The organism is Rickettsia fournieri (assembly GCF_900243065.1).
GTDB classification, from domain to species: Bacteria; Pseudomonadota; Alphaproteobacteria; order Rickettsiales; family Rickettsiaceae; genus Rickettsia; species Rickettsia rickettsii.
The window spans coordinates 796,838-912,180 of sequence record NZ_LT978484.1 but is presented as its reverse complement, the minus strand read 5'-3'; the positions used below and the strand labels follow the sequence as shown (position 1 = coordinate 912,180).

Here is a 115,343-nt window from a genome sequence, read left to right as displayed (position 1 = left end):
AGCATTAAGTTAATAATATGGATAATTTTTTGCCTTTTTACCTGTTTTTATACTCTCAAATCTTTTGCCGCCGAAAATTCTAAATCATTCGTAACAAAACTATTATCTGCCGCTTGCTTACTTATTTTTGTATATAATATTATTACTCCTTCATTTAAGATACTAAAAAATTATTTTCCCATTCAGTATTTACATAATAGCTACCTTAATTTTGCCGGAAATTTCGGTGAAAAAAATTATGCATGTATAGATATTAGCAAACAATATAACTTTATAGATAAGTCAGATAAAGATATTATCGGTGTTTTAGTTATAGGAGAATCAGCAAGATTTGATCATTTCGGTATTAACGGTTATGAAAGAGATACGACTCCTTACTTAAAGACTACTCAAAACCTAATTTCTTTCAAAGCTAAATCTTCTTCTAACCTTACCTATCTTTCCGTACCGTCGTTACTTTCACGTTATCCTGCAAGTCAAATTGAAAATAGTAGACAAGAAAACAGCTTTTTATCAATTTTAACAAATCTTGGCTTTAATACTACCTGGATCGGTACTCAAACTTTAATGAGGAGTTTTGCAAATTTTGACCTCAGTAATATATATAATGACGTTAATTTTACTATAGTACCGGGCGGCTCTGCCCTATTTTCTTTAAATGATCATGATGAAAAAATATTGCCTTTTATAAAAGAAATAATAACAAACTCAGAGAAACAATTTTTAGTAGTTCACACTTCCGGCAGCCATTGGAACTATAATGCGAGATATCCAAAAGAGTTTGAGTATTTTACCCCTACCTGTCCTATTAAGGTTAAGGGCGATGCAAGTGATTGCGATAAGCTTGCTTTAGTTAACAGTTATGATAACTCTATTTTATATACCGATTTTTTTTTATCTAATTTAATAGATTTGCTTAAAGATAAAAATGCATTTTTATTATATGTATCTGATCACGGCGAATCCCTCGGAGAAAATGGTTATTACGGTCACGGCGGTCCACTACTTGCAGAACAAATAACCGTACCTCTTATAGTTTGGGTATCAGATGCTTTTCAAGCCAAATATCCTAAATCAGTATCTTCAATTAAAAATTATGCTAATACCGAAATTAGCCATGATTATGTATTTCATTCAATCCTTGACTGTTTAAATATAGATTCCGACATAATAGATAAAGACTTAAGTATATGTAAATCTAGTTAAAAATTATTGAATTATTAAAAAATTTATATATAAATTAAGAACTCAATAATTATATGATTTATTATTATGTCTGATATACATAAACTAGACGACTATTATTATAGATTTTTACAAAGTATTTTACTTAAAACACTAGAACAAAATAAAGCTGCTGAAACGTATTTATTGCAGAAAGATTTTAATAGCGCTTTAAATGAGATAAAAAATGTAAATGAACAACTTGAAGAATATTCAAGCATTCTTTCTTTACTCAAAGTAATTAAAACCCATTTTAGTGATAAAAAAATATATAATTAAGTACCGTTTAACTTAAATCCTTTTTTTATAATTAAAAATAATATAGAGTGAAAATAAAAAAGGTATTGAATTATGGAATATGCATTATTAATTTTCAGTATTATAGCGATTTTAGTTATAATACAAATGGTTAAAGTTGTACCGCAACAACAAGCATGGGTAGTAGAAAAACTTGGAAAATTCGATAAGGTACTGCAACCTGGCTTAAATTTACTCATCCCTGTTATTCAGAGAGTAGCATACAAACATACTTTAAAAGAAGAAGCAATAGACGTTACCGCTCAAACAGCTATTTCAAACGATAACGTAACATTATCTATAGACGGTGTTTTATATGTTAAGATCATTGATCCAATGGCAGCATCTTATGGTGTTAATAATCCTTACTATGCCATAACACAGCTTGCTCAAACTACTATGCGTTCGGAAATCGGTAAACTCCCTTTAGATAGAACTTTTGAAGAGCGCGAAACTTTAAACGTAGCAATTGTAGCAGCTATTAATCAGGCTGCTATAAATTGGGGCATACAATGTATGCGTTATGAAATTAAAGATATTCAACCTCCGCAAACTATACTCAAAGCTATGGAATTGCAGGTAGCGGCAGAGCGTCAAAAAAGAGCTCAAATTCTAGAGTCGGAAGGTAATAGACAAGCAAAAATTAACCATGCAGAAGGTGAAAAAGCACAAATCGTACTGAATTCAGAAGCTTCTTATACAGATCAAGTTAACAGGGCAAAAGGTGAAGCTGAAGCAATAGGCTTAGTCGCTACCGCTACGGCAAATAGTATTGAGATTGTCGCAACTGCCGTACAAAAAACGGGAGGAAGTGATGCAGTAGCTCTTAAAATAGCCGAGCAATATATTAGTGCGTTCGGTAATTTGGCTAAAGATACCAACACCGTAATTTTACCCGCAAATCTTTCAGAACCGAGTAGTTTTATAACCGGAGCATTAACTATATTTAACCAATTAAAAGCTTCTTCGGGAACGAAAATAGATAAGTAGCAATTTATAACGATTTATTATTGTAATAATAATTAGTTTTATATATCATATCAGATTATTAATTAATAAAAGGTTATGAATATGTCAGTATTTGTCGGCAAAACTGCTCCGGATTTTACAGCCCAAGCTATTATGCCTAATAATAATATAGACGATAAGTTTAAACTTAGCAATTATGCTGCAGGGGATAATATAGTGTTATTTTTTTATCCCCTAGATTTTACTTTTGTTTGTCCATCGGAAATTATAGCATTTCACAATAAGCTTGGTGAATTTACCGAAAGACGTACTAAAGTAGTAGCTGTTAGCGTTGATTCTCATTTTAGCCATTTAGCTTGGAAAAATACTCCGCATAATAAAGGCGGGCTTGGACAAGTACAATTCCCAATGGTTTCCGATATAAAAAAGGATATTTCTTCAAAATATAATGTACTTAATGAAGACGGTGTTGCTTTGCGTGGAACTTTTTTAATCGATAAGAATTTCATAGTACGTCACATGCTAGTTAACGACTTACCTATCGGTCGTGATATTAATTATACATTAAAAGTAATCGATGCTTTAACTCATCATCAAAAGCACGGCGAAGTTTGTCCTGCCGGCTGGCATAAAGGTGAGGAAGCAATTACCCCATCACATGAAGGTATAGCACATTATTTAAGCTCACATGCAGAGAAGCTGTAATATATTACTACTGTGTTATTAAAGTGAAAAACTGTCCTACCGTGACTTGTCTAGTGTTGTTGCATGGCTTCTATGTCATTCCCGCGAAAGCGGGAATCCAGCAAAAAATAACCTTAACATTGATAAACAATTACATATTTAACAAAATAAACATATAAAAACACAAATTTTTATATGCTTGACTGGATTCCCGACTAGGCAGGAATGACATACAGCACTAACGCAATATCAAATAACCCTAAATAATGTTGAAAGAATTATTTTCTGCTCCTAAAATATCTTATAATATTGAAACAATTAATATTTTACGTCTTATTAGGAGTGAAATATCGGTCCTAAAACTTTCTTTAGTTTAATTAAATTATTTGGTGATGTAGCAACTGCCATAGATAACGTTCCGGATTTTTCATTGCGAGGCGGAAAGTCAAAACCAATTAAAATTTTCAGTAAAAGCGATGCTGAAAAAGAGTTAGAGCTTCTCGAAAAAGACAATGCTAAGATCATCACATATAAATCTCCGGAATATCAAAATTATTACTTGAAATTTATGATCCACTGCCAATATTAAGCTATAAAGGTAATATAGAGTTATTAAATCATAATAAATGCGTTGCAATAGTAGGCACAAAAACGCTGCTGCAAACGGAAGAAGCTTTGCGCATAAAATTGCAAATGATTTAGTAAAAGAAGGTTATATAACCGTTTCAGGGTTAGCACGAGGAATAGATAGCAGCGTACATCAAGCTGCAATTTCTCAAACTATCGGAGTTATTGCAGGCGGTATTGATCATATATATCCACCGGAAAATAAAAAACTATTTGAAAATTTAGCAGAAGAAGGTTTAATATTAGCTGAGTTACCTATCGGCTTTACCCCGCTTGGAAAACATTTCCCACAGCGTAACAGGATAATATCGGGACTAGCCTTAGGAGTAGTGGTAGTAGAAGCAAGCTTAAAATCCGATTCATTAATAACTGCAAAATTTGCACTTGAACAAAATAGGGAAATATTTGCCGTTCCCGGCTTTCCTTTAGATCCAAGATGTTAAGGTACAAATAAATTGATTAGAGATGGAGCATATTTAGTGGAATCAGTAGACTATATTGTAGCTAATTTACCACAATATGAAGAATTTATGAAAAAAGATGATGGATTATTTAAGGATTTTGTTGAGCTAGGAACAGTAAGTAAATACGAGATATGTTAAAGAACCGTCACAAAAGGAGCGTACTGCTTGCTATATTGGAATTATTATCGGCAGTACCCATAGACTTGGAATATTTACCAAAAGAAATAGAATTGCCGCTTCCTATCATATATACGGTAATATTAGAATTAGAACTCGCCGGGACAGTAATGCGTCACGCCGGTAATAAAATATCATTAGTTTATAATAAGTAGATGAAATTAGTAATAGTAGAATCGCCGGCAAAGGCAAAAACGATAAATAAATATTTAGGTGATGAGTTTAAGGTCATTGCATCATTCGGTCATATTAGAGATTTACCTTCTAAAAAAGGCTCGGTGTTACCTGATGAAAATTTTGCAATGAAATATGATATTTCTGATAAAGCCGGTAAATATGTAGATGCTATAGTTAAAGATGCTAAAAAAGCTGATGCAGTATATCTTGCAACCGATCCTGATCGTGAGGGTGAATCTATCTCATGGCATGTTGCAGAGGTAATAAAAGAAAAGAATCAAGTTAAATCCGATGATTTTTTCAAAAGGATAGCATTTAACGAAATCACTAAAAAAGCAATTATTCATGCCGTTGAAAACCCTAGGAAACTTGACAATAACTTAGTAAATGCCCAACAAGCAAGAAGAGCTTTAGACTATTTAGTCGGCTTTACCCTTTCACCTCTTTTATGGCGTAAGTTACCGGGATGTAAATCGGCAGGACGTGTGCAGTCCGTGGCTCTGCGATTAATATGTGAGCGAGAAGATGAAATAGAGCGTTTTAAGTCAGAAGAATATTGGGATATTAGCCTTAAAATGCAAAATAGTAATAACGAACTATTTACTGCTAAATTGACTCACGTAAACGATCAGAAGTTAGAAAAATTCTCAATTATTAACGAAAAAAACGCCAAAGATTTAACCGAAAAATTAAAATCTCAAAAATTTCATGTTGATAAGATAGAAAAAAAACAACAAAAACGTCAACCACAACCTCCTTTTATTACTTCATCACTACAACAAGAAGCAGCAAGAAAATTAGGTTTTAGTGCTAAAAAGACTATGCAAATAGCACAAAAACTTTATGAGGGTGTTGATATAGGTAAGGACACTATAGGGCTTATTACTTATATGAGAACCGACGGCGTTACATTATCAAATGATGCAATAGCAGATATACGTAAGTTAATCGATAAAAGTTACGGCGATAAATATTTACCGACTAGCCCTAGAATTTATAAATCCAAAGTAAAAAATGCTCAAGAAGCTCATGAAGCAATAAGACCAACAAATATTACTTATACTCCTGATAGCTTAAAAGAAAAGCTAGAAAAGGATTATTATAAGCTTTATGAGTTGATTTGGAAAAGAACTATAGCCTGCCAAATGGAAAATGTTATAATGGATTTGGTAGTTGCAAATTTAGCTTCGGAAAATAAAGAATATTTGGCAAAAGCAAACGGATCGACTATAGCCTTTGACGGATTTTATAAGGTTTATCGTGAAAGTATGGACGATAAAGCTGAAGAAGAAAATAAAATGCTGCCGCCTTTAAAAGAACAAGAGCCGCTTAAAACTAAAAAAGTTATTCCAAATCAACATTTTACTGAACCGCCTCCAAGATATTCAGAAGCAAGTTTAGTGAAAAAACTTGAAGAGCTTGGGATCGGTCGTCCTTCGACCTATGCTAGTATTTTATCGGTTTTACAAGATCGAAAATATGTTGCTCTTGAGAAAAAACGATTTATACCTGAAGAACTTGGACGTTTGGTAACGGTATTTTTAGTCGGTTTCTTCAAAAAATATGTTGAATATGATTTTACTGCAGGACTTGAAAACGAATTAGACGCAATAGCAGCCGGCAAACTTGAATGGAAAGCTGCTTTAAATAATTTTTGGAGCGGTTTTAACCATAATATTGAATCAGTAAACGAGCAGAAAATAACCGAGATTATTAGCTATGTACAGAAAGCCCTTGATTATCACCTGTTCGGTGAGAATAAAGAATCTAAAGTTTGTCCTTCATGTAACACGGGCGAACTTAGCTTAAAGCTTGGTAAGTTCGGAGCGTTTTTAGCATGTAGTAATTACCCTGAATGTACTTTTAGAAAATCTATTGTTAGCGGTAACGATAACAACGAGAATGAAGGCGAGCCTGCCGCTATGCCTAATGAGAATAAAGTTTTAGGTACGGATAAAGACGGAGTAGAAATATATTTGAAAAAAGGACCTTACGGACCTTATATTCAACTTGGCGAACAAGAAGGCAAAGTAAAGCCAAAACGTAGCCCCGTGCCTGCTAGCTTGAACCAAAATGATATTACACTTGATATAGCATTAAAGCTTCTAAGCTTACCGCTAAAAATAGGTATTCATAAAGATAGCGACGAGGAAATTATGATAGGATACGGTAAATTCGGTCCTTACATAAAATATATGGGTAAATTTATTTCAGTGCAAAAAAAATATGATTTTCTAAATTTAAGCTTAGATGATGCGATGAAGCTAATTGAAGAGAATAAAGCGAAATTAGAGAAGAAACCGGCGTAAATGGTTTAGTGTCACCCCGTGACTTGATCACGGGGTCTCAGGACACAGGCTGTGATACAAGATCCCGTGGTCAAGCCACGGGATGACAATTAATAAAATTACTTATTTATGACAAAAGTTATAACACGATTTGCTCCGTCACCGACCGGTATGTTACATGTCGGTAATATCAGGGTAGCATTGCTTAACTGGCTATATGCAAAGAAGCATAACGGACAGTTTATTTTAAGATTTGACGATACGGATTTAGAGCGTAGTAAACAGGAATATAAAGACGCTATCGAGGAAGATCTAAAATTTTTAAATATTAATTGGGATCAGACATTTAATCAATTAAGTCGTTTAAGTAGATATGATGCAATCAAAAATCTATTACTAGACAAAAAAAGATTATATGCCTGCTATGAGACTCCTGAAGAGCTAGAATTAAAGCGTAAATTTCAATTATCTAAAGGTTTACCACCGATTTATGATCGAGCTAGCTTAAATCTAACTGAAGAGCAAGCAAAGAAATATATAGAACAAGGAAGAAAACCGCATTATAGATTTTTGGTAAATCATGAACCGATTAGCTGGCATGATATGATCAAAGGCGAAATTAAATATGACGGCAAGGCTTTAAGCGACCCAATAGTGATAAGAGCAGACGGTAGTATGACCTATATGTTATGCTCAGTTATTGACGATATTGATTATGATATTACTCATATTATTAGGGGTGAAGATCACGTTAGCAATACCGCCATTCAAATGCAAATGTTTGAGGCTTTAAATACTACTCCTCCGACTTTTGGGCATTTAAGTTTAATAATCAATAAAGATGAGAAAATTTCTAAAAGAGTTGGAGGGTTTGAGATCGCAACTCTTAGAAAAGAAGTCGGAATCGAAGCTATGGCAATCGCTAGCTTTTTTAGTTTACTTGGTTCATCAGCACAAATCTTGCCTTATAAATCAATGGAGAAGCTAGCAAATCAATTTGAGATAAGTAGTTTCTCTAAAAGTCCAACTATCTATCAGCCGGAAGATTTAGAAAGATTAAATCATAAATTACTTATAAGTTTAGATTTTGATACAGTAAAAGAACGCCTTAAAGAAATAGATGCCGAGTATATTGATGAAAATTTTTGGTTATCGGTAAGCCCTAACTTGCAAAAATTACGTGATGTAAAAGATTGGTGGAAAATTTGCCATCAAACTCCGAATGTAGAAAATCTAAATTTAGATAAGGAATATTTAAAGCAAGCAGCAGAATTATTACCGAAAGGTGAAATCACTAAAGATAGCTGGAGCATTTGGACTAAAGAAATAACAAATATAACAGGCAGGAAAGGTAAGGAGTTATTTTTACCTCTTCGCCTTGCTTTAACCGCCAGAGAATCAGGACCGGAAATCGCAGGCGTTTTACCTTTGATTGATAGAGAAGAGATAATAAAGCGTTTAACTAGTGCGTGACTCTCTATGTCATTCCCGCGAAAGCGGGGATCCAGTAAAAATAATCTTATCGGTACAAAAATTGTATATTTGGTAAAATAAACATATAAAAACAAGTTTTTATATGTTTTACTAGATTCCCGCTTTCGCGGGAATGACATAGAAGCCATGCAACTCCTCGCAATAACGATTGAGTATGACAATGTTTTAACTATAATACTCTATCATGTTAGTATTAATAGCACCGGCAAGCTCTGCGGTATCACCGTAAATATTATCGGCAATAAGAGAAACTATACCTGCTGTTCCTGCTACTAACACAGTTTCATAAGCTACATATCCTGCAGTTAGTCCTGCTTTTACTGTATTTTTTAATCGGACGGCGAAATTAAAATTGCTCCTAAGGTAAAAGCACCGATAAGAACCGGAGGATTGTAATAAGCCAAAGTTGCAAGGCTTGCTACGGTTGCTTAAGCAAATGTAGATACAACAGAATAATTAGAGTTGTTCACATCAGAAACAAAACCCTGAACGGAACATACAGTTTTTGCACCGTTTTCTATCACATTAATAGCATGTTCCGTTGCTAAGGTAGCACATACATTGTGAAATCTGTCGCAGCTTTGGTAGCATTTTGAAAATGAATTGTAGCACTGTCAAAGTAACTAGATGTTTTTTTTGAAGTTTGTGGCCCCGTATAGTTTTTTGTCATGATTTTTCCCCTTAAAATTAAATCGTGACGCAATTATAACTTAAATGTTGGGTTGTGTCAATGGATATTATTAATAAATAATTAAAAAATTGATAATACATTAAGATAAAAAGAAGGTTTAGCTGTTAAAAAACTTTTTGATTTTTAGCTTATCTTCTTTAGACAAAGTAGGCTTGAACCTTTATATATCTTTTTTATTAGTACTTTCAGGTCTAAATTGAAACTCGCCTTTAATTGTGTTGATTGTAACTATCTGATCAGAAGAACCCCATTTAGGAAAATCATATTTTATAACTATGTCCCTGTTTCTAAGTCCAGATTTATAAGCGTTACTATTTTCATCAATATCTTTTATTGTATAATTATTTATTAAAGCATCTCTATCAAAACCACGATCATATGCCCACATTGTTATTGTCTCGATCGGCAGCACTTTAGCAACATTAGCTAAATCTATAGTTTTACCTTGTTCTATATATTCGTTTATCTCTTTATCTATGCCCTTTGGAAGATAATTTTTAACTATTGTTTTAAAATAATCGCTTGAAAATTCTTGTTCTTTTGAGGTTTTAAATAAATCAAGCATAACATTATCCAGCGATTTACTCTTATTATTCTCTTTAATGAAATTGTCCAAATAAAGTGCCAAAACAAATCCATGATAATATGGCAATCTTTGTACTGCATAATCTCGCCAATAATCTGTTTCGATTAAATTATTAGGTTCATTTATAACAGGTGATAAATAATAATTCTCAAAGAATTTATTAAATTCTTCTACAAATTCCTCAAGCGTTATAACACTAGAACGTAAGGCTAAAACCCTGCTATAATAATCGGTAAATCCCTCACTCCACCAATAATTTAATCGTTCTAAGTTATTACGTATTTTCTTCCCTGTCCAATTATGTAGATGTTCATGAGCAAGTAACGTTATATAATCCTGTTTGTCCAAACCTTGAGGAATAAATGCAGTAAAACTATGAGTTAAGCCCGTTCTGCCCATATGTCTAGGTTGATTCCCCTCGATTAAGCTTATTAGATAATAAGGAAAATCATTATCATGGAAAAATGTTCTTTGTCCCTTGATAATTTTATTTATATAAGAAGCTATTTCTTCATCTTTAAGATCAAATTGACCATGTAACGCAAGATATACAGGATTTTTCTGATCGACAATTTTGTAAACACGTAAATCACCCACTGCATAAACTGCACTATATAATTCAATCGGCATAGCTTTAAATTTCACGCTTTTACCAAGACCATAATCTGATATTGTTTTCCAGCTATCAGGAATATTATTCCATTCAATGTTAAACGCTACTATATCATTTCCATTTAGATCACCGGGAGTAGCAAAAAGCCCATAACCCGGTGAATGAATTAAATTTTGTCTAATTATTGCTTCGTGGATATCACAAGGATTACCGGTTTTTTGATATATTTCGTAGCTTAAACGAATAATATTGATTTTTCCCGTATTTAAAATAGCTTTATTCGAGTCTTGATTTCTAAACTGTAATTTTCCAATAGGCTATTCTAGCTTAACATTTTTGATTTGCTTGTAATATGTAGGCATTTGCCCATGCATAGGGTAAATCTAAAACAACCTCACCACTCATATTGCCGATTATTTCTTTCTCAACTTTGATAGCTGAAACAGACGTATTAGACTACGAATATTATCAAAAAATTTTTTAGAAAGTACATTTTTAAAACTCATGGATTTTAGGGATTATTTAGAGTGTTGTGCGACTCTCGATACCATTCCTGCGTGGCATTGTTGCGTGGATACTGAGTCATCATTGCAAGGAAATTATAAAATAATTGACGAAGCAATCTAGTTAAAAATTCTGATTTACAGAATTTTTATTATTTTTTATGGATTGCCACACCGCCTATATGGCTGCTCGCAATGACGATATCTATGTAGGCATGTATTCTATTTAATTATTACTTCCTGACCATTAGCCCATAAGCTTCTATATCTTCAAGCCATTTAGCGTTTTCTATTAAATATGATTCTTAAAATTCGGCAAGTGTAGGATCAGGTTCGCCTGTTAAATTTTTAAGCCCGTCAAATAAAATGTCTAAAAAACCTATTTTATTCTTTTTACAATAATCTCCTACATCTTCAATATGCTTCGCACGATCATCAACAAATACAATAAAACTAGCATTTAGCTCTTCAGAAAATTTTGATAAAGTACCACTGTTTGAGTGATTACCAGTTATAAATATACCTTTATAAAAAATAGCATCATCCTTTTGTCCTGAATTATAAATTGCTAATTTTTCATTATCTGAAAATTCGAGACCCAGCTCTTTTAGTTCTTTATATCGCCAATCTTGCATAGAAGGAATATTGCCGAATGCTCCCGTATTCATTTGTGTAAGACCATAAACCGGAAACTTTTCCTTGAGCTTGTTTATAACTTCTACCCACTCTTCATCAATTAATATTACTTTTCGCTGCAAACGCCAATTACTGATAATTTCCTTATAATTGTCATAACTACTTTTATTTTCCTTAATTCTATCAATTATTTGATTATAAGGCGGCTGCTTAAAAGTTTTTGATTTAGGAGTTATAAGCGTATCGTCAACATCAATGAATATAGATGCACGAGTAGGAACATTTTTTATTATTAAATCATAAACTTTTTCGGCACTATCGGCAGTTTCAAAATCTTTCATATATACTCCGAAGTAAAATGAAGAGTAGTGATACGAAGTTTAACTTGGAAAAGAGTAATAGGTCTGTCAGCCGAGGAGCGGAGCGTATATTAAACGTTCAGAATCCGAGGTCTTACAAAGACATTGTGGCTAATTTTTCAAGTGGGGCAAGTATCAAATTTAATATTAAGTTCTTCAGTTAAAATAGCCATTAATTCAAGCCCTGCTCTATTTGTCCATGCGCCTTGTTCATAAAAAAAATGATAAGGACCGCTAACCGGCGACGACAACCAAATTTCTTTGGCGGCACTTTGTTTATTTATTACATATACCCCTTTATCAGTATCAAGGTTTAATATATCGCCTTGTAAATCTACATCTATACTTGCTTCTTTATCCTGCTCTTCTATCTTTTCTGCTATATATGCAATTGTTGTCTCGGCTATTTTACTAAATTCACTATTATTCATGATAACATCCCTTAAGTAGATAAAAATATACGCAAATCAACTTCAAAAAGAGCAAGGAGTCTATAAGACAAGGAGCGGAGCGTATACTTAATACAAGCACCACAGCTCTTATAAGACGACGTAGCCAATTTTTGAAGTTCATCGAGTAGATGGTTTTTCAGGATCAATTGCCGGCTCAGGTACTTTAATCAAACTTTTTCGATAAGTTTCAACAAATCTATTATGATCATTAAGATTGTTAGAAAAATTATGCCCGCCTTTACCATCAACTACAAAAAATAATGCATCCGTTTTAGCAGATTTTACCACTGCTTCTAAAGATTTTAACGACGGACAAGAAATCGGACCGGGTGGTAAACCTTTTATATAATAAGTATTATAGGGTAGTTCTTGCAATAAATCTTTTTTTGTTAAAGCTCTTGCTAATTTAAATTTTCCTTCAGTCAAAGCATATATAGTAGTCGAATCGGCTTGTAGCTTCATATTTTTCTTTAAACGATTAATGAATACTGCTGCTATAATAGGTTTTTCTGCATTTGAGCCGGCTTCTTTTTCAATTATTGAAGCTAGTGTTAATACCTCAAGTCTAGTTTTTAATGGAGAATCCGGTGCAAGATTTTGCATTACTTTATCTAAATTAGCAGACATTAAATTTCTCATGTGATCAATTATCTGCTCTTTTTGATCACCGTAAGAAAAAAAATACGTGGAAGGCATTAAAAAACCTTCAGGTATTATCCCTTTTATTTCTCCAAGCAATCGACTTTCTTCATTAATTTTCTTTATAACCTCACTAACTACCGTACCTTCCGGGACAATTATCTTGTGTATTATAGATTTACCGCTTGCTAATATTCTTAAAGTTTGCAGAGGTGATATATTACGAGTAAACACATATTCACCACTTTTAAGAGGTCTTTTTATAGAATAAATTTTAGCAATTACCTTAAAAATTCTTGGATATTTGATTACTTCATTAGAATAAAGTTTTGTAACTATTTGATTTACGGATAATTTAGGTTCAATAATTATCGTTTTATTTTGAGTAAGATCACCCGGCACAAAAATATAAAATATACTAAAATTTAGCAAAGTAATAAATATAGTTAGAGATACTATAACTAAAAAAAGTTTAGTTTTTAATAGGTTGTTTAACATAATAACTATTATTTTTATAAGGCTTAGAAATATTGATAAAAAAAATACCACGAAATATGGTTTTTTCTTGACATTTGAAATAACATATAGTAAAACTAACTTTTTGCTAAATTTAAATTATATAGTTTGTGCTAAATCAATCAATAGTTTTAATATTTGGTAATTAAAATTAGATGACTAATGAGCAACAAATTAATAACGCAAACCAATTTACTATAACAATAGTATACTCCTGTAAAATGAAAAAGTTAGAATTTTTGTTACAAACAAGAAATATAAATCTTTATTCATAGTGCATATTACTATACCGGCGTTAATACTGATCTTATAATGGGCATTATATATTATGATACAAGATCACAATACCGATCTAAAACACGAAGAACATACTGAAAGGTTAAAAGCTTTACAAAATAAGTTAGGAAACTTATCCGGTTTCTTGACAACAATGCGTTCTGATAACAATGAGGAATACAAAAAAATTTCCAATGATTTAAAAATTTTAATGAAACAAATTAATACTATAAGAAAAAACATGGAAATATATTTTGTTATTATATTAATATTAATGTTTATTATAATTCAGAAAATGTTGTGGACCACCGGTTTCAAGTACTAATCTTTCTCTTTTAACAACTTTATTTTAGGTTCTAAGAACTCCTGTTTAATAATTTCTGCAGCTATATAAGAAGGTACAGCGTCATCTCGATCACTTGATACAAGCGAATTTTCCAAGCTAAGCCTGTGTTCACGTACTTTTGTACACCTAGCTAGCTTACCTTTAAATTCATCGTGTCTAAAACTTTCTGAATTTAGCTGTAATCGGTTTGATTTAAATCCTAATTGCTGCAAAATTTTTTGGCTTTCTATTACCTGCTCATAAGCTTTCTTAGAATTAAATAATAACTCTTGAAGCTTATTACTAATAAGATTAGCTCGGCAATTAAATTGGATAAATTCCGGAATTATTTCTTTATCGGCTATAATATTTATCAACGTAACATATTTTATTTTTATCAATAGCCTGATAATAAAAAAGCTTATAAGATTAACTTTATAAGCCACAATCATAGGAGTACCGGAAGCTGCTATCTCTAAAGTATTAGTACCGGATTTTGCTAAAGCTACATCCGCAACAGCATAAGTTTTAAGTCTCTCACTTGAAAATAAATAATTAAACTTAACATCTTCTAGAAACGGTTTTATTATTGCCTCATGAGCAGGATTTGCAAGAGTAAATATAACTTTAAGATTATTACAACTCTTGAATATTTCTTCAATAGAAGAAACAAAAACCGATAAATGCCTTAGAATCTCATCCTTTCTACTACCAAGAGTAACACACAAAACTCTCTCATTCTCATCTATTTTAAACTCTTCACGTAAAGCTATTTTATCACTATAAAACTCTTGCTCCATAATCGGATGACCTATATATCTACAATCAAGACCGACTTTAGTAAAATATGGAGGTTCAAACGGTAGTAAAGCAAATAAACAATCATAAATTTTAGCGTATTTTACTGCCCTACCCTCTTTATATGCCCAAACTGACGGTGCAACGATATGAATCATTTTCAGCTTTGGTAAAAGTTTCCTTACTCGCTTTGCCACACGATAAGTAAACCCTGGTGAATCTATGGTAATTAATAAATCAGCTTTACTATTTATTATATCCTCCACAGTTTTATCAATTAATTTTTTAAGCTTAAAAATATGAGGCAAAATTTCTACAAAACCCATTAAATTTATGGAAGTAATAGGAAATAAGCTTTTAAAGCTACCGGCTTCCTCCATATATTTGCCGCCAACACCAACAAACTGTACAGCGTCATTCACAAAGCTTGATACAGGTGAATTGAGTTGTACTCCTGTATTGTTTTTTAAATGCTGCATTATACGACCACCTACAAAGTCTCCTGACACCTCACCAGCTATAAAGTAAATTTTTGTCATTAAAGATAGTTATTTTTTAAGGTTCTCAATTTCTGTTTGTAATCGCTCTATTTCTTTTATAGATACTTCAGTAATCTCATGTATTTTTTCTATCGAGTTTTTTTGCATTAACATCTTTTTTGCTATTTTTATACTTTTTGTCACTTCGCCTTCTTGTATACCTTCTTGTTTACCTTTTTTCCTCCCCTACTCTATTCCTTTTGCCATACCTTGTTCTCTAACTTTTTCTTCAGCAGAAACTATATAATCACACTCTTTATAGCTTTTATTCATATAGGCACGATAAATTATTTGCTCTTTAGGAGTCATCTTAAGTATATCAAGACGTTTTGCTACTTTCTTCATATATGGTGATTTAAAATCTTTCTTAACTTCAGAATGTTTTACTACATATAGCCATTCATCCAATTCATCTCTTATAACATCATTAAATAATGGTACTGATATTACAATATATTCTGGAAATACATTATATAAATCAAATATTTTACCTCTCATATCTCCCAAAGAAAATTTCATAGGGTGTTTTTTATCAACTTCTCTAAAAATAGTCTTACCGTGATATAAAGGTGCTTTCATATTATCAAAAGGAAAATACAATAAATTAATATGAAATATTTTTTTATAGTAGAATAATCCTCGCTCTTAGAAATACTATCAACTATTAATCTACTAGAATTAAAACAAGCTTTATGCATTAAAAAGATTTGTATAGGATTTATCTATTTCTACTATATATTTATGCCCTTCTTCATCTTCCACAATGACATCTGCTACACTAGATTTTAAGCTATCATTTTCTTTATTACTGCCACTTTCTAGTAGGGCTTTTATTTTAACAGAACTATAACCAGCATCTTTAAGAATAGCCGAAATAAATCCCTCGACTATTTCATAATCCTCTTTATCTTTTAATAAATATTTTATAGCGTAATCAAAACTTATTATAGTACTCATATCTTTTATCCTTAAATCATCTTAAATATATTGCAAAAAATGAAGACAGTATACGAAGATCAACTTCAAAAAGAGCAAGGAGTCCACAAGGCGAGGAACGCAGCGTATACTTAATACGTGAGTACCGAAGCTCTTGTAGGACGACGTAGCATTTTTGAAGTTGATCTTCGTATACATATTATTAAATTCCATTTTAGGGTAACTCAAAGCTTCCGCAATATGCACTTTCAAGACCTTATCAACATTCTCAAGATCAGCAATCGTGCGTGCTACTCTAAGTATTCGGTTATAAACACGCATTGATAAACAAAATTTATTTGCCGCTTCATTCAGTAAATCTTTACCTTCATCTGCAGGCATAGCATAATCTATTAACAACTGCCCATCTAATCTGTTATTTGTTTTAATATTATAGCCCTCTCATATCTCTTTTCTTGAATTAAACGTACTTTCTCGACTCTTGCAGCTATATATTCAGATCAAGTCATAATTATAAACATTAATACTAAATACTTCTATATGCAAATCAAATCTATCCATAATAGGTCCCGATACTTTCATTTGATAGTCGCTAGCACATTTTGGAGCTTTCATACATTCTTTATAAGAATCGCCTCAATAACCGCATTTACAAGGATTCATAGCTGCTATTAACTGGAAATTTGCCGGATATTTTATATGAGCATTTGATCGTGAGATTAGTATTTCACCGTTTTCAATAGGCTGTCTTCATGCATCAATAACATGCTGTGGAAATTCAGGTAGTTCATCTAAAAATAATACTCCGTTATGAGCTAGCGTAATTTCCCCAGGCTTTACTTTTTTTCCGACACCGCCACCGACCATAGCGGCCAGTGAGCATGAATAATGTGGAGTTCTGCACGGCCTTGCTTTGGTAAGTTTACCGTCTAAAAATTTTCCTGCAATACTTGTAATCGTACTACATTCTAAAATTTCTTTTGTAGACATTTTAGGTAGTATACTGGGAAGACAGGCAGCAAGTCTTGATTTACCGGTTCCGGGAGAAGCGAACATTAAAAGGTTATGCCACCTGATGCTGCAATTTCTAAAGCTTGTTTAGCAATTGTTTGACCTTTTATATCTTTAAAATCGGGATAATTTATCGGCTCATCTTGTAGCTTAGCTTCCGGAGGAGTTAAAACTTGTGAACCTTTAAAATGATTTACTAGTTCAATTAAATTACCTGCAACAAGTATATTATCATTACCCGACCAAGCAACTTCTGAGCTGTTTTTACTTGAACAAATAAGACCTTTACCTCTAACAGAAGCCCCAATCGCTGCAGGTAAAGCTCCACTTACCGGTAAGCTTGAACCGTCTAATGATAGCTCTCCTATTATCAAATATTCCGCAATTTCAAGTTCAGATAAAATATTCATTGCGGTAAGTATCGCACAAGCAATCGCAAGATCGAAGTGGCTTCCTTCTTTTACTAAATCTGCCAGAGCTAAATTTATTAAAATCTTTTTAGTAGGTAGTGCAAGCCCTATAGAAGATAACACTGCTTTAACACGTTAGACTTGCTATATGCCTTATCATGAAATTTTTCTTAAAATGCTATTTTGCTAGGTTGTAGATGTTATTGCATGGATACTACTAAATCGTCATTGCGAGCAGACATAGGCTGCGTGACAATCTCATGAAATAATAACAAACTCCTGAGATTGCTTCGTCAATTACTGACGTAATTTCCTCGTAATGATGAAAAATAACAATCTTACCTTAACCATTAATTGGAAAAACATACTATAGAACAAACTTAGCTAAGTCAAGATTAGTTATTATTTTTGATAATTGATTTTCTACGAATTTATCATCGATAGTTATTTTTTTGCCTTTCATTTCGCTAGCTTCAAAGCTTATATCCTCAAGCAAATTCTCAAGTATAGTATGCAGCCTTCTAGCCCCTATATCTTCGACTTCTAAATTAACGGTGATCGCATAATCCGCTATCTTCTCAATAGCAGAAGCAGCAAATTCAAGACGTACGTCTTCAGTACCTATTAACGCCGAATATTGTTTTATTAAACTAGTTTCAGGCTCAAGCAATATTTTAATCATATCATCTTTGGTAAGCAAATTTAATTCTACTCTAATCGGTAACCTTCCTTGTAACTCCGGTAATAAATCAGAAGGTTTAGCAATATGGAAAGCACCGGAAGCAATAAATAATATATGATCGGTTTTAACCGGTCCATATTTAGTATTAACCGTCGTGCCCTCTATCAAAGGTAGCAAATCTCTTTGCACTCCCTCTCTACTTATTTCGGCATTTTTTGCTCCAGAACTACCAGTTGAAGCTATTTTATCAATTTCGTCAATAAAAACTATACCGTCATTTTCAGCTAAATTTATAGCTTGCTGAATAATTTTTTCTTGGTCTATTAATTTTTCTGATTCTTCAGGTATAAGAATAGCCATAGCATCTTTAACTAGCATTTTTTTTGTTTTAGTCTTACTGCTGCCAAGGGCTCGTCCAATCATATCGCCAAGATTAAGAACGCCCATAGATGCTCCCGGCATACCCGGTATTTCAAAACTTCCACCGCCGACAGGTGTAGTATCAGCTACGCTAATTTCAATTTCCGTATCATCAAGTTCGCCGTTTAAAATTTTTTCTTTGAACTTTTCTCTAGTCTCACTACTAGAAGTTTTACCTACTAAACTATCTAATATTCTCTCGATCGCTTTTTCACGGGCATGAATATCTACTTTCGTTTTTGCTAAAGTTTTTTCAGTATTAACGGCTATTTCGACTAAATCACGAATTATTGATTCTACATCACGCCCTACATATCCGACTTCGGTAAATTTAGTTGCTTCAATTTTATAGAAAGGAGAATTAGTCAGCTTTGCAAGGCGTCTTGCTATTTCCGTTTTCCCGACACCGGTTGAACCAATCATTAAAATATTTTTCGGTACTATTTCATTACGTAAATTACCTTCTACTCTTTTACGACGACAACGATTTCTAAGTGCAATAGCAACGGCTTTTTTGGCCTTTTCTTGACCTACGATAAATCTATTAAGTTCATTCACTATTTGAGAAGGGGTAAGCCCCATAGGGTCTTTTTTATAAGTAGTTTTAGTAGCTTTCATACAACTTTTTCCATTATAATATTATGATTAGAAAATACACACAAATCTGCAGCTATATTCATAGATTTTAAAGCAATTTCTTCAGCAGTTAAATTATTCTCATAAGACATTAGAGCGCGAGCAGCAGATAGCGCAAATAAACCGCCTGAACCTATTGCTGCCACATTATTTTCAGGCTCTACGACATCACCGTTACCGGTTAAAATTAATATATGACTACGATCAGCAACAATCATCATTGCTTCCAAACGTCTCAAATATTTATCGCTACGCCAATCTTTTGCAAGCTCAACTGCACTTCTAAGTAAATTATACTTATGTTGCTCTATCTTTACTGCAAGTTTTTCAAATAACGCAAGACCGTCAGCCGTAGAACCCGCAAAACCGGCAATAATTTTATTATTTGCTATAGTCCGAAGTTTTCGTGCTGTAGATTTTAGTACGGTATTACCATGCGAGACTTGTCCATCTGCTGCTATAATTATTTCTTCGTTCTTTTTTAAACAAAGTATTGTTGTACCGTGTAAGGCTAAATTATCTGACATAATATAAAATTTATTGATATTAAGTTGTTAATTAAGTACTATTAGAATTACTGTTAAGTAGACGAATAGACGAAGTTTAATTTGGAAAAGAGCAAGGAGTCTGTAAGCCGAGGAGCGGAGCGTATATTAATACGTGAGCATCCGAGGACTTACCAAAACGACGTAGCCAATTTTCCAAATTAAACGAGTATACTTGACTAATCCAATTTAATTAATTATTGTCCCTTGAATTTTCAAGGCTTAAACTTAAATAATGAATATATACGCAATATACATTAACTCCACACAAAAAAATAATAATTTTATTGTTATTGCAGAAGGCTTTTCATGGATAGCGGCTCTTTTAAGTATATTTTGGGCATTATACCATAAAATGTGGTTAATTGTTGCTATTGCCGTAATAGCGAATATAATCGTTACAGCGATTAATATCGAAGAGTTAAAGTTTATATTTAAGATAGTCTTAATATTAGGCTTCGGCTTTTTTGCTTCAGATATTAGAGAAAATTATTTAAAAAGAAATAATTACCGACTAGAAGATATAATAATTGCCAACTCTCGAATTGAAGCTGAATTAAAATTTCTAAAACGTAGTATGCTTGTTTAACAGAAACGTGGTTTCATAAATATTAAATCGTCATTGCGAGCAGTCGTAGACTGCACGGCAATCCAGAAAAAAATTAAAGAAATGCTAAAATTAGCATTTCTTACTGGATTGCTTCGTCAAAACTTACATTTTTTACTCGCAATGACGGAAAATCAAGCCATACAATAAAGCTTTTAACAGGAATAAAATGATGTATAACAAAGAAAATGTTTTTGCAAAAATCATAGGTAAAAATCTTTCGGCAGAAATAATTTATGAAGACGAACAAATTTTAGCATTCAAAGATATAGCACCCGTAGCACCTGTACATATTATCGTTATACCTAAAAACGAATATATAGATTATGCCGATTTCATCTCTAAAGCTTCTATAGACGAAATAAAACATTTTTTTGCTAAACTTTCTGATATAGCAAATGAAGCGGGTTTAGATAAAGACGGTTATCGTTTAATAACTAATAAAGGCGAGAAATCGGGACAAACTATTTTTCATTTCCATTTCCATATTATCGGAGGTGAAAAACTCATCGGATTAATAAATAATGACTAAAAAATACAATATTGCAGTAATCGGAGCTACAGGAAATGTAGGGCGTGAAACTCTCAATATTCTAGCTGAGCGTAATTTCCCTATTAATAAAGTTTATGCTATAGCTTCAGATAGCTCTCTAGGGCGGGAAGTAAGCTTTGGAGAAAAAATACTACAAATTAATAGTTTAAAAAGTTTACATTTTGACGATATCGATATTGCTTTTTTTTGTGCAAGTTCAGAAGTTTCAAAAGAATTTATACCAAAAGCTACTGCTAGTAATTGTGTAGTTATCGACAAATCCTCACTTTTTAGAGTTGATAATCAAGTGCCGTTAATTGTACCTGAGGTTAATTTATCAACACTTAAAAAGTTTAATACTAAAAATATCATAGCTAACCCTAACTGTATCGTCATTCCGCTTGCAGTAGCATTAAAACCGCTAGATAATGAAATAAAGATTAAAAGAGTAGTGATATCTACTTATCAATCAGTATCAGGAGCAGGTAAAGCAGGAATGGACGAACTCTACGACCAAACAAAATCTAAATATGTTTTTGGAGAGAATGATCCTAAGAAATTTCCAAAACAGATTGCATTTAATCTTTTTCCTCATATAGGTGATTTAAATAAAGATGGCTATACAAGTGAAGAAGCAAAAATTGCTTCTGAACTAAACAAAATTATAGGTAATCACTTTAAAGCTAGCGTTACTTCTGTTAGAGTACCAGTATTTATCGGTCATTCTATATCGGTTAACATAGAATTTAACGACAAAATTGATGCCAAAGAAGTCGAAGAAATATTACAAGATGCCGATGGAATTGTTACAATTTCTAATAATAATTACCTTGCGTATATCTCACCCGTTGAAGTGGTAGGCGAAGATGCCGTATATGTCTCCCGAATTAGAAATGACGTAAGTAGAGATAATACGATAAATCTATGGATCACATGTGATAACTTACGTAAAGGAGCAGCTTTAAACAGTGTTCAAATTGCTGAAGAATTAATTAATAATTATTTATAATATAACTAATATGGATAATAAAAATAATAATCTAAATAACAAAAACCCGCTAGTAATAGCATTAGGCGAATGTAGAACAACTTTTTGGATAGTCTTTTGGTTTGCTTTTGTAATCAACTTACTAATGTTAATTACTCCTCTTTACTCACTACAAGTTCTTGATAGAGTCCTTGGAAGCGGTAATCTACAAACATTATTATTTTTATCAATAATAATCGCATATATTTATTTTGTTTACGGATTATTACAAATTGCTCGTTCTTTTACACTTATAAAGGTAGGAGAATGGCTTGATAGAACAGTAGCTCCCGTAATTTTTGCTTCTTCAATTTCTGCAGCTGCAACACGAGCAAATATGGGTTCTAGCCAATTATTACGTGATTTTCAAGCCGTCAAAACATTCCTAACAAGTACCGGAATTAATACTTTATTCGATGCCCCTTGGAGCCTTATCTATATTGCGGTTATTTTTTCAATTCATCCATATATCGGTCTTATTACCGTTTTTGGTGCAATTATAATAGTTTCAACCGCTTTCTTTAACGCTGCAGCTACTAATAAAACACTCGGTGAAGCTACCGAATTTTCGATAAAAGGTATGACACAAGCCGATATTGCAAACAGAAATGCAGAAGCAATTGAAGCAATGGGAATGATGAAGAATGTTACAAAAAATTGGCATAAATTTAACATATTAGCACTTAATAAGCAATCGGTTGCTAGCTATCGTAACGGCGTTATTTCTAACTTTTCAAGGTTTATCCGTAATATAATGCAAATGGCTGTTACCGGAGTCGGTGCTTACATTGTTGTCAAATCTCACAGTGCAGATATGACTCCCGGTAATATGATTATGAGTTCTATCATAGTCGGTAGAGCTCTTGCTCCTTTCGATAATGCTATTGATTTATGGAAAAGTATGAGCGGTGCTATTAAATCATACAAAAACATTAATAATTTATTTAACACTTATTCTTCTAGAGACGAAACGATGCCAATTCCGAACGTTGATGGTCATCTTACTGTTGAAAATATTTATTATGTTCACCCTATACCGAAATATTTACCGCAACCTCCCGTACCGAAATATATCTTAAAAGGAGTTAGTTTTGCAGTACAACCGGGCGAAGTTTTAGCAATTATCGGTCCTTCGGCTACAGGAAAATCAACTTTAGCTAAAATCATAGTTGGGGTATGGAAAGAATCATCAGGTTCCGTACGTTTAGATAGTGCTGAAATTTATCGTTGGAATAGAGAAGATTTCGGTAGACATGTCGGCTATCTTCCTCAAGGAATAGAACTTTTTAGCGGTAGTATTAAACAAAATATAGCTAGAATGGAAGAAGATGCCGATCCGCAAAAAGTTATTGAAGCAGCTAAAATAGCCGGAGCTCATGAAATGATATTAAGATTCCCTGACGGTTATGATTCTGATATCGGTCCTGCAGGCTCTAATCTATCAGGTGGTCAAAGACAGCGTATCGGGCTTGCTAGAGCTTTTTACGGTAATCCAAAACTCATCATTTTAGATGAGCCTAATGCTAATTTAGATGAGGCAGGTGAAGTTGCCCTTGCAAGTGCCTTAAAACAAGCAAAACTTAAAGGAATAGCAGTTCTTGTAATTTCACATAGACCATCCGTATTATCCGTTGTTGATAAAATTCTAATATTACAGGATGGAGCCGTTGCAGTTTACGGAACGGAAGAAGAAATTCAAAAACACTTTAAAACTTTAAAAAGCGGTACAATTCATATTAAATCGTGACTTGATTGGCATTGTTGCATGGCTTCCAAATCATCATTGTGAGCGAACGTTAGTGAGCGTGGCAATCTCATGAATTCTATCGAGATTGCTTCGTCAATTACTACGTCATATCCTCGCAATGACGCAAAATACAAACAATGCTGACTAAATATAATAATGATTAAATATTATGCAGGACTTAAAACACAATAAACCTCAAATTACTCCGAAACAATTAAAACAATTATTGTCCTTAAGAGAAGATGCGTTAAACCTTAAAGGTCAAAGTTCTAAACGTAAAGCTTTAATAAATACTGCATTAAAGAAAACCTCTCATACTATAGAATTCTTATTAGTAAAACTTGATAGGTTTGTTAATTTTATTACCAAGAAAACCGATAAAGATCGTAATAACGTAGCCCAAGCTGCAAGGTCACCTATACTTTTCGGTATTTATGTTATTATCTTTTTAGTATTAATGGGCGGATTATGGTCGGCTCTTGCTCCGCTTGATAGTGGTGCTGTAGCTGTCGGTATCGTAATGCCAAGCACAAATAAAAAAACGATTCAACATCATGAAGGCGGAATAATCAATGCTATTTATGTGAAGCAAGGTGATAAAGTCAAAGAAGGCGATAAATTAATAGAGCTTGAAGAAACTAGAATAAAAAGCGAACATGAAAATATTCTTGGTCAGTACCGTAATTTTTTAGCAACTGAAAATCGTTTAATTGCCGAACGTGATCATTTAGAACAAATCGCATTCTCTGATTTTCTAATGCAGGATATCAATTTACCAGAAGTAGCTAAAATAATTCATACGCAGGAAAATTTATTTAGATCTAGAAAAGAAGTATATAACTCAGAGAAAGATGCATTACATCAAAATATTGCTCAACTTGAGAAAAAAATTGAAGGTTTAGAAGCAAAAAAAGTTGCCGCCTCCAAAACTGCTGAAGTTTATCAAGACCGTTTAAAAGCTTTAAGAACGTTAAAAGAAAAAGGCTTTGTACAAAAAGCAGCCTTATTAGACCAAGAGGCAAAAGTCGCCGCTTCAAAAAGCGATGTTGCAACAACTGAAGCCGAAATAGCAGGAATACGCCATGCTATTACCGAAACTCAAATTAAAATTATAAATCAACAAAATAAATACACTGAACGGACTTTAACAGAGCTTCGTGAAGCTCAAGTACAAACCGCATCTCTTAAAGAAAAATATAATGCCCTGACGGATTCGCTTAATCGTGTGATAATCAGATCACCTGTTGACGGTATAGTTAATAATTTAAAATATCATACAATAGGCGGTGTTATAAGTCACGGACAACCTATTATGGAAATTTCGCCAACTAATGACCCATTAATAATAGAAGCAAAGGTATCTCAAAAAAACATTGACTCAGTACATGAGGGATTAGTTGCAAAAATACGTTTCAGTGCATTTAAATCAAGAACAACTCCAACATTTACCGGTAAAGTAGTAAGCATATCTCCCGATATCGTACAAGATGAAAGACAGCATCCAGGACAACAGCAAGATAATTATTATGTTGCAAGAGTTGAAATCGATATGGATGAATTTAACAAAGTTGCTAAAATTAAAAATCTTGAATTACACCCCGGTATGCAAGCTGAGGTACAAATCGTAACAGGTACTAGAACACTACTTAGATATTTACTTGATCCCGTTACTGATACTGCATTTAAAGCTTTCAGAGAAAAATAGATAATTTGAAAATTTTAAGTTAGATAACTTTACGAAACCTAAATATTTACAATATTTATTAAAAATTCTTAATCCTTTATTGACTTTGAATCAAAAGCAGTATAGCTTATTTTGTAATCTAATTAATATATAAAGGTTATGTTAGGCTACGAAAAAGAACAAAGAAGTTTAAATACAGAACAAAAACAAGCAGTCGGATTACTTTCTATAGGTACATTTCTAGAGTATTTTGACCTTATGCTTTATGTGCATATGGCGGTGCTTTTAAATAATTTATTTTTTCCGGAATATGATCCTTTCACTTTTTCGTTGCTTACTGCCTTTTCTTTCTGTTCTACCTATTTGCTAAGACCTATAGGAGCATTAATATTTGGGTATATAGGCGATCATTTTGGACGTAAGATTGTAGTTGTTTTAACTACCCTATTAATGGCTATTACTTGTGTGATTATAGGCAGCATGCCAACATATGCACAGATAGGTATAACAGCCTCTTGGGTTCTTACTATATGTCGTATAATTCAAGGTATGTCAGCAACTGCAGAAGCACGAGGTGCAGAGCTGTACTTAACCGAAAATTCATCTCCTCCTATACAATATCCATTAGTAACAATTATAACCGTATTTTCTGCCGTAGGCACTACGGTAGCACTAGGTATTGCATCAATTTTTACTAATCAAAATATTTATCACCATGAGTCAAGTTGGCGTATAGCCTTTTTCGTTGGTGCAACTATCGCTTTTGTAGGTACTATTGCAAGGACTAGTTTAAAAGAAGCAGATGCATTTTCAAATAAAAGAAACAAATTAAAACTAAGACTTCAAGAAAATAATATTATGCTTGAAGAAATTGACAAAGATATTCTAGATCAAAAAGTTCCAAACACCACCTCTATTTGGTATTTCTTTATCCAGTGTGCTAGACCACCGTGTTTTTATTTCGTATATATATATTGCGGTGATATATTAAAAAGAGAATGCGGATTTACTCCAAATCAAATTATAAATCAAAATTTTTGGGTATCTATAATAGATTTACTCGGTATTATCGGTCTTGCATTTATTAGCTATAAAATCCATCCTTTAAAAATCCTAAAGGTAAAATTATATCTATTTTTTACCTCTCTCATTTTTTTTCCTATAATGTTAAATTATAACCCTACTCCTTTATATATTTTTATTTTTCAATGTTTAGCTGCATTATTCGTATTTGATCACGTACCAGCAGCTCCTATATTTTATAAATATTTTCCGGTTTTTAAGAGATTTACATATACTAGTATGCTAAGTGCAATAGCAAAATTATTTACTTATATTATAACGTCATTTGGTTTAGTTTATATTACCAATTATCTAGGATATTGGGGATTATTTTTAATTTTCATTCCTGTAGGTATAACTTTTTTTATGGGAGTAACTTATTTTGAGAAAATGGAAACGAATCGAAATTTATAATTTTATTAAAAGTAGAATTTATATTAAATTTTAAATTATTTTTATAACATTCAGCATATATAAGCTCTGAAACTGAAGGTATTTCAAGTATTTCACTTAACACTAAAAAGCTTTTTAATGTCTCTTTAATTATTTTATTAGCTTTTTCAGGCGATTTTGCTTCCAAAGTTTGTAAATTATGTATTCTATCAAAAAGTTTTATAAGAGCAGTATCGTATCTTTTTTGTTTAATTAATAAAATAAGACTTTTCTCGCTACTTATTTTGCCCCAAGGTTTAATTCTAGTTAGACCTGCTACATGCTTTGCTACTTCTTCATCAAAAAGATTGCTAATCATTTCTTCAGTAAGTTCAGTATCTTCAATAGTATCATGAAGTAATGCAGCTTGTAGCATTCTAAAAGTAAAGAGTTTAGGCACTTCTTTTGCTACAAATTCCGCTACCATAATTGTTACTGCGATTGGATGAGAATAATAAGGGTCACCTGAGTAACGCATTTGCTCACCATGATATTTACGAGCATAATAAATACCTTTTTGAACTTCTCTAATATCGATAGGTTGTTTTACTTGGGTATTTAAAAATAAAAGCCTTTCGATTAATTGATCTGAATATTTACAGCTTTCAAAATTTTTTTCCCAATATTCTATATCTTTCATAAAATCGTTCCATTATATATATATATATATAATATTTTATTGTTTTTTTTTATGATTATCTTTTATATTTTCTTTTTAAAATCCAATTATTATTTATTAAAAATCTCTATATTTAATAAATTTTCCATTTTTAATGCTAAAAAATAACTATATACTAAAAAATAGTTTTTTACAAAGGTTTATATGTCATCCTTAACTATCACCTACATTTTTCTCATTACAACAATATTTCTTTTTCGTCTGTATGGCTGAGGAAGTATTCTTTTGAGGGTTTTTACAAAGAACATTACAAAATCTTTTACCAAAACAGCAGATTTTAGCTGTTATTATAGCATCTTTAATATTTAGGATCACATATTTTCAAGGCAGACTAATATATATATATATATAGCTTTAAGCACTATATGCGGTTTTTTCTATGGTTATGCATATTATAAAACAGACAAAATATTATGCTCTGTGATAGTTCATTTTGGTCTAAATTTATGCCATGTATTATTATTTACTTATCCTGCTCTTAAAACTTTGTGAAATAAATGTAATTTTAATAGACAAAGTTATAGAGTTTTTTTATTTACAAATAGTAAACATAATAACTAAGTTTTATGAACAAAGACATCCCTACGGATTTATTACCTTCAGAATATGAGTTAGCAAGCTCTAGTAATGCTGCTTTGACCCTATTTTTAATGGAAGCAACCTTATTATTCTTGTTTGGTTATTGCTGCTACTGTTGTTTCAATAATGAGCAAAAAGATATGAGGTTTGAATTAATCGGTGATCACCACGAACATGATGAATAATATTTTTTAATTATTGCATGGTTCTTAATGTCATTCCTGCGAAAGGCTTGCCTACGTGGCTCGAAAATAGTTATTGCGAGGAAATTATGTAATAATTGACGAAGCAATCTAAGAAGTTTGTTATTATTTCATGAGATTGCCATGCAGTCTACGACTGCTCGTAATGACAGGATGGTATCCACGCAGGCAATGCTCAACCTACAATTTACTTGGATCAAAGCTAAAATTAATCTCTTTCCAATGGTTAAAGCGTGCAGAGTCAAGGTTTTCGATAGGGCTTGCTTGCCATACCGCTCTAATTGCATTATCTGCCAAAGCTTCACAAACACTAGCCGGAATATTAGGACAGATTTTTTTGTTAACCTTTGCCTGCTCAACATTACCTGCTTTATCTAGCGTAATACTAATAATGACTTTTACCTTATTATTACCTCTAACTCCTGCCGGTACATTACTCCAATGTCTTTCAATCTGTCTTTTTATCAAAGATGTTTCACTATCGGAAAGAGGCAGCCCATCCGTATAAACCCCTTTAGCTTCTTTTGCATTATCAGCTTTTTTTGACCTTTGATGCTTATTGGATTTTACATTATCCCCTTCCGAAGATTGCTCTAAATGCTTCAGCAAAGAATCAAGCTCATCAGTTTTAGGCTCTTTTTTCTTCACCTCTTTAGATTTCTCAGCCGGTTTCGTTTCCTCTTTCTTTTCTTCGGGCTTCTTCTTTTCTTCTGCTTGTTTTTTTTCTTCTTCTTTAGGTTTTGCTTCCTTTACTTCTTCTTTCTTCGCAGGTAACGCTTCTTTTGCTTCTTCAGACTTTGGTTCTTCTATAGGTTTTTTCTCTTCTATTTTAGGCTTTTCTTCCATTGTTTTAGCCTCAGGCTCTTTTGATTTTTCTTCTTTAGGCAAATCTTGCGGTTCTTCTTCTTTTGGCTTACTCTGCTCAGATTTTTTAGCGTCTTCGTTTTCTATAGGGGCTTCTTTTTGCTTTGTCTGAGTGATAATATTTGATTTATCGCTAACAGGTAACATTTCAAAAGTTATGGTTTGCTCTTCCGGTAATTTTTCAAAAAGTGACGGCATACCGAATAGAAAAAAATATAAAAGAAGTAAGTGCAGAACAACAGAGAAGCTAAGGAAAACCGTAAAATTATCCTTATTTTGATTACTTTTCATTATTTTTAATATTTGAAATAAGAGCTACACGAGAAAAGCCGGCAGCATGAATTTCGGCAACTATCTCTACTACCTGCCCATAAGAAACATTTCTATCGCCTCTTACAAAAATTCTAGCATCCTTTTTTTCTTTAGTGATATTTGCAAGCTTGTCGGTTAAATGCACTCTTTCTATTGGAATTTCAAGTAAGAAAATTTTGCCTTTATTATTGATAGTAACAACCAAAGGCTCATCCTGATCTGAAATCGGGCTTGAATTTGTCTCAGGCAAATCCACGTTTACTCCTGACACAAGCATTGGAGAAGTAATCATGAAAATAATTAATAGCACAAGCATCACGTCAACAAGCGGCGTAACGTTAATTTCGCTCACTACCGCTCTTTTACTTTTTCTATTACTTCCGGCAAGCTTTATAGCCATTACATTTTCTCCTGATCAATTGCCTTAGAAAGTATAGAGTTTAACTCAATAATAAAATCTTCAATCTTATTATTGATAAGAGTAATACGGGAAATCAGATAATTATAAAAAATTACTGCCGGAATAGCGGCAAATAAGCCTATCGCAGTTGCAAGTAACGCCTCAGCAATTCCGGGAGCTACTACGGCAAGAGAAGTATTTTTTGAAGTAGCAATCGATTGGAAGCTATGCATAATCCCCCAAACGGTACCGAATAAACCTACGAAAGGAGCACTTGATCCAACAGTTGCCAAGAAGCTTAAATTTTTCTCGAGCTTTTCGACTTCCCTATTTTGAGCTAAGTACATTGCACCCGTTATACGCTCTTTATGGTTGTTTTTTAAGCCTTCAGAAAGCCCTTTAGTGCTTAAGCTTTTACACTCATCCATAGCTGAGACAAAAATTAAAGCTAGCGGATTATTAACCGACCTCTTTATGCTTTCATATAATTGCTCTAATACTCCACCGGACCAAAACACATTTTCAAATGCCCGCATGCTTTTCTGCACTTGCACTAGCTTAAATATTTTATCCAAAATAATAGCCCATGACCAAATAGAGGCAATAAGCAACATCAGCATAACTGACTTACCGATAATGTCGGAGGAGCTTATTAAAGAAAAAATCGATAAATGATCTTGCGTCATGACTTCTAAACCGTCGCTAATATTAGTATCTGCACTCATTGAATATATATTATTTAAATTATTCTAAAATTAAATAATATATTCATATTTTATTTTTGTCATTAGGTTATGTGAAAAATTTTAGTAATCAATTTAGTATGGCTTTTGAAAAACACTTCAGTGTCATACCGTGGCTTGACCACAGTATCCAGAAAACAACTAAAAATACTAATAATATTAGTATTTTTAACTGGATTCTGTGAACAAATCACGAGGTGATACATATTTTTTAAACCATTAATTTAATATCTCTTGACTTATGTCAATTCTTCATATAAAATACCGCTCTTAAATTTAACCTAAAGTTGTACATAAAATTAATTCAATATTTAAAAAAACTTGAATCTATAGCTTTTGGTCCACGGCTTAATAAATACAAACAATTATTTACCTCAGACGAATTAGAAACTGAGCTGTTTGACATAATCATTCAAACTCAAGAAAATAAAAAACATTTTAATAAAGAGTTATTTATATTATCTAATAACGTTATTGAAAAAGAAAAGAGATAAAGCAATCAGAAGTTGCTGTTATTTTTTCTTCGGACTATAGAGCAAATTTATATTCTGGGACTGTTGCGAGATGAGAGGATAGCAGGTATAATTAAAAAAAACAAAAAATATGTTCATATGTCTGAGTATCAAATGATAATGGTAAGTTTAGATGAGTTAATAAGTGTGGATCATCAATATCGTAAATTCAAAAGTTTATTCAATTTTAAAGCAGTTGAAGCTGAGTTATTAGCAGTAGAATGCGAAGCTAACTATAAAGGCTATGGTATAGTGAGGCTGTTTAAATGTTTGCTGCTGCAATTTATGGAAGACTTATCGGATCGGGAATTGGAACGTTATTTAGCTGATAGCACAGCGGCAAAATGGTTTTGTGATTTTGCTCTTACAGAGAAGACGCCTGATTATAGTGTATTTAGTAAAATACGTAAAAAAATAGGCACTAATTTACTATCAAAAATATTTGTAAAATTCCGAGATCAACTACGAGCACAAGGCTATATGGGTGAAGTATTTACCTTTGTAGATGCTTCTCATTTAATCTCAAAAGCTAATCTTTGGGAGGAACGTGATAAACTAAGAACACAAAAATATGATAAATTGAATAATGAGACTCTGCCTAAGGTTGTAAAGGATAAACAAGCTAAAATTGGCTGTAAGGGAGCAAATAAATTTTGGTATGGTTATAAAAAACATGTGAGTGTCGATATTCAATCAGGAATGATCAATAAGGTTGCAGTTACCCCTGCAAATGTTACTGATAGCAAAGGTTTTAAGCATGTTATGCCAAGCTCCGGTGCTACATATGTTGATAAAGGTTATTGTACAATCTCTGCCAAGAATGCAGCAGCTAAAAAGGGGTTCCATCTTTGCTCAATAAAGAAAAATAATATGAAAGATAAGAATTTTGACCTTGATAAATATTATACGAAAATCAGAGCACCTTTTGAGAGGGTATTTTCAAAAGATAATAAACGGGTTAGATATATAGGAATTGCCAAAAATCAATTCTCTGAATTTATGAATGCCATATGTTTTAATTTAAAACGATTAGTGGTTTTAACAACTTTAATAGCTTAGAGAAATTTGTTAATAAAAATCCTAACTCTGTAAACAAATCTCTATTAAATTACTATACTATTGAATAAATTTTATCTCAATATTAAACAGAATTTCTTTTTAAAAATATTTGGACAGAGCTAAATATTTATTTATCTGTTTTCCTCTCATTTTACTATTAAAAATTATCTCGCAACAGTCCCGTAACGTATAATTGGGTCCACGTAACTCCGAAGTTTTATAATAGCCTTTTCATACAAATTTATTTGATGCTCAGGTATCTTATTTAAAAGATCAGAAGCCGTTTTAAATTGCTTACTACATAGGGCAAGTGAGAATGCGAGAAGTATGTTGTTTGGGGTATCACTAATTGCTTTTAGTTTTGCGGTTAATATTGATTGCTGGTTTTTGTTAATTTTTTTATTGGAAATTCTGTTATAAAAAGCCATGTATTCACAGCCATCATATATTGATGAATAGAAAGGAACTAAGGGATTTTTTTATTACATCTAACGTCTTATAAGAAATTTCATATGGATTAGTTAACATTTCTAGAATGTATTTTATATATTCTACCGGCACATATTGTATTAAGTCATTAGCTTTATCACATTTGCCTTGTATTCTATAATTAGACCATAAATGATAGGCTGCTGTTGGATGTGTAGGTAGAAGCACAAAAGCATGTTCATAACATTTAGTGGACATATCATAGCTCCCGGTTTCTTCATAAACACGCCCTGTTCTATAATACCACTGGGCTAAAACCTGATTTTCAGTATTAGTATTTAACGAAAAAATAGATTCTTCAAGTAAAGCTTTTACCCCTTCAAAATTTTTATTTTCCATTAATAAATCAGAGAATTGACCTGACAAATCTAAACTGGATTTTATATACGGTACTAGTGCTTGGGTAATTTTAAGCTTAGATTCCGGTTCAATAAGCTTTAGTACTGGGAGTAGATATTCTGCACATTTGCTATATTGTTCAACTTCTTTTGCAAAGTAATTAAAATATAGATTTATTGCTGCAATTATACATTTAAATATCTCTTTAGCAGCTTCATTGTGTCTATTTAATATACTACATTGAAAGGCAAGACTCATTATTTGAATTTTGGTTAGCGTATCAGGTGGTATAGAAATGATTTTATCCGGCATCCATTTTATGAGTTCACCATCTAATTGATATTCAAAAAAGCCTGGTCTCTGTATTATTTCATAATTTTTCAATAATTCATGATTTGTGTAACTTTCATATGGATAATTAGGCATTAATTTATGTATTAGTGAATGCTTAATTTCTGTAGCTTTCTTTCTACTTACTGTAGATTTTGCACTATTTAAATGTCCAAATATATAATGCATTACTTCTATAGCGACACCAACAGTTGGTATAGATGAAAAGTTTTTATCCATTTCTACTAAATCAAGACCGGAAAAGTTTTTTCTAAAATTTCTTATGTTACTTTCTGATAATATATTGAGGGTGTTATAAACCGTGATAATATCAAGCTTAAAAGTAATTGAAGGCGCTGCATTGTTCATGAATATAATTTAGTATTAGTTGGGCTTAAGAACTGCTACAATGTGATAGGAAAGGTTTAAAATTTTACATAGAATTATTATTAAAAACTTATAGTGTATGAACTTTTTATTACTGGATTTCTGCTTCTAGCTAGGAATGACATCGAGAGGCTCAATTAACTCACAAAGCAATTCTTTCTAAGTAATGTCTATTCAAACCCAAATCCAGTAAAATATTTATGAAACTATCCGGTATCATGACCTATCATTTTAACTTTATCATAATGATGAGGTGATTCAGATTCACGATATATAGTTGTGTCGTCATCCATATAGTAAATAGAATAAGATGGAAGGCCATAAGGTCTAAAAAACGTGTCTTTACTTATAACTTTAGGAGTTTTATCGGATTTTTGTATATTTTCTGATTTCAGCATATTAATTTTCTTAATAAATGATTGTTTTATTAATATATAATTTTTATATATTATCACAAGAATAATTAATAGCTATCTACAGAACCTAGAAATTCAGATTTATCAATTGCAGTATTATATTCATAAAGATATTCTAAATATTTTTGCAATTTTAAAGTATTTTTTTGAAACAATGGGTAATTATTTGATTGTTCGTGCTTTGATAAATTGAAATATTTTCTCGCCAAGAATTTCTTATCTTGAACATTATTAAAAGCTTTGATTTTTGAATATCTGTCTTGTTGTTTTTCTTGTAAAAAATAATCTTCATAGTCCTTATAATTCTTTGGAAGATTTAATATAAATCTAGCATATTGTTCTAACTGAAAGTTAGTTAACCAAGTAAATATAGAATGGGACTGTTGCGAGATAATTTTTAATAGTAAAATGAGAGGAAAACAGATAAATAAATATTTAGCTCTGTCCAAATATTTTTAAAAAGAAATTCTGTTTAATATTGAGATAAAATTTATTCAATAGTATAGTAATTTAATAGAGATTTGTTTACAGAGTTAGGATTTTTATTAACAAATTTCTCTAAGCTATTAAAGTTGTTAAAACCACTAATCGTTTTAAATTAAAACATATGGCATTCATAAATTCAGAGAATTGATTTTTGGCAATTCCTATATATCTAACCCGTTTATTATCTTTTGAAAATACCCTCTCAAAAGGTGCTCTGATTTTCGTATAATATTTATCAAGGTCAAAATTCTTATCTTTCATATTATTTTTCTTTATTGAGCAAAGATGGAACCCCTTTTTAGCTGCTGCATTCTTGGCAGAGATTGTACAATAACCTTTATCAACATATGTAGCACCGGAGCTTGGCATAACATGCTTAAAACCTTTGCTATCAGTAACATTTGCAGGGGTAACTGCAACCTTATTGATCATTCCTGATTGAATATCGACACTCACATGTTTTTTATAACCATACCAAAATTTATTTGCTCCCTTACAGCCAATTTTAGCTTGTTTATCCTTTACAACCTTAGGCAGAGTCTCATTATTCAATTTATCATATTTTTGTGTTCTTAGTTTATCACGTTCCTCCCAAAGATTAGCTTTTGAGATTAAATGAGAAGCATCTACAAAGGTAAATACTTCACCCATATAGCCTTGTGCTCGTAGTTGATCTCGGAATTTTACAAATATTTTTGATAGTAAATTAGTGCCTATTTTTTTACGTATTTTACTAAATACACTATAATCAGGCGTCTTCTCTGTAAGAGCAAAATCACAAAACCATTTTGCCGCTGTGCTATCAGCTAAATAACGTTCCAATTCCCGATCCGATAAGTCTTCCATAAATTGCAGCAGCAAACATTTAAACAGCCTCACTATACCATAGCCTTTATAGTTAGCTTCGCATTCTACTGCTAATAACTCAGCTTCAACTGCTTTAAAATTGAATAAACTTTTGAATTTACGATATTGATGATCCACACTTATTAACTCATCTAAACTTACCATTATCATTTGATACTCAGACATATGAACATATTTTTTGTTTTTTTTAATTATACCTGCTATCCTCTCATCTCGCAACAGTCCCTTTGTTTAAACTTAGATCTTAGTTTTTCTAAATCTTTATTTTTCTTAGAGAACGGTAATATTTTAGATAATAATTTATTATTTTTGTTGAACATGTAGTTGCTCCCGTGATTACACTTAAATTGCTCAAGTTTTAACCACCGCAGATTTTAACTTCGGGTGGTTGGGACGTTCAAAGAACCGTCACAGAACAGTTATAATAGCTTTTAGGTTTAAAGCTTACACTTTAAACCTTGTACATAGCTACTATCCCCCAACCAGGAAGTCGAGGATTATACCATTTATACGGCTGATAATAACGCTTGGGATAGAGGCTTTGAAACCCCGGCATAACGTCACCGCTATTCTTGCAAGAGATTTTAGCCAATTTTTTGAAATATCAATTAGCTATCCATGTCATTCCTGCGTGGATCAGTTTTTTCGTCATTGCGAGGAAAATTACATAGTAATTTGACGCAGCAATCTTGAGAAGAATTCCTGAGATTGCCACGCTCACTAACGTTCGCTTGCAATGACGACTTGATATCCACGCAACAAAACCTCCACGGGAATGACATCGAGCTGGTTTTACCAAACCACTTAACAAAGCTTATAGTTGATATAATGATAAATTTTAAGAATGTTCCTCTTCTTGCTGTTTATACCAAAGTTCGGCATAATAGCCTTTGTGCTGTAGCAAGGTTTTATGGTTACCCCGCTCAACTATATAACCGTTATCTAAAACGATAATCTCATCTGCATCGATAATAGTTGAGAGTCTATGGGCAATGATAAGGGTAGTATGGTGAGCCGAGATCTCTTTAAGGCTTGCTTGAATTAGCTTTTCGGTTTTAGTATCAAGCGAACTTGTTGCCTCATCAAAAACATATATTGCTGGATTTTTTAAGATGGTTCTTGCAATTGCAATACGCTGTTTCTCACCGCCCGAAAGCTTTAAGCCTCTCTCGCCTACCTGCGTCTCATACCCTTCGGGTAACGTGCTAATAAACTCATGAATATGAGCATTTTTTGAGGCTGCTATAACTTCATCGTAGCTTGCTGCATTATTACCGTATGCGATGTTGTAATATATCGTATCGTTAAACAGTACCGTATCTTGCGGAACAATTCCAATAGATTTACGCAGCGATTGTTGCGTGACTTCTCTTATATCCTGACCATCAATAGTAATATTGCCGCTATTAATATTGTAAAACCTAAAAAGCAAGCGTGATATCGTCGATTTCCCTGCCCCACTACTACCGACTACTGCTAAAGTTTTACCACTCTTTATCGTAAAACTTATATTATGTAAAATCGGACGTTCCTGATTATAAGCAAAGCTAACATTATCGAAACTAACCTCACCTTTTAAGATAATTAGCTCCTTAGCGTTCAAAGCATCCTCTACTTCTGCCGGTATATCAAGCAGCTTAAACATATCTTCCATACTAACTAGAGCATTTTTAATTTCTCTATAAGCAAAGCCAAGTATTGAAAGCGGAATTGATAGCTGAAATAGATAAGTATTAACCATTATTAAATCGCCGACGGTCATTTTATTTTGGTTAATAGCATTTGCTGAAAGTATCATAAGGCTAACAAGCCCTAAGGATATTATAACATCCTGCCCGATATTTAAAATCGATAGGCTGTTAGTAGTTTTAGTAGCTGATTTTTCATAAGTTTGTAAAGCCTCATTAAACTTTATCGCCTCATATTCTTCATTACCGAAATATTTAACGGTCTCAAAATTCAGTAAACTATCGATTGCTCTATTATTGGCGGTGTTATCGCTTTGGTTCATTTCCCTTGCAAAAGAAATACGCCAAGTACTGATTAGGCAAGTATAACCAACATAAACTATCATTGTTATTAAAATAGTTACGGCAAACCAAATACCGTAAACATACCATAACATCCCGCTTACTAATATAATTTCTACGCTTGTCGGAAAAATATTAAATAACGAATACCGCAGTACCGCTTCAATACCTTTAGTACCACGCTCTATTGACCTACTTAAGCCCCCTGTTTTTCTGGTAATGTGAAAACGCATACTTAAATTATGCATGTACTTAAAGACATTTAGAGCAACTAAGCAAGTTGCTTGATGTCCTACTTTTGAAAAAATGATATTTCGTAATTCACTGAAAATTTGAACAAGTATTTTTGTTCCGCCATATGCAACAATAATCCCGATAATAACCGAAAGAGCAAAGTTTTTATTTAGCCCATCTATTATATATTTATAAACAATAGGAACGAAAATATTTATTACTTTAGCTATGACTAGACAAATAAGAGAGGTAACAATACGCAGGCGTATATCAAAATCCTTCGACCATAAATACGGCAGAAGTAGATGGAATGAATTTTTGCGAGTTTTGTTTTTGGACATTTTGAAGTTTTTGTAGTTTTCAGCATCATTGCGAGCGGGCATTGCTCGCGTGGATACTAAATCGTCATTGCGAGCGACCGTAGGGAGCGTAGCAATCTCATGAAATAATAACAAACTCCTTAGATTGCTTCGTCAATTACTTCGTAATTTCCTTGCAATGACGTTTTTATTAATTACGCTCCGGCAGCAGGTGAAGTCGTCTTTGGCTGATTTTCTAACAGCTTATCTAGCCTTCCCTCTTTTTCAAGATCAAACAGAGCATCACAACCGCCAACATGCATATTATCTATAAATATCTGCGGGACGGTCTTTTTTCCACCGGATTTCTTAATAAATTTTTCTTTCTCTTCCTGAGTAAAATTACTTACTTCAATTTCCTCATAAGCAACATTTTTCTCATCAAGCAATGCTTTAGCTTTTATACAATAAGGACAACTAGCGAGAGTATAAACAATAATTGTGTGTAATATAGCTTTATTCATAATGTTATATTTTTTTGTTAGATTTTAATATATTATCTTAAACTATAGTTTTTAAAGCAAGTAAAAATGCATGAATAATTTTTCTATTATCTCAGAATATAAACCGGCAGGCGATCAACCAAAAGCAATAGATGAAATTATAGCAGGGTTAAGTAGCAAAAAACGCTCACAAATGTTGCTTGGTATTACGGGATCAGGCAAAACCTTTACTATGGCAAATATTATAGAGAGAACTAATCGTCCTACTCTTATTATGGCTCATAATAAAACTTTAGCTGCCCAAATCTATTCAGAGATGAAATCGCTTTTTCCAAAGAATGCCGTTGAATACTTTGTCTCATATTATGATTATTACCAGCCCGAAGCTTATATAGCACGCACCGATACTTTTATAGAAAAAGACTCATCAATTAACGAACAAATTGATTTAATGCGTCATGCCGCTACAAGATCGCTATTAGAGCGTCGTGACGTTATAGTAGTTTCTTCCGTTTCCTGTATTTACGGGCTTGGCTCTCCCGATTTATATTACCAAATGACGGTTAATCTAGAGCCTGGTCAAAGCTACCCTCGTGATAAGCTACTAAACGATTTGATAAATCTACAATATGAGCGTAACGATATCGGATTTGAGCGTGGCTGTTTTAGAGTTAAAGGCGACAACATAGATATTTTCCCCTCACATTACAGCGATAAAGCTTGGCGTTTATCGTTTTTCGGTAATGAACTCGAATATATCCATGAATTTGATCCCCTAACAGGTGAAAAACTTGCTAAGCTCGATAAAGCTATGGTTTTTGGTAATTCACATTTTGTGATGCCTCAAGAAACGGTCAATAATGCCATATCAGGTATTGAAGAAGAATTACAAAAACGCTTAGAGTTTTTAAAGTCACAAGACAAACCACTTGAAACTCAAAGGCTAAATCAACGTACTCAATATGATCTTGAAATGTTAACGGAAACCGGCAGCTGTAAAGGCGTTGAAAACTACTCTCGCTTTTTCACAGGACATAATGCCGGTGAGCCGCCTCCTACATTATTCGAATACCTACCAGAAGATGCATTATTATTTGTTGATGAAAGCCATGTATCCGTACCGCAAATTAGAGCAATGTATAACGGCGATCGAGCAAGGAAAGAAATTTTGGTAGAGCATGGGTTTCGTCTACCCTCTGCACTTGATAACAGACCTTTAAAATTTGAAGAATGGGAAAAATTTAGACCACAAACTGTGTTTGTATCTGCAACTCCAGGACCGTTCGAGTTAGAAGAAACCGGCGGCACGGTTGTAGAATTGATTATCAGACCTACGGGGCTGCTTGATCCTGAATGTATTATCAAACCCGCTACTAACCAAGTTGAGGATTTAATTAGCGAAATTCAAACCACTATCGCTCAAGGTTTTCGTGTTCTAGTCACCACCTTAACTAAAAAAATGGCAGAAGATTTAACCGCCTATTTGCAGGAGCTAAAATATAAAACTTCTTATTTACATTCTAACGTTCATACTCTAGAGCGTATAGAGATTTTACGAGACTTAAGACAAGGTACTATTGATGTTTTAGTCGGTATTAATCTATTAAGGGAGGGGCTTGACATCCCTGAATGCGGCTTAGTTGCTATACTTGATGCAGACAAAGAGGGGTTTTTGCGGTCGGAAGTATCGTTAATACAAACAATAGGAAGAGCTGCAAGAAATAGCGCGGGTAGAGTTATACTTTATGCCGATAAAATGACTAAATCTATCGATAAAGCCGTTAGTGAAACGTTGCGTAGAAGGCAAATTCAGCAGGAATATAATGAAAAACACGGCATAATTCCAAAAACCATCAACCGTGCTATTCACGCTTTAGCAGAATTTGAGAAAATCGATAGTAAGCTTGATAAAAAACAAGCTCATACTTTATTTGATAATCCTGCCAAGCTAAAAATCCATATTGATAAATTAAAGAAAGAAATGCTTAAAGCCGCAAGTAATCTTGAATTTGAACAAGCCATAAAACTTCGTGATCAGCTAAAAACTCTAGAAGAGGCGGCACTCGAGTTGAGTTAATAGTGTGCGTTGTGGATACCAAAATCGTCATAGTCATTGCGAGGCAAAACTGTAAGTTTTGATGCAGCAATCTCAGGAGTTTGTTATTATTTCATGAGATTGCTACGCAGCCTATGGCTACTCGCAATGACGATTCAGTGTCCACACAGGCAACACCATTAACAACACCTAAAACTCCTACGATGATACGGTGATAAGCCGTGTATATTAATAGCTTCGATATGTTCTTTGGTACCGTAGCCGGAATTTTTGTGCCATAAATATTGGGGAAATTCAGCACTTAAGTCTAGCATCAAACGATCCCTAGTAACTTTTGCAACAATAGAAGCCGCAGCAATCGATAATGATAAATTATCACCGTTAATTATACTGACAAATCTTTCATCCTTAAACTGCATATTACCGTCAACTAACACTATTTCTGGCTCAAGGCTAAGATTTGCTACAGCAATAGAACAAGCTTTTTTAGTTGCCTCTAATATATTAATATCATCAATTTCGGTATGAGAAATAATAGCAGTTGCCCAAACATAATTACTAGTGATTTGTTCATATAGTAATTCTCTTTTCTTTTTGGAAAGCTTTTTAGAATCTTTAATGCCCGTTATAATATTGGCGTTATCTACTATAACGGCACTTGCTACTACCGGACCTGCAAGTGGTCCTCTACCTGCTTCATCTATACCTGCTACAATACAGTTATGATATTTTTTTTCAAAATGTAATAGATCTACTTCCATAATTGTATTTTTTTAATTTTTGATATATGATAGAGCAGTTTAGAATTACAAAAAAGGAAAAGTGCAAAATTATTTTCAATTATTAGGACTTCCGCAAGAGTATAATATTAATTTAAAGATATTAGAAAAGCAATATTTTGCTATGCAGGTAAAATATCATCCCGATAAAACAAAAACTTTGCAGGAAAAGGAACAAAATCTAATTACTGCGGCTGAATTAAATAACGCTTACTCTACTCTTAAAGATGCCTTAAAGCGTGCTGAATATATGCTGCTTTTGCAAAATATAAATTTAGATGACGAAAAAACACGTAGTTTACTTTCGCCTCTAGAATTAAGCATATTCTGGGATGAAATGGAAATAATCGAAAATACTATCTTATTTAGTGATTTAGAAAAAATAAAAGACAAATATGAATTAATGAAAAAGCTTGAAATTGATTCTTTAAAACAAGCTTTTGAAGAACACAATCTATCAGACGCAACTATAAAAACTAGCAAGCTTAAATATATTGGGACATTGCTGCATAAACTGCAAGAAAAAATAAAATCATGCAAATAATAGAAATTAGGGAACCGGAGCAAGCTGATTTTAAGCAAGAACGGCAAATAGCAGTCGGTATCGATTTTGGCACTACTAACTCATTAATAGCTATTGCAGCTAATAGAAAAGTTAAAGTTATTAAATCTATAGATGATAAAGAATTAATCCCAACTACTATAGATTTTACAAGTAACAATTTTACTATAGGTAATAATAAAGGACTGCGTTCTATTAAAAGACTATTCGGTAAAACATTAAAAGAAATTCTAAATACTCCGGCACTTTTTTCGTTAGTTAAAGATTATCTAGATGTAAATAGTAGTGAGCTTAAGCTAAATTTTGCAAATAAACAACTGAGAGTCTCTGAAATTGCAGCAGAAATTTTTATTTACCTAAAAAATCAAGCAGAAGAACAATTAAAGACTAATCTAACTAAAGCAGTAATAACAGTACCTGCACATTTTAACAATGCAGCAAGAGGCGAAGTAATGCTTGCGGCTAAAATAGCAGGTTTTGAAGTATTAAGGCTAATTGCCGAACCTACTGCAGCTGCCTATGCTTACGGCTTAAACAAAAATCAAAAAGGCTGTTATTTAGTATATGACCTAGGCGGCGGCACTTTTGACGTATCTATTCTTAATATACAAGAAGGTATTTTTCAAGTTATAGCAACAAACGGCGATAATATGCTTGGTGGCAACGATATAGATATAGTAATTACACAATATCTTTGCAATAAATTTGATTTACCTAATTCTATAGATACTTTACAACTTGCAAAAAAAGCAAAGGAAACTTTAACATATAAAGATAGTTTTAATAATGATAATATATCAATTAATAAGCAAACATTAGAGCAATTAATTTTACCCTTAGTAGGACGTACTATCAATATAGCTCAAGAGTGTTTAGAACAAGCAGGAAATCCAAATATAGACGGAGTTATTTTAGTAGGGGGTGCAACCCGCATTCCTTTAATAAAAGACGAATTATATAAAGCATTTAAAATAGATATTCTATCAGATATCGATCCTGATAAAGCAGTTGTATGGGGGGCTGCATTACAAGCAGAAAATTTAATAGCACCCCATACAAATTCATTATTGATTGATGTAGTACCTTTATCGCTGGGTATGGAATTATATGGCGGTATAGTTGAAAAAATCATCATGCATAATACTCCGATTCCTATTTCGGTAGTAAAAGAATTTACGACTTATGTCGATAATCAAACCGGTATACAATTTCATATATTGCAAGGTGAACGTGAAATGGCTGCCGATTGCCGCAGTTTAGCCCGATTTGAGTTAAAGGGACTTCCTCCTATGAAAGCAGGATATATTAGAGCCGAAGTTACTTTTGCTATTGACGCAGACGGTATATTATCCGTTTCTGCTTATGAGAAAATCAGCAATACATCACATGCTATAGAAGTAAAGCCAAATCACGGTATTGATAAAACGGAGATTGATATTATGTTAGAAAACGCGTATAAAAATGCTAAAATAGATTATACTACAAGATTATTACAAGAAGCAGTAATTGAAGCAGAGGCTTTAATCTTTAGCATAGAACGTGCTATAGCGGAATTAACAACTTTATTATCGGAAAGTGAGATATCTATAATTAATTCTTTATTAGATAATATAAAAGAAGCCGTACACGCTAGAGATCGGATCTTAATTAATAATTCTATTAAAGAGTTTAAATCCAAAATAAAAAAATCTATGTATACAAAGTTTAATATAATAATTAATGATTTGCTAAAAGGCAAAAATATCAATCAAATTAAATAGCCTCAGTTATATATAAAATATTATATATAATCGAACCAATTTAGATAAGGAAAAATAAGAAGAATGTCAGGAAAAATAAAAGTAACATTTATTATAAATGATGGAGAAGAAAAAACAGTAGAAGCACCGATAGGGCTTTCTATTTTAGAAATTGCCCATAGTAACGATCTAGACCTTGAGGGAGCTTGTGAAGGATCGCTTGCTTGTGCTACTTGTCACGTTATTTTAGAAGAAGAATTTTACAACAAATTAAAAAAACCTACGGAAGCAGAGGAAGATATGCTTGACTTAGCCTTTGGTCTTACCGATACTTCTAGATTGGGATGTCAAATTATTTTAACCGAAGAATTAGACGGCATAAAAGTACGCCTTCCTGCTGCTACTCGTAATATAAAATTATAATGGATTAAAAAAGTGATACGTAAAATACTTCTTTTTGTGTTTTTAGCCTTTACTATAATATGGTTTGCAACTGCATATACTATAAAAAATAACGTTGTAAGTTTAATGAAGAATTCTGAATCCGATAATCTTAAAATATCTTATAATGCAGTTAAGTTTTCAGGCTATCCTTTTAATTGGAAAATTACCGTAACGGATCCTAAAGTAAAATTAATTGATCATGTAAATTCTAAAGAATTTACATGCGAAAATATTGTACTAAATATAGCTTTTAGTACTAAAAGAGCCGCTCTTAATTTCGGTCCTTTTATTAGAGAAGTCGATAATTACGGCGACAAAACATTTACCTATGATGTACGCAGCGATGATGACATAAAGGGTATAGGAAAATTTAATAAACCTTTATATAAAATATCAAAAGATGATAATTTAAAAGAAATATTAAAATCAATTCAGTTAAATAATAAAGCATTATTGATATTTAAAGATAATCAAGAAATCTTTAAAATTAATGATTTAGCATTTCTTATAAGAAAACAGAATTTAGCAAGTGAGGAAAATATATCCTTATTTTTAAACATGAATTATTATTCAGAAAAAGATATTGTGAATTTTAAAAATGCTAATTTAGATATTGCTGCTTCTTTAAAATTTGCTGCAGACGGAGAAGATTCAGCTATTTTACAAAATTTTAATATAGAAAGATTTATTTTTACTTGTGATAATGATTCTAAAGTTAATTTAAACGGTGATTTACAACTCTTTGCCAATAAATTACCGAAAGGAAAACTATATTTTGAGCTGGAAAATTATAATTCCATAGTTGATAAATTATTACCGAATAATATTATTTTTTCTAAGAAAATAATTAAAACAATTATTGCTAAAGTAATTAATAAAGCTTCCGACGCGCAATTAAATACAGAGCAAAATAATGCAAATTCGGCTTACAACAATATAGAAAAAGCTAAGTTTGATATTGAGTTTTCAGACAAAGGAATAAATATCGGTTCTATTAATTTATTAGAACTAAAACTTGGTGAACATAAAGAAGACCAAAAATACCGCAAATAATTCAAATTCGTTTTATGAACAATTTTAAACTAGCGACTATTATTAGCATATTTCTTATTTGCAGTAATATTTATGCTGCTCCAAAAGTCATTAAAATCGGTACCGGCTCTATTTTAAAAGGATATTATGCTATTGGACTTGATTTATGCAAGACTATTACAAATGACGATAAAAATAATGAACATATTAAATGCGAAGTTGTTGCAACAAACGGTAGTATAGAAAATTTAAAATTATTACAACAAGGCAAAATTGATTTAGCCCTAGTGCAAGCTAATATTGCAGTAGAAGCATATGAGGACATAGGTTATTATCACGATCAAGAAAAAATGCAAAATTTACGTCAGGTGCTTAATCTACATGATGAGTTTTTTACGGTTATTGTAAAAGATGAGGATAAAATAAAAGTTTTTGCTGATATTGACGGAAAAAAAATAACTAATGGTCCGACATTTTCCAGTAGTCATATTACTTATGATGTCGTACGTTCTTTATATAAATTTGCTAAGGAACCTGAAGAGCTACATATTAATTATGAAGATTCTAGTGATCAATTCTGTAATAAGGAAATAGATGCTATAATAATGATGGTTGGACATCCTAACCCCTTAGTAAATTTAATAGCTAATAAGTGTGAAATTGATTTCATTTCTATTGACAATGATAAAATAACGGAATTAATAAAACAAAATAGAGCTTTTCATAAAGCCATACTTCATAAGGGCTTATATCCAGGGATTACCGATGATCAAACTACAGTAAAAGTATCGGCAATCCTAGTAACTAGAGATGAGGCGAATCGTGATATTTTAGATAAATTTATCGGAGCTTTTCATAGAAACGTAGCAAATTTTAAACTTTCTAATTACTTATTAAATAACCTGGACATTAACTATTTCACCGATACTAAAAATTTTGTTCTACCAAAACATGATTCAGTAAGAAACAAAAACTAACAATATATTATGTCTGAAAATACTATATTTAAAAATATACTGATACCTATAGATTTAAATGATAAAAAATCTATAAAAGGTATTCTTTCTAAGGCTTTAATGCTTGCGACGAACTTTCAAGCAAAATTACATTTTATGTATGTAATTCCTGAATTCGGTACGAAAATGTTTGAAGATTATTTACCTAAACATTGGAGAACGGAGAAAAAAGAAAAGTATAAAGCTCAAATTAAAGAGCTTATCAAACAATATATTCCCGATGAAATTGAAACAGATTATTATATAGGTAGCGGTGCCGTTTATGATGAAATAATTAAGCACTCTAATGAAATTAAAGCCGATTTAATAATAATCTCTGCAGTCAGACTACAATTAAAAGATTATATGCTTGGACCTAATGCTTCTAAAATCGTCCGTCATTCAGATATATCAGTGTTAGTAGTAAGAGACGAGTAATAATTATTTACGACTCTTGGGAGTGCATTGCTAGCGTGGGTCCATAATCGTCATTGCGAGCAGCCGTAGGCTGCGTGGCAATCCACAAAAAATAAAAAAAATGCTATAAATTAGCATTTTTTACTGGATTGCTTCGTCAAAATTTACAATTTTTTCTTGCAATGACGATTTTGGCTGTTATAACTTCACTTTCAACTTCACAAAGCCTTGATGGCTTTGATATTTCTTTTGTAAATGACAGTTATAGTCAAGTAATATGCTTACATTATCTTTTTCAGTTAAAACGCTAGCACCGATATTATAAGCGACTTTAGGTTGCTTCGGTAATGCGATAGTTTCATTAACTTCTCTATCTTTCCATTTTACTTTAGCATTAAGTTTTTTACTATTATCATTAAAGTAATGTTCTACAGATGCCTGAAGTGCAGGGTAACACTGAAACCTTCAGCTATTTTCTGCGGTGCTAAAGCTACCTTACCGCCTAAAATACCGCTCTATAAATGCTGCTTTTTAGAAGCAATACTCAAATGCTGAATACCTACATCACTTTCTTGATATGTATCGTCTTTAGAGTGGCCGTATCTTATACCAAGATTTGGAGTAAGAGTAATATCACCATTCATAAGATGATTATAACTTAATACAGTTTCAAAGTTATAATTATTATGCTTATATTTACCGGTGCCGTTGCTAATGGAACTGCAACTGCAGGAACAGCTATTACCTCTGCTGCGTCCTCTTCAGGATCTGCCAGTAAAACCAATGGTGCAACAGGAGCCACAGAAGCAACAGCAGGAGCTACTACAACTCCTCCACCATAGCTTACGTCTCCATTTGCTACTGCTTGTGCTGCTGCTGACTCAGGATGTCTTGTAGCAACTTCTGCTTCATTTACAGCTGCCGCTTCTATAATTGCTGCTAACCTAGAATTATTCGCTTTAAGTTGCTGCATTAATCCTGCATCTTGATTCATTCTAACACATAGATTTCTTGTTTCCTGATCTATACAACTTGCTACTTCTCTTTTAGGACCTATGAACTCAATATTGGTTCCTTCTTTTATAGCTTGAGCTAATTGATTTATATTACCATCAAGTGCATCTGCATTTTTAGTTGTATATTTCTCCAAAACTTCTTCTACAATTAATGCTTTTAGTTTTTCCTTTCCTTGAGTCTTTATTGCTAACTCTCTTTTTAAATCCGTGTCAACTGAAGCTGCTATAGCTTGAACAACGGTTTCGTATTTTGTCCCCTATTTTAGAAGTAGGAGCAATATAAGCTACTGCCACTGCAACCACAGCATTTTTAGGAAAAAGATTTACGATAGGCTTTAGACTGTTCCTCTTTCTGACTAAACCGTCCATACCAAGCCCATTATATCCTACCCTCATAGGTAGTGGCAGTCCACCTGCTACCACTATTACCGGTGCAATAACAGGGGTATTAGCAGCTTTCGCTGCTTTTACTCCTTTTAATACCACCTTCTACTTTCTCATCACTTATTATATTAAGAAATTTTACAATTGCCTCTTTTGAGAAATCTTTAGTATTAGGTATTAAAACTTTCATTTTTGCATTAAAATTATTTTGTACAGCGTCTGTTATATTTTTCTCTGTAATGGTTTTAGGCTTTAGATAAACCAGCTGCATTATCGGCTCAAACTTTTCTTAGTAATCTAGCGTTAGTATCAACTGCCGTTTCATAAATTCTTGATAATGTTGCCGGTACAGCTTTATTTTGTAAAAATGTTAGCCGCTATCTATATTACTTTCCACTGTTAAATTAACAATGTTGTTATTAATCCAATTATTTATTTGAGTATTTACTTCGTTTGCTTTAGGAGTAAGGGCTATATTATCGCGTACGTCTCCTTTATTAAGAGCTAGATCTAGTACATCGGAAAATTTTATCTCTATTTCATTATTTAAAGAATTTGCTCCTAAAACATTTTCATTTTTAGCAATATAATCTATTCTTGATATAATTGTTTTCTTATCTTGTAGTTTATCTTTTATTTTTATTTCAGTACGTCTTGCCGTAATATGATTTTGTAAGTCCAGCGGTAATTTATCAAAAGTATAGTTTAACGGTCTATTGCATTATGTTCTTCTTCATTAAATAGCTCTTTAAAAAATTCCTTGTTGGCTATTTTATTATTTAAAGTTAAAGCTTGCCTTGAAATTTGCTTTATTACATCATCATCTTTTAGTCTATTCCAAATATTCTCAGCTTTTATCATTAATTGTGCTTTATCAGGCTTTGCTTCTGAAAATAATGCTAAAGACTTAAGTGAACTTTTCCTTTCTTCTAAAGTTAAAAGTGTTTTGATAGTAATCCCTAAATCTGTTTCTGCACCTAATGTTCTTACTTCTAGCTTTCCGGGATTTCCATTATTTTTAGCTAAATACATCTCATTATGAAATATTCTGTCTAAAGTATTCGGAACTACAAGAACTTCTGCGACTGCTCTGCCTACAACCGGTGCCGGTGCAGCTATTCTTCCTCTTAATGTAGCATCTTCTTTTGCCTTTAGATTTATAACCTGCTAATTTTAGTTCCATCATCACCTATGGCATCTAGATTTGCTATATCCCTAGCTATTGCAAGTCTTATACCTACACCTGCCGGAGGAGGAGCTGCTACTCCACCCGGTAGAGGCGAAATAGGCAGTACTACTCTGCCATTGCTTGAGGTGCTATATTACAAGACCTACTAGACCCTCATTATCTATTCTTATTTCACCTACAGTCTTTTTTAGGACAAGTACCAGATCACTCATTGTTAAAGCATCGCAATTATTTATCAATGCCTGCATTTTCTTACCATCCAAATCTTTAGTTATTAAACCGGCATCTTTTAAAATCTTGTTATAACTTTTTAGACCTTGCTCATCAACTACCTTATCGTTTTCATTCACTATCTTAATTTTACCGTTATCAATATATGCTTCTTTTAATTTAGCCATCTGCTCTCAATAATTAACTACTATTGCAGGATCAGCTAACTTCATTACGGATTGTCTTATGGGAATACTAGATTGTTTAGACTCAAGCTCAACTAAGTTTTGATTAACATAGTTTTTAAATTGATCTAATAATTTATGTTTTGCTTCCGGAGTAGCTACGCTTTTAAACTTATTTAATAAAGGGCTGTTTCCTGATTCAGAGTATTTAGCATTAATATCGATGCTTCTTACAGTAGGATCAGTAATATTAGTACCAAAAAATACATGTTCAAAAGCTTCTGTTATTAAAGGAGCTTCAACATAATTATTTACAACTTTTAAATCGTCATTAGCATCTACACCGCCTGTCATAGCTATATATTTTAACTGCTCCAAAGGTGTATTTAAATTTTCTATGTTATCAAATGTATAGCCTTTTTAATTTTATCGTTAATACTGACAGCATTTGCCCCTTCAGCTTTAGCAAGGATTGCCAATACTTGCAGTCTATTTTCTAGAACCATCTCTTGCTCGTTACGTCCTGTTTCTACTGCTGTATTACCTGTTAAATCAATAACTTCAACACCGGCTGCACGTGCTTCTCTTCTTTCTCTAGCACCGTTAAGTACAGGAGCAACTGCTTGAAGTCTAGTGACTTCTATTATTGCGTTATTGAATAATCTGCTTTCCCCCGGCATAAGATCGTCAACAAGGTCACCAAAATCTGTACGGTCCTGAATTCCTTTTATAACATTAAGCTTTTGAGCAGGAGTTAATATTTGGTAGTCAGCAGTATGGTTCAATATATCATAGATTTCTATATCTGCTCTTGCTTCCCCGGTCACAGCGGTAAGGATTGCAGCATTAGCACAGCTAAGTAAGAATAATTTTGTAAGTTTAGAATTTATAGATTTAATATTTTCATAATATCTAATTTCTCTTTAATAAATCTTAGCAATTACTTAAAATATTAATACTTTTTATTATTGAAGATAATGATACATAAAAAATATTATGTTAAAATTTATATTGATGAGTTATAAAATAGGATAGTAACGTGGATTTTATATGATATTTTAGTATTTATAGGAAATGTAAAGCTTATTGTTAACGTTTAGTTAATTTATTAAAATCTTGTAGAACATTATACGGTATTACTTCTATACATGCAAGCTATATTATTAAAATTTTCATTATTTTTAAAATGCTTTATAATGATTGTTATATAACATGATGTCATTCCCGCATGAATACCCAAGTCGTCATTGCGAGCGAACGTTAGTGAGCGTAGCAATCTCAGGAATTTTTCCTGAGATTGCTTCGTCGAAACTTACAGTTTTTCCTCGCAATGACGCAAAAATCGTTCCACGCAACCGCGCTTTCTTGCCTACGCGGGAATGACATTAAACTATAAGGTATATACTTTGTCTCTCAAAACCAAATTACTTTTTATTACAATCAGCGGCATTATAATATTATATTTTGCTATTCCTCCTGCGCCTTTACTTAAAGACGTAAGTTTCTCACAAAGAGTATTTGACCGAAACGGCAAGTTAATGCGTATTTCGCTTTCTAAAGACGATAAATATAGGATATTCACTCCTATACGTGAAATACCGGCAAGTTTTATAGAAGCAGTACTATTATATGAAGACAAGCATTTTTATGAGCATTTTGGCGTTAACCCCGTTTCTTTAGCCAAAGCTTTTTATTCTACTTATTTACAGAATAATCGTAAAATAGGTGGCTCTACTATAACAATGCAAGTAGCACGTTTAAGATATGGAATAAACTCTTCTACTATTCTTGGTAAAATCCATCAAATCATTAAAGCTATTCATGTAGAGCTACATTATTCAAAAGATGAAATCCTAGAAGCTTATCTAAATCTAGTGCCTTACGGTAGTAATATTGAAGGGATAGCAGCCTGCAGTTATATTTACTTCAATCGTGACCTAAAAGATTTAAATTTGATCGATATTCTAAACCTTGCAGTAATCCCACAAAATCCGCTTAAAAGAGGCGGGAATGATATTAATATTTTTAAAGCACGTAAATATCTATTTACCAAGTGGCTCACGATTCACCCACAAGATATTATTTATAATAAGTTAATTAGTTTGCCGGTTAAATTTAATCAAAATAAAAAGCTGCCTTTTATTGCACCGCATTTTACTTTAGACATACTAGCAAATAATGATAGCCCTATTATACGCACTACTATAGATAAAAATCTGCAAGCTACTATAGAAAAACAAGTTCGGCTATATATTAATGATCGGAAAAAATATGGCATTAATAATGCCGCCGTAATTCTTATTGATTTTACTACTATGGAAGTGCTTGCAAGTATTGGCTCCGGAGAGTTTTTTAATAACGATATTTGTGGACAGATTAACGGCACTAAAAGCCATAGATCTCCAGGCTCAGCTTTAAAACCGTTTGTCTATGCACTTAGTTTTGATCAATCACTAATACATCCGTTAACTTTACTAAAGGATACACCTACTTACTACGATCATTATAAACCGGAAAATTTTGATAGTAGGTTTGCAGGCGGTTTAAGTGCTAGAGAATCGTTAATAAAGAGCCGTAACGTACCTGTAATATTTCTGGCGTCTAAGTTAAAAAACCGAATTTTTATGAGTTCTTACAACAAGCAAAAATTAGCGGCTTACGAAAACCTGAAAATTACGGTTTATCTATAGTACTCGGCACAGCAGAAATTACTCTTGAAGAGTTAACTACTCTTTATGCTATGCTTGCTAATTTCGGTACTTATAAACCGCTTAGAAAAGTATTGGATTCTACTATGTCATTCCTGCGAAAGCAGGAATCCATAAAAAATTACCTAAATGTTGGAACAAAAATTTCATATGATTTACTGGATTCCCGCTTTCGCGGGAATGACACAGGAGAGGACAAGGATGACACGGACACCGTACTACTATCCCCCGAGGCAAGCTATTTAACACTTGATATTATAAAAGATACGACTCGTCCTATTACCTATAATAATACAAAGCATAACTTACCGATTTATTGGAAAACAGGTACTTCCAGCTCATTTAGAGATGCACTTAGCGTCGGCATATTCGGGAAATACGTACTTGCTGTTTGGGTTGGGGATTTCAAAGGGCAAACTCACGGAACATTTACTGGTAATATTTCTGCAGCCCCTTTATTCTTTAATATTATCGAATCCATAGCTAGACCAAATAAAGATGAGGATTTAATCCTTTCAAAAATTAATGCACTAAATATTACTAAAGTAAAAGTTTGTGCAGATACGGGAGATATCGATAACGATATGTGTCCGGTTAAAGCAGAAACCTTATTCATTCAAGGCAAATCACCGATAAAACAATCCGGTATTTATAGAAAAATGTTGATAGATTTAAAAACCGGTATGCCTGCTTGTAACTTTATTAAAGGACAAACAGAATATAAAACAGTAAATTTATGGCCAACAGATATGCTTTTCGGTTTATCAAAAAGCAGGAATACATATATTACCGAAACCGATACCTACAAACCATTGCAATAGGTTGATAAATTGACATCATAAAAAACCTAAAATTATATACCCGTTAAAAAATTCCGTACATTCAATTAAAAATAGTGATAACATTACTTTTAGTGCGATTAGCGATAATAAAACCAACAATATTTTTTGGTTTGTGGAAAATGAATTAATAGCAACCGCGAAACCAAACGAAGCAGTAATATGGAAAGCAAAAGCCGGTGAATTTATTATTAGAGCTATCAGCGATAGCGGCGAAAGCGACAGTATAAAAATTTATATTAAAGAATAGATTAGCGGTTATATATGAAATTTAAAATTCCCACAGAAATTGATATTAAACCTTTCACAGAAGCAGAAACTGCTCTTGATTCTTTAAAAGCAAATATTCTAAATGCATTGACTGAAGTGAATTATTCACTAATACCAGCAGGAAAAACACCAGAAGCTACAGTAGTAATAGGATTACCTTATAGCGGGAAAAACACATTTTTAAATGCTCTTGAGAACAGCCTTAAGATTATCGAAAACGGTGAAGAATTTACATTTGATAAATTATTTGATTTTGAAACAACGCCGGAAATTCAGCATAAATATGAACCGGCTATATATGATCCCAAAAAATTTGAAATTGCAGAAAAAGTATTTTGGGAATGCTCTAACGGAGTACCCGATACAGTGCAAGAGTTAATCAATGTATTTTTCATTCAAAAGCTAGTTCAAATGACCGATAAATTAAAATTTATCATAGTAGTAAAAGAAGAGACCGTAAAATCCCCTAGTATCTTTAACAGGATTATAGAAGACTTTAAAAATATTTTTCCTACAGAAGAACACAAAAAATTAAAAGGAAATGTTATATGCGTAATAACACAACATAATGAAAATAATCATGAAAACATTTACCGATGTACAAAATAGCATTGCTATTAACAAGGATATATTAGAATTCTCTGATATAAAATTTTTCTATAAACCTACTTCTCAAAATGGGGAAATAAACCTCTCTCTAGAACTAAAACACCTAGAAGAGAGAAAAGGAGTACAAAATTTAGAGATAAAGCAGCTAAGTTCATTGCTAAAGGAACAAGACAGTCTGATAGAAAATTTACATACACAAATACAGATAAATATATAATGTATAATTAATACTATCCAATCAATTTTTGAAGACTTTAATGTATATACACCTCTTAACTACTCAAAATTTTTTAACTATGAGGATTATATTAAACCATATTTACCAAGTTCTCCACAATACCGGCTATAGAAAAAACTCTTTCTTGTTTTGAAGGATTAGCACAATTATCAGAATTTCAAGCTATCATATTAAACAAACAAGCTAATAACCTTATAGGGGTAATATTTCAAATTTTAGACTCTATTGAGAAATTCACAGACAATAAACCGGTTATTCAAGCTTACCGATATGTATTAAACCTACAAATTAAAGAATTATCATTATTTGAAGAAATGTTATCTACAACATGGTCTCAATCCAATGATTGCTATAGTTCCTTAATTGAAATATGTGATTTATTCATACAAAATCACTATCTATCTTCTATAAAAAATATAGAACCTAAACACGATCAACCAGTGCAATATTATAAAGAAGCCATAGAGTGGTTAAATAAGTACTCGGACAAAGCAGAAGTGACTCAAACTATAGGCTAGCTGCCACTCTAAAATAGGTGATATATTGAGCGAAGAAGAAGATTATAATGGAGCTTTAGCTAATTATAATGCAGCTCTAACATGTAATGAAGAACTTAAAGAAATGTACAATAAAATCGGCGATATGCTATTTAACTTAGGACGTGAAGACCCAGCTATCATATTTTATAGAAAGAATAATAAATTAGACTCTATATTAAAATGTTATGACAGTCTTATAAATAAGGCTGAAAAGCCTATAAAATATGATTTATATATGGCCCAAGGAAACGAACTTTGCTTTCAAAAACAACAGGAAACAGATGCTGCAGAATCATATTTTAAAGCAGCTGGTGTTGTACGTGATCCTCAAAAACAACGAGATGCAATGCTTATGGCATACAATACTTTCTTAGGAAACCCAAATAATAACGCAATTCAACAAACAGATATTTCAGAACAACAATAAAGAGAGGGATATCTTAATGGTATAATCGGCGATATTATTGATCTGTGACCGTTCACTGGTGTTAAGCGGCTTATTATTCCTCTCTGTCATCCCGTGATTTATTCACGGAATCCAGTAAAACATATAAAAATTTATTTTTATATGTTTATTTTATTAAACATGTAGTGTAGGTAACAATATTGAAGTTATTTTTTCTGGACCCCGTGGTCAGGCCACGGGGTGACAGTGAAAAACCCATGAACGCTCACATTGATCTATCTATCTCAGTAAATCATTTATGCTTACTTTAGCTCTAGTAGTTTTATCGACTTGTTTTACGATAACTACGCAATAAAGTCCAGGCTTACCGGCTTCCTTAGCAGGTAATACTCCTGGAACTACAACGGAATAAGCCGGAATTCTGCCGTAAATAATTTCACCTGTATCTCTGTATACTATTTTTGTAGAGCTACCGATAAACACCCCCATACTAATTACTGCTCCTTCCTCTACTATTACACCTTCTGCTATTTCCGATCTTGCACCAATAAAACAATTATCTTCAATGATAACAGGCTTTGCTTGCAACGGCTCAAGCACCCCACCTATTCCCGTGCCGCCTGAAATATGGCAATTCTTGCCGATTTGAGCACATGAGCCGATAGTAGCCCATGTATCAATCATTGTTCCCTCATCTATATAAGCACCTATATTAATGAAAGAAGGCATAATTACAACATTTTTAGCTATATAAGTACCTGTTCTAACAACAGCTCCGGGCACTGTGCGTATAGCTGCTTCTTTGAATGTATTTTTATCAGTATCTGCAGAAAATTTAGGAGCAACTTTGTCATACCAACTATTATAATTGTTATTATAAAGTTGTGATTCCGTAGTGATAAAATACAGCAATATAGCTTTCTTTACCCATTCATTAACTTGCCAACTATTTTCTTTCTTTTCACAAACACGAATCGTACCTTGATTTAAGCTTTCTATACTATCATTAAGAGTTTGCTTTAATGTTATAAGCTTTGAAAAATCTTGAAGAAGTTTGTCCTTAATTTGCCAAGCTTCTTCAATTTCTTTAATAAGAGAGGACATATCTTTTAACTGTTTTATTGCCAAAAATAATAAATGAGATTATCATAAAGTCAAACATAATAATTATAATTAACTATGCATATTACTTGCCCAAATTGCCAAACAAGATTTATTGTTACAAGCAATCAAATAGGTATTAACGGACGACGAGTAAAATGTTCCAAATGTAGCCATTTGTGGTATCAGAAATTAGACTATAATAATAGTACATTAAATGACTTTAAAGATAAAGTAAACACGGGAACTATTAAAACTCCTATTAAAAATCATTACAATGCTAATGTGCCGGTTATTTTACCGTATATTCCTAATAAGAAAAAATATAATATATTTCCAATATTATGGACTAGCTTTATAATTTTTTGTTTAGTGATATTACTAATAGATAGCTTTAAATTCTTAGGTAAATATGATCAATTAAAGATAGAAGAAATTAATTTAGGCAAATCTCGTCATATAGGCGGTATGAAGATATTTTATAAATTATCTAATGAGTCTGATTATTTAATTTCCGATCCTATAATCAAAGTGAGAGTAATAGATACTAATAATCAAGCTTTAGATGAATATGTATCAATTACAAAACTACAAACAAAAATCCCTGCAAAACAAGCAATATATCTAGAAATGAATATTGAAGGGATCCCTATTACAGCAAAATATATTGATATTGTTATAGGTAATAGATTAGGACTTTTATTTAAGTGAGGATGTTGTTGCATAGCCCCTATGTCATTCCCACGTAGGCGGAAATCCAGAAAAACATATAAAAACTTGTTTTTATATGTTTATTTTTATTAAATATGTAATCTATATTAAGATTGTCTTGTCCCTACCTTTGCAGGAATGACATACTAAACGTTCATACAATAGAGAGTCAAGCCACACTATAACACCTAACGCATTTTTCGACCTACGCAACAATGCCATGTGGGAATGACATAGGGGCTATGCAACAACATCACTTAAAAATAAAAATACCCATAAGCCGAAGCTTATGGGTATTACTAAAGATATAATAATTTCTTCGTGTATTAGGAAACACCACAACTTGAGCTATTAGTATCACTTGATACCATATTAACAATATCTGGAGCTTTAAATAATATAATGATTGCAGTAACTACCACTAAAGCTACTTCCCACTGCAATTTTCCTCTTAATGTTTGAATTCCCAGAACAATTATACCGACAACAGCTATACCTTTTGCAGTATTGCCTCTGAATACTTTAATTAACTTACATAATGCATCACCTACAGGATCGCCGGCACTATTACCTAAGCTATCAAAAGCTACCATAATAATAGCCATGCCTAGAATAGTAAATAATATGCGTAATGATAGATTATAATCGATTAATTCTTCGTTTAATTTACGAATAGGAAAGTTCATATGTTTTACCTCAATAAAATAATTAGCATTTAAAAAATAATGTATAATTTATTTATATATAAATCAACTCCTAAATATATGCAATTTTAATTAATATGCAAAAATATTTTAAAAATACTTATTTTAAGTAATATTATAATCACATATAGTATAATTTAACTTCCAAATATATAAACAAACGTAAATAAAAATAACCAAACCACATCTACAAAATGCCAGTACCATGCAGCACATTCAAACCCTAAATGTCCATTACCTTCTGTAGTAAAATCTCCTCTTTTTGCTCTAAAGTAGCAAATTATTAGAAATATAGTACCTATAATTACATGAGCTCCATGAAAACCCGTGGCTAAATAAAAATTAGAAGCATATATACCATCTGTAAATTTAAACGCCGCATGGTAATATTCATATGCCTGCATAGTTGTAAAAAATATTCCAAGCAATATGGTAAGAGCAAGTGCAGTTACACAATCTTTTTGATTTTTTTCTTCTAAGGCGTAGTGAGCCCAAGTAATGGTAGTGCCTGATAAGAGTAGTATTAAAGTATTGATAAAAGGAATATCAAACGGCTCAAAAGTTTTAATTGTAGGTGGAGGCCAAATGCCCTGCTTTACAACCCATACACCGTCTAAAAGACCTACGGGTGATAGACGTGATTTAAAAAAAGAAGCAAAAAATACACCAAAAAATACTATTTCCGTTAAGATAAATAACGCCATACCTATTTGTAAACCTTTTCTAACAGGACTAGTATGCTGATGTTCGACTATTCCTTCTTTCACTATATCTCTCCACCAAGAATATAAACAGTAACCTACTGAAATAATCCCTGCAGATAAAATATATATATTAAATTTGTAGCCATGCATGAACGAGACGCCGCCTATAACCAAAAGAAGTAAAGCAAAAGATGTTAGGACGGGCCAAGGGCTTGGGTCTACTATATGGAATAAGTGCGATTTAGTAATAGAATATGAATTATTTAAAATTATCTTTTGACTCATATTGTTATTTTATATTTCCTAATTATCACCAATAACAAACTACAAAAGTAATCTGCTATTCGCATGAGTGAAAATAAATATAAATTATTATTGATGTAAAAGCAAATGCTAGAAGCAGATTATATAGAAAATATACCCAGTAACTCAGAATTACATTATTTATTATCAATGACAACTAAAATCTCTTGACTCTTTATATTACTCAACTAATATATAGACCGCTAATAATGTTTAAGCTCCATTGTTGCAAGACCAATCTGTCAAAACTTAATATTAAGTTATGCCAGGGGTCTATTATTATAAGTGAGTAAAATCATGAAGTATAATGGAGGTTGTTGTCCTACAGCAACGGAGCTTAACCCCTGGCACCTTTATTTATTAATTCTAAAAAATACAAATGCAAAAAATAAAGAACAAATTTAAAAAAAGTTTTTCTTTGCATCACCATTTCTAATAATATTATTAATGTTTTTTTATTATCTTCTTAATATCTTAGAAGTAAAATATTTCTAGATTTTTTAACTAATTAAGTTGTTAACTCTAAATTTTCTTACTTAAAATTATAGAGATACGACAAATTATCTTCACTATTTTACTAGTTATTTCTGCAAATATTGCCTCAGTACTATCATTCATTATAGCAATATTTTTATGTTCAATTTCATCAAGTCGAAATTTAATAATATTATTTAATAATTCTGGCTCAACATTTTTATTTTCTAAATAATTTATTTGCTGTTCATAATGTTTTTCTATTACTTCTTCTACACTCTCGGTAATAAGCATCGCCGTTTTTATTCCCATCAAGGAAGATAAAGCACCAAGTAAAAATCCGTAATGATGCCAAAAAAATAATAAAAATGTGGGTCTTATTTCTTTTTCCAGTAATTTTTTTTCAAAATAATTTAAATGCACTTCTTCGTGGTCAAGCATTTCTTTAATCAATATATGATCATTTTGAGATTTAATATATTTTAGCTGTCCTTGATAAATTCTTTTTGCACCATATTCTCCGGCATGATTAACTCTAATTATCTCGTGAATTTGTTTGTCAGGATCAGAAAAATCAGGTCTAGGCATAATGTATACTCGTTTAATTTGAAAAATTGGCTACGTCATATTATAAGAGCTACGGTGCTCACGTATTAAGTATACGCTCCGCTCCTCGCCTTATAGTCTCCTTGCTCTTTTCCAAATTAAACTTCGTCTACTCTTCATTTACTTTGGAGTATACTTTGGAATAAATCGAAACTAGCAGGATTTAACTTATAATCCACTTCTGCCTGTTGTAGCACTTTTAAAGTCTTTAGACATTCAGTGAGGCTAAGACCGTTTGCTATCTTCGTAAAATCATTAATATACTGATAGAAAATCGGTGGTGATAATGATTTTATTGCGAGTTCCAAACGCTCACCGTTTTTTACTTTCGACAACACTATATATAAATTTAAATAATGCCTTATTAATGCTCTAATAATTAAAACTTCATTGATATTTTGTTTTTTTAATATATCAAGCTCTTGCAGAAAATTACTATAATCTTTTTTTGAAAAATACATTGCTAAATCACTGCCGTTTGCCGTAATTTCGCTACTTATAACTTCTAGAACGTCGTTTAAAGTAATTTCGCGTGCGTCGTGAACAAAATATATTAATTTATTTATTTCGCTACAAATTAAATCATGATCACCTTTTAAATGAGCTTTTAAATAAGTAATAGCTTCTTTACTTATAACTTTATTAGTTTTTGCTACTTTACCTAAAATAATTCGTTCAATTTTTGCTTCATCGTCATGATAACAAGCAACTGCCGCTAAATATTCTTCCGTTTCAAAAAACTTTCTAATGCTCCCACTAGAAGTCATTTCTTCACCTATAAATACAGGAAAATTTATATAATCCCTGTTTAGAATTATTTTTAAATTCTTATCGATTGAATTCCCAACCGATCTAATTTTAATTAATTCTTTTTGACCAAAAAAATTAGACGAATTAAGTAATATTTCTAAAGATGAAATATTAAGATCTGCGTATTCTATAGAAGTTTGTAGCATATTTAAGCTTTTTACTAAATGCTTACAAATTTTTTCTATATAACCTTTATCAGGACCATATAGTAAAAGAGCTCTAATCTTTCCGGATGTTATTAGTTCAAATAATCTACCTATTTGTGAAAAATAAAATTTCATAGCTTAACTATTTCCGTGTAAAATATAAAATTAATCTGCTACGAATTTCTTCTGCTGCTTGATATGCCAAGTCTATTCCTGTTTTATCTCTTTCAACATTTGTCGCATATGGTGTAAAAATAGCATTATATGACGTGTTTTGGTAAAACTTCTCTTCAATTAAAACCTTTTGGCTTTCTATATCAATTAATTTATATCTAACTAATTGATTAATATATTCCCTTAAAACATTGGAGTTTTTTTCAATAGTAGCAGGCATAGTTGTTGCGATAAGCTTTACTTTAAGCAGATATTTTGCTTGTGCTTTCTGAGGTAAAATACTAGTTAAACGATGATAAAACTCAGCCCCTTCAATTGTTCGAATTGGTTCAACTTCAATAGCTTCTAAATCATTATTTCTACTGTATTTTTCACTATATACCGGTTTTAAATTACAACTGTTCATTAGAAAGAATATAATTATTACAAATAAAGAGCGCATATATTAGATTAAGATTGGTTTTTTATATTAATAACAGTTTATTTCGATTTTGTGAAAGAAAATTATAATAATGAGCATTTATTAATATTTATATGTAATAGTTGAGATTAAATCTTACATTTAGTAAAATAAATTAATTATTAAATGGAGATGAAAAATGAACTTAAATCAAAAAATAATAAAGCCAAAAATAGGGTTACTAGAACTAGCTAAGAGTCTTGGTAGCATATAGTCAGCATGTAAAGCGATGGGCTATAGTAGAGATAGTTATTACAGATTTAAAGAACTGTATGAAACTGGTGGCGAAGAGGCATTGTATGAAATTAGTCGAAGAAAGCCAATAATAGCGAATAGAGTTGATCCAGCGATAGAGAAAGCAGTAATGGATATGGCAATAGAATATCCAGCATATGGACAGCTAAGAGTATAAAATGAGCTTAAGAAGAGCGGTATACTTGTATCGCCTGGAGGAGTGAGATCAATTTGGTTACGTAATGATTTAAACAATATCAGTAAAAGGCTTAAAGCATTAGAAGCAAAGATGGCTCAGGATGGTATTGTTCTTACTGAATCTCAATTACAAGTGCTAGAGAAGCGTCGTAATGAAAAAGAAGCTCATGGAGAAATTGAGACGCAGCATCCAGGTTATTTAGGATGTCAGGATACGTATTATGTAGGTAATTTCAAAGGTATAGGTAAGGTTTATTCTCAGGTATTTATTGATAGCTATACTAGGGTAGCTGATGCTAAACTATATACTGATAAAACAGCTTTAACTGCTGCTGATATGCTTAATGACCGCGTGTTACCATGGTACGAGACTCAAGGGATACCAATACTTCGTATTCTTACAGATTGTGGGGCAGAATATAAGGGAAATATAGAGCATCATGCTTTTGAATTATTTCTAAGTATTGAAGGTATAGAGCATACTACTACTAAAGCATATTCTCCTCAAACAAATGGTATGTGTGAGCGTTTTAATAAAACCATGAAACAAGAATTCTTTGATACAGCTATGCGGAAAAAGATTTATACAGATCTTGATGATTTACAATTAGATTTTGATATTTGGTTAGAGCATTTCAATAATGAGCGACCACATTCAGGAAAATATTGTTATGGAAAAACTCCTATGCAAACTTTTAAGGATAGTAAAAAATTAGCTGTTGAAAAGAATAATGAAATCTTGTATCTTGAATACGTCTCTGACAGTCAAAATTTAACTGACAATCAGGTGCAAAATTTATAGTGTCTGTAAGATCAAATCTTGACTTCTACACATTAATAAGTGAGACTTGTATTCTGCACTTCAAAATTTTTAAGGTATTAGATGTTATTAAATAAACTTGTTCTAAATATTTCAATACAAATAAGCATAGCATTGGTAAAAATAAGAACATATTTTCCCCTACTAAAAAAAGTAACTTTAACAAAATATAGCTTAACAGAAAATATTGAAACACTCAAAGTAAATACAGATGAAGCTAAAACTGTAAAGATTACAAAAGAGGATTTAGCAAAATCTTTTGAGTTATATGAAGAAAAATTGATAATATTAGCACAAACACTATCATCACAAACATCAATTAGTTATGATGCTTATAACCCTCAAACAGAGTATTACCCATTGATAGGAGAAGATGGAAATATCAAGTATATCCCTATCACTGAATTATAATTTTTTAAGCTTTAAATTTAATCGGTAAGTTTTACATACTTACCGTTTTTTATTAAAGAACTCTCTATATCTTCCTTGCAAATCTAATACTCTATGTTAAATTTACAAGGAAGATGCTTGTCCTATAATTTACAAAATTTTTATACAAGCTCCATTATTGTATGCTTATTTTTTCCGATTATAGACATATCATCTTCTAAATATTTGTGCATATCTTCTGCCCAACCGTGCCATGGTTCTATATTAAACCGGTCTATAATATCTCGTTCACAATTTTGCAATATTTCTAATATTTCTTTACTAGTATTATAATATGATGGAGTAAGACCTGAAGCATCTTTGATCATTACTAAATAAGGATTTTTTGCTAATAAAGCTTTGATAATCTCTTTGTTAGCAATTCCTGTAACTGCTGAATGTAACACTGTTGAATCGTTATAGGTCATCTCTGTTACGTATTTAGCTAATTCTAATATTTTTTCAACTAATGTTTGTTCTTTATCCTCAACCGCATCATGTAAGATATACTTATTATTTTTATCAAATAGAAATGCTTTTAGTGCAGCTTCATCATTCTTGTCTATTAATGCTTTGAATTTTCTTAAGAAGCTTCTTTTTTAGAAACATCCCTCTCTATATCATCATCATCTGAACGTGGTGATGTTAGTGAATCCTGAGTATTAGAGTTATTACTATTTTTTGTAAAAAACTTAAAAAAAGATGTTTTTTTATCGACTGTAGTATTTGTTCTTTAGTCATTAATTCTCCTAAAATATAAGATTATAAATTTAAGAATAATAACGCAACAAACCAAGTTGAATTATATATTACTTAATTGATTAAGAATTGTTAATTTATCACAATGTCATTAATTACTGAAGTTTTATATTTTCCATATCCCAATCATGAGAAATAGTATTATACTTTAATATATAAGGCTTAGTATCTATAGAATCTAGAGTTACATCAGCAATCATATCATCATGCGACGAGATAAGTTCATTATAACCGAAATTAGCATAATAAGGTTGATAATTTCTAAATCTAACCGTTATAAACTTCTCTTTAGTAATAGCAGGTAAGAATTTCACCAAATCATCAAGATTACTTAACGCTAAATCTTTCATCTCAAAAATTTGCAATCTATAAACATTTTTATAATCTTTAGTAAAAAACGTTGGTATAGAGCTAAAGCTACTACCGGATTGAACGGAAGCTATACTTAGAGCTTTAAGCGGAATACCTGATTTATTACTAAAATAATCATCGGCTTCAAAAAATACTGCACCGCCGAAATTTATCATTTTAGCGATTTTATTATTGTTCACATCATATAAATCTACTGCTTGTTCTAGCTTTTTTCCGTCACGAAATATAGTAAGTTTAATAGCGATTCCTTTGAAATTATCCATTTCTCTATCAAATAATGCTAGATTACCGCCGAGTTCCTTATCATTAACTGCCCAAATAATATCACCGGCTTTTAAAGATTTTTCGGCAGGTGATCCGGCTAGAACTGCCTTAACGCTTATCACTCTATTTCTACTATCAGGAAATTTCTTTATATATTTATCCATTTCTTCTTTAGGGAAATTGTGATGTCTCACTGCTTTATTTAAAGAATATAACTCGCTTATTATTCCTATATGTTTTCTGCCTGGTTGTTTATTATTCTTTAAACTTTCTAAAGTGCGAGCTACATAATCACCGTGCAGCGCTAGAGAATGAGTTTTACCGCCACCATATAATACTCCTATAGCCTCAATCTTATCGTTTAATACCGGTGAACCGCTAGCACCTCCTGTAGTATTTAAATTAATAACATAAGTACATTGCGGCATTAAACCTTCAATATTATAAAGATCAGACAAATAACCGGTATGGAAAGAAAAACCTTTTGCTTCTGTGTTACCGACTACAAAAACCTTTTGATTTAATTGTGGAAATTCGCTTGCAAAAGATATTTGCGTTGCTGATGCCGGTATATCTTTACTCTCTACTTTTAAAACGGCATAATCTTGCCAAATATCGTAATAGATAAGTTTTGCTTCTGCCTGCTCACCGTTATAAAAAGTAACAAAATAAGTTCCGATAGACGCACCGCCGACAACATGAGTATTAGTAATTATATAACCGTTGTTCTTATCGTTGATAAATCCCGTTCCAGTCCAACTACTTGTATCGTCATATGCCGATACGGCAATTCTAGTATCGATCGTTACGATTGCTTTCTTTGCTTTTTCAAATATAATAGTGCTTGTTTCGCTAGATGCTAAAACTATATTATTTAGGACAACTAAATTAATAATAAATAAAAGTTTTAGTAAAATCGGTAGTTTTTTCATTGTCACCTCTTGTAAAATCATTTAAGCCGCACTATATCAAATCAAAAGTCATAATAAAATAAAAAAAAGAAAACGAGGAATCTTATGGGAAAAGTAATAGGTATCGACCTTGGGACTACCAACTCTTGTGTTGCGGTCATGGAAGGTAAAGAACCAAAGGTAATAGAAAATGCAGAAGGTGAAAGAACTACGCCGTCAATAATAGCTTTTGCAAACGGCGAAAAATTAGTCGGGCAATCTGCTAAGAGGCAAGCAGTAACTAACCCTCGCAATACTATATATGCGGTAAAGCGATTAATCGGTAGAAATTTTATCGATCCTATGGTCAGGAAAGACCAAGGTATTGTACCATATAATATAGTTAAAGCCGATAACGGGGATGCATGGGTCGAAGCGGATAATAATAAATATTCACCAAGTCAAATTAGTGCATTCATTTTACAAAAAATGAAAGAAACTGCTGAGAATTATTTAGGGGACAAAGTAACACAAGCAGTAATTACCGTACCTGCTTATTTTAATGATGCACAGCGTCAAGCAACAAAAGATGCCGGTAAAATAGCAGGTCTTGAGGTCCTGAGAATAATCAACGAGCCGACTGCTGCAGCTCTTGCTTACGGTTTCGAGAAATCGGCAAGTAAAACTATTGCAGTATACGATCTTGGCGGCGGAACATTCGATGTTTCAATTCTTGAGATCGCTGACGGTGTTTTTGAAGTGAAATCAACAAACGGCGATACATTCCTTGGCGGTGAAGATTTCGATACAAGAATATTAAACCATTTAATAGATGTATTCAAAAAAGAAAACGGTATAGATTTAAGTAAAGATCCTTTAGCACTTCAACGTTTGAAAGAAGCCGCGGAAAAAGCTAAGAAAGAGCTATCTTCTGCAGTAACTACCGATATTAATTTACCTTATATTACGGCTGATAGTAGCGGTCCAAAACACTTAAATATTAAATTTACTAGAGCTGAACTAGAAAAATTAGTAGATGATTTAATTGAAAAAACAATTGAGCCTTGCCGTAAAGCATTACAGGATGCAGGTTTTAAAGCTTCTGATATTCAAGAAGTAGTATTAGTAGGCGGTATGACTAGAATGCCGAAAGTACAAGAAGCCGTAAAAAAATTCTTCGGACGTGAGCCTCATAAAGGCGTAAATCCCGATGAGGTTGTAGCTCTCGGTGCTGCTATTCAAGGCGGAGTACTTAATAAAGAAGTAACGGATATATTATTATTAGACGTTACACCTCTATCCCTTGGCATTGAAACTCTTGGCGGCGTATTTACAAGATTAATCGATCGTAATACTACTATACCTACTAAGAAAAGTCAGGTATTCTCAACTGCTGATGATAACCAGCATGCCGTAACTATTAGAGTATTCCAAGGTGAACGTGAAATGGCAAAAGATAATAAATTACTTGGTCAGTTTAATCTCGAAGGTATACCTCCTGCACCAAGAGGTTTGCCGCAAATAGAAGTAACGTTTGACATTGATGCTAACGGAATAGTGCATGTTTCAGCCAAAGATAAAGCAAGCGGTAAAGAGCAGAAAGTAACTATTCAAGCTTCCGGTGGTCTTAGCGATGCGGAAATTGAACAAATGGTTAAAGATGCCGAACAAAATGCTGATGAAGACAAAAAGCGTAAGGAACTTATTGAAGCAAAAAATGCTGCCGATAGTTTAGTTTATTCTACTGAAAAAACTCTTACAGAATATGGCGATAAATTATCATCAGACGATAAAGGAGCTGTTGAAGAAGCACTAGCCGCTTTAAAAACCGTGCTTGAGTCGGAAGATGCTGCTTTGATTAAAGAAAAGACCGAAAGTTTAACTGCAGCTAGCATGAAAATCGGTGAAGCGATGTATAAAGCACAAAGCGAGAGCCAACCTGCTGAAGAAAGTGCCGCTAATGATGAAAAAATAGTAGATGCCGACTTTCAAGATGTAGAGAAGAAGTAGAAGTAATTCCGTCATTGCGAGGAGCGAAGCGACGTGGCACTCTCGTTAAATATCCTGAGATTGCTTTGTCAAATTACTATGTAATTTTCCTCGTAATGACGTTACAATCTCATTTTATAAATTAAATTATGTCACAAAATTATTACCAAATACTAGGGGTTAGTAAAACAGCTAGCCAAGCTGACCTTAAAAAAGCCTACCTCAAGCTAGCCAAGCAATATCACCCTGATACTACTGATGCTAAAGATGCTGAAAAGAAATTTAAAGAAATCAATGCCGCTTATGATGTTCTAAAAGATGAGCAAAAAAGAGCTGCTTATGACCGTTTGGGACACGATGCTTTTCAAAATCAACAATCACGAGGGGGAGGAGGAAATCATGGCGGTTTTCACCCTGATATTAACGACATATTCGGTGACTTCTTTAGCGACTTTATGGGAGGCAGCAGAAGATCATCACGCCCAACTTCAGCTAAAGTTAGAGGCTCAGATTTAAAATATAATCTGACAATTAACCTAGAGGAAGCATTTCACGGTATAGAAAAAAATATTAGCTTTGCTAGCGCAGTAAAATGCGATACTTGTCACGGTAACGGTTCTGAAAAAGGTGAAACCGTAACTACTTGCGATGCTTGCAGCGGTGTTGGAGCAACTAGAATGCAGCAAGGATTCTTTACGATCGAACAAGCTTGTCATAAATGCCAAGGTAACGGACACATTATAAAAAATCCTTGCAAGAAATGTCATGGCATGGGACGTTACCATAAACAACGAAATTTATCGGTAAACATTCCTGCCGGTGTTGAAAACGGTACTAGAATAAGACATACCGGAGAAGGGGAAGCAGGTATTAGAGGCGGTAATAGCGGTGATTTATACGTTGATATAACAATAAAACCACATGATATTTATAAAGTAGACGGAGCACATCTACATTGTAAACTACCTATTAGTTTTGTGAATGCTGCTCTTGGAGGAGAGATAGAAGTACCGGTAATTGAAGGCGGAAAAGTAAACTTAACAATTCCTGCAGGCACACAAAACGGGGATCAATTAAGGCTACGCAGCAAAGGTATGTCTAAAATGAGATCAACTATTAGGGGTGATATGCTTACGCATATTCATGTCGAAGTACCTAAAAATTTATCTAAAAGACAACGTGAATTACTAGAAGAATTCAAAAAAGAATCCATAAATGAAAAAGAAAATGACGGCAGCTTTTTTAATAAAATGAAAAGTCTGTGGTCGTAAATTTTATTTACCTTTCCTATAGAAATGAAACCTCCAATATTATAAAATATTATTTGCATAATATTACCGGAGGTTTTTATGCCTTATAAAAATAATAACGATTTACCTGATTCAGTTAAAAATCATCTTCTGAGCCATGCTAAGGATATTTATCGCGAAGCTTTTAATCATGGCATTTGAACCATATAAGGATGCCGATAAAAGACGTGGAAATGACTCTAGAGAGACAGTTGCACATAAAGGGACTGTTGCGAGATAATTTTTAATAGTAAAATGAGAGGAAAACAGATAAATAAATATTTAGCTCTGTCCAAATATTTTTAAAAAGAAATTCTGTTTAATATTGAGATAAAATTTATTCAATAGTATAGTAATTTAATAGAGATTTGTTTACAGAGTTAGGATTTTTATTAACAAATTTCTCTAAGCTATTAAAGTTGTTAAAACCACTAATCGTTTTAAATTAAAACATATGGCATTCATAAATTCAGAGAATTGATTTTTGGCAATTCCTATATATCTAACCCGTTTATTATCTTTTGAAAATACCCTCTCAAAAGGTGCTCTGATTTTCGTATAATATTTATCAAGGTCAAAATTCTTATCTTTCATATTATTTTTCTTTATTGAGCAAAGATGGAACCCCTTTTTAGCTGCTGCATTCTTGGCAGAGATTGTACAATAACCTTTATCAACATATGTAGCACCGGAGCTTGGCATAACATGCTTAAAACCTTTGCTATCAGTAACATTTGCAGGGGTAACTGCAACCTTATTGATCATTCCTGATTGAATATCGACACTCACATGTTTTTTATAACCATACCAAAATTTATTTGCTCCCTTACAGCCAATTTTAGCTTGTTTATCCTTTACAACCTTAGGCAGAGTCTCATTATTCAATTTATCATATTTTTGTGTTCTTAGTTTATCACGTTCCTCCCAAAGATTAGCTTTTGAGATTAAATGAGAAGCATCTACAAAGGTAAATACTTCACCCATATAGCCTTGTGCTCGTAGTTGATCTCGGAATTTTACAAATATTTTTGATAGTAAATTAGTGCCTATTTTTTTACGTATTTTACTAAATACACTATAATCAGGCGTCTTCTCTGTAAGAGCAAAATCACAAAACCATTTTGCCGCTGTGCTATCAGCTAAATAACGTTCCAATTCCCGATCCGATAAGTCTTCCATAAATTGCAGCAGCAAACATTTAAACAGCCTCACTATACCATAGCCTTTATAGTTAGCTTCGCATTCTACTGCTAATAACTCAGCTTCAACTGCTTTAAAATTGAATAAACTTTTGAATTTACGATATTGATGATCCACACTTATTAACTCATCTAAACTTACCATTATCATTTGATACTCAGACATATGAACATATTTTTTGTTTTTTTTAATTATACCTGCTATCCTCTCATCTCGCAACAGTCCCATAAAGTAGCATGGTCGGCCGTAGAAAAAAATAACATAAAAATGATAAAGGACATTGGGTAGAGAAATAAGTCCAAGAATATAGACCTATTCAGAAACTCTACTTCTAGGGGTAATTTGTACGTCGATCCGGTACTCGAATCCTTACGTACAAGTGTACGCTGCGGTTCTGCGTTCTGTGTTTCCCTCAAATGCCTCCTTATAAACGAGTTTCTGAATAGGTCTAATTTATAAGTTTGTGAGATTTTAAATTGAATCCTTGAAATTCTGTAAGCCTATATGTATATTTAGTTATTAACTGAATTTAAGTTCTTATGAAATTAACAAAATTATTGAGTACCCTTTTAGTTATAGGGTTAGTTTTAGGCGGGTGCAAAAACAAAAAAAACAGTGATGACATAGTAGTCCCTATCCCTACCCTTTATAATGAAGGTATTACCTTATTGGAAAAGAAAAAATATAAGAAAGCTGCAGAAGAATTCGGAAGAATATTTTACCAGCATCCAGGTAATGAAATGACGCCGCAAGCCGAAGTGATGCAGGCTTATTCTTTATTTCTCGCCGCTCAATATGAAGAAGCGGTTGATGTGCTTGATATGTTCATTAATTTGCACCCTGCAAATGTTGACATTGCTTATGCATATTACCTTAAAGCATTATCATATTATATGTTAATTTCAGACGTAAATCATGATCAATCTAGAACTTTCCTAGCTAAAGATAGTTTTGAAGACGTAATAGCAAAATTCCCAAATACTAAATATGCTATTGATTCATCTTTAAAAATTGACCTAGTAAACGATCATTTAGCAGGTAAAGAGATGATGGTAGGTCGGTTTTACTTAAAGAAAAAGAATCCGATGGCAGCTATAAATAGATTTGAAGAGGTAATTGATAATTATCAAACTACTTCTCACTCGGTAGAAGCTCTTTACCGTTTAGCTGAGAGTTATATGATGCTCGGACTTCCGGATGAAGCAAAAAAATATGCCTCAGTGCTAGGTTACAACTATCCTGAGAGTCAATGGTATAGTTATGCGTACAGGCTAGTTCAGAACCACCAAAATTAAGCGGCATATGTTCTACAGTCTCTCAGTTAAAAACTTCATTCTGATAGACGAGCTGGAAATTGAGTTTAATAAAGGTTTATGTGTTATTACCGGTGAAACGGGAGCCGGTAAATCTATTTTACTTGATGCTATTTTATTTTGCTTAGGTTATAAAACTTTAAATAATACAATAAAGCGTGGAAAAGATTACGCTGTTGTTAATATAATATTCTCTTTAAATGAAGAAATAAAAAATTTTCTGATTCAAAATTTTATTGAACCTGAAGAGTTATTGTTTGTAAAGTGTCTGCAAAAAGCCGAAGGACGAAAAAATTTTTTCATTAATAATCAAGTGGTTACTAAAGCTCTTATGCAGCAATTAGCTACTTATTTATTCGAGCTTCATGGACAAAATAATAATATTTCTCTTCTAGAAGCAAATACGCAGCGCGATATTTTAGATAGTTATGGAAATCTTTTGGACTTTCGAGCGGAGCTTTCCAAATGCTATCAGACTTGGCAAAATACTCGGAAAGAAATGGCCGAAATAACACTTAAGCAAAATGCTATAGAACAAGAAATTGATTATTTGAGCTTTGCAACGGAAGAATTAACTAAACTGAACATTCAAACAGGTGAAGAAGAAAAATTAGCCAATCTACGAAAAGATTTGCAAAATAAAGATAAGGATTTACAGCTAATAAAAGATATTCTAGAACAGATTAATAACCCTGAAATAAATACATCGATTAATAGAGCAGCGAAATTATTAGCAAGGCAAGGCAACAATGAGCGTTTTGAAGCTATCGTTACAAGTTTAGATGAAGCCTATAATAATCTAGAAGAAGCACGCCAAGAATTATCAAATCTGTTAGATAGTTTCAATTATGAGGAATATAATCTTGAAGAAACAGAAGAAAGATTATTTTTAATAAAAGCTATTAGCCGTAAATATAATGTTCCTGCTGATGCGTTAGGTGTATTTTTAGATAAATCTTTAGAGCAGCTCAGTATATTAAAAAACAAAATAGCAAATAGTAATGAGTTGAAAGCTCAAGAAGTACTACTGCAGAAAAAATATTATGAACTAGCGAGTAATTTATCTGCAAAGCGTCTTATTGTTGCAAAACATCTAGAAGAATCGTTGCATCAGGAGCTAAAGCAACTTAAAATGGCGAAAGCAATTTTTGAGATTGAGATAAATGCTAAAGAACCAACAGCTGACGGTAATGACGATATTGTGTTTAAAGCGTCTACTAACCCGGGAACGGCAGCTGCAGCAATTAATAAAATCGCTTCCGGCGGTGAATTATCAAGATTCATGTTAGCTTTAAAAACTTCTTTGTTTGATAAAATGGTAAAACCATCTATTATATTTGATGAAATAGATGTCGGGATTGGCGGAGAGGTCGCAGATAAAGTAGGTGAGCGATTAAAAAAACTTAGTAGCGTTACTCAAGTAATAGTTATTACGCACCAACCGCAAGTAGCAGGTAAAGCGGATTTGCATATAAAAATCGAGAAAACACAGCTAGAGGAAGAAACGAAAGTAACGGTAAAAGCTTTAAATTTATCTGAAAGACAGGAGGAACTCGCCCGCATGATTTCAGGTAAAACAATCACCAAAGCAAGTTTAAAAGCAGCAAAAGAGTTGTTGCATTTGTAATAGGCACTAGCGGTACGGTTTTTATGTCATCCCTGCGAAAACGAGAATCCAGTAAAACAACAAGTTTTTTATAGGTTTTACTGGATTCTCGTTTTCGCAGGGATGACATAATAGGGAACATATGAACAACAACTACACAAAATTAGAAAACGAATTTGCAACCATCTCACATTTTAATAATATCTTGAGCATATTATACTGGGATGTTGCCGTAAATATGCCTATGGGTTCAGGTGAGAGTAGGACAAACGAAATAGTAACTTTAACGTCGCTAGTTCATTCTATGCTCAAATCTCCTACTCTAAAGGAGCTACTTAGCAAGGCAAAAGAAGAATCAAAGAACCTTGATGAATGGCAGAATGGTAATATTAGAGAGATTGAGAGAAAAGTAACAGATGCAAATTGTATTGACGAGCAGCTACAAAAGAAATTGGTAGCAGCTACTACTAAAGCCGCACTTGTTTGGCGAGAAGCAAGAAAACATAACGACTATAATTTATTTAAATCACACTTACAAAAAGTCTTAGATTATACGAAAGAAGTTGAAGTACGAGCAGATGCTTTTAATTGCGGATTATACGACTCATTAATAGATATGTTTGATCCAAGCAGAAAAAGTAGCGAGATCAAACAAGTTTTTTCAGTACTTAAAAAAAAACTTCCGCAGCTCATAAATAAAGTTTTAGAAAAACAGAAAACCGAGAAAGAACTAGTACAACACAGCAAACTAGCTCCTGAAATGCAAAAGCGTATCGGAAAACGCATTATGGAAATTATGCAGTTTGATCTAACAAAAGGACGATTAGACGAATCGACTCATCCTTTTTGTGGTGGAACGCCAAACGATATACGTTTAACTACTAGGTATGATAAAGATAATTTCATAAGCGGTTTAATGGGAATTATTCACGAAACAGGACATGCTTTATATGAACAGAATCTACCGGAAATATATAAAGGGCAGCCGGTTGGGCTTGCTAAAGGTATGGCCTTCCATGAAAGCCAATCTTTATTTATGGAAATGCAAGTAGGTAGATCAAGAGAATTTACCGAATTTTTAGCTAAATTACTTAGAGACGAATTTGCTTTTAAAAGCGAAGAATATTCAGCGGCAAGTTTATATAGAAAAATTACAAGAGTTACGCCTGATTTTATAAGAGTAGATGCAGATGAAGTAACTTATCCGATGCATGTAATATTACGTTTTGAGATAGAGGAAATGCTTATCAATGGCGACTTGAATCTCGATGAGTTACCAAACTGTTGGGATAGTAAGATGCAGGAATATTTAGGCGTTAAACCGGTAAGTTTTAGTAACGGCTGTCTTCAAGATATTCATTGGTCACACGGAAATTTCGGTTACTTTCCCGCCTATACAAACGGTGCAATTATCGCATCAATGGTGATGAAAAAAGTAAAAGAGATGCATTCAAATATAAAAGATGATATATTAAAGGATGATTTTAGTAATCTAAATAATTATCTAAATAAGAATTTTAGAAATCTCGGTTCGTTAAAAAATTCAGCCGATTTATTAAAAAGTGCTAGCGGTGAGGAAAAAATTAGCCCTGAGGTGTATATAAGATATTTAGAAGGGAAGTATTTATAGTAATAAAATCGTTATTGCGAGGAAATTACGAAGTAATTGACGAAGCAATCTCGGAAGAATTGCTGAGATTGCCACGCTCCTTTTAGTCGCTCGCAATGACGGCTTATGACAAAAACTAAACAATACAAACAATAATATGGAAGAAGACTTAAAAAAAACAGGTTATTTATTTGGCGGGAATGCTGTTTTTGTTGAAGAGCTATATAAGCAATATCTAACCAACCCTGCCTCGGTTGATCAAACTTGGCAAGAATTTTTTGCCGGCATTAAGGATAATAATACTTTACTCAATAAAAGTACGGCAAAAATAATTATCCCTGATGAAATAAAAAAAGAATCGTTAAATAATAATTTATTGTCTGAAGACTTAAATAGTTTAAAAGCTAAGGAAATGATCAATGCTTATCGCAAGCATGCTCACTATTTAGCGAATCTTGATCCGCTTGGTCTTGAGCTACGTAAAACAAAAAATGATTTAAAGCTTAATATAGAAACTTTTGGTCTTGATAGCGGTCAGCTAGAAGAAAATATCAATATTACGGATGAATTTGTCGGTACTTGGAACTGTAAATTATCTGAATTAGTGACCAAGTTCGATAAAGTTTATACAGGTTCTATAGGTGTAGAGTTTGAGCAAATAGAAAATGTAGCAGAAAAAAACTGGTTATATAATAAGCTAGAAAGCGAAGTTACGTTTTCTTCTGAAGACAAAAAAACTATCTTAAATGATTTAGTAGAAGTAGAAGGGTTTGAGCAGTATTTACATACAAAATTTCCCGGAGCTAAGCGTTTTTCCATTGAGGGTGGTGATGCTTCTATCGTTGCTATGAGTAAAGCTATAGATTTATCCATGCATCAGGGCGTCTCAGAAATCGTTATAGGTATGGCACATCGAGGGAGATTAAACACTCTAACTAAAGTAGTAGGTAAGCCATATAAAGCCGTTATTGCAGGCTTCATAAGCGGCAGCGTATTTCCTGATGAGCTAAATGTTTCAGGCGATGTAAAATACCATTTAGGCTATTCGTCCGATAGAACTCTAGAGGATAAGAAAATACACTTGTCGCTAGCCGATAACCCTTCACATTTAGAAGCGGTAAATCCTATAGTTGCAGGAAAAGTAAGAGCAAAGCAAGATATTCTTGGAGATACTAAACGCAGCAAAGTCAAAGCTATTTTAGTACATGGCGATGCTGCTTTTTGCGGTCAGGGCGTGGTTGCCGAGAGTCTATCAATGTCACCTTTAGCTGCTTATGATATCGGCGGGATATTGCATTTCGTCATTAATAATCAGTTAGGTTTTACGGCTAATGCTGCAGATACTAGAGCTAGTAGATATTCTACGGAGTTTGCTAAAATCATAGCTGCCCCGATTTTACACGTTAACGGTGACGATATAGAAGCAGTGTTAAAAGCCACCAATATTGCGGTAGAATACAGGCAGAAATTCGGTAAGGATGTTGTAGTAGAAATTATTTGTTACCGTAAATATGGGCATAATGAGGGCGATGAGCCGATGTATACTCAAGGCAAGATGTATAACATTATTAAAAACAAACTGACCCCTGGAAATATTTACGCAAATGAGTTAGTAAAAAGCGGTGTAATCGACAATAATTATTTTGCTAAGTTAAAAGAAGAATTTAAAGCAAAACTAGATAAGGAATATAAGCAGGCAAAAAGTTATAAGCAAGAAGCACATTTCTTAGGCGGATTATGGCAAGGTATTTCTCGTACTCGTACACAAGCTACAATAACGGGTATCAGTAAAAAAACATTACACGATTTAGGCACTAAACTATGCGAAATACCGAAAGATTTTGCCGTTAATCCAAAACTTGTAAAACTATTTGAAGCTCGAAAAGCCACTCTAACAGCTGATCAACCTATTGATTGGGCGACGGCAGAGCAGCTAGCTTTTGCGAGCTTGCTTGCTTCAGGCACAAATATAAGGCTAACCGGACAAGATTCGGGACGCGGTACTTTCTCGCATCGTCATTCAGTATTGCACAACCAAATTGATGGTACTACCTATATACCTCTAAATAATTTATCTAAAGAACAAGCAAAATACGAGGTAGCCGATAGTAATTTATCTGAATATGCGGTGCTTGGTTTTGAGTATGGTTATTCACTCGCAAACCCAAAAAATTTAGTTTTATGGGAAGCACAATTTGGTGATTTTGCTAATGGAGCTCAGATTATTTTTGACCAGTTTATTTCAAGCAGCGAAACTAAATGGCTTCGTATGAGCGGGCTTGTGGTTTTGTTACCTCATGCATTTGAGGGACAAGGACCGGAGCATAGTTCGGCAAGACTTGAGAGGTTCTTACAACTGGCGGCTGAGAATAATATGTATGTTACATACCCTACTACCCCTGCTTCGATTTTCCATCTGCTACGTCGCCAAATACTTGATGATACCCGTAAACCTTTAATCGTAATGTCGCCGAAATCATTATTACGTCATAAATATGCCGTATCTAAACTTGACGAGCTAGGTGAAAATACTACTTTCTTACCGGTTTTAGATGAAGTAACTAAAGTAGATACAAACAATATTACTAAAGTAATTTTATGCAGCGGTAAGGTATATTACGATCTATTTGAAATGCGTGGCAATAACAGTAATATAGCGATTATTAGGCTTGAGCAATTATACCCTTTTGAAAAAAAACTTGTAGCATCGCTATTAAAAAAATATAATAGGACGCAGGAATTTATTTGGTGTCAGGAAGAACCAAAGAATATGGGAACTTGGTGTTATATAGTTTCTCACTTAAACGATGCTTTAAAAGAAGCAGGAATTAATAATGAATTTAAATATGTAGGTAGAGAGGAATCAGCCTCTCCGGCAGTAGGCTCGCTGCAAGCACATAATAAACAGCAAGAGAAACTATTAAGGGCAGCATTGGGAATATGATTCTTAGGGTATTGCCTAATAATCATCATTGCGAGCGACTAAAAGGAGCGTGGTAATCTCAGGAATTTGCCTGAGATTGCTTCGTCGACGCTTATAGCGTCTTCTCGCAATGACGATAAAACTATACAGGGCGATGCTATACAAATATAGGAGTAAAATAAATTATGAGCGTTAAAATTATAGTACCGTCGCTTGGGGAGTCCATAACGGAAGCAACTATTGCCAAATGGTATAAGAAAGAAGGCGATTCGGTTAAAACCGATGAATTACTGTTAGAAATCGAAACCGAAAAAGTGACTTTAGAAGTTAATGCTCCTTGCAATGGTACTATAGGTAAAATATCGAAAACTGACGGTGCAAATGTAGCAGTTGGCGAAGAAATAGGCGAAATAAATGAAGGAGCAGCTGCAAATACTGCCGGTACTAATAATGAATCTGCTAAAGCTCAAGCAGTAACACAACCTACTTCAGAAAAACCTGCCGTGGCTAATAATACTCTTGCTCCTTCTGTACAAAAATTAGTTACCGAAAATAAGCTTGACCCCAATAATATAAAAGGAACAGGTAGAGACGGTAGAATTACCAAAGGTGACGTGCTTGCAACAATAAACACTACGGCTACTTCTGCTCCTGCAATAAGTAAATCTAATGAAGAAAGAGTGCAGCGTGTTCGTATGTCACGCTTGCGTAAAACTATTGCACAGCGTTTAAAAGATTCACAAAATACAGCAGCTATTTTGACTACTTTTAATGAAATCGATATGTCAAAAGTAATTGCTTTGCGTAATCAATATAAAGAAGAGTTTGAGAAAAAGCACGCTGTGAAACTTGGGTTTATGTCTTTCTTTGTTAAAGCAACAATTGAAGCTTTAAAGCTTATTCCGTCGGTAAATGCTGAAATAGATGGCGATGATTTAGTATATAAAAATTACTATGATATAGGTGTAGCTGTCGGAACAGAGCAAGGGCTTGTTGTACCGGTTGTGAGGGATGCCGATAAAATGGGATTTGCCGAAGTGGAGAAAGCTATAGGAATTTTGGCTAAAAAAGCTCGTGAGGGTAAGCTTTCTATTGCTGATTTGTCAGGTGGGACATTCTCGATTTCTAACGGAGGCGTATATGGCTCATTATTATCTACACCGATTATTAATCCTCCTCAATCAGGTATTCTAGGCTTACATAAAACCGAGGAAAGAGCTGTAGTTATAGACGGTAAAATTGAAATACGTCCGATGATGTATATAGCTTTATCTTACGATCATCGTATAATTGACGGGAAAGAAGGAGTATCGTTCTTGGTAAAAATTAAGCAGCTTATTGAGAATCCTGAAAAGTTATTGTTAAATTTGTAAACAATTGTCATTGCGAGTAGCCGTAGGCTGCGTGGCAATCTCATGAAATCATAACCAAACTCCTGAGATTGCTTCGTCAATTACTTCGTGATTTTCCTCACAATGACGTGGTCCCGTTTTTACTCTTTGAAAAAAAAGTAAAATCATTCAAAGAAAGGAAGTATATAATAATGATAAAATGTACTCGTCGTATTGAGTTTGATGCAGGACATAGAATTATAGAACATCAAAATAAATGTCAATTCCTGCACGGTCATCGCTATGTTCTTGAGATCGCTATAGCCGCAAACAAAACCGATAAACTTGGTATGGTAATCGATTTTGGTTTAATTAAGGATTTAGCTAAAAAATGGATTGATGAAAATTTTGATCATAGCTTAATCCTACATCAAGACGATAAGGAAATGGGGCAGCAAATAGAAAATTGTACCGGTCAAAAAATATATTACATGCAAAATAACCCGACTGCAGAAAATATAGCGACGCATTTAAAGAATGAAATTTTTCCTAAACTTTTCGTAAGTCAAAACTTCTTCGTAACGAGCCTCAAACTATATGAAACACCGAATTGTTTTGTTGAGGTTTAGGCATGCAAGATTGCTGTTTAATTTTAACTACTACTAATGATTTGCAAATTGCCGAGAAAATCGCATCTGTTTTGTTAGAATTAAATCTTACTGCCTGCATTCAAATTGACGATGTCAAAAGTTACTTTAGATGGGATGGTAGAGTAACTTTAGAAACTGAATATAGACTTGTAATTAAAACAAAATCTTCTAATTATAATGAAATTGAAAATAAACTCCTTGAAATTCATAATTATGAATTACCGCAAATAATAAAAATAAATATTGACTATGGCTTTCAAAAGTACTTAGAATGGATTAATCACAATAATAAATAAACTTATAGTTGGGCAAATTTAAAAATTAAGTAAATAAATTATGAAATTATGGCAAAAAGTTACCTTAGGGTTAATCTTAGGTATTATATTTGGTATATACTTACCACAATATGTTAATTATATTAAACCTATCGGTGACATTTTCTTACGTTTGATAAAAATGATCATTACCCCTTTAATTTTCTTCAGTTTGGTTTCCGGTATCACTAGTATGAATGATGATTCTGCCCTTGGTAGAGTAGGAATGAAAGCGGTAGCCGCTTTTTTAGGTACTACTTTTTTTGCCACGGTTTTTGGACTCACTGTTGCCTTAGTATTAAAGCCAGGAGTAGGCGTACATATAGATTTCACCTCTTCAGGAACGACAAGCAGAACTTCATTTAATATAATTGATTTTTTTGTAAATATCGTCCCTGATAATGCTGTTGGGGCTTTTGCAAACGGTGATGTCTTACAAGTTGTATTTTTTGCTATTTTTGTTGGAATTACCTTAAACAAAATGAAATCTATCGGTGAACCTATTACTGATTTAATTCATGTAATGTCAAAATTAATATTAAAAATGATATCGTTTGTTATTCAATTATCCCCTTACGGTGCTTTTGCTTTAACAGGCTGGATTGTAGGCATGCAGGGAATTGAGGTAATGATTAGTTTATCGAAACTTGTTGTAGCGGTAGTTGTGGCGATGACATTCCAATATTTAGTTTTTGGCTTACTTATATTTGTATTCTGTCGTGTTTCACCTATACCTTTTTATAAGAAAAGTTTTGAGTATCAGATACTTGCTTTTTCTACTTCAAGCAGTAAGGCAACTCTTGCAACTACTATGCAAGTTTGTCGTGAAAAGCTTGGCATTTCAGAGTCTAGTACTTCGTTCGTACTTCCGATAGGTGCGTCAATTAATATGGACGGCTTTGCTATAAATTTATCTCTTACCACCATATTTTTTACTCAGATGATGGGAGTAACGCTTGCTCCTCACGACTATTTAGTCATTATTCTCACCTCAACACTTGGATCTATCGGTGGTGCCGGTATTCCCGGTGCCTCTTTGATAATGCTTCCTATGGTTCTTTCTTCGGTTCACTTACCTATAGAGGGAGTAGCAATTATTGCTGGTATTGACCGAATACTTGATATGCTACGTACTACTATCAATATTACCGGCGATGCAACAATTACTATGATTATAGATAACAGTGAAGATACTTTAGATAAGGAAGTATATTTATCTTAATGATATTGCTAACTAAGACCAGACATTGTCATTGCGAGCAACTATAAGCATTGTTGTCTGAATTGAAAAATGCGTTTTATGTCATTCCCGCGAAAGCGGGAATCCAAGGAAAAGCGAAATTAAAATATAGTTATCAAAAAGAAGATAATAGAATAGAATTTTTACAAGGTGATTCTAATAAAGTAGAGGTAATATTCCCAAAAGAAAAAATATCTGAAATAGTACATCCTATACTTTGAATAGAAGATGCTCATATTAATACTATAGGTATTTTATTTCATCATTGAAGATACTAATATTGACTATAATAATGCGTGCTATGATGTTTGGAGGAAAATTTTAGATGAAAAAACTTGTATAGCAAAATTAGAAAATTTAAACAATAAAATCGTTAGATTAACTAGCTGGTTGAAAGAAAACAAAGATTTATATTGAGTAGATACAAAATATGTAAATTATACAAAAGAAATTAAAGATGCCGTAAATAATAATGCAGAAATTATACATATAAAAAATATAGATCAAAAAAATTATAATATAATGACTCCCTATGACGGTGAGGTACGGATTAGCGGAATAGAAGAATTAATTTGTCATATGTATGGAGTAATAGGGATAATTGGTAGTTTGCCTGTATTATATAAAGAAGATAAGAATATTATTAGAGCAGTAGCACCAAGACGTAATTCGCATAATGAACGTAGCTCTTCAATCGCCGTATAATGATTGAGATTGGCATGTAGATGCTGCATACCGTCCAAATGACCAAGAAGAGTGATAACTTATCTCCTATAGTTGACTATTTAATTTGGGGGATTGTACATAAAGGACATGAGAATCTACCTATAATATATATTAGCCTTAAAGGTATATTATAATCAATTGAGCTACCAAGATATCTTAATCGGGCTAACAACATCGCAGTCGTAGACTGCATGGCACTCCCCAAAAAATAATAAAAAAAATTCTGTAAATCAGGATTTTTTCTCTTCCTTACTTCGTCAATTGCTATGCAATTTTCTTGCAATGACAGATACAGAACATAAGGCAGAAAATTAAGATAGGTTTTTATCCTAACTTGTGAAGTATAAATAGAAACGCTACAAAAATTTAACGGTGAGAATTGAGAAGCTTTTTTATTGCTTTTCTTTGTTTTGAGTCTTTATGCTATTTCTTTCTTTTATAATTTTCAGTTTAGTTTTAAATGGAGCAACAAATAAAGCAGTATAGTATTCTGCGTCAGAAGCATGTAAAGTTCTATTAGCATCCACCACTATCCAATCTCAAGCTCTTTTCTCTTTGCAATCTTTAATTTTTTGATCCGCTCCATATTCTAATAAAATACGAGTAGGTTCAACATTAAGATATGATGATGCATAATAAGGGAAGTCATTCCGGTTTTAGAATTTTGAACATTAGGATTAACACCTAACTTAAGCAAAAGTTTTATTAAATCAAGATTATTTCTTTCTGCGGCTAGCATCATTCCGGTAATACCGTCTTCATATCTTAAATTAGGACTCATTCCCTGATTAATTATAAAGTTTGGCAATTTCCGGCTTCATAAATCCTATATTTATATGGATTAAATTCATAGGTGCACCACACTTTAATAAAAAATCGGCAATTTTTATATTATTATTCGATATAGCATAATCTAAGGAGTCCAGCCCAAATATGGTTGATTTACTCCATATCCCTCATCTAATATTTTTTTACTTCATCAATATTATCTGCTTTAATAGCATCTGCTATCGGTGTAATTGGATTTCCGACTTTTTGATCATACTCAACACCATTCACATATATCTTTTTTAAACTCAAGTTTACATTCCATAACATGAATAGAAGAAATAATAAAAATAATTATAAACTTTAAAATTACTTGAATAATTTTCATATAATCAATCTAGGTACTATGTAGCTATACAGCATTAAACCTTTGTCGGTAAGATAGATATTTTCATCTAGTCTAATTAAGTCTAACGCTTTATAATGCTTAAGATTATTCATATCTAAAATATTCTCTAATTTCGTGTTTAATTTCTGCTCTAATGTAGAAATATTTATACCTTTGCTAATGCGTAAACCCATCATTAGCATTTCTTCAATAATCTCTTGATGTGCTAACTTAGTATTAGTTTGAATACCAACATTTTTTATTTTAACCGAATCTAACCATTTTTTAGGTTTATGCCACATCATAATTGCCGATACCGAATTTGAGGATTCAATGATTCTACTATGAGCTCCGGGGCCTATACCTAAATAGCTATTATAATTCCAATAAGTTAAATTATGCAAACATTCATGCCCTATCATAGCATAATTGGATATTTCATATCTAAAATACTTTTTAGATTCTAGATAATGATTCGTCCATTCATACATTTCAGCTGCCGCATCTGAATGCGGCAAAATCAGATTACCCTCCTTAAATAATTTATAACACGGCGTGCCTTTTTCGATAGTCAATTGATAAAGAGAAATATGTGAGGTAGCGAGCTGCATAGCTTGTTTTAATTCTTCTTGCCAGTCTTTTAATGTCTGACCGCTACGTGCATATATTAAATCAAATGACACTCGTAGAAAAATCGTATTTGCCGCCTCAATTGTTTTAATGGCCTGCATACAATCATGAGTTCTACCTAATTTTTTTAAATCGTCTTCTTTTAAGGATTGCACTCCTATTGAAACACGATTAATTCCGGCGGCTTTGAATGCTTTAAATTTTTCAGTTTCAAAGGATGTGGGATTAGTTTCTAGAGTTATCTCGGTTTGATTATCAATAATTGCTAGATTACTGATTTTATTTATTATTCCTTCAACTATTACAGGATTCATTAAAGAGGGAGTACCGCCCCCAAAAAAAATAGATTTTATATATTTATTTTGAATAATATCCTTAAAATATTCAATTTCAGTTTCATAAGATTTAAGCCACTGATTATGATCTATAGTACTTGCTACATGAGAATTAAAATCACAATACGGACATTTTGACAAACAAAAAGGCCAATGAATATAAATACTTAAATCATTAGCCATAACTCTCATATTTTGTATTTTTGCTAGTGCTAGCTTAGGTTTTGTGGACATTTCTAAAAAGATTTAATTTTGGTTATTTTTTGCTACAAATTATAAGATTTTTTTGAAATATGAATAACTATTTCTACAAAAATCTTATTAATTTTCGCTAAAAAAGACCTCAAAATAGCAAATCAATTAGCAATGTCCACAAAACCTAGCATTTTCTTTGATTTTATTCAAGGTGTATGATAAAATACTATTCTAATTCAAAGCAAACTTTAAATAAAGCTTTTAATTTAATAGATATTATTAAAATTATGAAAAAAAATTACCCACTATTTTATAATTTTTTTATTAACTTTTTGTGTTCAAGCTATGGGAAGTAATAATGAACAAATATATAACCCAAAAGACACTAAATTTCTAGAAGAAGCTGAAGCTCTAAAATGGGCAAAAGAGCATACTGATAAAACAGAAAAGGCTTGCCAATCTATGCCTACTTATAAGGTAGTTAAGAAAGAAATAGAATCTGTTTGCTATGATCAAAGCAACACTCCTTTTGGTGCTATACGTAAAGGTTACGTGTATAATTTTTGGATGGATTATACAAACCCGCAAGGGTTATGGCGTAGGACATTGGTTGAGAATTACTCGAAAGATAAACCAAATTGGGAAGTTCTAATCGATTTTGATAAATTATCCCAAAAACTCGGTAAAAAAGTAATGTATCGAGGTGGGAGTGATTGTTTTCAAAACCCTAATCGTTTCTTAATTACCATGTCATTTGGCGGTAAGGATAAGATGTTTTTTAGAACATGGGATTTAGAGAAAAAAGATTTTGTAAAAAATGGTTTTGAGCCAAAAACAAGTAGCGGGAAATTACTAGAAGGTAAATTTACTGTCCCTACTTGGGTTGATCAAGATACTATTATATTTATCCAGTTTTACATCAAGAGGAAGTGACTGACTCTTTATATCCTAGCTCGCTCTACATATGGAAGCGAGGAGAACCTATAGAGAAAGCCAAAAAACTATTTGAAATACCAAAGAATTATATACGTGTATCAGCCAGTAAGCTTTTATCCGATAATATTTCTTCATCTTTAATATTTATATCTGCAGATAAGGATTTTTATAATTACGATAATTATATTTTAGATACTAAAGATGAGAGCTTAAAATTACAAAAAATAAATATGCCATCAGATGCAACACCTGAAGGTTCTTTTAAATAATATGTATTTTGGCTACTGCGTTCCGATTGGCAATTTAAAGATAGTAATATAAAGCAGGTTCACTTGTTGCCATACAATACGCTGATCTTCTAAAAGAAGATAGCGATAAAGCTAGCTTAAAAATATTATTTACCCCAACAGAGAGGGAAGTATTGTATTTTGTAGGAATGACTAAAGATACGGTATTTTTAACTAGCTATGAGAATGTTATTTCAAAAGTAGTAATATTTACATTAGAAAATAATGAATGAACAAAACCGGTAACTTTACTGTCTTATGAAAATACAATTTTTGGTATATTGTTTGATGATGAGGAAGAAGATGCATTAATTACTATAGAAAATTCTATAGTTCCTCCCACTATCTATTTATGGGATAAAACTCATGAATTCAAAGTTATTAGAAAGCCTTTATATCCATTTGATAGCAAAAATTATGTTGTAGATCAAAAGGAAGCTACAAGCTCAGATGAAGTTAAAATACCATATTTTATTGTCTATAAAAAAGGTACAAAATTTGATGGTCAGAATCCAACATTACTTGAAGCATACAGCGGTTTTCAAGTAATCAACTCTCCATATTTCTCTCGCATGGAAAATGAAGTATGGGTTAAACATGGCGGGGTTAGTGTTCTTGCTAATATTAGAGGTGGCGGAGAGTTTGGTCCTGAGTGGCATAAGGCGACTCAAGGAATAAAACGTCAAACCGGATTGAATGATTGTATTGCAGTAGCAGAGGATTTAATAAAGCAAAATATTACTAGCCCTGAGTATTTAGGAATTAAAGGAGGAAGTAACGGCGGATTGCTAGTAAGTGTTGCAATGACGCAGCGTCCTGATTTATTTGGAGCTATAGCATTGTGAAGTGCCGATACTTGATACGATATAAAGAATTCGGAGCAGGACATTCATGGGTTACAGAATATGGTGATCCAAAGTAGAAGATTTAGTACATATCAAAAAATATGCACCGCTAGAGAATTTATCTTTAACGCAAAAATACCAAGCTGTGTTAATTACAGATTCAGTATTAGAGCAGCGTGTACACCCATGACATGGAAGAATTTTTGAGTATGTGCTTGAGAAAAATCCAAATACTAAAACTTACTTTCTAGGAAGTGTATATAGTGGGCATGGTAGTGGTAGTGATTTAAAAGATAGTGCCAATTATTTGATCAATATTTATACATTTTTTGCAAATGCTTTGAAATTAAAAATTAATTAAATTTAATACTAGGTCAATATGTGTTACTTATTATACTACTGGATAGTTTTAAAAAAAACATCGATGTCATTCCTGCGAAGACACACGGGTGTCAACTTAAGGAAAAGGTCACCCCGTGGCTTGACCACAGGGTCCATATAATTTTAGTATTTTTAACTGGATCCCGTGATCAAGTCGGCATTGTTGCATGGATCGGAAAACCTACTCGATGTCATTCCCGCGTAGGCGGGAATCCAGAAAAATAACTTCAATATTGCTACAGAAGTTACATACTTGATAAAATAACCATACAAACACTTGTTTTTATATACTTGACTGGATTTCTGCCTTCGCAGGAATGACATAATGTAGATATAATATAAATTCAAGAAAACAATTTTCCAATTCCGCTACGTAATAGATTTTTAGGATTCATTTTACTGGCTTTTTTCATTATCTCGCTTATTTGTTTATATTGCTTTAGCAAAATATTTACCTTTTGTACCGTAGTTCCTGCTCCAGCAGCTATACGTTTCCTACGAGAAGCATTAATTATATCGGGATTTTTACGTTCTTTTGGCGTCATAGATAAAATAATTGCTTCTTGATGTTCAATTATTTTACTATTTAATTTTGATTGATCTATTTGATCCATAATTTTACCGCTACCCGGTAACATACTAAGTATACTTCCAAAACCTCCCATTTTTTTTATACTTCTCATTTGCTGAAGATAATCATTTAAATCAAACTTACCCTTTTTTAATTTAGCTGCCGTTTTTTCGGCTTCTTCTCTATCAACGATACTAGCTGCTTTTTCAACAAAAGAGATAATATCACCCATATCCAGTATTCGAGAAGCTAAACGTTCAGCATCGAATTCTTCTAAATCAGTTAGGTTTTCACCGCTACTTAAAAATTTAATCGGCTTTTTAGTAATATATTTTACACTGAGTGCTGCACCACCCTTGGAATCGCCGTCAATTCTAGATAAAATTAATCCTGAAATTGCTAACTTTTCATTAAAACTACTTGCCGTAACTACTGCATCCTGCCCTGTCATACTGTCGATTACTAACAAAGTTTCTGTAGGCTCCACTATCTTTTTTATTGCAAGCGCTTCCTCCATCATAGCTTTATCAATTTGTGTACGACCTGCCGTATCATAAATTACGACATCATAAGCAGAAATTTTAGCCTCGGCAATAGCTCTTTTGACAATATCGAGGGGTTTCTCACCTTGCACAATAGGTAATGAATTAATCTGTACTGAGTTTGCAAGTATAGCGAGTTGCTCTTGTGCGGCCGGTCTGTAAGTATCTAAAGAAACAAGTAAAACTTTCTTATTTTGATTTCTAAGCCGTAAAGCAAGCTTACTACTCGCCGTAGTTTTACCACTCCCTTGCAGCCCTACCATTAGGAAATTTACGGGCGGCTTTGAATTTAAATTTAGCTTTGTCTCACTTTTACTTGAAGCTAAGAGATTGATCATCTCTTCATGGATAATTTTAATTATCATCTGTCCAGGTGAAACAGACTTAATAATCTCCTGCCCTAAAGCTTTCTGTTTAACTTCCGCTATAAAATCTTTTATCACCGGTAATGCAACATCTGACTCTAAAAGAGCCACTCTTATATCCCGCATAGCAGCATCTATTTGGGCTTCCGTCAAAATGCCTGAGCTAACTAGCTTATCAAAAATCTTCGTTAAATTTTGTGTTAAAGTTTTAAACATGCAAATAATTTAATTTATAAAGTTCCTAAAACCTAATATATACTACGAGTAAATGAACAATAGTCAAAATAAAACATAAATTAAATTTATATTCTAGAGGGAAACCGCTTTCTATCTTGAATATCTATTAACTATTTTTTAAAAAAAAGGAGTATCTCAATATATTTTGTTGTTTTATGGATAACATAGAAAGGAACGTAGTGATATCGTGTTAATTACTAGAAAACTCATTCACCACTAATATATAACTTGTTTTTAAGTCCAAATCATAATCAATGGTATTATATATTAACTTTTTTATGTCGGTAAATTTTTGCAGTAAATATGAAGGGTGTCTATTTGATAGTTTATTAAAAATCTTATTTTCCAAATTTAGAAGTTCAATATTAACATTGGCAGATTTTTTAAGGATTCTATTCATTAATAATAATAAATTATCAATAAAATCTAGCCATAATTCTCGGTCTTTAGTAGTAAAGCGATTAATAAAATCTAACGTTTGGTTATCTGCTATCGACTGAATAAACTCGGAATATAATTCGTTTTTAGTATGATGGATAGATGATCTAACATTAATTTTAAAACATCTGGATCTAATTGTAGAAATAATACTTGCAGCTCTTGAAGTAATTAAAAAAATGTAACTATTCTTTGGTGCATCTTCAAGAATTTTTAAGCATGAATTCGCTGCATTCAAATTCATAAGATCCGCCGAATAAATTATTGCAACTTTATAACCTGAAATTGCAGAAGTTTTACTTAAGAAGTCTTGTAATTTTCTTATTTGTTCAATAGAAATATTTTTAGCATTAGATGTAGCTGAAGTTTCCCTAGCGATGAAATGATAATCAGGATTGTTTTCAAGAGGAATGCTATTCTTAAAAAGCTTAATATATATAAACTCTTCTAAATCTTTTAAAGCTTGCTCTATATTTTCGGCTTCGATAAGCCAACTATTGTATAGCTTATTATGTTTTAAGTTAAACTCTAGGCGTTCAATTATCAATGGTTGTAATATCATTATGAATTGTACTTAAGAAGTATTCTATATCATTCCGGCTTTTGCAGAGCATTATTGCATGAGCCGGTTTTTCTAGTGTCACCCCGCAAGCGTGTAACGGGGTTCGGAAATTATTAGTACTGTAAATACGTTACTTCTTTTAATTACAAGCTTCTTTCATTTTTCTTCCGGCTCTAAAAGTAGGTTGATTGTAAGCATCTATTTTCATTTTTGCTCCGGTTTTTGGGTTACGACCCTCACGTGCTTTTCTATGATGTATTTCAAATGAACCGAAACCTGTTATATTAATATTATGGTGGCTCTTTATAGCACTAATCACACTATCGAGAACTAAATTCAGTGCTTTCTCGGCCTCAGCTTTTGTTAATGTTTTATGTGAAGCATGTTTATGACCATGGTCGGTCATAAATGCTATAAATTCGGTTTTATTCATTTTTTTTTGTTCTTTTTTGTTATGTGTACTCATAATAAAATCAATTCTCCTTTGATAGGTTAATATGTATTGACGTTTTTTTATAAAACAATATATACAACTGGCAATAATATACATCAATATATTTTTTATGTGAGTTAATTATAACAAACTACCCACATACTGCAAATGCCAGTTATTTACAAAGTTTAAAATATATACGTTATTATATTAATTTATAGAAAAATGTAGCCATTTTACATCAGTTATACTGTTAAAACTATCTTAATCAAGTAATTAAAGTGAAAATTTATCATTAAAACCCTAATTTATTGTCAGTAGTAAACAACAAGGTCTTTTACGTTTAACTAAAAGGAGCTTAAATATGTTAATAAATACTTCTAATAATCCACTTATTACTACTGTACATTTATTATCTTCTATAGGTGCTATAAATTGGGGCTTAGTCGGATTATTTAATTTTAATTTAGTCACACTTTTATTTGGCTCATTTCCAATTATTGTTACAATACTTTATATAATTATAGGCTTTTGTGGTGTATATTCTTTCCTTTGTTTAGGTAAGCTATTTTGTAAACCCAAAATAGAAAAGGTGAAGTAACTCTACCTTTTCGTCATTGCGAGCAGCCGTAGGCTGCGTGGCAATCTCATGAAATCATAACAAACTCCTGAGATTGCTTCCTCAATTGCTATGCAATTTCCTCGCAATGACGACCTAACAACCTCACTTGTGCTATAGCAGTTATTGCTGCTGTTTCAGCACGTAATATATTACTTCCTAAACTTATAGATTTTGTATTCTTATATGAGGCAAGAAGTTCCAGCTCATCATTAGTAAAGCCTCCCTCCGGTCCTACAATAATAGTTATATCACTATTACTAAGTGATGATGAAATTCGTAATATAGAATTTTCTTCTTTTTCATGTTCATTAGCATATAACATCAAATTATTATTCTTTTTTAGATAATCTTGTATTGTGATAGCTTTTTCAATTATCGGGGGAGTAAGACGTTCTGATTGCTCTGTTGCCTCAATAACACATTTCGTTAAACGTTCGATATTTACCGATCTCAATTGACACCACCTAGTAATTAACGGAATAATTTTAGTTATACCGAGTTGCGTAGCCATATTTATTGCAAGCATTAATTTATCTTGCTTTATTATAGCAACAGCAAGAGTTAACGTAGATTCTGTATAAGGCTTTTTTAACTGTTCTTTAAGTCTAACCGATAGGTTATTTTTACCTATATAGTTAATTTGTGCTAGAAATTCTCCATCCGTACCGTTAAAGAGACGTAAACCATCATTTACTTTAAGACGTAGCACCGTTTTGACATAATGAACATGATCACTTGCTAATTCTATCTTGCTATTTTCAGCTAAACGACTATTAATATAAATACGGTTATATTTCATATATTTAGTACTATGGACGATAAAAAAGATAATAGACATCTTTCCAAACCAGCTTATAGAGAGGAATTTACAGGAGACACGGAACTCAGCACCACAGCGTATATGGACATACGTGAGGATGCGAGTACCGGACCGACGTCTAAATTACCTCTAGAAGCGAAGTTTGGAAAGATGTCTAATAATATATCAGAAGAAGAAAATTTACCAAAAGAAAAAGAAATTGGCGGTGTTAAAGGTCTAGAACCGACAAGATACGGGGACTGGCAGCATAAAGGTAAAGTCACAGATTTCTAATGCCTTGCCTTCAACACACTAAAATTTTACCCTATAAACCGCAAGAATTGTTTGATTTGGTCTGGGATGTAAAATCTTATCCTAAATTCTTGCCTTGGTGTTCTGCTTCTAGAATTATTTCAGAAAATAATCAAGAGATTATTGCTGAATTAGTAATTCAGTTAAAAGGCTTTTCAGAAAAATATAACTCACGAGTTACACGCGAAATAACAGATGATGGAATATATTTGATTAATACAGTAGCTATTTCAGGACCTTTTGAATATTTAAAAAGTACTTGGCAATTTGTTCCATACACGGCAGGAACTGAATTAAAATTCTTTATTGATTTTAAAATGAAGTCCGTAATACTGGATAAATTAATCGGCACTTATTTTACCAAAGCAACCGAAAAAATGATTATAGCTTTTGAACGGAGAGCTAAAGAGGTTATTAAATAAAAAAGAGTAAGGTTATAGATCTATAACCTTACTCTTTAGAAAGTTTTGTATTTAGTTACTAGGCAATATCAGATATATATCCTTCATCTCCTAAGATTTGAGTTTGATCATCATTAAGATTATTATAATCAAGGCTATAAAACTGCTCTTCTTGTTCTTCACTAGTACTGGAAGTATTATAATTAAATAATTCTTCATAAGCTTCATTTATTTCAGCATATTTTTGTATTTCTTTTGAAAGTTCTACTACTTTATTTTGCATAGCTTTTTCTGTACCATACCATAACTTACTTGTCAAATTTGGCTTGTATTCTGCTAATTGCTTATTTTTGTAACTTTCTCTCTTTGCAACAGTTCCTAAACTTAAAGCTTTTTCAATATCTTCACTTGAATAGCCATTTTGTATTAGCTGCTGAATAATACAAGCATGTAAAGGAAGAATACTAGTATCTGGAACTAATTTATTTGTATATTGTCCTTTCACGCCAGGTATTGCCTGATATAACGCACGATCTGTTGATTCTACTATTTCATAGCCACCATTATGTTTGTAACCAACGCCGTCTCCCGTTAAACTTAAGGTTGGTACGCGAGTTATTTCATTAGATATTATCTTACCGTTTGTTCCTTCAATATATTTACCGGTAAATTTATCTATACCGTTTTTATCTATAGCAGTACCGTATACAAAACTTCCTAACCCCGAAGTAGCCAAATACTCTTCAACTTTAGTTGCTTCATGAGCTTGAGTAAAAAGCTTTATTTGTTCATTACTCTCCATAATGCCTTTTGCCCCATAACTAGTACCAAAAACACCCCCTGTTATTAAAGGTATTTTGCTTAACCAACTACTAGATGAAAAAAAACTACTTATTCCTACAAAAAAGCTTCCTGATGCTAATTTTGTATAAAAACTATAATCTGCTTTTGCTTTTTCTATTAAAGATAAGTAAGTAATCGGTTTATTACTTCCGAATAAGTTTCGTATTAATAATGTCAACATAGTCTATCTCCTTATTTAATTCACCATATTTCATGGTTACAAGTGCACTATACAACAAAAGTAATCAGATATCAATCCTTTATTTAATAATAGATTAATAAACATTAATATTTGACTTGACATTTTTTAGAAAAAACCATATTTTATGGTAAAATTGATCAAAAAGAGGTAGATATGCCTACATACAAAAATTCTAAACATATTAGCACTAAAAAGCTTGCTTATATAGGTTTAGACCTCGCATATAAAACAGATGATTTAAATATTTATAAGCTAAAAGCATCAAAGGTCAATGAACAATTAACAGATAGCGGCTGGAAAATACTGACTGCTTCATGTGATAATATCAACACTGCTAAATATGATTATAAAGCCGTCGCATTTATAAATAAAGAAACTAAAGAAGTTCATATTGCTAGTGCCGGCACAAAATTCAATATATATGATTTATTAGACGACTTGCTTATCGCTCTGCACTATTTACCTACTAAACTAACTCCACTTCAGGATTTTGTTAATGAAATAATTAACAAATTAGGCGGCTTAAGTAAAGCCACAGAATATAGTTTTAATACTAGCGGTCATTCACTTGGAGCAATAATTGCAGATTTAACCTTAGTAGAAATACATTCTCGCAACCTAAATTTTAATAAATCTATAACTTTTGACAGCCCTGGCTCAAAACCGATAATTGAAAGAGGCATAGAAAAAAATTTATTTACCGGAAAAGTAACAACTCCAATAAAAGAGCTAGCTACCCATTCTAAGATATATAATGCACAACATAATCTTATTAATATTACTAATAAGCATTTTGGAAAAACAACAATGGTACTTCCTGGTAAAAAAACAGCACTATCACAATCAGAAGAATGGGCATCATATTTATATAATTTTGCCAAACAAAAAGTTACAAAATATCTAGGAATTAATGGAATAGTCGAAGGCTTTGAAGAAATCATAGCCGGAATCAGTAAACATGGACTTGTTAATTTTTCTGATTTGAAACAGAATATTACTTTAACCATAGATGATTGGGAAGCAACAACACCAAAATATGCTAAAAATACTCTAAATTTAAAAAATAATTTATATAATCAAATAGTTGAAACTGAAACCGGAGCTAATTTAGTTGGGATGTATAATAATTTTCAAAGCTGCAGTCAAGAATATGCTCAGGAAGTCCAAACAACAGGAGATATAAGTAATTATCATCTATATCCTCTAATATGTTAAATAAAAAAATAACATATATAATAAATTTATAGGCAGAAATCACCTTTCGCCTTTCATGTTCATTATTTCTTATTTAGAGCAACTAAATAGATTTCCGTAGATTCACTGCGGCTGGATGAAGGTTTAAAATGTTTCACTGTTTTAAATTCACGCTTTACTTTATGTAATAATTCATTTTCTGCACCGCCACGAAAAATTTTAGCAATAAAATGACCGGAGGGTTTTAGTACTTTTAAAGCAAATTCAAAAGCTTGCTCACACAAAAGTAAGGTTCTTATATGGTCTGTAGCTTTATGACCTATGGTATTTGATGCCATATCACTCATTACTATATCAGCTCTACCGTCTAAAGCCTGAATAATTAATTCTTCCGTATCTACTTCAAAAAAGTCCTGTTGAAAAAATTCAACTCCAGCAATATGTTCGATTTCTAACACATCGATAGAGATTATTTTATTATTTAGGTTATTATCCGAAGCTTTAATAAGCTTGGAAGCTACTTGACTCCATCCCCCAGGAGCTGCTCCTAGATCAACAATTTTCATGTTAGGAGTAAAAAGTTTAAATTTTTCATGAATTTCAAGTAGTTTATATGCAGCTCTCGACCTAAAACCGTCTATACGTGCTTTTGCAACATACGGATCGTTTAATTGGCGTCTAAGCCAATTACTAGAAGAGACGGTGCGTTTTTTAGAAGTCTTAACTCTAACAAATTTATTTCTATAACCGCTTAAATTATTTGTCATAAAATCTTTTATACTTATAAATATAATGAAGAATAAGTAGACGAAGTTTAATCTGGAAAAGAGCAAGGAATCCACAAGACGAGGCACGAAAGCCGTTAATAATACTTGAGTACCACAGTACTTGTAGCCAATTTTTCAAATTAAACGAGTATGCTCTTTTGCTATTTTATCTAATACAGAATTAACAAAACCAATTTCATGCTCATTTAACATATCATTTGCTATGTCCGTATATTCGTTGATTACTACTTTAGCAGGCGTAGTAGGGCAAAATAATAGCTCACATATACTAACACGCAATAAAGCTCGGAGTAAGATCGGCATATGTGCAGGATCTTTATCATTTGTTAAATGATTGTCGATAATTTCGTCTAGTTTATTAATATTTTCAAATACTGACTTTACCAGCATTTTAAAATGACTTATACTTAATGATATTTTTAAATTCTCAGGTAAATCTGTTATAGAATTATTATTTTGATAAAAAGAAAGTACATTTTGCATGATATCATCCATATCGTCGTTATTTTGCAATATGTTTTGATAAATAGCTTGCACTGCTGCAATACGTGCAATAGACTTTTTATTAATTTTATTTGAACTCATAAAGAAAAGAAATTTAAAATTTAATTTTCGTCATTGCGAGTGTGATATGGCGTGATGTCATTCCCGTGAAAGCGGGAATCCAGTAATTAAAAAACATAAATACTATTAGTTTTTAAAACTAATACATTTGGATTACTTCATTTTTTTTTCTGTGGATTCCCGCTTTCGCGGGAATGACATCGGAAACCAAGAAGCAACGTCCACTCACAACGACGAAATGATATCTATAACCTTGCAATGTATACCTTAAAATAATTTATTAGTAAACTTATAAAATTTTTATGCTCTCTATAATAGGATTTATTATAACAATTAGTATCTTGGTATTTATCCATGAATTTGGGCATTATTGTATTGCTAGATATTTTAATGTAAAAGTTGAGGAGTTCTCGATAGGTTTCGGTAAAGCACTAATAGGCATTACCGATAAAAAAGGAGTTAGGTGGAAGATTTGCCTTATACCGCTTGGCGGTTATGTCAAGATTTACGGCTATGATCGCAGCCTTATGGATAAGACTAAAGAAGTTAACGAAAAAGTAGCTTTTGATGCTAAATCTTGTTTAGAACGTTTTTTAATAGTTGCAGCAGGTCCGTTAATTAATTATTTACTTGCCATAATAATATTTGCAGGTTTTTATTGTTACTTTGGAAAAACAGAGATTCCTCCTATAATAGGTGATGTAGTAGCTTCATCACCGGCAGAGAGAGCAAACTTAAGAGCAGGAGATAAAATTGTTAAGGTTAACGATAAATCTGTTAAAGATTTCGGGGACGTGCAGAGAGAGATATTAATTAACGGTTTTAGCTCTTCTACTTTAACTATAGAAAGAAAAAGTGAGGAATTTATCGTTAATATAATGCCTCAAGAAATAATTATATCACCTCCCGAAGAAAAGCAAGTTAAGAAAACTCTTCGCATCGGTATTATAGCTAAAAATGAACCTATTCATACTAAAATAGGAATTTTAGGAGGATTCTGGGAAGCTATTAATACTACTATAGATATGTCTGCTTTAACTCTAAACGCAATATCGCAAATGATTGTAGGAAAACGTTCATTCGATGAGATAGGAGGGCCGATAGCTATTGCTAAAGAATCAGGCAAATCTATAGCTGGTGGAACCCAAATGTATCTGTTATTTATAGCAATGCTTTCCGTTAATTTAGGGTTACTTAACTTACTACCTATACCGATGCTTGACGGCGGACATTTAGTATTTATATTATATGAAGCAATTACAGGTAAATTACCGAATCCTAAGACTAAAAATATTTTGTTACAATTAGGAGCAATAATCATAATTTTTCTTATTATAATTGCTGTTTCCAACGATATACAAAATTTGTTTTCCTAAATTATAGATTTGCTTGCTCTCGTTTATATTATCTACTATAGTGGAGTACATTAATTATGTTTGAATGCATTAGTTAGGAGAACTTTGTATTATTCTTAGCTAAAAGCGGGAATCCAGTTCTTTGTCATACCGCGACTTGAACGCGGTATCTAATTTATTATTTTTACCGTGGTCAAGCCACGGGATGACATTGGGTTTAAACACAGAAATTTAAATTAAATCTTAAAGAAGGTTTTAGGTGACAATCAGATCAATTAGTAAGTTAACAATTTTATTATTAACGATTTTTTATTATCATATTTCATTAGCTAACTCTGTAATTCGTAAAATAACTATCGAAGGTAACCACAGGGTTGAGCGTTCTACTATTGAAAGCTATTTAAAACTTAAGGTAGGAGAAACCTATAATAATTCTAAAGAAGATGAGGTAATAAAACGTTTATATGCCACCTCACTTTTTAGAAATATAAATATGCATATAACAAATGATGGTAATTTAATAGTTAACGTTACTGAAACGCCTTTTATAAGTAGTGTAGTATTTAGCGGTAATTCTAAAATCAAAACTAATATGCTCGCTAAAGAAATTTACACAATGTCGGGTGAATCTCTTAGCCAAGCTAAAATTGAATTAGATGTAAAGAAAATATTAGAAATTTATAAACGTAGCGGACGTTTTGCTACTACGGTAACACCTAAAATCGAAAATTTAGAAAACAACAGAGTTAAGGTTATTTTTGATATAGCCGAAGGACCAAAAACCGGTATTAAATATATTTATTTTAGCGGTAATGAAAATTATAGTGATTCAGAACTTAAATCTATTGTTTTAACTAAAGAATCTCGTTGGTTTCGTTTTTTAGAAAGTAACGATACTTACGATCCTGATAGAGTGGAGTATGATAAAGAATTACTGAGAGAGTTTTATCAATCTGTAGGTTTTGCAGATTTTAGAGTAATTTCGGCATCGGCAGAACTCAATAATACTAAAGAATATTTCACCCTTACCTATTCCATTGAAGAGGGAGAAAAATATAGCTTCGGTAATATTACAATAGACAATAAATTAACTAATATAGATATAACACAGCTTAATAAAATTGTTAATATTAAGCAAGGCAAGGTTTTCAATATGAAAAAGGTTGATGATATAGCTGAAAAAATCGGAGAATATTTTACAGCGAACGGTTACCCTGCGGTAAATGTTTATCCGGATATAATGAAAAATGCTAATCATACTGCAGATATTAAATTTATTATTGAAAAAGCCGATAAGGTTTATATTAATAAAATTAATATTATTAATAACCTTAAAACCGAAGACCCTGTTATAAGAAGAGAATTTAAAATAGAAGAAGGTGATATAATTAATCGTTCATATATTGAAAAAGGTGAGCGTAATCTTAGAAATTTAGATTATTTTGAGAAAGTAGCAATTAGCTTAGCTCCGACTAAAGCTAAAGATAAATATGATGTTAACGTTGAAGTTGATGAAAAATCTACTTCCTCTATAGGTTTTGATTTAGGATATAATACTGCTGGCGGTTTATTCGGACGTTTCTCTTTCTTAGAGCATAATTTAGTCGGTACCGGGAAACTGCTTAATACCGGTGTGCAAGTAAGTAAAAACACTACAAGCTATTACGGTGGTATTACCGCACCGCACTTTTTAGATCGTGATTTATCACTTGGCGTAAACGCATTTAGAAACTATACCGGACGCGGTGCTAGTGTATTAAATACAACTGATCAAAGCTATAAGTTACACTCTATAGGAGTCAAAACTTCTCTTGGTTATGAAATTAAAGAGGATTTAGGTCACGAAATAGATTATTTAATCAAACGTGATATTTTAAGTGCTCCAACTCCATCAAGCTCAATATTCTTAAAGGAGCAAATGGGAAGATTCATTACTTCTGCTATAGGACATACTATTACTTATGATCAAACCGATAATAAAATTGTTCCAAAGAACGGTTATTTAGTAAGCGGCACACAAGCATTTGCCGGCGTTGGAGGTGATAACAAATATATAAAGCATGAAGTTGACGGTAAATATTATAAGTCTTTCATACATAACAAATTTACTTTAAAATTATCTGCTTCCGGAGGCGATATTGCAGGGCTTGGAGGAAAAATTATTAGAATTTCCGATCGATTTAATTTAGGTGATTATAGTTTAAGAGGCTTTGCAAGCGGTGGTGTAGGACCTCGTGAAAAGGTCACTAACGAAGGACTTGGCGGTGAGCGATATTACACATTCTCAACAGAGCTTAATTTCCCAACACCTATACCTGAGGAATTTAATTTAACCGGTGCAGTCTTTATGGATTTAGGAAGCGTTTGGGGAGTAGGCCTAAATAAGAAACAATATCAAACTCCAAACGGTTTTTATAACGATAAATCTCTTAGAGCTTCCGTTGGTTTCGGCTTTATTTGGGTAACACGTTTTGCACCGATCAGAATGGATTGGGGTTTCCCGGTTAAGAAGAAGAAATATGACGATACGCAGCATTTCCATTTAAGATTTTCGACGCATTTATAAAGATGTTTCATTGTCACCCCGTGGCTTGACCACGGGGTCCAATTAAGGATGCTAGTCTTTAGCATTTTAAAATTTTTTATTGGATTGCCACGCTCCTTGTCAGTCATCGCTCGCAATGACGAAACATGTCTCGTAGGAATTCATATCTCAGCATAATATAATCATATTTCAGCCGATGTAGCTCAGCTGGTAGAGCGGCGCATTCGTAATGCGTAGGTCTGGGGTTCAAATCCCCACATTGGCACCATCTTCTAAATAAAACTATAGCCCTATTTGTGATAGGCGTGGTAGAACCTGATATACTAATAATGTATAGAAAAACGCATTCGTGTCATACCGTGGCTTGACCACGATATCCAAAAAAATAACTTAAAATACTAATCATTTATTATCACCATCAATCCAAGTGGTCAAAAAGTCCAGCATCTAAAGAACCTAAAGCAGTTTTAAAAAATGCTTATAAAATAAGTAATGATACTGAAAGACTTATTGCTGTTGATATAAAAAATGACCAGTTTGTAATATTTGATAATACAGGTGGTAATGTAGCTCATGTAAGGACATATCAAGAAATAGAGAGAGATGCTGTTTTAAAAAATAACCTAATCACAACAAAAATATGCAAATAAGGTAATAAAAACTTTAATGAAACCTCGAAGCGGTATAAATTATTGGAATAACAAAATGAAATAAACAATGACAGATAAATTATGGTATGAAAAAATAAATGAAGAAGATGCATATATCAGAAAAACACTTCAAGAATATATAGATTTATATTTCTTTGATTCTGTAGAATTTAAAGCAGTAGAAGATATAACCTTAGAAAATTTAGGTGACTTTTTAGAAGTAATGTTAAAACATTATCAACAATATCATTTTCATTTAGGCGAATTATATGATACTGGAGAAATATCATAAGAATATTTCGATTATGTTTTTATGGATGATGAAAAATATATAAATTATCCTAAATATTCTAAAGAGGATAGACGTAATTTAGGTTGGTTATTGATAGTAAATTATATACAAATGTGTAATCCAAGACTATTTCCAGAAGATGTCCCGCATTTAATAGAATTTTTACACGCTAAAGATGGAGAAGTGACAAAGGCTCAAGAAAAGCTAAATACCTACCTTGCCCAATTTGATTTAATGAAAAGACAAGATGAAGATTACAGATACTGGGAAGCAATCACGAAAGAACGTCATAGCAGAAAATAAACCTTTACCAATAAGACCTATGAGTATTGAACTATCAAAATGCTTGAAAGATTGAAGTGGGCAACTTTTTTAAGACCATCATAGAGCTAGCGAAAGCATCGGGAGTACAGCTGGCGAAGATGATAGCGATAGAAAAAGTAACGGAACTCGCAGTAAATGCTGTAAATAACAACGCACTATCTGGTTTAGGCCAGAAGATAGCGAATAAAATAGCGGGGAGCGTTACTCCGGCTTTAATTTCTAATAACGGGATATTGCTAAGTGCTTACAGTCGTTTAGAGCAGGACGGTAACAAGAGAACATGACGCCATTCGTGATTCCCTGAGCCATAAATATAGGCCAGATTGTAGCAACTGCGGTAATGCACTTTATTAACTGCAAGGTCACCTGAGTATTTTAAACTGGATCTCGCTACAAATGAGCTAGGATGACAGGGTGGAATTAATCCATGCAACAACACCAATGCTACACGGAAATGACAATAAGGTCTTTTTAAGAATGGTGTAAAACAAAACTACCTTTTTTAGGTAATTCCATTATATTTTGTAAAGAATTATAAGTTTTTGCTAAAAAATAATATATATTTAGCTTTATATAAAAAGTGAAAGCCAATTATCACCTTTTATATTCAACTTCTTAAGCCGAATAGCAGATTATGTAATAATTCGTTATTCGTGTTAATTAACTATTATCTTTTTTCTTGGAGGAATATAGATTGTTTCATCTTCAGCATGCGAAATCTTTTCTAAAAGTCCGATAAAACGGTCGTTATTAGGTACTAGCTTTACTATCGCCCACCCCTCTTCTATTGATTTCTTTATGCGTTCTATATCAGATTTATGCTCTGAAAAAGATATAACTTTTTGTGCTGGGTTTTGCATATTGATAAATCAATTATAGTTAATTAATACTATAGTAAATATTTTTAATAAATCAATCACATATTTATTATTTGCTAAATATAAATAAAATGATTACCATATATTATGTCTTGTCTACTTATATCCTAATAAATAGTTTAATTAAAAATTAAAAGTTGTACAATAATTTTTTATTTTAAACATATATGTCACTTATTAACTTTATTTAATTTAAACTGTATAATTTAATTATGTCAAATGATAATTTACAACCGCCTGCTCTTTCTAAAAAGCAATTATTTGCTTTTTTTGGTATGGTTGTCGGCATGTTTATGTCGGTACTTGATATTCAAATTGTCGCTAGCTCATTATCCGTAATAGCTGCCGGTCTTGCCGCTTCAAGCGATGAACTTTCTTGGGTTCAAACATCGTACTTAATAGCTGAAGTTATCATTATTCCTATTACCGGCTTTTTAGCAAGGTTACTTACTACTAGAATTTCTTATTTTATTGCAGCTTTAGGGTTTACGGTTATGAGCGTATTATGTTCGCTTGCAACTAATATTGAAGCCATGATTATCTTTAGAGCATTACAAGGCTTTTTTGGCGGTGCTATGATACCGACGGTCTTTAGTACCGTTTTTATACTTTTTCCTGCATCGCAACGTCCTATCGTTACTATCTTAATTGGACTTGTCGTAACTGTTGCCCCTACTTTAGGACCTACACTCGGTGGATATATTACGGAGATTTTATCATGGCATTTTATGTTTTTATTAAACGTCATACCCGGTATTTTCGTATGCACTGTAGTTTTTTTATATGGGGATTTTGATAAACCAAATTATAAATTACTGAAAAATTTTGATTTTCTCGGTATATTATTAATGGCTTTAACGCTCGGCTTATTACAGTATGTGTTAGAAGAAGGAAACAAAAAAGGTTGGCTTGAGGATAATTTAATATTATTCTTAAGTATTGCAGTAGTTTTAGGTTTTATTTTATTAATCATTAGAGAACTAACCTTTATTAATCCAATTTTAGACTTAAAAACATTTCTTTATAAAGACTTTACTTTTGGTTGCCTTTATTCGTTCGTTATGGGTATCGGATTATACGGGGCAGTATATATATTACCGCTATTTCTCTTTACTATTGCCGGATATGATACATTACAAATCGGGGCTACTATGATGGTGACGGGCGGAGCACAATTTTTATCTGCACCACTCGCCGGTAGAATGTTAGGGCTAGGGGTAGATTTACGCCTGATGCTTATTATAGGGCTTGGAGGGTTTGCTCTTGGATGTCATTTGAATAGTTTTCTAACGCCTGATTCTAAATTTGCTGCATTTGTGCTTCCTCAATTTGTTAGAGGACTTTCATTAATGTTTTGTTTTATACCGACTAATAATATAGCTCTTGGCAATATGCCGAAAGAAAGAGTAGGTAACGCTAGCGGGCTTTATAATCTTACTCGTAATTTAGGAGGAGCGGTAGGGCTTGCAATAATCAGTACTATACTTACTAATGATACTAAAACCTTTATGCAATATTTATCGGAAAATATCTCGTCTACTTCTATAATGGCATTAGAACAACTAGATTCTTATACTGAATTATTAAGCGGAAAAGTTTTGAATCCCGAAAAAGCATCATATTTGTTATTAGCAAACAAATTAAATCATGATGCTTTTGTAATTGCAATAAATAATATATTTAATATGATAGGGCTGTTATTTGTATTTATAATGCTACTAATACCTTTTACTTCAAATATCAAATTAACCGAAAATGTTAATGCTCACTAAAATTAAATTTATATTATATTTTCCTTGGTTATTATTAGAAATATGGAAATCGGCTTTCGCGGTTATTAAAATAATTTGGCAAAGAAAGATAGGAATAGAGCCTGTTTTTGAATGGGTTGACGCAGAAGGGCTAGAAGAAATAGGCGAAATAATTTATGGTAATTCGATTACTCTAACTCCAGGTACAGTAACACTTGATATAAATAATAATATGTTATTAGTGCATGCACTCAATAAATCATCGATTACCGACCTACAAAGAGGTATAATGATTAAAAAAATTAAGCAGATATTAAAAACAACTTGAAGCAGAAAATGATATCAGATATAAACGCTCTGAAGTATAAAAAAGTTTTACTTAAAGTGTCAGGGGAAGCTTTAATGGGAGATAAGCAATTTGGGCATGAATATGACGTAATAAAAAAGATTGCCAGCGATATTAAAGAAGTTATCGATTTAGGAGTAGAAGTCGCTATTGTAGTCGGCGGTGGAAATATTTACCGCGGGATTAATGCAGCACTTGTCGGTATGGACCGAGCTTCAGCGGATTATATAGGTATGCTTGCAACGGTGATTAATGCTTTAACTTTACAAAACGTTATGGAAAGCCTCAATATCTATACAAGAGTTCTATCGGCTATTCCTATGATGAGCGTGTGCGAACCTTATATTCGCCGCAAAGCTAAAAGACATATGGAAAAAAAGCGTGTAGTAATTTTTGCCGGCGGTACGGGTAACCCGTTTTGTACAACCGATAGTGCCGCAGTACTTCGCGCAATCGAAATGAATTGCGATATTTTATTAAAAGCAACTCAGGTTGACGGTGTATATGATTCCGACCCTAAAAAAAATCCGGATGCTAAAAAATATTTCACTATTAGCTATAAAGATGTTATAACTAATAACCTGCAAGTCATGGATACGGCAGCTATTGCAGTTGCAAGAGAAAATAAATTACCTATAAGGGTATTTTCGATAAAAGAACAGGGAAATTTTGCTAGAGTAATACAAGATAAAGGGGAATATACGACAATTGAGAAATAATATATTGTAGTGTGAATTGTTGTATGATTTTTATGTCATTCCCGCATAGGTGTTGTTGCGTAGAGACTAAATCGTCATTGCGAGCAGTCGTAGGCTGCGTGGCAATCTAGAAAAAATAATAAAAAATTCTGTAGATCAGAAATTTTTACTAGATTACTTAGTCAAAACTTATAGTTTTTCCTTGCAATGACGGAAAAACCAATCTACGCGGGAATGACATCAGGGGCATTTCCTAATACACATAACAATGTCTCAATTCGTGTATTAATAATAATATATGGATAAATAAAGATGGATAAAGAGCATTTAAAGAAAAACTTACAAGAAAAGATGGAGAAAGCTCTAAAAGTTTTAGATCATGAGCTTAAAGGGCTACGTACCGGTAGAGCTTCAGTGAATTTACTTGATAGCGTAACCGTGGAAGCTTACGGGAGTAAAATGCCGCTTTCACAAGTTGCTTCTCTATCCACCCCTGATGCACGAACAATTAACGTGCAGGTTTGGGATAAATCTATGGTATCATCGGTAGAGAAAGGAATTACGATAGCAAATCTTGGCTTAACTCCTGCAACGGACGGTCAATTAATCAGACTGCCTATACCGGCTTTAACTGAAGAAAGACGTAAAGAACTGGTAAAGCTTGCTCATAAATACGGTGAAGATACTAAAATTTCATTACGTAATATTAGAAGAGACGGCAATGAAGCACTTAAAAAGCTAGAAAAGGATAACGTTATCGCAAAAGATGAGCATCATAGCTTATCTGAACAAGTACAAAAGCTAACCGATGATTATAGTAGTAAAGTTGACTCGGTAATAAAACAAAAAGAACAAGAAATAATGACTGTTTGATTTTCTATGTCATTCCTGCTTTAGATTTGTTGCGTGGACCGGTAAAATCCACTGTGTCACCCCGTGGCTTGACCACGGGGTCCATAAAAACAATAAAAAATACTAATAATTTTATTTTTAACTGGATCCCACAATCAAGTCGCGGGATGACAGCGGTGGAATTAATCCACGCAACAATACCTTGCGAGGAGCGAAGCGACGTGGCAATCCAGAAAAATCGATCCATGCAACAATGCCAAGCGAGAATGACATAAATTGAATCTATACTGACAAAATAAAATGACAAAATTAGTTAGAGATTTAATTCCAGAAATTATATTAAAATCAGGCAGGATACCAGTTACTCATATTGCTGAATCATATGAGTATAAAGAATTATTAAAAAATAAACTACTAGAAGAAGTAGAGGAAATTTTACAAGATGAGTATATGGAGAAGTTACCGATATATTAGAAGTACTTGAAACAATCTGTAATATTAATGGCTATAAACTAAAAGATATATTAAAAATTAAAAAACAAAAAAAGAAAGTGAATGGTGGTTTTGATAATAAGATAATTTTAGAAAAAATAACTAATTAGCTTTTTTGCCTTAATAAAATAAAGGAGTCATGCAATAAAATCGGCTATAGAACCTTGTATCACAGGCTGTATCCAGGATCTAGCTCAACAAGTCGCAGGATGACAGAAATACCGTTACACACAGGCAAGCCTTCACGGGAATAACATCATACTATACCACTCAAAATAATAAAACTATGATAACAAAAGAAGAAGCACAGAAAATAGCAAAATTAGCTAGATTAAAATTTGAAGAAGATACTGTAGAAAAATTTTCTACTCAGCTTAGTACTATTATGGATATGATCGATATTTTAAATGAAATAGATTGCAAAGATATAGAGCCTTTAACTTCGGTTTCTAATATGAATGCTAGAATGCGAGAGGACACCGTTACAAGTTCTGATTTATCAAGTGAGTTATTTGATAATGTAAGTGGAAATAGTGCTCAGCTGGCTAAAGAAGTAAAATATTTTATCACTCCAAAAGTTGTTGAATAATTATGACGGAACTAAACAAACTAACAGTAGCAGACAGTATAAAAGGTCTAAAAAATAAAGATTTTACAAGTACGGAATTAATAGGTGCACATATTAAACAAATAGAGAAGCATAGAAACCTAAATGCTTATGTTACCGAAACTTTTGACTTAGCTTTAAAACAGGCTGAAGCAGCCGATCAAAATTATGCTCAAAATAACGCAAGAACCCTTGAGGGTATCCCGTTTGCCGCTAAAGATCTTTTCTGCACGAAAGGAATTAGAACTACGGCATGTTCTAATATACTGAAAAATTTTATACCTAATTATGAATCAAGTGTTACACAAAATATTTTTGATAAGGGCGGTGTGATGCTCGGCAAAACCAATATGGATGAGTTTGCTATGGGTTCAGCAAATATCACTAGTTGTTTTGGAAATGTAATTAGCCCTTGGAAAGCAAATGATGATAATGCTGATTTAGTTCCAGGCGGTTCTTCAGGCGGTTCAGCTGCGGCAGTTAGCGGATTTATGGCATCTGCTGCTCTTGGTAGCGATACGGGCGGCTCGGTACGTCAACCTGCAAGCTTTACGGGTTTAGTCGGTTTTAAACCGACATATGGTCGTTGCTCAAGATACGGAATGATATCGTTTGCTAGCTCCCTTGATCAAGCAGGAATATTTACTAGAAGCGTTTTAGACAGTAGCATTATGCTTGAAGCGATGATGGGGTTTGACGAAAAAGATTCTACTTCGATTAAAGCAGAAGTTCCAGAGCTACAATCCGCTATCGGAAGTTCTATGAAAAATATGAGGATAGGCGTACCTCTTAGCCTTGGTGAGGGCAGTATTATTGAACCTGATATTATGAAAATGTGGCAGGATACCATAGAACTACTTAAAAACGCCGGTGCTGAAATAGTTGATATTACTTTGCCGCATGCTAAATACGGTGTTGCTGTTTATTACGTAATAGCACCGGCTGAAGCTTCTTCAAATTTATCTAGATATGACGGCGTTAGATACGGTCTTCGAGTAGAACGTGAAAATATGACGCTTGACGAAATGTATGAAATGACTAGATCAACCGGATTTGGGGAGGAAGTAAAACGTCGTATTATGATTGGAACATATGTGCTATCATCTAGTGGTATGGATGCATATTATCTAAAAGCTCAAAAAGTACGTCGTTTAGTTGCAAACGATTTTAATAATGCTTTTGCAAAAGTTGATGCCATTTTATTACCGGCTGCCCCGACTGCAGCTTTTAAGATTGGTGAAAAACAAAATGATCTGACTATTATGTATTTAAACGATTTATTTACTATTCCTGCAAGTTTAGCCGGTTTACCTTGTGCATCGGTTCCTGCTGGATTATCGGCACGCGGTTTACCTCTTGGTATACAGATTATAGGTAAACAATTAGACGAATATAATGTTTTGAAAGTAGCATCGACCATTGAGTCAGGTGTAAAACATATTAAATTTGAGCCAAAGGGTTTTTAATTATGGCATATATTGAAGGTAATACGGGGAAATGGGAATATGTAATAGGGCTTGAAATCCATGCTCAAATTTCCTCAAAATCTAAGCTTTTTTCAGGAAGTAGTACTATTTTTGCAGCAAATCCAAATTCGCAGGTTGCCTATGTTGATGCAGCAATGCCCGGGATGTTACCGGTATTAAATAAGCATTGTGTACACCAAGCAATTAAAACAGGGCTTGGGCTTAAAGCTAAAATAAATAAATATTCGGTATTTGATCGTAAAAATTATTTTTATGCTGATCTGCCGCAAGGTTACCAAATTTCACAATTTTATTATCCTATAGTACAAAACGGCACTATGGAAATACCGACTAGTACCGGCGATCTTAAAACTATTCGTATTAACCGTTTGCATTTAGAGCAAGATGCGGGTAAATCTATGCATGATCAATCACCACATTACAGCTTTATCGATTTGAATCGTGCCGGTATTGGGCTTATGGAAATTGTGACCGAACCTGATATATCATCACCGGAAGAAGCAGCTGAATTTGTAAAAAAGCTAAGAAATTTGTTACGTTATATTGGCAGCTGTGACGGTGATATGGAAAAAGGCTCGATGCGTTGCGATGCTAATATTTCAGTAAGACGTAGCGGCGAACCACTCGGCACAAGATGCGAAATTAAAAATATCAATTCAATTCGTAACATCATTAAAGCAATAGAATTTGAAGCTAAAAGACAAGTAGACTTGCTTGAAAGCGGTGAAGAAATAATTCAAGAAACACGCCTATTTAATGCCGATAGCGGCGAAACAAGAACTATGCGTTTAAAAGAAGAAGCACTTGATTATAGATATTTTCCTGATCCCGATTTATTACCGCTTGTTATTTCTGATGAGTTAATAAATGAGCTAAAAGCAAATTTACCTGAGCTACCTGATCAAAAGATTGAAAAATATATGAAGGAATTTAGCTTAAGTAAATATGATGCCGAAGTAATAGTAGCCGATGAATCGGTTGCTGGGTATTTTGAGAAAGCAGCAAATGAATGTAACCCTAAAATGCTTACTAATTGGCTAACTAGTGAATTATTTGGCCAATTAAATAAAGCATCGATAGGAATAAATGAATGCAAAATTACCCCTAGTAACTTTGCAAAACTGGTAAAATTAATAGAAAATGATACTATTTCCGGTAAAATTGCAAAAACCGTTTTTGAAATTATGTTTGAAACCGGTAAAGCACCTGATAAAATAGTAGAAGAAAAAGGACTTGTACAAGTTTCGGATAATAACGTGCTAAACACTGTAATTGACGAGGTAATATCTGAAAATCCTGAATCAGTAGAGGGTTATAGAAGTGGTAAGGATAAATTATTCGGTTTCTTTGTAGGGCAGGTAATGAAAAAAACCGGCGGTAAGGCTAATCCGACGCTTGTGAATCAGCTTTTAAAGGAGAAATTGAGTTCTTGATGCTATTCCTTTGAAGGTATTGCCCGCGTGGATAGATTTTCCTGTCATTGCGAGCAGCCATAGACTTTGTTGCATGGCTCGGTTTCATCGTCATTGCGAGCAGCCGTAGGCTACGTGACAATCTCGCCAAATATCCTGAAATTGCTTCGTCAATTACTCAGTAATTTTCCTCTCAATGACGATTTGATATCCGTACAACAAGGGCAATGCCTCGTAGGATGACACAGAACATACTCAAACTTAAAACATTATTTTTATGAAATTTCTGAAAATATTTTTACTATCTTGCTTACTAGTTTCTTGTGAAAAAAAAGAAACGGAAAAAACTTTAATAGTCGGTACTGCCGCAGATAATCCTCCTTATGAATTTATCCAAGACGGAGAGATTGTTGGGATTGATATTGATATTATCAAAGCAATAAGCGAACGTCTAAATAAAAAAGTTATCATAAAAAACTTCGACTTTAACGGTTTACTTGCAGCTTTGGTTAGTGAAAATATTGATGTTGCGGTGGCGGAGCTTTCCGTAACACCGGAGCGTGCTGAATATATCAGCTTTTCCGATAATTATGCTACTGCAAGATTTGCCATAATATATAGAACAGGTGATAATATACAAAATAGCAAAGATCTAGAAAATAAAATAGTAGGGGTACAGCTCGGTAGTGTTTTAGAAAAAAAAGCACATGATCTATCACAGACGATAAATATTAAAGTTCATTCTTTAGCAAATCATTTAATGTTGGTTGAAGAATTAAAAGCCAGAGTCATAGATGCTATTATTTCTGAGGAATTTCAAGGCAAAAAATTAAAAGAAAATAATTCAAATTTAGAAAGCAGTACTTTAGAAGAATTTTCATCCGATTTTGCTATAGGCATGTCTAAAAACTCAGGACTAATTAATGAAATTAATGAGGCAATCGATTCATTAAAAAAAGACGGAACCATTAACAAAATTATGAAAAAATGGCTGGGACATTAACAGAAAGTCAATTTAAAGATGCTATGAGCCGATTCCCTCAGGGAGTGACTATTATAACAACAAATTGCAATAACGAACTTTTTGGCTTTACTGCTAGTTCTCTTACTTCCGTATCTTTAAAACCGCCGTTAATATTATTTTGCCTTAATAAAAACTCTTTTAGTATAAACAGTTTTCAAAAAAGTGATAAGTTTGCAATTAGTATTTTAGCAGAGAATCAAATTGATATCTCAAAACATTTTGCTAAATCACAATCTAATAAATTTACAAAAATTGATTATGAGCTTGGCAACAAAACTGATTGCCCTTTAATAAACGGTGCAACTTATCATATAGAGTGTAATAAATATGCTTCTTACGATGCCGGTGATCATGTTATATTTATCGGTGAAGTAATAAATACCGCTATTAAAAATGATTTAAAGCCTCTATTATATTTTCATAAATCGTATACAAAGATTTAATTTTGGTTATTTTTTGCTGCAAATTATAAGATTTTTTGAAATATAAGTAACTATTCCAGCAAAAATCTTATTAATTTTCGCTAAAAAATACCTCAAAATAGCCAATCAATTAGAAATATTCACAGAACCTAGTTTAATTTGAAAAATTGGCGTCGTCTAATAAGATCTGCGGTTCGAACTATATTAAGTATACACTGCGATCTAAGGACTTTAGACGCCTTGCTCTTGTCCAAATTAAACTTCGTCTACTTACTGTTCATTTATTAGGAGTATACATTGCCAATATGTTAAATATCGGTCTTAGTGGTTCTACCGGTAAAATGGGAGAAACCATTCTAGAGAGAATAGATAAATTTAAAGATTGCAAAATTGCAGCAAAATTTAATAGTACTAATAATTTAGATGATTTAGATAATTTTTGTAAAAATTCTGATGTGATCATCGATTTTTCTACCCCTGAAATATTAGAAAAATTAATTAATTATGCATTAAAACATAATACAAAATTAGTAATCGGAACCACAGGTCTCCAACCTCAACATTTTAAGCTTTTAGAAAAAGCAGCTCAAACTTTACCTGTTTTATATTCTGCAAATATGAGTATAGGAGCTAATTTGCTTAGCTATCTAGCTAAAGAAGTAACAAAAATACTAGATGATTACGATGTTGAAATTCTAGAAACGCATCACCGTAATAAAAAAGATTCACCCTCAGGAACTGCTGTTATGCTTGCTGAAACAATTGCAAGCAAAAAAGGATTAAATATAACATTTAATCGTGGTAATAGACTAAGAAGCGAAAAAGAAATAGGTATTTCCTCGCTTCGTGGTGGAAATGTTCACGGTATACATGAAATATCTTTCCTAGGTGACGATGAAATAATCACCTTAAAACACGAAGCTCTGAATAAAAATTCTTTTTCTATTGGTGCAATTAAAGCCGCTATTTGGCTACAAGATAAACCTTCTGCTTTATATTCAATGCAAGATATTTATAAAATATAATTAATATAGCTTGAAAAAATACCTTTAAGAGGCTATATTTTATTATGTAAATAACATAATCCTAAGGTTACTTATGATCGATTATACAAAAACTTTAACTGCCGCCTCAAAAAATAAAACTTTTGATGAAGGCTTAAGAAAATACATGCTTAAAGTATATAATTATATGGCTTTAGCACTTTTACTAACTGGTGTAGCAGCCGTAACGACTATATCAGTTGAGCCTATTTATAATTTAATGTTTCAAACAGGTTTCGGTACTATTATAATGTTTGCTCCGCTCGGTATTGCTTTATATTTCTTTATGGGCTTCGGACGAATGAACCTGCAAACGGCACAAATATTATTTTGGGTTTATGCCGGTTTAACCGGTATGTCGCTTGCATATTTAGCTCTTATTTATACCGGTGCATCAATAGCTCGTACTTTCTTTATTTGCTCTTCCGTTTTTGGAGCAATGAGTTTATACGGTTATAGTACAAGTAGAGATTTAACATCTATGGGTTCATTTTTTGCAATGGGTCTTATAGGTCTTATCATTGCTTCATTAGTCAACTTGTTTCTAAAAAGCTCGGCTCTTTCTTTTGCTACTTCTCTTATTGGAATAGTAATATTTATGGGATTAATTGCTTGGGATACTCAAAAGATTAAGTCTATGTATTATATGGCAGGAAACGATGAAGTAGGACAAAAGCTTTCTATTATGGCAGCCTTTACTTTATATTTAGATTTTATAAATCTTTTCCTATATTTAATGAGATTTTTAGGCAATAGAAGAGATTAATTGGTATCATTCTTGCAAAGTCATGATTTTATTTCATTGCTTAGGTTTTTTCATTGTTATATCACGATCAAATCTATAGTACTGAATAGTTTTTAAAAAGACCTCGATGTCATATCCCCGCAAAAGCGGGGGCCTTGTTGCACGGCTTGGAAAACTTATTCAATATCATTCCCACATGGCATTGTTGCGTGGATACTGAATCATCATTGCAAGCGGTCGCAGCGCACTCGGCAATCCAGAAAAAATAATAAAAAAATTCTGTAAATCAGAATGTTTACTGGATTGCTTCGTCAATTGCTGCGTGGTTTCCTCACAATGATGAGGATTTTGTACCCACGCAACAACACTTTTTCACTATTAGTTAATATTAAGCAGGTTATTTTTATGTCTAAAGAGAAAACTCAACAAGAATTATTATTACAAGAGCAACTTTTTAAAGCTCTGAAAACTAATGATACAGAATTGAATGCCAAAATATCTAGAACCTGCGAAGGCATTGCCGAATCTGTTATTGACCTTTCTAATAACCAATCTCCTACTGCTGAAAGCCTATATATTAGCTATATGGCCCTAGCCGATTTAAACACTAAGGATTTAGCTAAAGTTACAACAATAATAAAAAACTCGTTTCCAGGAGATAAAAACAAGGAATTAAGGGAAATAATCGATGCACCTCTTTTAGAGCATTTAGTTATGACAGAGGCAATTGAACGACAGGTTGGATTAGATGATAGCCGATATAACGCAGATTACAGAAAACTTGAAGAAATAAGAAATCCTAATGACCCTAAAAAAGTAATTGATGCTATGCTACGTGATAAGAGGGTGGCACAGCAAGCTGAGTTTGAGGGGAAAGGAAAAAAGACAGCAGGCGTCTCGGCCGGTTATGTTGCTAAAGATAACGCCGGTAATACTTTTATTTTAAAACATTTTTATAAAACTCATGCTGCATGCCAAAAAATAAAAGATATTCAGGCACAAAGACAGGCTTTTGCTGACCGAAGAGACGGAGTACAAGAATTAATAGGCTCTACCATGTATCAATTTTTATTACATGATCGCGCACCAAAAGAAGGACTGGTAACAGCGGATGAACAATACTCTGATTCACTTTATGTACGTTCTAAATTTTTTGATAATGCTGTAACACTAACAGAATTTTCCGGTTTATCAGGTGAAACTAGAGTCAGAGCTAATGACCAAAATTTAAAAAAGTTGGAAGGATTTGAAAAAGCTATAGCTGCTTGTCATATGCTGGGGGAAGTAGATTATCATGCTGGTAATTTAATGGTACAGGATGGTAAAACAATAACCAAAATTGATCATGGTCGCTCTTTTTTAGCATTTCATAAGAATTTTGGCAGTATGATTCAATCAACAGCTGAAATGTTTACACATCCTGGTGTTGGCTACAGTGCTGCTATTAAAGCAGGTAATTTCTCATTTAATATCGATAAATATAGCGAATCGTTAAATCAAATGATAAGTCAATTTGATGAGAAACAGATGGAAGCAATAGTTGATCAAAAAATTGATGAATTAAAAAAAGCTGGGTTTGATCCAAAAAATATTGCGTTATCCACTAATATTCAAAATTTTGATGATTTGAGAAAACACTACAAAGGCAGTATAAAAGAAAATCTTGTTAATATGCAAGAAGTGGCCAAAGGCGCTGAGATAGTAACAAAATTCAGTAATGTTTTACCTGAATTTAACAATGGTGGTTGGTTAGAGGCTTTCGCTAATTCACCTGTAAAAGACCCGGTACTCTATGCAATAGATAATAACATTAAAATTGAAGGTAAAGATGCTAAAGAGTGGGCATATGAAAATAATTACCAAATTAAAATTTCTATAGGTTTGAAAAAAGAAATAATCAAGGAACAACAATGGAGCAAAGATGTGGACGGAAAATGGAAAGAAAAAGAAGTTGAGGTTAAGACAGATAAAGTAGAAGTACAAATTTCTGATCCTGCAAAATCAATGCGTATACAAGACAAATCTACAGGCGAAAAATTGGCATCACTAATTGTTGATTTTACAAAGCAGGCAACAACTAAAAACGTAACCGATAAAGCAGTAGCAAAATTCTACGACAATATAATGAAAGCGCTAAAAAAAGAAAATTATCTTACCGAGCAAGATATTGAGGGTATAAAGAAAAATTTAAAATATCAGGATAATATCGAAAACACGACAAATTTATTAAATGCTAAATCTTTAAAGTTAAATTCTAAAGATACTATATATTACAAGGTAGGAATTTTTTGTGAAAAGAGAGGTTTATCTAGTATCTCAAATTATTTTATGAAACAAATTTCTCCTGAGAATTTAAATGAAATTCATAATACAGAAAAACTTATAACAGAAAGTATAAAAATTGGTAATGTACTACAACAGAAGAAACAAGAAGGACTCCAAACAAAAAGAGTAGAAACGGTAAAAGAAATCGCATGCTCTAAATTACAAGCTAGGAAGGAAAGACATCAACAAAGGTAAGCATTGTTGAGTGTATGCCTTAAACGTCATTGCGAGCAGTCACAGAGTCGTTGCATAGTCCTAATGTCATTTGTAGAAGTCAAGATTTGATCTTACAGACACTATAAATTTTGCACCTGATTGTCAGTTAAATTTTGACTGTCAGAGACGTATTCAAGATACAAGATTTCATTATTCTTTTCAACAGCTAATTTTTTACTATCCTTAAAAGTTTGCATAGGAGTTTTTCCATAACAATATTTTCCTGAATGTGGTCGCTCATTATTGAAATGCTCTAACCAAATATCAAAATCTAATTGTAAATCATCAAGATCTGTATAAATCTTTTTCCGCATAGCTGTATCAAAGAATTCTTGTTTCATGGTTTTATTAAAACGCTCACACATACCATTTGTTTGAGGAGAATATGCTTTAGTAGTAGTATGCTCTATACCTTCAATACTTAGAAATAATTCAAAAGCATGATGCTCTATATTTCCCTTATATTCTGCCCCACAATC

Annotated in this window: 117 protein-coding genes, 1 tRNA gene and 13 pseudogenes (2 of these 131 running past the window's edge); 75 read left to right on the top strand and 56 right to left on the bottom strand. The window is 32.6% G+C overall.

Annotated features, from left to right (window positions below):
• From C4Q30_RS08190 to gltX, 10 genes are all read left to right on the top strand, one after another.
• A protein-coding gene (locus C4Q30_RS08190) for a phosphoethanolamine transferase (protein WP_103897693.1) crosses the window boundary here: on the top strand, positions 1 to 1,206 show its 3' portion. The gene continues 363 nt to the left of window position 1, outside the view; 1,206 of the gene's 1,569 nt are visible here — the last part of the coding sequence; its start codon lies beyond the left edge, outside the window; the stop codon is at positions 1,204 to 1,206.
• A gap of 66 nt (positions 1,207 to 1,272) precedes the next feature.
• On the top strand, positions 1,273 to 1,503 hold the full coding sequence (locus C4Q30_RS08185) for a hypothetical protein (protein WP_014120688.1): 231 nt from the start codon (positions 1,273 to 1,275) through the stop codon (positions 1,501 to 1,503).
• A gap of 72 nt (positions 1,504 to 1,575) precedes the next feature.
• Positions 1,576 to 2,511: an SPFH domain-containing protein gene (locus C4Q30_RS08180; RefSeq protein ID WP_014014149.1), complete on the top strand. Its 936-nt coding sequence runs from the start codon at positions 1,576 to 1,578 to the stop codon at positions 2,509 to 2,511.
• 81 nt (positions 2,512 to 2,592) lie between these two features.
• On the top strand, positions 2,593 to 3,195 hold the full coding sequence (locus tag C4Q30_RS08175; protein ID WP_103897692.1) for a peroxiredoxin: 603 nt from the start codon (positions 2,593 to 2,595) through the stop codon (positions 3,193 to 3,195).
• A gap of 328 nt (positions 3,196 to 3,523) precedes the next feature.
• Complete coding sequence (locus tag C4Q30_RS10605; RefSeq protein WP_342447548.1) at positions 3,524 to 3,763, top strand: DNA processing protein DprA; 240 nt, start codon at positions 3,524 to 3,526, stop codon at positions 3,761 to 3,763.
• Between the two features lie 37 nt (positions 3,764 to 3,800).
• Positions 3,801 to 4,244, top strand: coding sequence for a DNA-processing protein DprA (locus C4Q30_RS09250; RefSeq protein WP_209445226.1), 444 nt, complete (start codon positions 3,801 to 3,803; stop codon positions 4,242 to 4,244).
• 12 nt (positions 4,245 to 4,256) lie between these two features.
• Positions 4,257 to 4,403, top strand: coding sequence for a hypothetical protein (locus C4Q30_RS09245; protein WP_209445225.1), 147 nt, complete (start codon positions 4,257 to 4,259; stop codon positions 4,401 to 4,403).
• Positions 4,397 to 4,597 carry a DprA-like winged helix domain-containing protein gene (locus tag C4Q30_RS09240; RefSeq protein WP_209445224.1) on the top strand — a complete coding sequence of 67 codons (201 nt, stop codon included), beginning with the start codon at positions 4,397 to 4,399 and terminating at the stop codon, positions 4,595 to 4,597. Before C4Q30_RS09245 ends, C4Q30_RS09240 begins: the two co-directional genes overlap by 7 nt.
• The gene (topA, locus tag C4Q30_RS08160) at positions 4,598 to 6,928 is read left to right on the top strand and encodes a type I DNA topoisomerase (RefSeq protein WP_103897691.1); all 2,331 of its coding nucleotides are present in this window, start codon (positions 4,598 to 4,600) and stop codon (positions 6,926 to 6,928) included.
• A gap of 108 nt (positions 6,929 to 7,036) precedes the next feature.
• Positions 7,037 to 8,380, top strand: a complete 1,344-nt coding sequence (gltX, locus tag C4Q30_RS08155; RefSeq protein WP_103897690.1) for a glutamate--tRNA ligase — start codon at positions 7,037 to 7,039, stop codon at positions 8,378 to 8,380.
• Positions 8,381 to 8,730: 350 nt separating this feature from the next.
• Here the strand turns inward: gltX and C4Q30_RS10600 are convergent.
• The 5 genes and pseudogenes from C4Q30_RS10600 to mltG all read right to left on the bottom strand — a co-directional run bounded on the left by C4Q30_RS10600 (position 8,731) and on the right by mltG (position 13,378).
• Positions 8,731 to 8,925: pseudogene (locus C4Q30_RS10600) on the bottom strand (hypothetical protein).
• A 327-nt stretch (positions 8,926 to 9,252) separates the two neighbouring features.
• On the bottom strand, positions 9,253 to 10,308 hold the full coding sequence (locus tag C4Q30_RS08145) for a M61 family metallopeptidase (protein ID WP_245207550.1): 1,056 nt from the start codon (positions 10,306 to 10,308) through the stop codon (positions 9,253 to 9,255).
• Positions 10,309 to 11,099: 791 nt separating this feature from the next.
• Positions 11,100 to 11,771, bottom strand: a complete 672-nt coding sequence (locus C4Q30_RS08135) for a DUF2608 domain-containing protein (RefSeq protein WP_103897689.1) — start codon at positions 11,769 to 11,771, stop codon at positions 11,100 to 11,102.
• 137 nt (positions 11,772 to 11,908) lie between these two features.
• Positions 11,909 to 12,220 (bottom strand): iron donor protein CyaY, encoded by a 312-nt coding sequence (gene cyaY / locus C4Q30_RS08125; protein WP_103897687.1) that lies wholly within the window; start codon positions 12,218 to 12,220, stop codon positions 11,909 to 11,911.
• A 138-nt stretch (positions 12,221 to 12,358) separates the two neighbouring features.
• The gene (mltG, locus tag C4Q30_RS08120) at positions 12,359 to 13,378 is read right to left on the bottom strand and encodes an endolytic transglycosylase MltG (protein WP_010977088.1); all 1,020 of its coding nucleotides are present in this window, start codon (positions 13,376 to 13,378) and stop codon (positions 12,359 to 12,361) included.
• A gap of 346 nt (positions 13,379 to 13,724) precedes the next feature.
• Here mltG and C4Q30_RS08115 point away from each other — a divergent pair, with 346 nt between their 5' ends.
• Positions 13,725 to 13,997 carry a hypothetical protein gene (locus C4Q30_RS08115; protein ID WP_014014139.1) on the top strand — a complete coding sequence of 91 codons (273 nt, stop codon included), beginning with the start codon at positions 13,725 to 13,727 and terminating at the stop codon, positions 13,995 to 13,997.
• Here the strand turns inward: C4Q30_RS08115 and lpxB are convergent.
• From lpxB to hslV, 8 genes and pseudogenes are all read right to left on the bottom strand, one after another.
• Positions 13,994 to 15,334 (bottom strand): lipid-A-disaccharide synthase, encoded by a 1,341-nt coding sequence (gene lpxB, locus C4Q30_RS08110; protein WP_103897686.1) that lies wholly within the window; start codon positions 15,332 to 15,334, stop codon positions 13,994 to 13,996. The two genes, C4Q30_RS08115 and lpxB, sit on opposite strands and share 4 nt — an antisense overlap.
• Positions 15,335 to 15,343: 9 nt before the next feature.
• A pseudogene (locus C4Q30_RS08100) lies at positions 15,344 to 15,934 on the bottom strand (hypothetical protein).
• 90 nt (positions 15,935 to 16,024) lie between these two features.
• Positions 16,025 to 16,291 carry a PD-(D/E)XK nuclease family transposase gene (locus tag C4Q30_RS08095; protein WP_209445223.1) on the bottom strand — a complete coding sequence of 89 codons (267 nt, stop codon included), beginning with the start codon at positions 16,289 to 16,291 and terminating at the stop codon, positions 16,025 to 16,027.
• Between the two features lie 21 nt (positions 16,292 to 16,312).
• Positions 16,313 to 16,651, bottom strand: a complete 339-nt coding sequence (locus C4Q30_RS10795; RefSeq protein ID WP_245207549.1) for a magnesium chelatase subunit ChlI family protein — start codon at positions 16,649 to 16,651, stop codon at positions 16,313 to 16,315.
• 114 nt (positions 16,652 to 16,765) lie between these two features.
• A pseudogene (locus C4Q30_RS10790) lies at positions 16,766 to 17,326 on the bottom strand (ATP-binding protein).
• Positions 17,326 to 17,814, bottom strand: coding sequence for a magnesium chelatase domain-containing protein (locus tag C4Q30_RS08075; RefSeq protein WP_103897683.1), 489 nt, complete (start codon positions 17,812 to 17,814; stop codon positions 17,326 to 17,328). Before C4Q30_RS08075 ends, C4Q30_RS10790 begins: the two are co-directional and overlap by 1 nt.
• Positions 17,815 to 18,058: 244 nt before the next feature.
• Positions 18,059 to 19,411, bottom strand: a complete 1,353-nt coding sequence (hslU, locus tag C4Q30_RS08070; protein WP_103897682.1) for an ATP-dependent protease ATPase subunit HslU — start codon at positions 19,409 to 19,411, stop codon at positions 18,059 to 18,061.
• Positions 19,408 to 19,956 carry an ATP-dependent protease subunit HslV gene (hslV, locus tag C4Q30_RS08065; RefSeq protein ID WP_014014134.1) on the bottom strand — a complete coding sequence of 183 codons (549 nt, stop codon included), beginning with the start codon at positions 19,954 to 19,956 and terminating at the stop codon, positions 19,408 to 19,410. Before hslV ends, hslU begins: the two co-directional genes overlap by 4 nt.
• 81 nt (positions 19,957 to 20,037) lie before the next feature.
• Between hslV and C4Q30_RS08060 the strand changes: the two genes are divergently transcribed.
• The 7 genes from C4Q30_RS08060 to C4Q30_RS08030 all read left to right on the top strand — a co-directional run bounded on the left by C4Q30_RS08060 (position 20,038) and on the right by C4Q30_RS08030 (position 27,047).
• The gene (locus tag C4Q30_RS08060) at positions 20,038 to 20,139 is read left to right on the top strand and encodes a palindromic element RPE5 domain-containing protein (RefSeq protein WP_014410558.1); all 102 of its coding nucleotides are present in this window, start codon (positions 20,038 to 20,040) and stop codon (positions 20,137 to 20,139) included.
• 70 nt (positions 20,140 to 20,209) lie between these two features.
• Positions 20,210 to 20,563, top strand: coding sequence for a DUF2628 domain-containing protein (locus C4Q30_RS08055; protein WP_004996102.1), 354 nt, complete (start codon positions 20,210 to 20,212; stop codon positions 20,561 to 20,563).
• A gap of 190 nt (positions 20,564 to 20,753) precedes the next feature.
• Positions 20,754 to 21,113, top strand: coding sequence for an HIT domain-containing protein (locus C4Q30_RS08050; protein WP_041404383.1), 360 nt, complete (start codon positions 20,754 to 20,756; stop codon positions 21,111 to 21,113).
• Positions 21,106 to 22,122, top strand: coding sequence for an aspartate-semialdehyde dehydrogenase (asd, locus tag C4Q30_RS08045; RefSeq protein WP_103897681.1), 1,017 nt, complete (start codon positions 21,106 to 21,108; stop codon positions 22,120 to 22,122). Before C4Q30_RS08050 ends, asd begins: the two co-directional genes overlap by 8 nt.
• A gap of 10 nt (positions 22,123 to 22,132) precedes the next feature.
• Entirely contained in the window at positions 22,133 to 23,887 is a 1,755-nt protein-coding gene (locus tag C4Q30_RS08040; protein ID WP_103897680.1) for a type I secretion system permease/ATPase, read from the top strand.
• Between the two features lie 169 nt (positions 23,888 to 24,056).
• Complete coding sequence (locus C4Q30_RS08035; RefSeq protein ID WP_103897679.1) at positions 24,057 to 25,592, top strand: HlyD family type I secretion periplasmic adaptor subunit; 1,536 nt, start codon at positions 24,057 to 24,059, stop codon at positions 25,590 to 25,592.
• Positions 25,593 to 25,730: 138 nt separating this feature from the next.
• The gene (locus tag C4Q30_RS08030; protein ID WP_103897678.1) at positions 25,731 to 27,047 is read left to right on the top strand and encodes an MFS transporter; all 1,317 of its coding nucleotides are present in this window, start codon (positions 25,731 to 25,733) and stop codon (positions 27,045 to 27,047) included.
• Here the strand turns inward: C4Q30_RS08030 and C4Q30_RS08025 are convergent.
• Entirely contained in the window at positions 26,998 to 27,705 is a 708-nt protein-coding gene (locus tag C4Q30_RS08025; protein ID WP_103897677.1) for an HD domain-containing protein, read from the bottom strand. The two genes, C4Q30_RS08030 and C4Q30_RS08025, sit on opposite strands and share 50 nt — an antisense overlap.
• 354 nt (positions 27,706 to 28,059) lie before the next feature.
• Between C4Q30_RS08025 and C4Q30_RS10745 the strand changes: the two genes are divergently transcribed.
• Positions 28,060 to 28,236: a CPBP family intramembrane glutamic endopeptidase gene (locus C4Q30_RS10745; RefSeq protein ID WP_103897772.1), complete on the top strand. Its 177-nt coding sequence runs from the start codon at positions 28,060 to 28,062 to the stop codon at positions 28,234 to 28,236.
• Between the two features lie 74 nt (positions 28,237 to 28,310).
• Positions 28,311 to 28,508 (top strand): hypothetical protein, encoded by a 198-nt coding sequence (locus C4Q30_RS08010; protein WP_103897676.1) that lies wholly within the window; start codon positions 28,311 to 28,313, stop codon positions 28,506 to 28,508.
• A 198-nt stretch (positions 28,509 to 28,706) separates the two neighbouring features.
• Here C4Q30_RS08010 and C4Q30_RS08005 read toward each other — a convergent pair whose 3' ends face one another.
• Genes C4Q30_RS08005 through tolQ form a run of 3 tightly spaced genes read right to left on the bottom strand, consistent with a single transcriptional unit; the run spans position 28,707 to position 30,827 of the window.
• Entirely contained in the window at positions 28,707 to 29,681 is a 975-nt protein-coding gene (locus tag C4Q30_RS08005) for an energy transducer TonB (protein WP_103897675.1), read from the bottom strand.
• The gene (tolR, locus tag C4Q30_RS08000; protein ID WP_103897674.1) at positions 29,671 to 30,102 is read right to left on the bottom strand and encodes a protein TolR; all 432 of its coding nucleotides are present in this window, start codon (positions 30,100 to 30,102) and stop codon (positions 29,671 to 29,673) included. The genes C4Q30_RS08005 and tolR overlap by 11 nt, the downstream gene beginning before the upstream one ends.
• Complete coding sequence (tolQ, locus tag C4Q30_RS07995) at positions 30,102 to 30,827, bottom strand: protein TolQ (protein WP_103897673.1); 726 nt, start codon at positions 30,825 to 30,827, stop codon at positions 30,102 to 30,104. The genes tolR and tolQ overlap by 1 nt, the downstream gene beginning before the upstream one ends.
• A gap of 305 nt (positions 30,828 to 31,132) precedes the next feature.
• Here tolQ and C4Q30_RS07985 point away from each other — a divergent pair, with 305 nt between their 5' ends.
• Both C4Q30_RS07985 and C4Q30_RS07980 read left to right on the top strand, forming a co-directional pair.
• Positions 31,133 to 31,339 carry a hypothetical protein gene (locus C4Q30_RS07985; RefSeq protein ID WP_245207548.1) on the top strand — a complete coding sequence of 69 codons (207 nt, stop codon included), beginning with the start codon at positions 31,133 to 31,135 and terminating at the stop codon, positions 31,337 to 31,339.
• A gap of 12 nt (positions 31,340 to 31,351) precedes the next feature.
• Positions 31,352 to 32,416, top strand: coding sequence for a transposase (locus tag C4Q30_RS07980; protein ID WP_209445222.1), 1,065 nt, complete (start codon positions 31,352 to 31,354; stop codon positions 32,414 to 32,416).
• Positions 32,417 to 32,610: 194 nt separating this feature from the next.
• On the opposite strand, the pseudogene C4Q30_RS10590 reads toward C4Q30_RS07980, so the two are convergent.
• The 8 genes and pseudogenes from C4Q30_RS10590 to grxC all read right to left on the bottom strand — a co-directional run.
• A pseudogene (locus tag C4Q30_RS10590) lies at positions 32,611 to 32,844 on the bottom strand (hypothetical protein); the annotation flags it as partial.
• 13 nt (positions 32,845 to 32,857) lie between these two features.
• Complete coding sequence (locus tag C4Q30_RS07970; RefSeq protein WP_245207547.1) at positions 32,858 to 33,943, bottom strand: tetratricopeptide repeat protein; 1,086 nt, start codon at positions 33,941 to 33,943, stop codon at positions 32,858 to 32,860.
• Positions 33,944 to 34,167: 224 nt separating this feature from the next.
• Positions 34,168 to 34,359 carry a hypothetical protein gene (locus C4Q30_RS07965; RefSeq protein ID WP_103897770.1) on the bottom strand — a complete coding sequence of 64 codons (192 nt, stop codon included), beginning with the start codon at positions 34,357 to 34,359 and terminating at the stop codon, positions 34,168 to 34,170.
• Positions 34,360 to 34,424: 65 nt separating this feature from the next.
• Positions 34,425 to 34,826 carry a hypothetical protein gene (locus C4Q30_RS08915; protein WP_198913028.1) on the bottom strand — a complete coding sequence of 134 codons (402 nt, stop codon included), beginning with the start codon at positions 34,824 to 34,826 and terminating at the stop codon, positions 34,425 to 34,427.
• Between the two features lie 109 nt (positions 34,827 to 34,935).
• On the bottom strand, positions 34,936 to 35,949 hold the full coding sequence (locus tag C4Q30_RS07960) for a transposase (RefSeq protein ID WP_209445201.1): 1,014 nt from the start codon (positions 35,947 to 35,949) through the stop codon (positions 34,936 to 34,938).
• Between the two features lie 232 nt (positions 35,950 to 36,181).
• Positions 36,182 to 36,322 carry a hypothetical protein gene (locus tag C4Q30_RS09235; RefSeq protein ID WP_209445221.1) on the bottom strand — a complete coding sequence of 47 codons (141 nt, stop codon included), beginning with the start codon at positions 36,320 to 36,322 and terminating at the stop codon, positions 36,182 to 36,184.
• A 246-nt stretch (positions 36,323 to 36,568) separates the two neighbouring features.
• Positions 36,569 to 38,335, bottom strand: coding sequence for an ABCB family ABC transporter ATP-binding protein/permease (locus tag C4Q30_RS07955; protein WP_103897671.1), 1,767 nt, complete (start codon positions 38,333 to 38,335; stop codon positions 36,569 to 36,571).
• Positions 38,336 to 38,508: 173 nt separating this feature from the next.
• A complete protein-coding gene (gene grxC, locus C4Q30_RS07950; RefSeq protein ID WP_010976927.1) occupies positions 38,509 to 38,817 on the bottom strand; it encodes a glutaredoxin 3 in 309 nt (102 codons plus the stop codon).
• Between the two features lie 70 nt (positions 38,818 to 38,887).
• On the opposite strand from grxC, the gene uvrB reads away from it, so the two are divergent.
• Entirely contained in the window at positions 38,888 to 40,873 is a 1,986-nt protein-coding gene (uvrB, locus tag C4Q30_RS07945; protein WP_103897670.1) for an excinuclease ABC subunit UvrB, read from the top strand.
• Positions 40,874 to 41,031: 158 nt separating this feature from the next.
• On the opposite strand, the gene C4Q30_RS07935 is transcribed toward uvrB, so the two are convergent.
• On the bottom strand, positions 41,032 to 41,613 hold the full coding sequence (locus C4Q30_RS07935; protein WP_010976924.1) for a ribonuclease HII: 582 nt from the start codon (positions 41,611 to 41,613) through the stop codon (positions 41,032 to 41,034).
• 61 nt (positions 41,614 to 41,674) lie between these two features.
• On the opposite strand from C4Q30_RS07935, the gene hscB reads away from it, so the two are divergent.
• The 6 genes and pseudogenes from hscB to C4Q30_RS07905 all read left to right on the top strand — a co-directional run bounded on the left by hscB (position 41,675) and on the right by C4Q30_RS07905 (position 46,841).
• The gene (hscB, locus tag C4Q30_RS07930) at positions 41,675 to 42,175 is read left to right on the top strand and encodes a Fe-S protein assembly co-chaperone HscB (protein WP_103897668.1); all 501 of its coding nucleotides are present in this window, start codon (positions 41,675 to 41,677) and stop codon (positions 42,173 to 42,175) included.
• Positions 42,166 to 43,953, top strand: coding sequence for a Fe-S protein assembly chaperone HscA (gene hscA, locus C4Q30_RS07925; RefSeq protein ID WP_103897667.1), 1,788 nt, complete (start codon positions 42,166 to 42,168; stop codon positions 43,951 to 43,953). The genes hscB and hscA overlap by 10 nt, the downstream gene beginning before the upstream one ends.
• A 63-nt stretch (positions 43,954 to 44,016) precedes the next feature.
• Positions 44,017 to 44,355, top strand: coding sequence for a ferredoxin family 2Fe-2S iron-sulfur cluster binding protein (locus C4Q30_RS07920; protein ID WP_004996492.1), 339 nt, complete (start codon positions 44,017 to 44,019; stop codon positions 44,353 to 44,355).
• Between the two features lie 12 nt (positions 44,356 to 44,367).
• Positions 44,368 to 45,457, top strand: a pseudogene (locus C4Q30_RS07915) (RP198 family tick cell line-upregulated protein).
• Positions 45,444 to 46,385: a TAXI family TRAP transporter solute-binding subunit gene (locus C4Q30_RS07910; RefSeq protein WP_103897665.1), complete on the top strand. Its 942-nt coding sequence runs from the start codon at positions 45,444 to 45,446 to the stop codon at positions 46,383 to 46,385. The pseudogene C4Q30_RS07915 and the gene C4Q30_RS07910 overlap by 14 nt, the downstream one beginning before the upstream one ends.
• A gap of 9 nt (positions 46,386 to 46,394) precedes the next feature.
• A complete protein-coding gene (locus C4Q30_RS07905; RefSeq protein WP_012736528.1) occupies positions 46,395 to 46,841 on the top strand; it encodes a universal stress protein in 447 nt (148 codons plus the stop codon).
• Between the two features lie 494 nt (positions 46,842 to 47,335).
• Here the strand turns inward: C4Q30_RS07905 and C4Q30_RS10100 are convergent, their stop codons facing one another.
• From C4Q30_RS10100 to C4Q30_RS07865, 9 genes and pseudogenes are all read right to left on the bottom strand, one after another.
• On the bottom strand, positions 47,336 to 47,536 hold the full coding sequence (locus C4Q30_RS10100) for an autotransporter outer membrane beta-barrel domain-containing protein (protein WP_121539708.1): 201 nt from the start codon (positions 47,534 to 47,536) through the stop codon (positions 47,336 to 47,338).
• The gene (locus C4Q30_RS10095) at positions 47,479 to 47,970 is read right to left on the bottom strand and encodes a hypothetical protein (RefSeq protein ID WP_245207546.1); all 492 of its coding nucleotides are present in this window, start codon (positions 47,968 to 47,970) and stop codon (positions 47,479 to 47,481) included. The genes C4Q30_RS10100 and C4Q30_RS10095 overlap by 58 nt, the downstream gene beginning before the upstream one ends.
• Before the next feature lie 76 nt (positions 47,971 to 48,046).
• Positions 48,047 to 48,322 carry a hypothetical protein gene (locus C4Q30_RS09225; RefSeq protein WP_209445246.1) on the bottom strand — a complete coding sequence of 92 codons (276 nt, stop codon included), beginning with the start codon at positions 48,320 to 48,322 and terminating at the stop codon, positions 48,047 to 48,049.
• Complete coding sequence (locus C4Q30_RS09220) at positions 48,285 to 48,491, bottom strand: hypothetical protein (RefSeq protein ID WP_209445220.1); 207 nt, start codon at positions 48,489 to 48,491, stop codon at positions 48,285 to 48,287. Before C4Q30_RS09220 ends, C4Q30_RS09225 begins: the two co-directional genes overlap by 38 nt.
• 434 nt (positions 48,492 to 48,925) lie before the next feature.
• The gene (locus C4Q30_RS09215) at positions 48,926 to 49,252 is read right to left on the bottom strand and encodes a cell surface protein (RefSeq protein WP_209445245.1); all 327 of its coding nucleotides are present in this window, start codon (positions 49,250 to 49,252) and stop codon (positions 48,926 to 48,928) included.
• 4 nt (positions 49,253 to 49,256) lie between these two features.
• A pseudogene (locus C4Q30_RS10090) lies at positions 49,257 to 49,512 on the bottom strand (hypothetical protein).
• A gap of 25 nt (positions 49,513 to 49,537) precedes the next feature.
• The gene (locus C4Q30_RS07875; protein ID WP_024704462.1) at positions 49,538 to 49,807 is read right to left on the bottom strand and encodes a hypothetical protein; all 270 of its coding nucleotides are present in this window, start codon (positions 49,805 to 49,807) and stop codon (positions 49,538 to 49,540) included.
• Between the two features lie 6 nt (positions 49,808 to 49,813).
• Positions 49,814 to 50,182, bottom strand: coding sequence for a hypothetical protein (locus C4Q30_RS10085; protein WP_245207545.1), 369 nt, complete (start codon positions 50,180 to 50,182; stop codon positions 49,814 to 49,816).
• A 17-nt stretch (positions 50,183 to 50,199) separates the two neighbouring features.
• Positions 50,200 to 50,631 (bottom strand): cell surface protein, encoded by a 432-nt coding sequence (locus tag C4Q30_RS07865; RefSeq protein ID WP_103897664.1) that lies wholly within the window; start codon positions 50,629 to 50,631, stop codon positions 50,200 to 50,202.
• 579 nt (positions 50,632 to 51,210) lie between these two features.
• On the opposite strand from C4Q30_RS07865, the gene C4Q30_RS10330 reads away from it, so the two are divergent.
• From C4Q30_RS10330 to C4Q30_RS07845, 6 genes and pseudogenes are all read left to right on the top strand, one after another.
• Positions 51,211 to 52,494 (top strand): transglycosylase domain-containing protein, encoded by a 1,284-nt coding sequence (locus C4Q30_RS10330; protein WP_280641695.1) that lies wholly within the window; start codon positions 51,211 to 51,213, stop codon positions 52,492 to 52,494.
• A 104-nt stretch (positions 52,495 to 52,598) separates the two neighbouring features.
• Positions 52,599 to 53,333: a penicillin-binding protein 1C gene (locus C4Q30_RS10325; protein WP_280641694.1), complete on the top strand. Its 735-nt coding sequence runs from the start codon at positions 52,599 to 52,601 to the stop codon at positions 53,331 to 53,333.
• A gap of 31 nt (positions 53,334 to 53,364) precedes the next feature.
• Complete coding sequence (locus C4Q30_RS10320) at positions 53,365 to 53,601, top strand: hypothetical protein (protein ID WP_342447547.1); 237 nt, start codon at positions 53,365 to 53,367, stop codon at positions 53,599 to 53,601.
• Between the two features lie 386 nt (positions 53,602 to 53,987).
• Positions 53,988 to 54,256 (top strand): annotated as a pseudogene (locus tag C4Q30_RS10585) (hypothetical protein).
• Positions 54,257 to 54,782: 526 nt separating this feature from the next.
• On the top strand, positions 54,783 to 54,986 hold the full coding sequence (locus tag C4Q30_RS08905) for a hypothetical protein (RefSeq protein WP_198913027.1): 204 nt from the start codon (positions 54,783 to 54,785) through the stop codon (positions 54,984 to 54,986).
• Between the two features lie 25 nt (positions 54,987 to 55,011).
• Positions 55,012 to 55,434 carry a hypothetical protein gene (locus tag C4Q30_RS07845; RefSeq protein WP_103897767.1) on the top strand — a complete coding sequence of 141 codons (423 nt, stop codon included), beginning with the start codon at positions 55,012 to 55,014 and terminating at the stop codon, positions 55,432 to 55,434.
• Positions 55,435 to 55,692: 258 nt separating this feature from the next.
• On the opposite strand, the gene dapD is transcribed toward C4Q30_RS07845, so the two are convergent.
• A complete protein-coding gene (dapD, locus tag C4Q30_RS07840) occupies positions 55,693 to 56,517 on the bottom strand; it encodes a 2,3,4,5-tetrahydropyridine-2,6-dicarboxylate N-succinyltransferase (protein ID WP_014013950.1) in 825 nt (274 codons plus the stop codon).
• Positions 56,518 to 56,592: 75 nt separating this feature from the next.
• Here dapD and C4Q30_RS07835 point away from each other — a divergent pair, with 75 nt between their 5' ends.
• Entirely contained in the window at positions 56,593 to 57,225 is a 633-nt protein-coding gene (locus tag C4Q30_RS07835; RefSeq protein WP_103897663.1) for an MJ0042-type zinc finger domain-containing protein, read from the top strand.
• 326 nt (positions 57,226 to 57,551) lie between these two features.
• Here the strand turns inward: C4Q30_RS07835 and C4Q30_RS07830 are convergent, their stop codons facing one another.
• From C4Q30_RS07830 to C4Q30_RS07805, 5 genes are all read right to left on the bottom strand, one after another.
• A complete protein-coding gene (locus C4Q30_RS07830; RefSeq protein WP_103897662.1) occupies positions 57,552 to 57,911 on the bottom strand; it encodes a TrbC/VirB2 family type IV secretion system protein in 360 nt (119 codons plus the stop codon).
• Positions 57,912 to 58,066: 155 nt separating this feature from the next.
• Complete coding sequence (locus C4Q30_RS07825; RefSeq protein WP_103897661.1) at positions 58,067 to 58,918, bottom strand: cytochrome c oxidase subunit 3; 852 nt, start codon at positions 58,916 to 58,918, stop codon at positions 58,067 to 58,069.
• Between the two features lie 540 nt (positions 58,919 to 59,458).
• Entirely contained in the window at positions 59,459 to 59,998 is a 540-nt protein-coding gene (locus C4Q30_RS07815; protein ID WP_014013946.1) for a demethoxyubiquinone hydroxylase family protein, read from the bottom strand.
• Positions 59,999 to 60,132: 134 nt separating this feature from the next.
• Positions 60,133 to 61,107 (bottom strand): DNA polymerase III subunit delta, encoded by a 975-nt coding sequence (gene holA, locus C4Q30_RS07810; protein ID WP_014120568.1) that lies wholly within the window; start codon positions 61,105 to 61,107, stop codon positions 60,133 to 60,135.
• 7 nt (positions 61,108 to 61,114) lie between these two features.
• Positions 61,115 to 61,588, bottom strand: coding sequence for a hypothetical protein (locus C4Q30_RS07805; RefSeq protein ID WP_103897660.1), 474 nt, complete (start codon positions 61,586 to 61,588; stop codon positions 61,115 to 61,117).
• A gap of 157 nt (positions 61,589 to 61,745) precedes the next feature.
• On the opposite strand from C4Q30_RS07805, the pseudogene C4Q30_RS07800 reads away from it, so the two are divergent.
• Positions 61,746 to 62,840 (top strand): annotated as a pseudogene (locus C4Q30_RS07800) (IS481 family transposase).
• Between the two features lie 81 nt (positions 62,841 to 62,921).
• Entirely contained in the window at positions 62,922 to 63,269 is a 348-nt protein-coding gene (locus C4Q30_RS07795; protein ID WP_103897659.1) for a hypothetical protein, read from the top strand.
• A gap of 140 nt (positions 63,270 to 63,409) precedes the next feature.
• Here C4Q30_RS07795 and C4Q30_RS07790 read toward each other — a convergent pair whose 3' ends face one another.
• Together C4Q30_RS07790 and C4Q30_RS07785 are read right to left on the bottom strand one after the other, a co-directional pair.
• Positions 63,410 to 63,694, bottom strand: coding sequence for a hypothetical protein (locus C4Q30_RS07790; protein ID WP_209445239.1), 285 nt, complete (start codon positions 63,692 to 63,694; stop codon positions 63,410 to 63,412).
• 447 nt (positions 63,695 to 64,141) lie between these two features.
• Positions 64,142 to 65,635, bottom strand: coding sequence for a S1C family serine protease (locus tag C4Q30_RS07785; protein ID WP_103897657.1), 1,494 nt, complete (start codon positions 65,633 to 65,635; stop codon positions 64,142 to 64,144).
• A 63-nt stretch (positions 65,636 to 65,698) separates the two neighbouring features.
• Between C4Q30_RS07785 and dnaK the strand changes: the two genes are divergently transcribed.
• The 3 genes from dnaK to C4Q30_RS10070 all read left to right on the top strand — a co-directional run bounded on the left by dnaK (position 65,699) and on the right by C4Q30_RS10070 (position 69,091).
• Positions 65,699 to 67,582, top strand: coding sequence for a molecular chaperone DnaK (gene dnaK / locus C4Q30_RS07780; RefSeq protein ID WP_103897656.1), 1,884 nt, complete (start codon positions 65,699 to 65,701; stop codon positions 67,580 to 67,582).
• Positions 67,583 to 67,710: 128 nt separating this feature from the next.
• Entirely contained in the window at positions 67,711 to 68,832 is a 1,122-nt protein-coding gene (gene dnaJ, locus C4Q30_RS07775) for a molecular chaperone DnaJ (RefSeq protein ID WP_103897655.1), read from the top strand.
• A 169-nt stretch (positions 68,833 to 69,001) separates the two neighbouring features.
• Complete coding sequence (locus C4Q30_RS10070) at positions 69,002 to 69,091, top strand: cation transport regulator ChaB (protein ID WP_103897654.1); 90 nt, start codon at positions 69,002 to 69,004, stop codon at positions 69,089 to 69,091.
• 164 nt (positions 69,092 to 69,255) lie between these two features.
• Here the strand turns inward: C4Q30_RS10070 and C4Q30_RS07760 are convergent, their stop codons facing one another.
• Both C4Q30_RS07760 and C4Q30_RS10740 read right to left on the bottom strand, forming a co-directional pair.
• Positions 69,256 to 70,278, bottom strand: coding sequence for a transposase (locus C4Q30_RS07760; RefSeq protein WP_209445172.1), 1,023 nt, complete (start codon positions 70,276 to 70,278; stop codon positions 69,256 to 69,258).
• A 77-nt stretch (positions 70,279 to 70,355) separates the two neighbouring features.
• Positions 70,356 to 70,476, bottom strand: a pseudogene (locus C4Q30_RS10740) (palindromic element RPE1 domain-containing protein); the annotation flags it as partial.
• Positions 70,477 to 70,589: 113 nt separating this feature from the next.
• Here C4Q30_RS10740 and C4Q30_RS07750 point away from each other — a divergent pair.
• The 11 genes from C4Q30_RS07750 (at position 70,590) to C4Q30_RS10310 (ending at position 81,896) form a co-directional block, all read left to right on the top strand.
• Positions 70,590 to 71,345, top strand: a complete 756-nt coding sequence (locus C4Q30_RS07750; protein WP_103897653.1) for an outer membrane protein assembly factor BamD — start codon at positions 70,590 to 70,592, stop codon at positions 71,343 to 71,345.
• Between the two features lie 7 nt (positions 71,346 to 71,352).
• On the top strand, positions 71,353 to 72,990 hold the full coding sequence (gene recN / locus C4Q30_RS07745) for a DNA repair protein RecN (RefSeq protein ID WP_103897652.1): 1,638 nt from the start codon (positions 71,353 to 71,355) through the stop codon (positions 72,988 to 72,990).
• 121 nt (positions 72,991 to 73,111) lie between these two features.
• Entirely contained in the window at positions 73,112 to 74,599 is a 1,488-nt protein-coding gene (locus tag C4Q30_RS07740; RefSeq protein WP_103897651.1) for a carboxypeptidase M32, read from the top strand.
• Between the two features lie 136 nt (positions 74,600 to 74,735).
• Positions 74,736 to 77,522, top strand: coding sequence for a 2-oxoglutarate dehydrogenase E1 component (locus tag C4Q30_RS07735; protein ID WP_103897650.1), 2,787 nt, complete (start codon positions 74,736 to 74,738; stop codon positions 77,520 to 77,522).
• A gap of 164 nt (positions 77,523 to 77,686) precedes the next feature.
• A complete protein-coding gene (gene odhB, locus C4Q30_RS07725) occupies positions 77,687 to 78,874 on the top strand; it encodes a 2-oxoglutarate dehydrogenase complex dihydrolipoyllysine-residue succinyltransferase (RefSeq protein WP_103897649.1) in 1,188 nt (395 codons plus the stop codon).
• Between the two features lie 170 nt (positions 78,875 to 79,044).
• The gene (locus C4Q30_RS07720) at positions 79,045 to 79,461 is read left to right on the top strand and encodes a 6-pyruvoyl trahydropterin synthase family protein (protein ID WP_004996555.1); all 417 of its coding nucleotides are present in this window, start codon (positions 79,045 to 79,047) and stop codon (positions 79,459 to 79,461) included.
• Positions 79,462 to 79,463: 2 nt separating this feature from the next.
• Positions 79,464 to 79,778, top strand: a complete 315-nt coding sequence (gene cutA / locus C4Q30_RS07715) for a divalent-cation tolerance protein CutA (protein WP_014013932.1) — start codon at positions 79,464 to 79,466, stop codon at positions 79,776 to 79,778.
• Positions 79,779 to 79,818: 40 nt separating this feature from the next.
• Positions 79,819 to 81,018, top strand: coding sequence for a dicarboxylate/amino acid:cation symporter (locus tag C4Q30_RS07710; protein ID WP_103897648.1), 1,200 nt, complete (start codon positions 79,819 to 79,821; stop codon positions 81,016 to 81,018).
• 53 nt (positions 81,019 to 81,071) lie between these two features.
• Positions 81,072 to 81,257, top strand: coding sequence for a hypothetical protein (locus C4Q30_RS07705; RefSeq protein ID WP_103897766.1), 186 nt, complete (start codon positions 81,072 to 81,074; stop codon positions 81,255 to 81,257).
• Positions 81,258 to 81,558: 301 nt separating this feature from the next.
• Positions 81,559 to 81,741, top strand: a complete 183-nt coding sequence (locus C4Q30_RS07700) for a hypothetical protein (protein ID WP_245207542.1) — start codon at positions 81,559 to 81,561, stop codon at positions 81,739 to 81,741.
• A gap of 20 nt (positions 81,742 to 81,761) precedes the next feature.
• The gene (locus C4Q30_RS10310; RefSeq protein ID WP_280641693.1) at positions 81,762 to 81,896 is read left to right on the top strand and encodes a hypothetical protein; all 135 of its coding nucleotides are present in this window, start codon (positions 81,762 to 81,764) and stop codon (positions 81,894 to 81,896) included.
• 455 nt (positions 81,897 to 82,351) lie between these two features.
• Here C4Q30_RS10310 and C4Q30_RS07690 read toward each other — a convergent pair.
• Together C4Q30_RS07690 and hemW are read right to left on the bottom strand one after the other, a co-directional pair.
• Positions 82,352 to 82,693: pseudogene (locus C4Q30_RS07690) on the bottom strand (ankyrin repeat domain-containing protein).
• Positions 82,694 to 82,914: 221 nt separating this feature from the next.
• Positions 82,915 to 84,117, bottom strand: a complete 1,203-nt coding sequence (hemW, locus tag C4Q30_RS07685) for a radical SAM family heme chaperone HemW (protein WP_103897647.1) — start codon at positions 84,115 to 84,117, stop codon at positions 82,915 to 82,917.
• A gap of 306 nt (positions 84,118 to 84,423) precedes the next feature.
• Here hemW and C4Q30_RS10060 point away from each other — a divergent pair.
• Positions 84,424 to 86,507, top strand: a pseudogene (locus C4Q30_RS10060) (prolyl oligopeptidase family serine peptidase).
• Positions 86,508 to 86,871: 364 nt separating this feature from the next.
• Here C4Q30_RS10060 and ffh read toward each other — a convergent pair.
• From ffh to C4Q30_RS07635, 3 genes are all read right to left on the bottom strand, one after another.
• Positions 86,872 to 88,221: a signal recognition particle protein gene (ffh, locus tag C4Q30_RS07645; protein ID WP_014013923.1), complete on the bottom strand. Its 1,350-nt coding sequence runs from the start codon at positions 88,219 to 88,221 to the stop codon at positions 86,872 to 86,874.
• Positions 88,222 to 88,432: 211 nt separating this feature from the next.
• On the bottom strand, positions 88,433 to 89,242 hold the full coding sequence (locus C4Q30_RS07640; protein ID WP_209445218.1) for a DNA polymerase III subunit delta': 810 nt from the start codon (positions 89,240 to 89,242) through the stop codon (positions 88,433 to 88,435).
• Between the two features lie 139 nt (positions 89,243 to 89,381).
• Positions 89,382 to 89,708, bottom strand: a complete 327-nt coding sequence (locus C4Q30_RS07635; protein ID WP_103897645.1) for an HU family DNA-binding protein — start codon at positions 89,706 to 89,708, stop codon at positions 89,382 to 89,384.
• A gap of 331 nt (positions 89,709 to 90,039) precedes the next feature.
• On the opposite strand from C4Q30_RS07635, the gene C4Q30_RS07630 reads away from it, so the two are divergent.
• Positions 90,040 to 90,276 (top strand): DUF378 domain-containing protein, encoded by a 237-nt coding sequence (locus C4Q30_RS07630; RefSeq protein WP_014013919.1) that lies wholly within the window; start codon positions 90,040 to 90,042, stop codon positions 90,274 to 90,276.
• A gap of 88 nt (positions 90,277 to 90,364) precedes the next feature.
• Here the strand turns inward: C4Q30_RS07630 and C4Q30_RS07620 are convergent, their stop codons facing one another.
• Complete coding sequence (locus C4Q30_RS07620) at positions 90,365 to 91,096, bottom strand: 16S rRNA (uracil(1498)-N(3))-methyltransferase (RefSeq protein ID WP_103897764.1); 732 nt, start codon at positions 91,094 to 91,096, stop codon at positions 90,365 to 90,367.
• A 12-nt stretch (positions 91,097 to 91,108) separates the two neighbouring features.
• On the opposite strand from C4Q30_RS07620, the gene C4Q30_RS07615 reads away from it, so the two are divergent.
• Together C4Q30_RS07615 and C4Q30_RS07610 are read left to right on the top strand one after the other, a co-directional pair.
• Complete coding sequence (locus C4Q30_RS07615; RefSeq protein ID WP_103897643.1) at positions 91,109 to 91,390, top strand: DUF1674 domain-containing protein; 282 nt, start codon at positions 91,109 to 91,111, stop codon at positions 91,388 to 91,390.
• Positions 91,390 to 91,830: a type II toxin-antitoxin system RatA family toxin gene (locus C4Q30_RS07610; RefSeq protein ID WP_103897642.1), complete on the top strand. Its 441-nt coding sequence runs from the start codon at positions 91,390 to 91,392 to the stop codon at positions 91,828 to 91,830. Before C4Q30_RS07615 ends, C4Q30_RS07610 begins: the two co-directional genes overlap by 1 nt.
• A 58-nt stretch (positions 91,831 to 91,888) precedes the next feature.
• Here the strand turns inward: C4Q30_RS07610 and C4Q30_RS07605 are convergent, their stop codons facing one another.
• Positions 91,889 to 92,833 carry a hypothetical protein gene (locus tag C4Q30_RS07605; RefSeq protein ID WP_103897641.1) on the bottom strand — a complete coding sequence of 315 codons (945 nt, stop codon included), beginning with the start codon at positions 92,831 to 92,833 and terminating at the stop codon, positions 91,889 to 91,891.
• Positions 92,834 to 93,007: 174 nt separating this feature from the next.
• Here C4Q30_RS07605 and C4Q30_RS07600 point away from each other — a divergent pair, with 174 nt between their 5' ends.
• A complete protein-coding gene (locus C4Q30_RS07600; RefSeq protein WP_103897640.1) occupies positions 93,008 to 94,069 on the top strand; it encodes a hypothetical protein in 1,062 nt (353 codons plus the stop codon).
• Between the two features lie 62 nt (positions 94,070 to 94,131).
• Here C4Q30_RS07600 and C4Q30_RS07595 read toward each other — a convergent pair whose 3' ends face one another.
• A complete protein-coding gene (locus C4Q30_RS07595; protein WP_103897639.1) occupies positions 94,132 to 94,815 on the bottom strand; it encodes an RlmE family RNA methyltransferase in 684 nt (227 codons plus the stop codon).
• 135 nt (positions 94,816 to 94,950) lie between these two features.
• A complete protein-coding gene (gene nusB / locus C4Q30_RS07590) occupies positions 94,951 to 95,421 on the bottom strand; it encodes a transcription antitermination factor NusB (protein WP_012152483.1) in 471 nt (156 codons plus the stop codon).
• A 281-nt stretch (positions 95,422 to 95,702) separates the two neighbouring features.
• Between nusB and rseP the strand changes: the two genes are divergently transcribed.
• From rseP to C4Q30_RS07565, 5 genes and pseudogenes are all read left to right on the top strand, one after another.
• Positions 95,703 to 96,776 (top strand): RIP metalloprotease RseP, encoded by a 1,074-nt coding sequence (rseP, locus tag C4Q30_RS07585; RefSeq protein ID WP_103897638.1) that lies wholly within the window; start codon positions 95,703 to 95,705, stop codon positions 96,774 to 96,776.
• 238 nt (positions 96,777 to 97,014) lie between these two features.
• Positions 97,015 to 99,321: an outer membrane protein assembly factor BamA gene (gene bamA, locus C4Q30_RS07580; protein ID WP_103897637.1), complete on the top strand. Its 2,307-nt coding sequence runs from the start codon at positions 97,015 to 97,017 to the stop codon at positions 99,319 to 99,321.
• Positions 99,322 to 99,492: 171 nt separating this feature from the next.
• Positions 99,493 to 99,568 (top strand) — tRNA-Thr (locus tag C4Q30_RS07575).
• Positions 99,569 to 100,017: 449 nt separating this feature from the next.
• Positions 100,018 to 100,600 (top strand): annotated as a pseudogene (locus C4Q30_RS10580) (hypothetical protein).
• Between the two features lie 64 nt (positions 100,601 to 100,664).
• Positions 100,665 to 100,850: a hypothetical protein gene (locus tag C4Q30_RS07565; protein ID WP_014013909.1), complete on the top strand. Its 186-nt coding sequence runs from the start codon at positions 100,665 to 100,667 to the stop codon at positions 100,848 to 100,850.
• 372 nt (positions 100,851 to 101,222) lie between these two features.
• Here C4Q30_RS07565 and C4Q30_RS07555 read toward each other — a convergent pair whose 3' ends face one another.
• Positions 101,223 to 101,426, bottom strand: a complete 204-nt coding sequence (locus C4Q30_RS07555) for a DUF2674 domain-containing protein (RefSeq protein WP_004996604.1) — start codon at positions 101,424 to 101,426, stop codon at positions 101,223 to 101,225.
• Between the two features lie 230 nt (positions 101,427 to 101,656).
• Here C4Q30_RS07555 and C4Q30_RS07550 point away from each other — a divergent pair, with 230 nt between their 5' ends.
• The 13 genes from C4Q30_RS07550 (at position 101,657) to risK1 (ending at position 114,843) form a co-directional block, all read left to right on the top strand.
• The gene (locus C4Q30_RS07550; protein ID WP_103897636.1) at positions 101,657 to 103,216 is read left to right on the top strand and encodes a DHA2 family efflux MFS transporter permease subunit; all 1,560 of its coding nucleotides are present in this window, start codon (positions 101,657 to 101,659) and stop codon (positions 103,214 to 103,216) included.
• Entirely contained in the window at positions 103,200 to 103,523 is a 324-nt protein-coding gene (locus tag C4Q30_RS07545) for a monovalent cation/H+ antiporter subunit E (protein WP_004996606.1), read from the top strand. The genes C4Q30_RS07550 and C4Q30_RS07545 overlap by 17 nt, the downstream gene beginning before the upstream one ends.
• Before the next feature lie 8 nt (positions 103,524 to 103,531).
• On the top strand, positions 103,532 to 104,260 hold the full coding sequence (gene pyrH, locus C4Q30_RS07540) for a UMP kinase (RefSeq protein ID WP_103897763.1): 729 nt from the start codon (positions 103,532 to 103,534) through the stop codon (positions 104,258 to 104,260).
• A 291-nt stretch (positions 104,261 to 104,551) separates the two neighbouring features.
• Complete coding sequence (gene frr, locus C4Q30_RS07525; RefSeq protein ID WP_014013906.1) at positions 104,552 to 105,112, top strand: ribosome recycling factor; 561 nt, start codon at positions 104,552 to 104,554, stop codon at positions 105,110 to 105,112.
• Positions 105,113 to 105,391: 279 nt separating this feature from the next.
• Entirely contained in the window at positions 105,392 to 105,565 is a 174-nt protein-coding gene (locus tag C4Q30_RS08900; RefSeq protein WP_010976865.1) for a nucleoside triphosphate pyrophosphohydrolase family protein, read from the top strand.
• 304 nt (positions 105,566 to 105,869) lie between these two features.
• Positions 105,870 to 106,172: an Asp-tRNA(Asn)/Glu-tRNA(Gln) amidotransferase subunit GatC gene (gene gatC / locus C4Q30_RS07515; RefSeq protein WP_045805319.1), complete on the top strand. Its 303-nt coding sequence runs from the start codon at positions 105,870 to 105,872 to the stop codon at positions 106,170 to 106,172.
• 2 nt (positions 106,173 to 106,174) lie between these two features.
• A complete protein-coding gene (gatA, locus tag C4Q30_RS07510) occupies positions 106,175 to 107,656 on the top strand; it encodes an Asp-tRNA(Asn)/Glu-tRNA(Gln) amidotransferase subunit GatA (protein ID WP_103897635.1) in 1,482 nt (493 codons plus the stop codon).
• Between the two features lie 2 nt (positions 107,657 to 107,658).
• A complete protein-coding gene (gene gatB, locus C4Q30_RS07505) occupies positions 107,659 to 109,110 on the top strand; it encodes an Asp-tRNA(Asn)/Glu-tRNA(Gln) amidotransferase subunit GatB (RefSeq protein WP_103897634.1) in 1,452 nt (483 codons plus the stop codon).
• 256 nt (positions 109,111 to 109,366) lie between these two features.
• Entirely contained in the window at positions 109,367 to 110,092 is a 726-nt protein-coding gene (locus C4Q30_RS07500; RefSeq protein WP_103897633.1) for an ABC transporter substrate-binding protein, read from the top strand.
• Positions 110,077 to 110,556: a flavin reductase family protein gene (locus C4Q30_RS07495; protein ID WP_103897632.1), complete on the top strand. Its 480-nt coding sequence runs from the start codon at positions 110,077 to 110,079 to the stop codon at positions 110,554 to 110,556. The genes C4Q30_RS07500 and C4Q30_RS07495 overlap by 16 nt, the downstream gene beginning before the upstream one ends.
• A 284-nt stretch (positions 110,557 to 110,840) precedes the next feature.
• Positions 110,841 to 111,560: a 4-hydroxy-tetrahydrodipicolinate reductase gene (dapB, locus tag C4Q30_RS07490; protein ID WP_012150406.1), complete on the top strand. Its 720-nt coding sequence runs from the start codon at positions 110,841 to 110,843 to the stop codon at positions 111,558 to 111,560.
• A 73-nt stretch (positions 111,561 to 111,633) separates the two neighbouring features.
• Complete coding sequence (locus C4Q30_RS07485) at positions 111,634 to 112,344, top strand: Bax inhibitor-1/YccA family protein (protein ID WP_014013899.1); 711 nt, start codon at positions 111,634 to 111,636, stop codon at positions 112,342 to 112,344.
• 384 nt (positions 112,345 to 112,728) lie between these two features.
• The gene (gene risK1, locus C4Q30_RS07480) at positions 112,729 to 114,843 is read left to right on the top strand and encodes a T4SS effector phosphatidylinositol 3-Kinase RisK1 (protein ID WP_103897631.1); all 2,115 of its coding nucleotides are present in this window, start codon (positions 112,729 to 112,731) and stop codon (positions 114,841 to 114,843) included.
• Positions 114,844 to 114,944: 101 nt separating this feature from the next.
• Here the strand turns inward: risK1 and C4Q30_RS07475 are convergent.
• A pseudogene (locus C4Q30_RS07475) lies at positions 114,945 to 115,343 on the bottom strand (integrase core domain-containing protein); its annotated part runs 291 nt beyond the window's last position; the annotation flags it as partial.

Coding starts and splice junctions, on each gene's coding strand:
- rseP (WP_103897638.1), top strand. CDS start 95,703: ATGCTCTCTATAATAGGATTTATTATAACAATTAGTATCTTGGTATTT.
- tolR (WP_103897674.1), bottom strand. CDS start 30,102: ATGGCTATAAAGCTTGCCGGAAGTAATAGAAAAAGTAAAAGAGCGGTA.
- gltX (WP_103897690.1), top strand. CDS start 7,037: ATGACAAAAGTTATAACACGATTTGCTCCGTCACCGACCGGTATGTTA.
- C4Q30_RS09240 (WP_209445224.1), top strand. CDS start 4,397: ATGTTAAAGAACCGTCACAAAAGGAGCGTACTGCTTGCTATATTGGAA.
- C4Q30_RS07955 (WP_103897671.1), bottom strand. CDS start 38,335: ATGTCCAAAAACAAAACTCGCAAAAATTCATTCCATCTACTTCTGCCG.
- recN (WP_103897652.1), top strand. CDS start 71,353: ATGTTCTACAGTCTCTCAGTTAAAAACTTCATTCTGATAGACGAGCTG.
- C4Q30_RS07605 (WP_103897641.1), bottom strand. CDS start 92,833: ATGTTGACATTATTAATACGAAACTTATTCGGAAGTAATAAACCGATT.
- C4Q30_RS07595 (WP_103897639.1), bottom strand. CDS start 94,815: ATGACAAATAATTTAAGCGGTTATAGAAATAAATTTGTTAGAGTTAAG.
- cutA (WP_014013932.1), top strand. CDS start 79,464: ATGCAAGATTGCTGTTTAATTTTAACTACTACTAATGATTTGCAAATT.
- dnaJ (WP_103897655.1), top strand. CDS start 67,711: ATGTCACAAAATTATTACCAAATACTAGGGGTTAGTAAAACAGCTAGC.
- C4Q30_RS08055 (WP_004996102.1), top strand. CDS start 20,210: ATGAATATATACGCAATATACATTAACTCCACACAAAAAAATAATAAT.
- gatB (WP_103897634.1), top strand. CDS start 107,659: ATGGCATATATTGAAGGTAATACGGGGAAATGGGAATATGTAATAGGG.
- C4Q30_RS08025 (WP_103897677.1), bottom strand. CDS start 27,705: ATGAAAGATATAGAATATTGGGAAAAAAATTTTGAAAGCTGTAAATAT.
- dnaK (WP_103897656.1), top strand. CDS start 65,699: ATGGGAAAAGTAATAGGTATCGACCTTGGGACTACCAACTCTTGTGTT.
- C4Q30_RS07550 (WP_103897636.1), top strand. CDS start 101,657: ATGTCAAATGATAATTTACAACCGCCTGCTCTTTCTAAAAAGCAATTA.
- ffh (WP_014013923.1), bottom strand. CDS start 88,221: ATGTTTAAAACTTTAACACAAAATTTAACGAAGATTTTTGATAAGCTA.
- C4Q30_RS07760 (WP_209445172.1), bottom strand. CDS start 70,278: ATGGGACTGTTGCGAGATGAGAGGATAGCAGGTATAATTAAAAAAAAC.
- C4Q30_RS08145 (WP_245207550.1), bottom strand. CDS start 10,308: ATGCCGATTGAATTATATAGTGCAGTTTATGCAGTGGGTGATTTACGT.
- C4Q30_RS08185 (WP_014120688.1), top strand. CDS start 1,273: ATGTCTGATATACATAAACTAGACGACTATTATTATAGATTTTTACAA.
- odhB (WP_103897649.1), top strand. CDS start 77,687: ATGAGCGTTAAAATTATAGTACCGTCGCTTGGGGAGTCCATAACGGAA.
- C4Q30_RS08050 (WP_041404383.1), top strand. CDS start 20,754: ATGTATAACAAAGAAAATGTTTTTGCAAAAATCATAGGTAAAAATCTT.
- C4Q30_RS07735 (WP_103897650.1), top strand. CDS start 74,736: ATGGAAGAAGACTTAAAAAAAACAGGTTATTTATTTGGCGGGAATGCT.
- C4Q30_RS07965 (WP_103897770.1), bottom strand. CDS start 34,359: ATGCTGAAATCAGAAAATATACAAAAATCCGATAAAACTCCTAAAGTT.
- hslV (WP_014014134.1), bottom strand. CDS start 19,956: ATGTCAGATAATTTAGCCTTACACGGTACAACAATACTTTGTTTAAAA.
- C4Q30_RS07615 (WP_103897643.1), top strand. CDS start 91,109: ATGGACGATAAAAAAGATAATAGACATCTTTCCAAACCAGCTTATAGA.
- C4Q30_RS09250 (WP_209445226.1), top strand. CDS start 3,801: ATGCGTTGCAATAGTAGGCACAAAAACGCTGCTGCAAACGGAAGAAGC.
- C4Q30_RS07825 (WP_103897661.1), bottom strand. CDS start 58,918: ATGAGTCAAAAGATAATTTTAAATAATTCATATTCTATTACTAAATCG.
- C4Q30_RS08095 (WP_209445223.1), bottom strand. CDS start 16,291: ATGAGTACTATAATAAGTTTTGATTACGCTATAAAATATTTATTAAAA.
- C4Q30_RS08135 (WP_103897689.1), bottom strand. CDS start 11,771: ATGAAAGATTTTGAAACTGCCGATAGTGCCGAAAAAGTTTATGATTTA.
- hemW (WP_103897647.1), bottom strand. CDS start 84,117: ATGTCCACAAAACCTAAGCTAGCACTAGCAAAAATACAAAATATGAGA.
- C4Q30_RS07600 (WP_103897640.1), top strand. CDS start 93,008: ATGCCTACATACAAAAATTCTAAACATATTAGCACTAAAAAGCTTGCT.
- C4Q30_RS07555 (WP_004996604.1), bottom strand. CDS start 101,426: ATGCAAAACCCAGCACAAAAAGTTATATCTTTTTCAGAGCATAAATCT.
- C4Q30_RS07740 (WP_103897651.1), top strand. CDS start 73,112: ATGAACAACAACTACACAAAATTAGAAAACGAATTTGCAACCATCTCA.
- C4Q30_RS07910 (WP_103897665.1), top strand. CDS start 45,444: ATGAACAATTTTAAACTAGCGACTATTATTAGCATATTTCTTATTTGC.
- C4Q30_RS08175 (WP_103897692.1), top strand. CDS start 2,593: ATGTCAGTATTTGTCGGCAAAACTGCTCCGGATTTTACAGCCCAAGCT.
- nusB (WP_012152483.1), bottom strand. CDS start 95,421: ATGAGTTCAAATAAAATTAATAAAAAGTCTATTGCACGTATTGCAGCA.
- C4Q30_RS07905 (WP_012736528.1), top strand. CDS start 46,395: ATGTCTGAAAATACTATATTTAAAAATATACTGATACCTATAGATTTA.
- C4Q30_RS08040 (WP_103897680.1), top strand. CDS start 22,133: ATGGATAATAAAAATAATAATCTAAATAACAAAAACCCGCTAGTAATA.
- grxC (WP_010976927.1), bottom strand. CDS start 38,817: ATGAATAAAGCTATATTACACACAATTATTGTTTATACTCTCGCTAGT.
- C4Q30_RS08115 (WP_014014139.1), top strand. CDS start 13,725: ATGATACAAGATCACAATACCGATCTAAAACACGAAGAACATACTGAA.
- C4Q30_RS07620 (WP_103897764.1), bottom strand. CDS start 91,096: ATGAAATATAACCGTATTTATATTAATAGTCGTTTAGCTGAAAATAGC.
- C4Q30_RS10070 (WP_103897654.1), top strand. CDS start 69,002: ATGGCATTTGAACCATATAAGGATGCCGATAAAAGACGTGGAAATGAC.
- C4Q30_RS07805 (WP_103897660.1), bottom strand. CDS start 61,588: ATGCGCTCTTTATTTGTAATAATTATATTCTTTCTAATGAACAGTTGT.
- C4Q30_RS07635 (WP_103897645.1), bottom strand. CDS start 89,708: ATGAGTACACATAACAAAAAAGAACAAAAAAAAATGAATAAAACCGAA.
- C4Q30_RS07500 (WP_103897633.1), top strand. CDS start 109,367: ATGAAATTTCTGAAAATATTTTTACTATCTTGCTTACTAGTTTCTTGT.
- C4Q30_RS07485 (WP_014013899.1), top strand. CDS start 111,634: ATGATCGATTATACAAAAACTTTAACTGCCGCCTCAAAAAATAAAACT.
- risK1 (WP_103897631.1), top strand. CDS start 112,729: ATGTCTAAAGAGAAAACTCAACAAGAATTATTATTACAAGAGCAACTT.
- C4Q30_RS07700 (WP_245207542.1), top strand. CDS start 81,559: ATGACTCCCTATGACGGTGAGGTACGGATTAGCGGAATAGAAGAATTA.
- C4Q30_RS07815 (WP_014013946.1), bottom strand. CDS start 59,998: ATGCCTAGACCTGATTTTTCTGATCCTGACAAACAAATTCACGAGATA.
- dapB (WP_012150406.1), top strand. CDS start 110,841: ATGTTAAATATCGGTCTTAGTGGTTCTACCGGTAAAATGGGAGAAACC.
- C4Q30_RS08005 (WP_103897675.1), bottom strand. CDS start 29,681: ATGAAAAGTAATCAAAATAAGGATAATTTTACGGTTTTCCTTAGCTTC.
- tolQ (WP_103897673.1), bottom strand. CDS start 30,827: ATGAGTGCAGATACTAATATTAGCGACGGTTTAGAAGTCATGACGCAA.
- cyaY (WP_103897687.1), bottom strand. CDS start 12,220: ATGAATAATAGTGAATTTAGTAAAATAGCCGAGACAACAATTGCATAT.
- C4Q30_RS07875 (WP_024704462.1), bottom strand. CDS start 49,807: ATGGCTAAATTAAAAGAAGCATATATTGATAACGGTAAAATTAAGATA.
- hscA (WP_103897667.1), top strand. CDS start 42,166: ATGCAAATAATAGAAATTAGGGAACCGGAGCAAGCTGATTTTAAGCAA.
- C4Q30_RS07495 (WP_103897632.1), top strand. CDS start 110,077: ATGGCTGGGACATTAACAGAAAGTCAATTTAAAGATGCTATGAGCCGA.
- C4Q30_RS07720 (WP_004996555.1), top strand. CDS start 79,045: ATGATAAAATGTACTCGTCGTATTGAGTTTGATGCAGGACATAGAATT.
- C4Q30_RS10325 (WP_280641694.1), top strand. CDS start 52,599: ATGTCATTCCTGCGAAAGCAGGAATCCATAAAAAATTACCTAAATGTT.
- C4Q30_RS07835 (WP_103897663.1), top strand. CDS start 56,593: ATGCATATTACTTGCCCAAATTGCCAAACAAGATTTATTGTTACAAGC.
- C4Q30_RS08905 (WP_198913027.1), top strand. CDS start 54,783: ATGTTATCTACAACATGGTCTCAATCCAATGATTGCTATAGTTCCTTA.
- asd (WP_103897681.1), top strand. CDS start 21,106: ATGACTAAAAAATACAATATTGCAGTAATCGGAGCTACAGGAAATGTA.
- topA (WP_103897691.1), top strand. CDS start 4,598: ATGAAATTAGTAATAGTAGAATCGCCGGCAAAGGCAAAAACGATAAAT.
- C4Q30_RS07830 (WP_103897662.1), bottom strand. CDS start 57,911: ATGAACTTTCCTATTCGTAAATTAAACGAAGAATTAATCGATTATAAT.
- C4Q30_RS08180 (WP_014014149.1), top strand. CDS start 1,576: ATGGAATATGCATTATTAATTTTCAGTATTATAGCGATTTTAGTTATA.
- uvrB (WP_103897670.1), top strand. CDS start 38,888: ATGAATAATTTTTCTATTATCTCAGAATATAAACCGGCAGGCGATCAA.
- mltG (WP_010977088.1), bottom strand. CDS start 13,378: ATGTTAAACAACCTATTAAAAACTAAACTTTTTTTAGTTATAGTATCT.
- hslU (WP_103897682.1), bottom strand. CDS start 19,411: ATGAAAGCTACTAAAACTACTTATAAAAAAGACCCTATGGGGCTTACC.
- lpxB (WP_103897686.1), bottom strand. CDS start 15,334: ATGACAAAAATTTACTTTATAGCTGGTGAGGTGTCAGGAGACTTTGTA.
- C4Q30_RS08010 (WP_103897676.1), top strand. CDS start 28,311: ATGAACAAAGACATCCCTACGGATTTATTACCTTCAGAATATGAGTTA.
- C4Q30_RS07970 (WP_245207547.1), bottom strand. CDS start 33,943: ATGAACAATGCAGCGCCTTCAATTACTTTTAAGCTTGATATTATCACG.
- C4Q30_RS07565 (WP_014013909.1), top strand. CDS start 100,665: ATGATAGCGATAGAAAAAGTAACGGAACTCGCAGTAAATGCTGTAAAT.
- C4Q30_RS09220 (WP_209445220.1), bottom strand. CDS start 48,491: ATGCAGCTGGTTTATCTAAAGCCTAAAACCATTACAGAGAAAAATATA.
- C4Q30_RS07640 (WP_209445218.1), bottom strand. CDS start 89,242: ATGATATTACAACCATTGATAATTGAACGCCTAGAGTTTAACTTAAAA.
- gatC (WP_045805319.1), top strand. CDS start 105,870: ATGATAACAAAAGAAGAAGCACAGAAAATAGCAAAATTAGCTAGATTA.
- C4Q30_RS08035 (WP_103897679.1), top strand. CDS start 24,057: ATGCAGGACTTAAAACACAATAAACCTCAAATTACTCCGAAACAATTA.
- C4Q30_RS08900 (WP_010976865.1), top strand. CDS start 105,392: ATGACAAAATTAGTTAGAGATTTAATTCCAGAAATTATATTAAAATCA.
- C4Q30_RS08030 (WP_103897678.1), top strand. CDS start 25,731: ATGTTAGGCTACGAAAAAGAACAAAGAAGTTTAAATACAGAACAAAAA.
- gatA (WP_103897635.1), top strand. CDS start 106,175: ATGACGGAACTAAACAAACTAACAGTAGCAGACAGTATAAAAGGTCTA.
- C4Q30_RS07920 (WP_004996492.1), top strand. CDS start 44,017: ATGTCAGGAAAAATAAAAGTAACATTTATTATAAATGATGGAGAAGAA.
- frr (WP_014013906.1), top strand. CDS start 104,552: ATGGATAAAGAGCATTTAAAGAAAAACTTACAAGAAAAGATGGAGAAA.
- C4Q30_RS09215 (WP_209445245.1), bottom strand. CDS start 49,252: ATGTATTTAGCTAAAAATAATGGAAATCCCGGAAAGCTAGAAGTAAGA.
- C4Q30_RS07630 (WP_014013919.1), top strand. CDS start 90,040: ATGTTAATAAATACTTCTAATAATCCACTTATTACTACTGTACATTTA.
- dapD (WP_014013950.1), bottom strand. CDS start 56,517: ATGTCCTCTCTTATTAAAGAAATTGAAGAAGCTTGGCAAATTAAGGAC.
- C4Q30_RS10310 (WP_280641693.1), top strand. CDS start 81,762: ATGCTGCATACCGTCCAAATGACCAAGAAGAGTGATAACTTATCTCCT.
- C4Q30_RS07545 (WP_004996606.1), top strand. CDS start 103,200: ATGTTAATGCTCACTAAAATTAAATTTATATTATATTTTCCTTGGTTA.
- C4Q30_RS07795 (WP_103897659.1), top strand. CDS start 62,922: ATGTTATTAAATAAACTTGTTCTAAATATTTCAATACAAATAAGCATA.
- pyrH (WP_103897763.1), top strand. CDS start 103,532: ATGATATCAGATATAAACGCTCTGAAGTATAAAAAAGTTTTACTTAAA.
- C4Q30_RS07750 (WP_103897653.1), top strand. CDS start 70,590: ATGAAATTAACAAAATTATTGAGTACCCTTTTAGTTATAGGGTTAGTT.
- C4Q30_RS07785 (WP_103897657.1), bottom strand. CDS start 65,635: ATGATTTTACAAGAGGTGACAATGAAAAAACTACCGATTTTACTAAAA.
- C4Q30_RS10795 (WP_245207549.1), bottom strand. CDS start 16,651: ATGCCTGCAGATGAAGGTAAAGATTTACTGAATGAAGCGGCAAATAAA.
- C4Q30_RS07710 (WP_103897648.1), top strand. CDS start 79,819: ATGAAATTATGGCAAAAAGTTACCTTAGGGTTAATCTTAGGTATTATA.
- C4Q30_RS07935 (WP_010976924.1), bottom strand. CDS start 41,613: ATGGAAGTAGATCTATTACATTTTGAAAAAAAATATCATAACTGTATT.
- holA (WP_014120568.1), bottom strand. CDS start 61,107: ATGAAATTTTATTTTTCACAAATAGGTAGATTATTTGAACTAATAACA.
- C4Q30_RS07610 (WP_103897642.1), top strand. CDS start 91,390: ATGCCTTGCCTTCAACACACTAAAATTTTACCCTATAAACCGCAAGAA.